The organism is Lysinibacillus sp. FSL M8-0337, from assembly GCF_038593855.1.
Lineage (GTDB): Bacteria > Bacillota > Bacilli > Bacillales_A > Planococcaceae > Lysinibacillus > Lysinibacillus sphaericus_D.
Map to the genome: position 1 here is coordinate 2,479,869 of NZ_CP151996.1, position 115,343 is coordinate 2,595,211.

125 protein-coding genes, 3 pseudogenes and 1 riboswitch (1 of these 129 only partly in view) are annotated in these 115,343 nt (G+C 34.9%); of the genes and pseudogenes, 27 read left to right on the top strand and 101 right to left on the bottom strand.

Features of this window, described 5'->3' with window-relative positions; translation table 11 throughout:
* From MKY08_RS11715 to MKY08_RS11725, 3 genes are all read right to left on the bottom strand, one after another.
* Positions 1-45, bottom strand: partial view of an NAD(P)-dependent oxidoreductase gene (locus MKY08_RS11715; RefSeq protein WP_069512379.1) — the beginning only. 585 nt of this gene lie to the left of the window's left edge; only the first 45 of its 630 coding nucleotides appear in the window; it begins with the start codon at positions 43-45; its stop codon lies off the left edge, out of view.
* A gap of 74 nt (positions 46-119) precedes the next feature.
* Positions 120-530, bottom strand: coding sequence for an Rrf2 family transcriptional regulator (locus MKY08_RS11720; protein WP_069512377.1), 411 nt, complete (start codon positions 528-530; stop codon positions 120-122).
* Between the two features lie 110 nt (positions 531-640).
* Complete coding sequence (locus MKY08_RS11725; protein ID WP_025219612.1) at positions 641-847, bottom strand: hypothetical protein; 207 nt, start codon at positions 845-847, stop codon at positions 641-643.
* A gap of 181 nt (positions 848-1,028) precedes the next feature.
* Between MKY08_RS11725 and MKY08_RS11730 the strand changes: the two genes are divergently transcribed.
* On the top strand, positions 1,029-1,568 hold the full coding sequence (locus MKY08_RS11730; protein ID WP_069512375.1) for a hypothetical protein: 540 nt from the start codon (positions 1,029-1,031) through the stop codon (positions 1,566-1,568).
* A gap of 37 nt (positions 1,569-1,605) precedes the next feature.
* Here the strand turns inward: MKY08_RS11730 and MKY08_RS11735 are convergent, their stop codons facing one another.
* The 3 genes from MKY08_RS11735 to MKY08_RS11745 all read right to left on the bottom strand — a co-directional run bounded on the left by MKY08_RS11735 (position 1,606) and on the right by MKY08_RS11745 (position 4,014).
* Positions 1,606-1,806 carry a hypothetical protein gene (locus MKY08_RS11735; RefSeq protein ID WP_069512373.1) on the bottom strand — a complete coding sequence of 67 codons (201 nt, stop codon included), beginning with the start codon at positions 1,804-1,806 and terminating at the stop codon, positions 1,606-1,608.
* Between the two features lie 171 nt (positions 1,807-1,977).
* Positions 1,978-2,955 carry a thymidylate synthase gene (locus tag MKY08_RS11740; protein WP_069512371.1) on the bottom strand — a complete coding sequence of 326 codons (978 nt, stop codon included), beginning with the start codon at positions 2,953-2,955 and terminating at the stop codon, positions 1,978-1,980.
* 135 nt (positions 2,956-3,090) lie between these two features.
* The gene (locus MKY08_RS11745; protein ID WP_069512369.1) at positions 3,091-4,014 is read right to left on the bottom strand and encodes a hypothetical protein; all 924 of its coding nucleotides are present in this window, start codon (positions 4,012-4,014) and stop codon (positions 3,091-3,093) included.
* Positions 4,015-4,229: 215 nt separating this feature from the next.
* Here MKY08_RS11745 and MKY08_RS11750 point away from each other — a divergent pair, with 215 nt between their 5' ends.
* The 3 genes from MKY08_RS11750 to MKY08_RS11760 all read left to right on the top strand — a co-directional run bounded on the left by MKY08_RS11750 (position 4,230) and on the right by MKY08_RS11760 (position 7,635).
* Positions 4,230-6,425, top strand: coding sequence for an ATP-binding protein (locus MKY08_RS11750; protein ID WP_069512367.1), 2,196 nt, complete (start codon positions 4,230-4,232; stop codon positions 6,423-6,425).
* A complete protein-coding gene (locus tag MKY08_RS11755) occupies positions 6,422-7,048 on the top strand; it encodes a response regulator transcription factor (protein WP_069512365.1) in 627 nt (208 codons plus the stop codon). Before MKY08_RS11750 ends, MKY08_RS11755 begins: the two co-directional genes overlap by 4 nt.
* Positions 7,049-7,434: 386 nt before the next feature.
* On the top strand, positions 7,435-7,635 hold the full coding sequence (locus tag MKY08_RS11760; protein ID WP_010859201.1) for a cold-shock protein: 201 nt from the start codon (positions 7,435-7,437) through the stop codon (positions 7,633-7,635).
* A gap of 74 nt (positions 7,636-7,709) precedes the next feature.
* Here the strand turns inward: MKY08_RS11760 and ccsB are convergent, their stop codons facing one another.
* The 3 genes from ccsB to MKY08_RS11775 all read right to left on the bottom strand — a co-directional run bounded on the left by ccsB (position 7,710) and on the right by MKY08_RS11775 (position 9,992).
* Positions 7,710-8,879: a c-type cytochrome biogenesis protein CcsB gene (ccsB, locus tag MKY08_RS11765; protein ID WP_069512363.1), complete on the bottom strand. Its 1,170-nt coding sequence runs from the start codon at positions 8,877-8,879 to the stop codon at positions 7,710-7,712.
* A gap of 199 nt (positions 8,880-9,078) precedes the next feature.
* A complete protein-coding gene (locus MKY08_RS11770; RefSeq protein ID WP_069512358.1) occupies positions 9,079-9,501 on the bottom strand; it encodes a GNAT family N-acetyltransferase in 423 nt (140 codons plus the stop codon).
* Between the two features lie 11 nt (positions 9,502-9,512).
* Entirely contained in the window at positions 9,513-9,992 is a 480-nt protein-coding gene (locus tag MKY08_RS11775) for a GNAT family protein (protein ID WP_069512356.1), read from the bottom strand.
* A gap of 281 nt (positions 9,993-10,273) precedes the next feature.
* On the opposite strand from MKY08_RS11775, the gene MKY08_RS11780 reads away from it, so the two are divergent.
* The 3 genes from MKY08_RS11780 (at position 10,274) to MKY08_RS11790 (ending at position 12,223) form a co-directional block, all read left to right on the top strand.
* Positions 10,274-10,828: a GNAT family protein gene (locus MKY08_RS11780; protein WP_069512353.1), complete on the top strand. Its 555-nt coding sequence runs from the start codon at positions 10,274-10,276 to the stop codon at positions 10,826-10,828.
* A 526-nt stretch (positions 10,829-11,354) separates the two neighbouring features.
* A complete protein-coding gene (locus tag MKY08_RS11785; protein WP_024364089.1) occupies positions 11,355-11,519 on the top strand; it encodes an aspartyl-phosphate phosphatase Spo0E family protein in 165 nt (54 codons plus the stop codon).
* Positions 11,520-11,740: 221 nt separating this feature from the next.
* Entirely contained in the window at positions 11,741-12,223 is a 483-nt protein-coding gene (locus tag MKY08_RS11790) for a hypothetical protein (RefSeq protein ID WP_069512352.1), read from the top strand.
* A 187-nt stretch (positions 12,224-12,410) separates the two neighbouring features.
* Here the strand turns inward: MKY08_RS11790 and thrS are convergent, their stop codons facing one another.
* The 6 genes from thrS to MKY08_RS11820 form a co-directional block, all read right to left on the bottom strand.
* A complete protein-coding gene (gene thrS / locus MKY08_RS11795; protein ID WP_069512350.1) occupies positions 12,411-14,333 on the bottom strand; it encodes a threonine--tRNA ligase in 1,923 nt (640 codons plus the stop codon).
* Positions 14,334-14,825: 492 nt separating this feature from the next.
* A complete protein-coding gene (locus tag MKY08_RS11800) occupies positions 14,826-15,335 on the bottom strand; it encodes a hypothetical protein (RefSeq protein WP_069512348.1) in 510 nt (169 codons plus the stop codon).
* A gap of 184 nt (positions 15,336-15,519) precedes the next feature.
* Positions 15,520-15,984, bottom strand: coding sequence for a hypothetical protein (locus MKY08_RS11805; RefSeq protein WP_069512346.1), 465 nt, complete (start codon positions 15,982-15,984; stop codon positions 15,520-15,522).
* 103 nt (positions 15,985-16,087) lie between these two features.
* Entirely contained in the window at positions 16,088-16,573 is a 486-nt protein-coding gene (locus MKY08_RS11810) for a GNAT family N-acetyltransferase (protein WP_069512344.1), read from the bottom strand.
* A 15-nt stretch (positions 16,574-16,588) separates the two neighbouring features.
* Positions 16,589-16,936: a DUF3147 family protein gene (locus MKY08_RS11815; RefSeq protein WP_069512768.1), complete on the bottom strand. Its 348-nt coding sequence runs from the start codon at positions 16,934-16,936 to the stop codon at positions 16,589-16,591.
* Entirely contained in the window at positions 16,936-17,334 is a 399-nt protein-coding gene (locus MKY08_RS11820) for a MarR family winged helix-turn-helix transcriptional regulator (RefSeq protein ID WP_069512342.1), read from the bottom strand. Before MKY08_RS11820 ends, MKY08_RS11815 begins: the two co-directional genes overlap by 1 nt.
* 435 nt (positions 17,335-17,769) lie before the next feature.
* Here MKY08_RS11820 and MKY08_RS11825 point away from each other — a divergent pair, with 435 nt between their 5' ends.
* Positions 17,770-18,105, top strand: coding sequence for a hypothetical protein (locus MKY08_RS11825; protein ID WP_069512340.1), 336 nt, complete (start codon positions 17,770-17,772; stop codon positions 18,103-18,105).
* A 346-nt stretch (positions 18,106-18,451) separates the two neighbouring features.
* Complete coding sequence (locus MKY08_RS11830) at positions 18,452-19,099, top strand: FusB/FusC family EF-G-binding protein (RefSeq protein ID WP_069512338.1); 648 nt, start codon at positions 18,452-18,454, stop codon at positions 19,097-19,099.
* A gap of 112 nt (positions 19,100-19,211) precedes the next feature.
* Here the strand turns inward: MKY08_RS11830 and MKY08_RS11835 are convergent, their stop codons facing one another.
* Positions 19,212-20,492: a hypothetical protein gene (locus tag MKY08_RS11835; protein ID WP_069512336.1), complete on the bottom strand. Its 1,281-nt coding sequence runs from the start codon at positions 20,490-20,492 to the stop codon at positions 19,212-19,214.
* 217 nt (positions 20,493-20,709) lie between these two features.
* The gene (locus MKY08_RS11840; RefSeq protein ID WP_081327965.1) at positions 20,710-23,028 is read right to left on the bottom strand and encodes an InlB B-repeat-containing protein; all 2,319 of its coding nucleotides are present in this window, start codon (positions 23,026-23,028) and stop codon (positions 20,710-20,712) included.
* 415 nt (positions 23,029-23,443) lie between these two features.
* On the opposite strand from MKY08_RS11840, the gene MKY08_RS11845 reads away from it, so the two are divergent.
* Complete coding sequence (locus MKY08_RS11845; protein ID WP_069512335.1) at positions 23,444-24,373, top strand: SMEK domain-containing protein; 930 nt, start codon at positions 23,444-23,446, stop codon at positions 24,371-24,373.
* Positions 24,374-24,568: 195 nt separating this feature from the next.
* Here MKY08_RS11845 and MKY08_RS11850 read toward each other — a convergent pair whose 3' ends face one another.
* The 18 genes and pseudogenes from MKY08_RS11850 to MKY08_RS11935 form a co-directional block, all read right to left on the bottom strand.
* Positions 24,569-25,177, bottom strand: coding sequence for a YpjP family protein (locus MKY08_RS11850; RefSeq protein WP_069512333.1), 609 nt, complete (start codon positions 25,175-25,177; stop codon positions 24,569-24,571).
* 595 nt (positions 25,178-25,772) lie between these two features.
* Entirely contained in the window at positions 25,773-26,210 is a 438-nt protein-coding gene (locus tag MKY08_RS11855) for a GNAT family N-acetyltransferase (RefSeq protein ID WP_069512331.1), read from the bottom strand.
* Positions 26,211-26,755: 545 nt separating this feature from the next.
* Entirely contained in the window at positions 26,756-27,607 is an 852-nt protein-coding gene (locus tag MKY08_RS11860) for an AraC family transcriptional regulator (protein ID WP_069512329.1), read from the bottom strand.
* A gap of 138 nt (positions 27,608-27,745) precedes the next feature.
* Positions 27,746-28,630 (bottom strand): nucleotidyl transferase AbiEii/AbiGii toxin family protein, encoded by an 885-nt coding sequence (locus MKY08_RS11865; protein ID WP_069512327.1) that lies wholly within the window; start codon positions 28,628-28,630, stop codon positions 27,746-27,748.
* Positions 28,631-29,216: 586 nt separating this feature from the next.
* Positions 29,217-29,528 (bottom strand): annotated as a pseudogene (locus MKY08_RS11870) (hypothetical protein).
* Positions 29,529-29,596: 68 nt separating this feature from the next.
* A complete protein-coding gene (locus tag MKY08_RS11875) occupies positions 29,597-30,388 on the bottom strand; it encodes a class I SAM-dependent methyltransferase (protein ID WP_069512325.1) in 792 nt (263 codons plus the stop codon).
* Positions 30,376-30,807 (bottom strand): BrxA/BrxB family bacilliredoxin, encoded by a 432-nt coding sequence (locus MKY08_RS11880; protein WP_069512324.1) that lies wholly within the window; start codon positions 30,805-30,807, stop codon positions 30,376-30,378. Before MKY08_RS11880 ends, MKY08_RS11875 begins: the two co-directional genes overlap by 13 nt.
* A gap of 373 nt (positions 30,808-31,180) precedes the next feature.
* Positions 31,181-32,017, bottom strand: coding sequence for a discoidin domain-containing protein (locus MKY08_RS11885; protein WP_029747452.1), 837 nt, complete (start codon positions 32,015-32,017; stop codon positions 31,181-31,183).
* Between the two features lie 184 nt (positions 32,018-32,201).
* Positions 32,202-32,867 (bottom strand): M15 family metallopeptidase, encoded by a 666-nt coding sequence (locus MKY08_RS11890; RefSeq protein ID WP_069512322.1) that lies wholly within the window; start codon positions 32,865-32,867, stop codon positions 32,202-32,204.
* Positions 32,864-33,280, bottom strand: a complete 417-nt coding sequence (locus MKY08_RS11895; protein ID WP_069512320.1) for a phage holin family protein — start codon at positions 33,278-33,280, stop codon at positions 32,864-32,866. Before MKY08_RS11895 ends, MKY08_RS11890 begins: the two co-directional genes overlap by 4 nt.
* Positions 33,281-33,372: 92 nt before the next feature.
* The gene (locus tag MKY08_RS11900; protein ID WP_141705592.1) at positions 33,373-33,597 is read right to left on the bottom strand and encodes a hypothetical protein; all 225 of its coding nucleotides are present in this window, start codon (positions 33,595-33,597) and stop codon (positions 33,373-33,375) included.
* A gap of 145 nt (positions 33,598-33,742) precedes the next feature.
* On the bottom strand, positions 33,743-35,482 hold the full coding sequence (locus MKY08_RS11905; protein ID WP_069512318.1) for a phage tail protein: 1,740 nt from the start codon (positions 35,480-35,482) through the stop codon (positions 33,743-33,745).
* 195 nt (positions 35,483-35,677) lie between these two features.
* Positions 35,678-36,859 carry a multidrug effflux MFS transporter gene (locus MKY08_RS11910; RefSeq protein WP_069512316.1) on the bottom strand — a complete coding sequence of 394 codons (1,182 nt, stop codon included), beginning with the start codon at positions 36,857-36,859 and terminating at the stop codon, positions 35,678-35,680.
* Positions 36,860-36,990: 131 nt separating this feature from the next.
* The gene (locus MKY08_RS11915; protein ID WP_141705591.1) at positions 36,991-37,392 is read right to left on the bottom strand and encodes a hypothetical protein; all 402 of its coding nucleotides are present in this window, start codon (positions 37,390-37,392) and stop codon (positions 36,991-36,993) included.
* 361 nt (positions 37,393-37,753) lie between these two features.
* Positions 37,754-38,272 (bottom strand): hypothetical protein, encoded by a 519-nt coding sequence (locus MKY08_RS11920; RefSeq protein WP_069512312.1) that lies wholly within the window; start codon positions 38,270-38,272, stop codon positions 37,754-37,756.
* 77 nt (positions 38,273-38,349) lie between these two features.
* On the bottom strand, positions 38,350-38,712 hold the full coding sequence (locus tag MKY08_RS11925; RefSeq protein ID WP_069512310.1) for a hypothetical protein: 363 nt from the start codon (positions 38,710-38,712) through the stop codon (positions 38,350-38,352).
* Positions 38,713-39,101: 389 nt separating this feature from the next.
* Positions 39,102-39,296, bottom strand: coding sequence for a hypothetical protein (locus tag MKY08_RS11930; protein ID WP_069512305.1), 195 nt, complete (start codon positions 39,294-39,296; stop codon positions 39,102-39,104).
* A pseudogene (locus tag MKY08_RS11935) lies at positions 39,273-39,356 on the bottom strand (phage regulatory protein); the annotation flags it as partial. The pseudogene MKY08_RS11935 and the gene MKY08_RS11930, both read right to left, overlap by 24 nt.
* Positions 39,357-39,512: 156 nt before the next feature.
* Between MKY08_RS11935 and MKY08_RS11940 the strand changes: the two are divergent.
* Complete coding sequence (locus MKY08_RS11940) at positions 39,513-39,719, top strand: hypothetical protein (RefSeq protein ID WP_069512303.1); 207 nt, start codon at positions 39,513-39,515, stop codon at positions 39,717-39,719.
* Between the two features lie 351 nt (positions 39,720-40,070).
* Here MKY08_RS11940 and MKY08_RS11945 read toward each other — a convergent pair whose 3' ends face one another.
* From MKY08_RS11945 to MKY08_RS11970, 6 genes are all read right to left on the bottom strand, one after another.
* Positions 40,071-40,508: a DnaD domain protein gene (locus tag MKY08_RS11945; RefSeq protein ID WP_069512301.1), complete on the bottom strand. Its 438-nt coding sequence runs from the start codon at positions 40,506-40,508 to the stop codon at positions 40,071-40,073.
* A gap of 682 nt (positions 40,509-41,190) precedes the next feature.
* Entirely contained in the window at positions 41,191-41,901 is a 711-nt protein-coding gene (locus tag MKY08_RS11950; protein WP_069512297.1) for a hypothetical protein, read from the bottom strand.
* A 520-nt stretch (positions 41,902-42,421) separates the two neighbouring features.
* On the bottom strand, positions 42,422-42,937 hold the full coding sequence (locus MKY08_RS11955; RefSeq protein ID WP_069512295.1) for a hypothetical protein: 516 nt from the start codon (positions 42,935-42,937) through the stop codon (positions 42,422-42,424).
* Positions 42,938-43,241: 304 nt separating this feature from the next.
* Complete coding sequence (locus MKY08_RS11960; RefSeq protein WP_342535002.1) at positions 43,242-43,835, bottom strand: phage minor head protein; 594 nt, start codon at positions 43,833-43,835, stop codon at positions 43,242-43,244.
* A gap of 15 nt (positions 43,836-43,850) precedes the next feature.
* Positions 43,851-44,156, bottom strand: coding sequence for a hypothetical protein (locus MKY08_RS11965; protein WP_069512292.1), 306 nt, complete (start codon positions 44,154-44,156; stop codon positions 43,851-43,853).
* 179 nt (positions 44,157-44,335) lie between these two features.
* Complete coding sequence (locus MKY08_RS11970; RefSeq protein WP_176723201.1) at positions 44,336-44,479, bottom strand: hypothetical protein; 144 nt, start codon at positions 44,477-44,479, stop codon at positions 44,336-44,338.
* 126 nt (positions 44,480-44,605) lie between these two features.
* Between MKY08_RS11970 and MKY08_RS11975 the strand changes: the two genes are divergently transcribed.
* The 3 genes and pseudogenes from MKY08_RS11975 (at position 44,606) to MKY08_RS11985 (ending at position 46,801) form a co-directional block, all read left to right on the top strand.
* Complete coding sequence (locus MKY08_RS11975) at positions 44,606-44,842, top strand: hypothetical protein (RefSeq protein WP_069512290.1); 237 nt, start codon at positions 44,606-44,608, stop codon at positions 44,840-44,842.
* A gap of 171 nt (positions 44,843-45,013) precedes the next feature.
* Positions 45,014-45,457, top strand: a pseudogene (locus MKY08_RS11980) (carboxymuconolactone decarboxylase family protein).
* A gap of 1,023 nt (positions 45,458-46,480) precedes the next feature.
* The gene (locus MKY08_RS11985) at positions 46,481-46,801 is read left to right on the top strand and encodes a hypothetical protein (RefSeq protein WP_069512288.1); all 321 of its coding nucleotides are present in this window, start codon (positions 46,481-46,483) and stop codon (positions 46,799-46,801) included.
* A 312-nt stretch (positions 46,802-47,113) separates the two neighbouring features.
* On the opposite strand, the gene MKY08_RS11990 is transcribed toward MKY08_RS11985, so the two are convergent.
* The 8 genes from MKY08_RS11990 to MKY08_RS12025 form a co-directional block, all read right to left on the bottom strand.
* Complete coding sequence (locus MKY08_RS11990) at positions 47,114-47,752, bottom strand: DUF6241 domain-containing protein (RefSeq protein WP_069512286.1); 639 nt, start codon at positions 47,750-47,752, stop codon at positions 47,114-47,116.
* Between the two features lie 225 nt (positions 47,753-47,977).
* On the bottom strand, positions 47,978-48,271 hold the full coding sequence (locus MKY08_RS11995) for a class I SAM-dependent methyltransferase (RefSeq protein WP_342533468.1): 294 nt from the start codon (positions 48,269-48,271) through the stop codon (positions 47,978-47,980).
* 585 nt (positions 48,272-48,856) lie between these two features.
* The gene (locus MKY08_RS12000; RefSeq protein WP_069512284.1) at positions 48,857-49,489 is read right to left on the bottom strand and encodes a type 1 glutamine amidotransferase family protein; all 633 of its coding nucleotides are present in this window, start codon (positions 49,487-49,489) and stop codon (positions 48,857-48,859) included.
* A 74-nt stretch (positions 49,490-49,563) separates the two neighbouring features.
* Positions 49,564-50,526, bottom strand: a complete 963-nt coding sequence (locus MKY08_RS12005) for a YafY family protein (RefSeq protein WP_069512281.1) — start codon at positions 50,524-50,526, stop codon at positions 49,564-49,566.
* An 891-nt stretch (positions 50,527-51,417) separates the two neighbouring features.
* The gene (locus tag MKY08_RS12010) at positions 51,418-51,639 is read right to left on the bottom strand and encodes a hypothetical protein (protein ID WP_069512279.1); all 222 of its coding nucleotides are present in this window, start codon (positions 51,637-51,639) and stop codon (positions 51,418-51,420) included.
* 262 nt (positions 51,640-51,901) lie between these two features.
* Positions 51,902-52,354: an OsmC family protein gene (locus tag MKY08_RS12015; protein WP_069512277.1), complete on the bottom strand. Its 453-nt coding sequence runs from the start codon at positions 52,352-52,354 to the stop codon at positions 51,902-51,904.
* Between the two features lie 301 nt (positions 52,355-52,655).
* A complete protein-coding gene (locus MKY08_RS12020; RefSeq protein ID WP_069512275.1) occupies positions 52,656-53,180 on the bottom strand; it encodes a hypothetical protein in 525 nt (174 codons plus the stop codon).
* 273 nt (positions 53,181-53,453) lie between these two features.
* Positions 53,454-54,812, bottom strand: a complete 1,359-nt coding sequence (locus MKY08_RS12025; protein WP_069512273.1) for an aspartate aminotransferase family protein — start codon at positions 54,810-54,812, stop codon at positions 53,454-53,456.
* A 364-nt stretch (positions 54,813-55,176) separates the two neighbouring features.
* Between MKY08_RS12025 and MKY08_RS12030 the strand changes: the two genes are divergently transcribed.
* Complete coding sequence (locus MKY08_RS12030; RefSeq protein WP_256093183.1) at positions 55,177-55,299, top strand: hypothetical protein; 123 nt, start codon at positions 55,177-55,179, stop codon at positions 55,297-55,299.
* A 167-nt stretch (positions 55,300-55,466) separates the two neighbouring features.
* Positions 55,467-55,724, top strand: a complete 258-nt coding sequence (locus MKY08_RS12035; protein ID WP_069512271.1) for a hypothetical protein — start codon at positions 55,467-55,469, stop codon at positions 55,722-55,724.
* 142 nt (positions 55,725-55,866) lie between these two features.
* Here the strand turns inward: MKY08_RS12035 and MKY08_RS12040 are convergent, their stop codons facing one another.
* The 4 genes from MKY08_RS12040 to MKY08_RS12055 form a co-directional block, all read right to left on the bottom strand.
* Entirely contained in the window at positions 55,867-56,100 is a 234-nt protein-coding gene (locus MKY08_RS12040) for a DUF3953 domain-containing protein (RefSeq protein ID WP_069512270.1), read from the bottom strand.
* Between the two features lie 114 nt (positions 56,101-56,214).
* Positions 56,215-56,451 (bottom strand): hypothetical protein, encoded by a 237-nt coding sequence (locus tag MKY08_RS12045; RefSeq protein ID WP_069512268.1) that lies wholly within the window; start codon positions 56,449-56,451, stop codon positions 56,215-56,217.
* Positions 56,452-57,222: 771 nt separating this feature from the next.
* Positions 57,223-57,852 carry a hypothetical protein gene (locus MKY08_RS12050; protein WP_069512263.1) on the bottom strand — a complete coding sequence of 210 codons (630 nt, stop codon included), beginning with the start codon at positions 57,850-57,852 and terminating at the stop codon, positions 57,223-57,225.
* Between the two features lie 276 nt (positions 57,853-58,128).
* On the bottom strand, positions 58,129-58,452 hold the full coding sequence (locus tag MKY08_RS12055) for a DUF3986 family protein (protein WP_069512261.1): 324 nt from the start codon (positions 58,450-58,452) through the stop codon (positions 58,129-58,131).
* A 210-nt stretch (positions 58,453-58,662) separates the two neighbouring features.
* Here MKY08_RS12055 and MKY08_RS12060 point away from each other — a divergent pair, with 210 nt between their 5' ends.
* Together MKY08_RS12060 and MKY08_RS12065 are read left to right on the top strand one after the other, a co-directional pair.
* Positions 58,663-59,211: a GNAT family protein gene (locus tag MKY08_RS12060; RefSeq protein ID WP_069512259.1), complete on the top strand. Its 549-nt coding sequence runs from the start codon at positions 58,663-58,665 to the stop codon at positions 59,209-59,211.
* A gap of 633 nt (positions 59,212-59,844) precedes the next feature.
* The gene (locus tag MKY08_RS12065; protein WP_069512255.1) at positions 59,845-60,375 is read left to right on the top strand and encodes a GNAT family protein; all 531 of its coding nucleotides are present in this window, start codon (positions 59,845-59,847) and stop codon (positions 60,373-60,375) included.
* A gap of 161 nt (positions 60,376-60,536) precedes the next feature.
* Here the strand turns inward: MKY08_RS12065 and MKY08_RS12070 are convergent, their stop codons facing one another.
* From MKY08_RS12070 to MKY08_RS12080, 3 genes are all read right to left on the bottom strand, one after another.
* A complete protein-coding gene (locus tag MKY08_RS12070) occupies positions 60,537-61,082 on the bottom strand; it encodes a hypothetical protein (RefSeq protein ID WP_069512253.1) in 546 nt (181 codons plus the stop codon).
* A 25-nt stretch (positions 61,083-61,107) separates the two neighbouring features.
* Entirely contained in the window at positions 61,108-62,025 is a 918-nt protein-coding gene (locus MKY08_RS12075; RefSeq protein ID WP_069512251.1) for a DUF4868 domain-containing protein, read from the bottom strand.
* 98 nt (positions 62,026-62,123) lie between these two features.
* Positions 62,124-62,342, bottom strand: a complete 219-nt coding sequence (locus MKY08_RS12080) for a hypothetical protein (RefSeq protein ID WP_069512249.1) — start codon at positions 62,340-62,342, stop codon at positions 62,124-62,126.
* 227 nt (positions 62,343-62,569) lie between these two features.
* Here MKY08_RS12080 and MKY08_RS12085 point away from each other — a divergent pair, with 227 nt between their 5' ends.
* Positions 62,570-63,604 carry a beta-propeller fold lactonase family protein gene (locus MKY08_RS12085; protein ID WP_219818986.1) on the top strand — a complete coding sequence of 345 codons (1,035 nt, stop codon included), beginning with the start codon at positions 62,570-62,572 and terminating at the stop codon, positions 63,602-63,604.
* A gap of 96 nt (positions 63,605-63,700) precedes the next feature.
* On the opposite strand, the gene MKY08_RS12090 is transcribed toward MKY08_RS12085, so the two are convergent.
* From MKY08_RS12090 to MKY08_RS12110, 5 genes are all read right to left on the bottom strand, one after another.
* On the bottom strand, positions 63,701-64,117 hold the full coding sequence (locus tag MKY08_RS12090) for a GNAT family N-acetyltransferase (RefSeq protein ID WP_069512246.1): 417 nt from the start codon (positions 64,115-64,117) through the stop codon (positions 63,701-63,703).
* 144 nt (positions 64,118-64,261) lie between these two features.
* On the bottom strand, positions 64,262-64,630 hold the full coding sequence (locus MKY08_RS12095) for a DUF6713 family protein (RefSeq protein ID WP_069512244.1): 369 nt from the start codon (positions 64,628-64,630) through the stop codon (positions 64,262-64,264).
* Between the two features lie 125 nt (positions 64,631-64,755).
* Positions 64,756-65,346 (bottom strand): hypothetical protein, encoded by a 591-nt coding sequence (locus MKY08_RS12100; RefSeq protein WP_069512242.1) that lies wholly within the window; start codon positions 65,344-65,346, stop codon positions 64,756-64,758.
* A 114-nt stretch (positions 65,347-65,460) separates the two neighbouring features.
* Complete coding sequence (locus tag MKY08_RS12105; protein WP_069512240.1) at positions 65,461-66,336, bottom strand: hypothetical protein; 876 nt, start codon at positions 66,334-66,336, stop codon at positions 65,461-65,463.
* Between the two features lie 108 nt (positions 66,337-66,444).
* Positions 66,445-67,218 carry a class I SAM-dependent methyltransferase gene (locus MKY08_RS12110; RefSeq protein WP_069512238.1) on the bottom strand — a complete coding sequence of 258 codons (774 nt, stop codon included), beginning with the start codon at positions 67,216-67,218 and terminating at the stop codon, positions 66,445-66,447.
* 133 nt (positions 67,219-67,351) lie between these two features.
* Here MKY08_RS12110 and MKY08_RS12115 point away from each other — a divergent pair, with 133 nt between their 5' ends.
* Positions 67,352-68,014, top strand: a complete 663-nt coding sequence (locus MKY08_RS12115) for a pentapeptide repeat-containing protein (RefSeq protein ID WP_069512236.1) — start codon at positions 67,352-67,354, stop codon at positions 68,012-68,014.
* 277 nt (positions 68,015-68,291) lie between these two features.
* Here MKY08_RS12115 and MKY08_RS12120 read toward each other — a convergent pair whose 3' ends face one another.
* Positions 68,292-68,813, bottom strand: coding sequence for a GNAT family protein (locus MKY08_RS12120; protein ID WP_069512234.1), 522 nt, complete (start codon positions 68,811-68,813; stop codon positions 68,292-68,294).
* Positions 68,814-70,447: 1,634 nt separating this feature from the next.
* Complete coding sequence (locus tag MKY08_RS12125; protein WP_167397257.1) at positions 70,448-70,609, bottom strand: hypothetical protein; 162 nt, start codon at positions 70,607-70,609, stop codon at positions 70,448-70,450.
* A gap of 557 nt (positions 70,610-71,166) precedes the next feature.
* Here MKY08_RS12125 and MKY08_RS12130 point away from each other — a divergent pair.
* Positions 71,167-71,703, top strand: coding sequence for an HXXEE domain-containing protein (locus MKY08_RS12130; RefSeq protein WP_069512228.1), 537 nt, complete (start codon positions 71,167-71,169; stop codon positions 71,701-71,703).
* Between the two features lie 77 nt (positions 71,704-71,780).
* Here MKY08_RS12130 and MKY08_RS12135 read toward each other — a convergent pair whose 3' ends face one another.
* Together MKY08_RS12135 and MKY08_RS12140 are read right to left on the bottom strand one after the other, a co-directional pair.
* The gene (locus tag MKY08_RS12135; RefSeq protein WP_069512226.1) at positions 71,781-72,089 is read right to left on the bottom strand and encodes a hypothetical protein; all 309 of its coding nucleotides are present in this window, start codon (positions 72,087-72,089) and stop codon (positions 71,781-71,783) included.
* A 493-nt stretch (positions 72,090-72,582) separates the two neighbouring features.
* Complete coding sequence (locus MKY08_RS12140; RefSeq protein ID WP_024364917.1) at positions 72,583-72,999, bottom strand: phage holin family protein; 417 nt, start codon at positions 72,997-72,999, stop codon at positions 72,583-72,585.
* Positions 73,000-73,615: 616 nt separating this feature from the next.
* Here MKY08_RS12140 and MKY08_RS12145 point away from each other — a divergent pair.
* Positions 73,616-73,774: a YjcZ family sporulation protein gene (locus MKY08_RS12145; protein ID WP_080653413.1), complete on the top strand. Its 159-nt coding sequence runs from the start codon at positions 73,616-73,618 to the stop codon at positions 73,772-73,774.
* Positions 73,775-74,041: 267 nt separating this feature from the next.
* A complete protein-coding gene (locus tag MKY08_RS12150; RefSeq protein WP_024364918.1) occupies positions 74,042-74,218 on the top strand; it encodes a hypothetical protein in 177 nt (58 codons plus the stop codon).
* 154 nt (positions 74,219-74,372) lie between these two features.
* On the opposite strand, the gene MKY08_RS12155 is transcribed toward MKY08_RS12150, so the two are convergent.
* The 4 genes from MKY08_RS12155 to MKY08_RS12170 all read right to left on the bottom strand — a co-directional run bounded on the left by MKY08_RS12155 (position 74,373) and on the right by MKY08_RS12170 (position 77,336).
* Positions 74,373-75,122: a polysaccharide deacetylase family protein gene (locus MKY08_RS12155; protein WP_069512222.1), complete on the bottom strand. Its 750-nt coding sequence runs from the start codon at positions 75,120-75,122 to the stop codon at positions 74,373-74,375.
* Between the two features lie 290 nt (positions 75,123-75,412).
* Positions 75,413-76,033, bottom strand: a complete 621-nt coding sequence (locus MKY08_RS12160) for an SDR family oxidoreductase (RefSeq protein WP_069512765.1) — start codon at positions 76,031-76,033, stop codon at positions 75,413-75,415.
* A 97-nt stretch (positions 76,034-76,130) separates the two neighbouring features.
* On the bottom strand, positions 76,131-76,790 hold the full coding sequence (locus tag MKY08_RS12165) for a hypothetical protein (protein ID WP_069512221.1): 660 nt from the start codon (positions 76,788-76,790) through the stop codon (positions 76,131-76,133).
* Positions 76,791-76,943: 153 nt separating this feature from the next.
* Entirely contained in the window at positions 76,944-77,336 is a 393-nt protein-coding gene (locus MKY08_RS12170; protein WP_069512220.1) for a hypothetical protein, read from the bottom strand.
* 315 nt (positions 77,337-77,651) lie between these two features.
* Here MKY08_RS12170 and MKY08_RS12175 point away from each other — a divergent pair, with 315 nt between their 5' ends.
* Positions 77,652-78,113, top strand: a complete 462-nt coding sequence (locus MKY08_RS12175; protein WP_069512218.1) for a hypothetical protein — start codon at positions 77,652-77,654, stop codon at positions 78,111-78,113.
* A gap of 156 nt (positions 78,114-78,269) precedes the next feature.
* Here MKY08_RS12175 and MKY08_RS12180 read toward each other — a convergent pair whose 3' ends face one another.
* On the bottom strand, positions 78,270-78,572 hold the full coding sequence (locus MKY08_RS12180) for a hypothetical protein (RefSeq protein WP_069512216.1): 303 nt from the start codon (positions 78,570-78,572) through the stop codon (positions 78,270-78,272).
* Positions 78,573-78,763: 191 nt separating this feature from the next.
* Complete coding sequence (locus tag MKY08_RS12185) at positions 78,764-78,916, bottom strand: hypothetical protein (protein ID WP_176723200.1); 153 nt, start codon at positions 78,914-78,916, stop codon at positions 78,764-78,766.
* A gap of 253 nt (positions 78,917-79,169) precedes the next feature.
* Between MKY08_RS12185 and MKY08_RS12190 the strand changes: the two genes are divergently transcribed.
* Entirely contained in the window at positions 79,170-79,460 is a 291-nt protein-coding gene (locus MKY08_RS12190; RefSeq protein WP_069512214.1) for a transposase, read from the top strand.
* Positions 79,461-79,527: 67 nt separating this feature from the next.
* On the opposite strand, the gene MKY08_RS12195 is transcribed toward MKY08_RS12190, so the two are convergent.
* The 4 genes from MKY08_RS12195 to MKY08_RS12210 all read right to left on the bottom strand — a co-directional run bounded on the left by MKY08_RS12195 (position 79,528) and on the right by MKY08_RS12210 (position 83,307).
* Complete coding sequence (locus tag MKY08_RS12195) at positions 79,528-79,728, bottom strand: cold-shock protein (RefSeq protein ID WP_024360941.1); 201 nt, start codon at positions 79,726-79,728, stop codon at positions 79,528-79,530.
* Between the two features lie 283 nt (positions 79,729-80,011).
* Positions 80,012-80,587, bottom strand: coding sequence for a DNA-3-methyladenine glycosylase I (locus MKY08_RS12200; RefSeq protein ID WP_069512211.1), 576 nt, complete (start codon positions 80,585-80,587; stop codon positions 80,012-80,014).
* A gap of 381 nt (positions 80,588-80,968) precedes the next feature.
* Positions 80,969-81,160 (bottom strand): hypothetical protein, encoded by a 192-nt coding sequence (locus MKY08_RS12205; RefSeq protein ID WP_024360943.1) that lies wholly within the window; start codon positions 81,158-81,160, stop codon positions 80,969-80,971.
* 572 nt (positions 81,161-81,732) lie between these two features.
* Entirely contained in the window at positions 81,733-83,307 is a 1,575-nt protein-coding gene (locus tag MKY08_RS12210) for a right-handed parallel beta-helix repeat-containing protein (protein ID WP_069512208.1), read from the bottom strand.
* Between the two features lie 261 nt (positions 83,308-83,568).
* On the opposite strand from MKY08_RS12210, the gene MKY08_RS12215 reads away from it, so the two are divergent.
* Positions 83,569-84,923 (top strand): IS3 family transposase gene (locus tag MKY08_RS12215; RefSeq protein WP_141705601.1). Its coding sequence is split into 2 segments (ribosomal slippage): positions 83,569-84,022 and positions 84,022-84,923, totalling 1,356 coding nucleotides; the frame shifts between segments, so codons are not numbered across the junction.
* A gap of 117 nt (positions 84,924-85,040) precedes the next feature.
* Here MKY08_RS12215 and MKY08_RS12220 read toward each other — a convergent pair.
* The 22 genes from MKY08_RS12220 to MKY08_RS12325 all read right to left on the bottom strand — a co-directional run bounded on the left by MKY08_RS12220 (position 85,041) and on the right by MKY08_RS12325 (position 108,726).
* Positions 85,041-86,723 carry a methyl-accepting chemotaxis protein gene (locus MKY08_RS12220; protein WP_069513276.1) on the bottom strand — a complete coding sequence of 561 codons (1,683 nt, stop codon included), beginning with the start codon at positions 86,721-86,723 and terminating at the stop codon, positions 85,041-85,043.
* A 575-nt stretch (positions 86,724-87,298) separates the two neighbouring features.
* On the bottom strand, positions 87,299-88,852 hold the full coding sequence (locus MKY08_RS12225) for a YndJ family protein (RefSeq protein ID WP_069513274.1): 1,554 nt from the start codon (positions 88,850-88,852) through the stop codon (positions 87,299-87,301).
* On the bottom strand, positions 88,821-89,432 hold the full coding sequence (locus tag MKY08_RS12230; protein WP_069513273.1) for a DUF4166 domain-containing protein: 612 nt from the start codon (positions 89,430-89,432) through the stop codon (positions 88,821-88,823). Before MKY08_RS12230 ends, MKY08_RS12225 begins: the two co-directional genes overlap by 32 nt.
* A complete protein-coding gene (locus tag MKY08_RS12235) occupies positions 89,429-90,370 on the bottom strand; it encodes a DoxX-like family protein (RefSeq protein WP_069513272.1) in 942 nt (313 codons plus the stop codon). The genes MKY08_RS12230 and MKY08_RS12235 overlap by 4 nt, the downstream gene beginning before the upstream one ends.
* A gap of 155 nt (positions 90,371-90,525) precedes the next feature.
* The gene (locus tag MKY08_RS12240; protein WP_024360949.1) at positions 90,526-91,050 is read right to left on the bottom strand and encodes a hypothetical protein; all 525 of its coding nucleotides are present in this window, start codon (positions 91,048-91,050) and stop codon (positions 90,526-90,528) included.
* 112 nt (positions 91,051-91,162) lie between these two features.
* Positions 91,163-91,879, bottom strand: coding sequence for a toast rack family protein (locus MKY08_RS12245; RefSeq protein WP_069513271.1), 717 nt, complete (start codon positions 91,877-91,879; stop codon positions 91,163-91,165).
* Between the two features lie 238 nt (positions 91,880-92,117).
* The gene (locus tag MKY08_RS12250; protein WP_069513270.1) at positions 92,118-93,938 is read right to left on the bottom strand and encodes an ABC transporter ATP-binding protein; all 1,821 of its coding nucleotides are present in this window, start codon (positions 93,936-93,938) and stop codon (positions 92,118-92,120) included.
* Positions 93,935-95,668 carry an ABC transporter ATP-binding protein gene (locus tag MKY08_RS12255; protein WP_069513269.1) on the bottom strand — a complete coding sequence of 578 codons (1,734 nt, stop codon included), beginning with the start codon at positions 95,666-95,668 and terminating at the stop codon, positions 93,935-93,937. The genes MKY08_RS12250 and MKY08_RS12255 overlap by 4 nt, the downstream gene beginning before the upstream one ends.
* Before the next feature lie 269 nt (positions 95,669-95,937).
* Entirely contained in the window at positions 95,938-96,978 is a 1,041-nt protein-coding gene (locus MKY08_RS12260; protein ID WP_024360953.1) for a ribonucleotide-diphosphate reductase subunit beta, read from the bottom strand.
* A gap of 12 nt (positions 96,979-96,990) precedes the next feature.
* A complete protein-coding gene (locus tag MKY08_RS12265; protein ID WP_069513268.1) occupies positions 96,991-99,204 on the bottom strand; it encodes a ribonucleoside-diphosphate reductase subunit alpha in 2,214 nt (737 codons plus the stop codon).
* A gap of 160 nt (positions 99,205-99,364) precedes the next feature.
* Positions 99,365-99,553: riboswitch (cobalamin riboswitch) on the bottom strand.
* Positions 99,554-99,660: 107 nt separating this feature from the next.
* Positions 99,661-100,347 (bottom strand): hypothetical protein, encoded by a 687-nt coding sequence (locus MKY08_RS12270; RefSeq protein ID WP_069513267.1) that lies wholly within the window; start codon positions 100,345-100,347, stop codon positions 99,661-99,663.
* Entirely contained in the window at positions 100,344-100,838 is a 495-nt protein-coding gene (locus tag MKY08_RS12275) for an ECF transporter S component (RefSeq protein WP_069513266.1), read from the bottom strand. Before MKY08_RS12275 ends, MKY08_RS12270 begins: the two co-directional genes overlap by 4 nt.
* A gap of 34 nt (positions 100,839-100,872) precedes the next feature.
* A complete protein-coding gene (locus MKY08_RS12280) occupies positions 100,873-101,265 on the bottom strand; it encodes a bifunctional adenosylcobinamide kinase/adenosylcobinamide-phosphate guanylyltransferase (protein ID WP_069513265.1) in 393 nt (130 codons plus the stop codon).
* Positions 101,217-101,813: a histidine phosphatase family protein gene (locus tag MKY08_RS12285; RefSeq protein ID WP_069513264.1), complete on the bottom strand. Its 597-nt coding sequence runs from the start codon at positions 101,811-101,813 to the stop codon at positions 101,217-101,219. Before MKY08_RS12285 ends, MKY08_RS12280 begins: the two co-directional genes overlap by 49 nt.
* Positions 101,786-102,562 carry an adenosylcobinamide-GDP ribazoletransferase gene (gene cobS / locus MKY08_RS12290; RefSeq protein ID WP_069513263.1) on the bottom strand — a complete coding sequence of 259 codons (777 nt, stop codon included), beginning with the start codon at positions 102,560-102,562 and terminating at the stop codon, positions 101,786-101,788. Before cobS ends, MKY08_RS12285 begins: the two co-directional genes overlap by 28 nt.
* 203 nt (positions 102,563-102,765) lie before the next feature.
* Positions 102,766-103,341 carry a bifunctional adenosylcobinamide kinase/adenosylcobinamide-phosphate guanylyltransferase gene (locus tag MKY08_RS12295; RefSeq protein ID WP_069513262.1) on the bottom strand — a complete coding sequence of 192 codons (576 nt, stop codon included), beginning with the start codon at positions 103,339-103,341 and terminating at the stop codon, positions 102,766-102,768.
* Between the two features lie 13 nt (positions 103,342-103,354).
* On the bottom strand, positions 103,355-103,963 hold the full coding sequence (locus tag MKY08_RS12300; RefSeq protein ID WP_069513261.1) for a histidine phosphatase family protein: 609 nt from the start codon (positions 103,961-103,963) through the stop codon (positions 103,355-103,357).
* Between the two features lie 5 nt (positions 103,964-103,968).
* Positions 103,969-105,054, bottom strand: a complete 1,086-nt coding sequence (locus MKY08_RS12305; RefSeq protein WP_069513260.1) for an aminotransferase class I/II-fold pyridoxal phosphate-dependent enzyme — start codon at positions 105,052-105,054, stop codon at positions 103,969-103,971.
* Positions 105,041-105,997 carry an adenosylcobinamide-phosphate synthase CbiB gene (gene cbiB / locus MKY08_RS12310; RefSeq protein ID WP_069513259.1) on the bottom strand — a complete coding sequence of 319 codons (957 nt, stop codon included), beginning with the start codon at positions 105,995-105,997 and terminating at the stop codon, positions 105,041-105,043. Before cbiB ends, MKY08_RS12305 begins: the two co-directional genes overlap by 14 nt.
* Positions 105,994-106,674: an adenosylcobinamide amidohydrolase gene (locus MKY08_RS12315; protein WP_256093230.1), complete on the bottom strand. Its 681-nt coding sequence runs from the start codon at positions 106,672-106,674 to the stop codon at positions 105,994-105,996. Before MKY08_RS12315 ends, cbiB begins: the two co-directional genes overlap by 4 nt.
* A gap of 280 nt (positions 106,675-106,954) precedes the next feature.
* Positions 106,955-107,137 carry a hypothetical protein gene (locus MKY08_RS12320; RefSeq protein WP_069513257.1) on the bottom strand — a complete coding sequence of 61 codons (183 nt, stop codon included), beginning with the start codon at positions 107,135-107,137 and terminating at the stop codon, positions 106,955-106,957.
* Between the two features lie 230 nt (positions 107,138-107,367).
* Positions 107,368-108,726, bottom strand: coding sequence for an aspartate kinase (locus MKY08_RS12325; RefSeq protein ID WP_069513256.1), 1,359 nt, complete (start codon positions 108,724-108,726; stop codon positions 107,368-107,370).
* 1,103 nt (positions 108,727-109,829) lie between these two features.
* On the opposite strand from MKY08_RS12325, the gene MKY08_RS12330 reads away from it, so the two are divergent.
* A complete protein-coding gene (locus MKY08_RS12330; RefSeq protein ID WP_069513255.1) occupies positions 109,830-111,515 on the top strand; it encodes a methyl-accepting chemotaxis protein in 1,686 nt (561 codons plus the stop codon).
* 132 nt (positions 111,516-111,647) lie between these two features.
* Here the strand turns inward: MKY08_RS12330 and MKY08_RS12335 are convergent, their stop codons facing one another.
* The 4 genes from MKY08_RS12335 to MKY08_RS12350 form a co-directional block, all read right to left on the bottom strand.
* A complete protein-coding gene (locus MKY08_RS12335) occupies positions 111,648-112,493 on the bottom strand; it encodes an ABC transporter permease subunit (RefSeq protein WP_069513254.1) in 846 nt (281 codons plus the stop codon).
* On the bottom strand, positions 112,493-113,284 hold the full coding sequence (phnE, locus tag MKY08_RS12340) for a phosphonate ABC transporter, permease protein PhnE (protein WP_342533500.1): 792 nt from the start codon (positions 113,282-113,284) through the stop codon (positions 112,493-112,495). The genes MKY08_RS12335 and phnE overlap by 1 nt, the downstream gene beginning before the upstream one ends.
* A gap of 15 nt (positions 113,285-113,299) precedes the next feature.
* Complete coding sequence (gene phnC / locus MKY08_RS12345) at positions 113,300-114,136, bottom strand: phosphonate ABC transporter ATP-binding protein (RefSeq protein ID WP_081328035.1); 837 nt, start codon at positions 114,134-114,136, stop codon at positions 113,300-113,302.
* Positions 114,137-114,243: 107 nt separating this feature from the next.
* Positions 114,244-115,287: a PhnD/SsuA/transferrin family substrate-binding protein gene (locus MKY08_RS12350; protein ID WP_069513252.1), complete on the bottom strand. Its 1,044-nt coding sequence runs from the start codon at positions 115,285-115,287 to the stop codon at positions 114,244-114,246.
* Positions 115,288-115,343 lie beyond the last annotated feature (56 nt).

Here is a 115,343-nt window from a genome sequence, read left to right on the forward strand (position 1 = left end):
TTTTTGCCCTGCTTTTCCTGTTGCTCCAATAACGCCTATTTTCATTATAAATTCCTCCTATAATTTGTTGTAACCATTTTAGTTACAGGTTGAATACAGTAAGACCGACCTCGTTACGTTTAACGAAGTTGATCTAGCACATCTTGCAATGTTTGTGCTTGTAACTGTTTTTCCATTGCATGCCATACATCTAGATAAACGGTTTCCAACGTATGCTGTATTTTTCGGCCGACAGCACATGCAGGATTCGGTTCATCATGTATTGTAAATAGTTGCTCTGGACCATCAATCGCACGGTAAATGCTCAACAATGACAAATCCTTTGGTTCAATAACAAGTCCATAACCGGCAAGTCCTGACTGAGAAGTTAACAAGCCTGCTTTTTTCAATTTCCCAATCATCCGTCGTACGACTACGGGATTCGTATTGACACTACCTGCAATATAATCAGATGTAAGCTGACTTTTATCAGATGTTGTAGCAATGAGCGAAAGTATATGGATAGCGACTGAAAATCGACTATTGACCATACGAATCACCACCTGTTGTAACTATTATAGTTACAGGTTGAGATAATCGCAAGTCATATGCTCATATCTTAACCTGTTCATTATTCACAAAAATACACCCGCTATCGAATTTAAATTTTTGTCATATAAATAACGAGCTCTTGTTGGATTTGACCATTTTCTTCATAAAAATCTAGATTATGAAATTCATATTTATAATGACCAACGGGGAACGTTACACTCTCGCCTTGAGCCGCAGCTAGTATGCCAGCCACATCATGTGATACCATCTGTAAAAGCTCTGTCCCTGTCATTGTTTCTATAAAAATTACGTTCATCTAAAAACACCTCCTTCGCCATTATAGCTTAGAAGGTGTTTGGATTTATAGTGATGATTTCTTACTACACAAGTTAGAAATCATCATCAAAATATAATCGATAGACGAGTAAAAGAAAAAAATTGATATAATTGTTTAAAGATTAAATGTGAAAACTTTTATAGACAGGAGGATATTTAGTATGAAAATCAAATTAATATTAATTGTAATATGCTCATTTTCACCATTACTATTATTAGGACTTTTCATTTACGGAAATGCTTATTATAACGACTATCATCTAAAATCATCCGAAACAACAGTGAAAGAATTTTTAGAAGAATTTATCGACAGTAGCATACAAATCATGCATTTTGAACGAATAGAAGAAACAAATATGTGGTTAGCCCAGTTGAAAATTAACGGTGATCAGTATGGTCATGCACGTTTTAATAAAGGGTGGAATGGCAAACTTAAATTTATTTATTTAGCAACAGATCCCTCAGAAACCTATCGACAATATAAAACCAATAAAGGCAACTATGGCACATTGTATGTACACGAATTAGACAGCAATGTTGCCAAAATAAAATTGACAACAAACTGGATGAATTTTGAAAAAGAAGTCGAAGTTGATACTTCTGCACCATTTATGAAAACATTTAAACTACCTCCTAATGCAGAAGATACGTTTCCTGCAATATTTACTTTTTATGATAAAACTGGAAAAGAGTTAAGGTAATTAGCGTTGTATTCATCTTTCGAAGGCGCTTACATTTTTATTTATAACCATTCAGACGGATTTCCTCAATAATTTGCATCATTTTTACTAATTGTTCTTGTGTTAATGTAGTGGTAATAGCTGGACTATCCTGTTGAGGCTGCTGATCTTTTCGGGACGAGGACTCCCCTTGTATATTTTCACGCAATCGAAAAAACTTTGCTTTTGTTGTACTTTGCAGCACTATTCTTTCTCTCAACCCAGCCACCCCTAAAGCTTTTATTAGAAAAAATACCTTATAATACCATAAATACTATAATAGAAGGCACCTATCGAAACATCCACCAACTTGCCTATTTATCAAAATAGATTATTTGGACCTAGTCCAAATAATCAAAAAAGCAGCAACCAAAATGGCTGCTGCTTTTGACTAAACCGCAATCGGTGCTTTAATTGCTGGATGTGGATTATAGCCCTCGATGGATAAATCCTCAAGTTCTATATCAAAAATCGACGTTTTATTCGGATTTATTTTCAAGGTTGGTAGTTCCCGTGGCTCACGTGAAAGCTGTTCTTTCACTTGCTCCACATGATTTGCATAAATGTGTGCATCGCCAATACTATGAATAAATTCGCCGACTTCAAGCCCACATTCATGGGCAATTAAATGTGTTAATAATGCATAAGAGGCAATATTGAAAGGACAGCCGAGCAATGTATCTAGACTACGTTGCATTAATTGGCAGCTTAATTTGCCCTCTGCCACATAAAATTGAAACATAACATGGCAAGGTGGTAAAGCCGCTTTGCTTCCTTTTGCACCTGCATTAATAACATCTTCAGGGTTCCATGCATTGACAATAATACGACGTGAGTCTGGATTATGCTTAATTTGGTGAATAACATCTTGTAATTGATCAAGACTTTCCCCGTTTGACGTTGTCCAATTGCGCCATTGCTTGCCATAGACATTCCCAAGATCGCCGTACTTTCTTGCAAAATCATCATCTATTAAAATACGGTCGCAAAATGATGCGAGCTCAGCTTGGTAAACAACATTAAACGCTTCGTCCGTTAAGCATCGACGACCGAAATCCGTCATATCAGGTCCATTATATTCATCGGATTCAATCCATTTTTTAAACGCCCACTCATCCCATATATGGTTATTATGCTGTAGTAAGTAGCGAATATTTGTATCTCCTTTAATAAACCAAAGAAGCTCGCTAGCCACAAGTTTGAATGGTACGCGTTTAGTCGTTAAAAGTGGAAAGCCTTGACTTAAGTCAAAACGCATTTGATGGCCAAAGATGCTATACGTACCTGTCCCCGTACGGTCCTCTTTTTTAATTCCATTTTCTAAAATATGTTGTAGTAAATTTAAATACGCAGTCTCTGGATGCGTCAATTTGTCACCAGCTCCTTCAAATATGCTGTTGACCATTATACCATCTAATATTGAGGAGTGAACGTCGAATTACAAAAACAAACTACTTTCCAACAGCTACATCGCAATTTTTGTATCAATGACAAACAAACGATACTATTCTAAGTGTGAACCCATTTTATTATGTTGTAATTCTTTTGCTATTTCATTTTCTGTCGGAACAAAAAACATCGGCAACAAAATAATTGTAAAAAGAATTGGCCCAATAATAAACAACAAATCAATGCCAGGACTAAAGTAAAGGCCAAATGCTGTTAGCAGTCCAGACATAACTAAATATATTATTTGCACAATAACAATAAATAAAGGAATGATTTGGTACATATAATTTAGTTTTCTAAATTGATGCATTTCTTCAGGGTGTTGGATGATTCGTTTTTTTAAACGTCTCGATAAAATCAAGCATGCAAAAATTTGAACAATAATAAAGCTAAAATACATGACACTGCGTAACAACATTTGACGCTTAGCGATTGCACCATCAAAATGGGCAACTCGTTGTTGCAACAATTCGTTAACAGCCCCATTGTAGACATATTCACTTTCACTCATAAAAGTCAGTGGCTGAACAAATCCAAGTGTTGCCCACTCTTTTGCGTTTACTTGCCAATTCATTAATTTACTAGCCATAATACGTAATTGAATCGCTTCATCTTCACGAAACATCCCTACTAAAGTGCGATATGGAATAGATATCTTCAAATGACCATCTTGTTTTTCTTGAAATAAATCCTCGATAAAAAATGTATACGCTACATTCGAATGATTCGTTTCAACATGACCACCTTGCACTTTCCAATGGCTAGCTAAGGAAGATTCGATATCATTTTGCATTTCATAATAAGGTGTATCATTATGTAACTGTTTCGGAATCTTATAGACAAAATGATTGTCACTTCCAATGATACAAATATCCACTTCTATTGCATCTTTATTTAAAGTTTGAGCAAATGTCGTTTTGGGATACGCCAATATGGCGACTTGGAAAATTAGGATGAGTGACAGCACACTCCATTTCACAAAGTGCTCCCCCTTTCCGTCACTTAGGCTAGATTCACATTATCACAGCTTATACCGAAAATACTATTTCGTTATTCCGAAAAAATGTTAGTGGTTTTCCGAAACACTTTATTTCGGTATTCCAAAAAAATTAAAAATTATGGATAATATAGTATATACTTCATGATGAAACGGAGCACTATAACTATGATTATGAAAATTAAAGAGCGTCTTTTATGAGCAAATTAACTTTTAGTATTTTTTTAACATATTTACTTCTTGGCATTTATGTATTGGGTGTTGCCATTCGTGGTCCTTATATTAGTATTTTAGTTGATACGTCCAATACACTACCTGTTATTATTCATCCTTATTATTCAGAATGGGCTCAACAAAAAAAGATTGAGCAAGGTGATATTATCCTTTCCATCAATCAAAAGCCCGCTAAAGGTTTTGGCTCTTCTCAAACAGATACTTATATTACAACCGCGAAAGAGCTAACACTTCTAAAACCTGATGGTACTGTTCAAACAATCCAAATTAAACATCGGGATTTACCTGAAGAGTTATATTTACATATTGTTTTTCCGATGTTTTATTTCATCCTTTGTTTAAGCGTTGCCATCTATTTATGGCAGCGAAATAACCATACTGTAATTACGAAATTACTAATGCTATTTTTATTAACCTGCTCTTTAGCTTATACAAGTGTAGGTGCATCAAGTAGAGGAAATATCATTGGCATGATTGTAAACGGAATTTGTTTAGTTTTGTGCTTAGTCCTTATCATTCATTTCCTACAACAATATTATCGTTTTTTACACATAAAATGGAAGTATATAGATGTAAAGTGGCTCTATTTTCTTCCGTTTGTTATTCTATGCTGCTATATCATTGAAATGCTCATTCCACAATTTAGGGTTATTACCCCTATCGTAACGCTCAGTCTATTTGCAGTACTGGTACTTTATGCAATCTATATATTATTAACGAGCTATCTACAAACCCGATTAGCTAAAATACGCTTAATCGCTATTTCTTGTATCGTGCCATTTTTGCCATTTCTATTGTTGTTTGTTGTACCTGAAATTTTAGGGTATAACGCGATAATACGACCTGAAATTAGTGTTTTATTTATTTTGTTTATACCTTTTTCCTTTATTTTTATTCAAGTGAACGAACGCTTATTTGATATTGAATACCAATTATCTCGTTTTCGCTATTATTCATCACTCGCTTTTTTCAGTTCATTCATTTTATCGTCTTTATTAGCAATCTTGTTTTTGGACCAACTTTCAATAGAATTGATGATTGTTGTCTTTCTCATTATTTTTATTGGTTTTATAGCCAGTTTTTATGTAAAAGAACAACTTGACTTTAAACATCGAAAAATTATATTTTCATCATCTGGTGATTATGTCCATAATTTATATGCAGCAGTTAAACGGATTAGTAAAGCTAAAAGCCAACAGGAATTACTTTCAAGTCTCAAATATGAAATTACCGAAAAACTCGGGACAACTGCATTTACGCTTGAAACAATCATGGAAGATGTCCCATTTTCTCGCGGTGAAATTCAAGTAGAGAGCCAACTGACACAACTTCTGATCCATGATACAGTAGATGAAAAGATTCTTATACGAATTAGACACACTTTACAAAAAGAAGAACTTCTATGGTTGGAGTTACTAGCATTATACGTCTCTATGTTTATTGATAATTTAAAACTAATTGAAGATTTAGTAAGAGATATTCAGCATATGAAAGATACGCATAACACTCAACTTCCTTGGCTTGATAAATTATTATGGAATATTATTGAGAAAGAAAAGAGTATTTTAGCACAGGAATTACATGACACTATTTTACAGGAGCAATTACATTTAGCGAGAGAATTAGATGTTATTGCTAGCTCTCCTATTATTGAAGAAAAAAAAGTATTAGATATTCGGGAACAACTGTTAAATGCCTCCAAAGATTTACGGGAGTATTGCGAAAATCTGAGCCCGCCTTTACTTGATACTTTTGGTTTAGAAATGGCATTAAAAAAACTCGTACAAAAAGTGAAAATACGTGCAAACTTTCTATTAAATACACGAATTGATCGAGTTCAGTTCCAAGATCCAACTTTACATTTAGTTGTCTATCGCCTAGTTCAAGAACTGTTAAATAACGCTATTAAACATGCCGATGCATCTAAAGTTTCACTTAAACTACTTGCAATAAACCACGGTTTTGTTCTCCAATACGACGATAATGGTATCGGCTGTAATATTGAAGATTTAATGCAATCCTCCGCTTCTATGGGCATTAATGGCATTCGAGAACGTGTTCGGGCCTTTAACGGAGATATGACCATTACCTCCAAACCAAATGATGGCATGCATATTTATATTCAAATTCAAGAGGAATGTGAGGAACCATACAAATGATTGAAATATTGATTGTAGATGATCATCCTGTCGTTTTAGACGGAACAAAAACATTATTACAAGATCTAGAAAATGTCCATATTGAAACAGAACAAGAAAGCGCCAATGTACTGGCTAGAATGGAATCACACCCCTTTCAGCTCTATTTAATTGATATTAATATGAAACCTTTAAACGGCATTCAACTGGCTGAAATGATTAAGAAACAACAACCTGAAGCGCTAATTATTCTTTATACAGGCTATGAGTTATCCGATTATTACGAGCTTCTTGTAGAAAAAAAAGTAGATGGACTTTTATCGAAGCTCGCTACAAAAGAACAGGTAATTCAAACAATCCAAGCCACTTTGCGGGGGGAAATTTTATTATCAGCAGATTTTTTAGACTTTGTCCAACAGCACTCGAATCGTTCCAATGCTAAGCAGGAAGTATTACTAAGTCATAAAGAACAGGAAATTTTACAACTGGTCGCACAAGGATGTACCAATAAAGCTATTGCCTCTGCAATAGGCGTTACCCAGCGTACAGTGGAAAATTATTTATCCAAACTCTTTGTCAGATTACATGTGGAATCACGTGCAGAAGCAGTGATTGTTGCCAAAGAAAAAGCATGGATCGACTAATTAATCGGTGACCATCACTCGGATTTTTCCAATAACTTCTACATGTCATTTATAAAGTTACACCAGAAGTCGAATAAATGGTAATATTAAACGATTTTCAGTATTTTTTTAATATATTAAGCACTATATACCTTTATTTTTTAGCATTTTTTTTAATCATTATAGTTAAAAACGATATTATGTAATTTTTTCTTACTAAAAAACGGCATTTGCTGGATAAATGTATGAATCTGTTATATAATGAAAGTAATAATTAAATTGCTTCATCGTAAACAATGAAACCACGTATTCAATAGTAACGTGTTCTAGCGAGCTTCTGATTATGGTATTATTTTATACTGATTGAAGGAATATGATTGTTGAATTTATTTTTGGAGGTTTTTTAAATGACTCAAGGTACAGTAAAATGGTTTAACGCAGAAAAAGGTTTTGGCTTCATCGAAGTAGAAGGTGGAAACGATGTATTCGTACACTTCTCTGCTATCCAATCTGAAGGTTTCAAAACACTTGAAGAAGGACAAAAAGTAGAATTCGGCGTTGAAGAAGGTAACCGTGGCCCTCAAGCTACAAACGTTGTAAAACTTTAATTCTCGTTCAAGAATTAACAGTTCAAAGTCCAAGAGACATCCTTTCCGGATGTCTCTTTTCATTTCCTTATTTTTTATGCGTATGAATGTAGACCAGCAATGACTAAATTGACGAAAACTTGATTAAAGACAATGATGCCAAAGCCAACAATAGATAGCCAGGCTGTTTTCTCCCCTTCCCATCCCTTTGACAGACGAAGATGTAGAAAAGCTGCATAAAATAAAAACGTAATGAGCGCCCAGACTTCTTTTGGGTCCCACCCCCAATACCTTCCCCATGCAATTTGTGCCCAAATCATAGCAAATAATAAACCGCCTAAGGCAAACAATGGGAAGCCAATCACTACCGCCCGATATGAAATTTCGTCCATTAAAGCTGATTGTACAAGGCTTGTTAATGGTTTTAATAGCACGATGAGTGGCTTTCTAAAGAACAGTCGGATGGCACCATACAAGATGGTTCCTACAATAAATGCCCATACGATGGAATTTAACTTTTTGGCATCGATTGATGGCGTAATCTTCAACCAGCCGATTGTCTCTCCACTTTCTGTGACCGCTCCTTTATTAACAATCAGTGGTGTCATCGTATAGACTGCCTTTTCCTTCACATCTTGAGCATTTTCAAATTGAATGTGTACTTCTTCCGTCGTTACACTAAATACCGTTGCTGCAGCACTAAATCCAATTACCACAATCAAACAGTACATAACGAACTCTAACGCAACGGTACTCCTCGTCCTTTTATGAACATTCAAAGATTTCAGTAAATAGATAATACCTGTTGCAAATGATATCGATAAAATAGCACTTGAAAATGCTACTGTCATAACATGAATTGTTAACCAGTTACTTTGCAACGAAGGTACAAGGGGTCTCATTTCATTTGTAAAAACACTTCCATAGCCCAAAATAATTAGGACCACTGGAATTACAAATAACCCTACGACAATTTGTTTATATAAGTAATGAATAATTAGAAAGCTAGCTGTTAGCATAATGCCAAAAAACGTCATAAACTCATACATATTACTAACAGGTGCATGATCGACTGCAATCCATCTTAAAATAAAATACACTAATTGCAAGATGAAAGCAGAATATGTAAGTATAAGACCCAGTCTCCTAAACGAACGCCGTGCAGATTTTACTGCTAATCCAAACGGTAAAATCGCAATTAACAGCAAGATAAAAGCAAAAAATAACGAAGTCCCACTCAAGCTTATTAAATTTTCAGTACTCAACACAATGACCTCCAACATCCTTTTTTTGTAGAAGCTGTAAATTGCTTCTCCATAATAGAACGTCACGCCAAACATTTAGTGCCCTTTTTGAAGCGTATCTTTCCTAATTAATAGCTAATGTTACAAAATTATGACAGAGAAAAAGGGAGAAAATTACGCTAGTCCCCCCTCATGTCCATGAATAAGAATACAAAGATTGCTATTTTAATGTAAAGTAAATAATTTCTGGATCATCGTCATCTAAGTTTTCTATATAGCCACTTCTTTTAAATCCTGTAGCCTTCAATACGTTTTGCATCTTTGTATTGGAACGATTCGTTGAAGAGAAAATTTTGGCAGTGGGTGCTCTTTCAATAAAATCTACTAATAGTGCTGTAGCAACGCCTTTTCTACGTTCAGACGGTTTGACTATAACTAATGAAATAAAACTACAATCAAAGAAATCTGTTGTAAAAATTAAAAATCCTGCAATACAACTTTGTATTTTGTATATCATGCATCGTCTTTCTAATATTGCATGCTTAATGCAATCACTTCTTGAATAGTCGCCTATTACTTCTTTATCCAATACACAGAGATGAGTGAAGTGTTCCATACTTGCTTCTATTATGTACATCTGCATTCCTCCTCATTTCAATGATCACTTTGTAAATCATAGCTCATCACTTTCAACTCGCTTTTGATGCCTACTGCACATATGCCTTCATCGATAAAGCCGCATGTTTTATAGAGCGCCTGAGCTGCTGTATTCGGAACATTAACACCTAACACTAATTCATTGATTGTAGGAAAATGTAGTCGTACAAAAGTAGGCAATAATTGTAATGCTTCTTTGGCATACCCTTTTCCTTGTTCATGCATATCTGTTGAAAATCCACGAATTAAAATGGCTTGGTTATTTTCTGAATAAGGTTTTACTCCTTCATTTTCGTGAAGAACAAAAAAAGTGACAAGCTTCTCACCTTTCATCGCTAAAATGGCATGCCGATTGATATCTGTTTCAGAGAGTTTAAGACTTGCCATTGGTGACATTGTATAGAGAAGTTGCACCTGTGATAACATATATTGTTCAACTAATGAATAATCTGATGGTTCATAAAACTTTAAGCGCATTATACCCCTCCCCTTCTGCCAACTGGCATATTATTTATCATTAAATTTTAACATATTTTAGAAATCACTAGCAGAGCCCAACCATCATGTGACAGGGGTTCGATTGCATTTTATTTTTACATGTAATTACTTATTATTCCAAACTATGCTATTATTATACTATTCAAATGAAAGGAGCTGTGAATATGATTGTAATCAATGCAGTAGATACGTTGATTGAAAAAAACTAATTTTCAAAGGGATAGTACACAAACTGCACCCTTAGATAAGGGAGATTTTATATGGAACATTATTTTAAAGATTTTCTAAATGGACAATCAATTATATTAAAACAAATGGCATCCTCTGATTTAGAAGCGTTTATAAACGTGGAGAATGAAAAACCTACTTTATTACTTGCTAATGACGAGATTCCATTCCCACATACAGTTGAAGACCATTCTTCATTCTTTCGAAGTATTAGTGGAAAAAAAGAAGAATTTTTCTTCGGCATTTTTGAAAAGACGACGCAACAGCTTATTGGGTCATGTGGTGTATATTCGATCAATTGGACTAACAGCACTTGCTTAGTAGGCATATCATTAAGTGAAAAATGGCAAGGTAAAGGATTAGGAACGGATGCGATGCAAACACTTATCACCTTCATTTTCGATTACATTGCAATCAACAAAATTAAACTACAAGTGTTTAGCTTTAATGTAGGCGCCATTCGCTCTTATGAAAAATGTGGCTTTACAAAGGAAGGTATACTCCGGAATGAAATTTTCCGCTTTGGCAAATTTCACGATATTATCTTATTTGGCCTATTACGTGAAGAGTGGCCACCACGTAGCTAAAAAAGCGCACACATTCAAAATAATGAATGTGTGCGTTACTCATTTGCTACCTATCCTATTTTGAGCATTTCGATTCCTGAGACTTGTGTTTATAAACTAATCAGTTCAATAGTTAAAAAAGAAAAATCCCTAATAATTAAACAGCAAATAATAGGATTTGATAAATTGCGACAATATATAAACGGATGTAACTATTAGCAATTTCTTTTCTAGGTAGGAAGAAGAATTCAACTAGTAAAAAAGGCATGCATCGTACGCGTTTAGTTCTTAACGAATTCTTAAAGAAAAACTCGTTATACTCGCTAATTATGTAACTTAAAAGCTAAAAAAATGGAGAAATGAAACTAGTCTATCATTTATTATTATGATCCATACATAGACTTATATGTGACTAAATTACGAATTTCATTTCCTATACACAATGTGACAATTTTTTTGTTTTAACTGATATACAATGAAAAAGCTGAATCGAAGCCATGAGAATTTTAAATCAAGAATATGTAGAAAAAATTAGGAGGAGAAAAAGTTGGTAAATTTATTGTTTAAACAATTCTTGAAGTTTGAAATCGAGATTAAAAGGAGAATTATGTATAAAAAGGCAAAAGATTTAGGATTTACACACCCTGCTGTAGTAGATTATAGCCAAGAGCTAGATGTGTTACTAAACAGATATTTTAAACAAGCTTCCTAAAAAAGGAGGAGTAGTTATAAATAAATTTTATAAAAAACGCGTATTTTGGATAAAACCAGTCAAAAAGAAGACTTTCTTGGCTGGTTTTTCATTCAATTTCTTCACTTGTTAAAAAGCTACGTTGCCTTTTCCTTGGTATTCTTTCTATTATTGTCATACAACGTATATATAACAAGAAATTGGTAAATCTACCTATAACGCTAATTATAGGAGGCCAAATTATGCAAGTATTACTTTTAACCTTGGTCGTTTTATCTAATCTATTTTCACACTCACAGCCTATACCAAAAGAGTCGACAGCTACTATTTGTGAACCAATCACAACAACAAACACTACGCTAAAATACCCTAGTAATCACTTTCAAACTTTTCTTGTAGAAGACGATTTTTATAAACAATTAGATAAATCACTCTATGAAGAGTATCATGGTGCAACATTCAGCATGCGTGAAAAAATATTATTTAAAGACGTGCCAAAAACTCGGGAATTTTTTAATACGAAAACAAATACTGTCAGTCAAGAAATGGATCTCTCCAATCACACAATGATTCATCCAAACAGACAAGTATATTTTTTGGCTTCCTATCGTCAACATGCACAAGAAGAATTTTATAAATATGCAGTGATTGATGCAGAAACAAAAAATTTACTTATTGGGGGAAGTACCTACACACCAATAATAAAATCTACCAATACTCAATAATAATAAATGAAATAATCTTCTATCTACACTATATAATATGCATGAAAAAACATATCTAGAAGTAACGATTATACTTTTGTATCTATCTATTCGAAAATTTTCACTTTATTACATGTGCATACTAAATCATTTTATCCAAAATAATAAAAGCCTGATTGAACTATCTTATCAGGCTTCCATTTTACGTTTATTTATTAGGTAACGCTTTTTCGTTAATTTCGAGCTTAATTTCTTCAATAAATTGCTGTAACGGTTGTTCTTTCAACACTTGTTGACCATAGTTCCGCACTGTTACACTTTGATTGTCGCATTCATGATCGCCCAATACGAGAATATACGGTATTTTTTTTAGTTGAGCTTCTCTAATTTTTTTCCCTAGCTTTTCCTGTCGGTTATCTTCACGTACCCGTATTTGTTCTTTTTCAAGTGCTTGCACTACCCGTTGAACATACTCTTGGTGCATCTTAGCCACCCCTATTACGATAACTTGTTGTGGTGCTAACCACGTCGGAAATGCTCCACCAAAATGTTCAATTAAAATACCTAAAAAGCGATCAATTGAACCAAATACAGCGCGATGAATTACGACAGGTCTTACTTTTTCGTTTTGTTCGTTTAAATAGGTTAAATCGAATTTCTCAGGCAGTTGGAAATCCAGTTGAATTGTTGCACATTGATGACTTCGTTTAATAGCATCCTTTATATGAATGTCTATTTTAGGGCCGTAAAATGCTCCGTCTCCTTCCTTTATTTTATAAGAATAACCCGCATTTTTTAGGACATTTTCCAATGCCGATTCCGCTTCATCCCAAAGCTGAATATGCCCCATAAAATCAGCAGGACGCGTCGACAATTCAATTTCGTATTGGAAACCAAATACTTGATATATATGATCAATGATTCGCAACGCTAATATGATTTCATCTTCTATTTGCTGTGGTGTGACAAAAATATGGGCATCATCTTGGCAAAAAGTTCGAACTCGTAGCAGTCCATTTAATGCTCCGCTAAACTCATGTCGATGCACTTGTCCAAATTCCGCCATACGAATCGGTAAATCTCTGTATGAGTGTCTTTCATTTTTAAATATCAGCATATGCCCTGGACAGTTCATAGGTTTCAATGCAAAGCTTTGTGCATCTACTTGTGTAAAGTACATATTTTCTTTATAGTGCTCCCAATGACCTGATTGTTCCCAGAGACGCTGGTTCATCATAAAAGGTGTACGAACCTCTTGATAATCATATTTCGTTTGGAGATACCGTAAAAAGGATTCTAATTCACTTCGGAGTATTTGACCATTTGCTAGGTAAAATGGCATACCTGGTGCTTCTTCTGAAAACATAAATAATTCGAGCTCTTTTCCTAATTTACGATGATTGCGTTTATCTGCTTCTTGTAAAAATATAAAGTAATCTTGTAATGCTTCTTTTGTAGCAAATGCAACACCATAAATTCGCTGAAGCATTTGATTTTGGCTATCGCCGCGCCAGTATGCCCCTGATACATGCATTAATTGAAAGTGTTGTAATTTACCAGTTGAGGATACATGCGGTCCACGACATAAATCATAAAAATCACCTTGCTCATAAAGCGTTATTAGGTCATCTTCTGGAATATCATCTAGTAATGCTAATTTCAGTTTATCATGTTGAAACAAACGTTTTGCCTCTTCACGTGTTAGTTCTTTTCGTTGTATTTGAATGTTTTCTTGCACAATACGATTCATCATTTTTTCTATTTTTTGCAAGTCTGCTGGTACAAGAGAATGTGATAATTCGATATCATAATAATAACCGTTTTCGATTACTGGTCCTACGCCAAATTGTGCTTCTGGATATAAGCGTTTAATCGCTTGTGCTAATAAATGAGCTGTGGAATGACGAATAACCTCCATTCCTTCGTGTGTGCTAGCATCAAATAGGTTGATTTGGGCATCTGCCAAAATCGGGCGCGTCAAATCAGTGATGGTTCCGTTGACACTTCCTACAATTGCTTTTTTGCGCAGCGCTGGACTAATCGCCTGTGCAATGTCGGTTAGTGTAACACCTTTTGTAAATAGTTGTTGCTTTCCATCTGGAAACTGAATGTTGATAACTTGATTTGACATGATCTTTTCTCCTTTACTGAAAAATTAAAAAAGCACATATCCGTCCCAAAAATAGGGACGAGTATGTGTCATTTACCCGTGGTTCCACCCAAATTCCCACTAGATGCACTAGCGGCTCATTGTCTTTGCAGTAACGTTGCAAATAACGGTGCAAGTTTCCTAGCACTGCTCAAAGGTAGTAAGAATTGACGCTGCATTAGGAAGTTTTCAGCCTAGGCTTCCCTCTCTGTAAATCGTTCATCAAAACTCTCGTCCTTATCATAGCTGTTTTCATGGTTTCATGAAATTGGTATTCACCATATCGGACATCTCAAAAGTTGTCAATAATTGAAAAAGATTTTTTCCATTATCGAAATGCCCTAAATATTGGAGTACCTGCATGTAAAACGCATACATTTTTTCCAAAAAAATTTTTTATCGTCTTGTCTTTACGCATTTTCTTAAACAAAAAGCTACTCATAAGTTTTAATCCTTATGAATAGCTTTTCTAATTTAAATATGGTTCACTATTACTTCATTATGCCAACTGATAGAATCTGATAATTGATAGGAAACTAAGTTAGCTGTTACAACTAACATCACGCCTGCTCTTGATAACATGGTCTGTGTCGGTTTTTCTAACACTAAAACGACGTAACCCTCACCGCTCCCTTGTTCATCTATCGCATTTGTCGCATCTATTTCAAAAGTAGTATACTTATCTTCTGTCAAAGTAGGGATCCGTTCTTCTCGATAGCACCCATGTTCTTTCAAATTGTAGCTAACAGGCATCCAGCCTTCTGACCAATCAATGCTACCGATAATTGCTTTTCTTTTGTTAGCTAGTTTGCCAATCGAAAATGTAAAGTAGATTCTCATAATTGCTTGATCTAATTCATTTTTCCCTTCACATATCGCTTCAACTTGTAGCCTTATATCACCTTTGGACTGTTTTCGAACAATTATGAAGATGGACACTAAACTACTAATAACAGCCATGATGCTAACAATTACTAAACCCATTAGACCCCTCCTATCATTCCAATAACTATTACAATCAGATTACCACAATTTAGGAATAATAGGTTTTTTTCACCAAACAATCTTATGAAAAGACAATCGCCAAATAGATATGACAAAATTTGAGAAAAAACAATTGGGTGAACCCAGTTATAGATGACAATTTCGATAAATCATCCGTTCTTTGTTACGAATTTGATTGAAGCTCTGCCGTTAATGTAAATGGTATGTTTAAATATTTGTATTGAATCGTAATCTTTCCAATTGCTGTAGCATGTACTTGTAATGCATAATGTTGCGGTTGTTTCCCAATTGCCTGACGATCTATGTATTGACTAGGAAAAATACTCACTTGTGTTAGTTTATGAAATGTCATATTAGCATTGTTATCAATTTTTGTGCCAACTTCAAACGGTTCTGATTTACTGATGACTATCTTGGCATTGTCTGGCAACTTTTCATCGACAAGTATCGATTGTAGTTGTAGCTCTCTTAGCCCTTTATTCTCAATTTCTATTAATCGAATAGACGGATTCCCATCAGCGTTTGTATAACCATTGACAACAAGTGGTGGATTGCTTTTCAAATAGATGATAAAAGCCGCTCCCACTACTAACACACTAAAAAACAGGGTAAATAATATCTTTTTCATTAGATTCCTCACTTTCAAGCTTCACCATTAGTATAAACGACAAGTAAGGCAACGGAACAGAATTTTTACTAATACATTCGTGAACTATAAAAAAACATCTGCCTTATATGGAGACAGATGTTTTTTGCAAACGTATTTCATCACGAATGGGAATACCGTCATGACCGATAAAGGGAATCTCCGGTTTCAATGCTCTTGCTTTCTCTACCGCATTTGGTAGAACTTCTACGAGGTAATAGCCCCGTTTTTGATAAAATTTTAGTGCATGTAAATTATCATTTGTAGTTATGAGTGAAACAACCGTACAGTGATGTTGACGGGCTTGTTCTTCCACGGCTTTTACAAGGCATGAACCGATTCCTTTCCCTTCTTCCAAACTATCAAGTGATATAATTTCGCATTCGGCTCCTCGAATTTCATAGGTTACTAGCCCTATGATTGCCTGGTTATCATTTAAAAATGCAAAACCTTCTAATGTACTACAATCATAGATACCACTGGAAATAACCATTTCCGTGCTTCCCCAATGTGTTTGAAAAAACGCTAGGACATCCTTTTTCGGAACTTGTGAAATATGAATTACTGACATAATAATCTACCTACTTTAAATTGAAATATGAAATACACCGGCAATGGCTTTTTGAATACCTAAGCATATTGCCCATGACACTACTCCTAGCCCTATAGCAAAGACAATATGAATAGACGATTTCATTGCCATATACATAACGAATAGCATAACCATTGTTGCAGGAAGTCCAACTATAACACCAACCGTAAATCGCTGTATATGCTCATTCGGTTCACTTTGAACGGTTAGCCAAATAATACTTAAAATACTGACAAGTGGCAGTGCGGCTATCATACCGCCATATGTAGGAAATCTTCTAGCAACTTCTGTGACAACTGCAATAATCGCAGCAGAACATATAATTTTTACAACTGTATAAATCATTTCGACACCTCGCTTAATAGCTGAAATGCTTCTAAAACACTTCGTTGTTCTTTTTCTGATAAAAGAAGTAGTGCCTGCTTTAGCTTGTTATCATCTAATTCCGTATTTTTCTTTACAACATGTAATCCATCCGCTGTAAGATAAAGTTTCACTTTACGTTGATCATTGGCTACTCGAATCTTCTCAACCCAGCCATGTCGTTCTAGCTTTTTTACATGCTCTGAAGCTGTATTTTGCGAGATATTTAATAATTGTGCTATATCTCGAACCGTCACTTCATCTTCCTTTTGAATCATCTGTAAAATACGCACACTTTGATGGGAAATATTATCTTCATGTGTTGTATGGAGATGATAGAAAATATTTGTAAAATAATAGTTTATATCTTGTATCATATTTTTTGCTCCTTTAATATATCGTCAATCACGATTATATCGTATACAACGATATATTAAAAGAGATTTCTAGTAAAGAGATGAAATTTTTAATACTTGAAAGATCTAACACACCCCATCCCTCTCAACATCAAACCATTGTCTTTCCCTGTGTATTACTGACCTTGAAACGTTTTAATTACGGCGCTTACAGTACGAACCCCTAGCCACGTTCGTGTTTGGATTGGTTGTTTCTAATCTGCAACAAATCAATAGTATAGTATACACTCATACATTTCCTACCATCCTCTTGCTGAATTTCGCTATTTATTTCAAATCAACATCTATTTTTACTAGCTTTTTGCTACATACATGGGTAGGACCTTGTAAGCAGGAGCTATGTGCAGTATTATTACACTACTAAACTTGAAGAGAGTACGAAACAGAGGGTTACAATTGCTATATTTGATCTATTTTATTGTTGGCGGGACCATTATGGTTTTAGCCTTACTTTTAAGTCAGTCTAAGTATTTATTTTTATCGGGCATTATTACAGCCTTGCCAATCCTCACACTTATTAACATGGGTATGCAAATGAAGCATATGAAAGCTGACACCTTTCACAATGTTTTACAAAATACAGTCTTTGGTGCAGTAGGCATGTTGCTTTTCACTGTGCTCGCTTTCCTATTAACAAACTGGTGTAAGCCTGGCATTGCAGTACTTAGCGCTTTACTTGTCTATGCAATATTTATGTTATGTGGAAAATTTATTATGTCGTTGTTAACATAAGTTTTGATTGATATACTGGGCTGCCTAAAAGCAGCTCTTTTTATATGAGCCCAATTTTTATGCCTTTGTACTGTAAAAACTTGACTGAGCAAGTAATTTTGATTTTTATGTATCCTTAGCGAAGCATGTTATTTCTCTTTCCCCACTCCTCTTTCTTTCGTTCCCTTTTAATGTTAAAATATTTATAGTTTGCTTTCCAAGGAGGAATCGAAATGGTCGCATTCTTTTGTAATGCCTGCTCTAGACCCATCAATTATCAGGTCGAAGAGGTCTAGGTAAACCCCACAAATGGATGATCTCTTTAGGCCTAAAATAAAAAAAGCCTAATTTACAGGAGTGAATTCGCATGGAAGAACAAGCAATTCAGCCGTTTTTAACGGTTGCCAACTATCATTTACTTGAACAACAAATGAATAAAATTTTACAAACACTTGCTACTACACAAGATAAAAACGTCATTCTTACTGTGCGTGGTCTTGCACAAACAGAAATTACTGAAAAAGTTGTTATGACACCTGCACAAGTACAACTCATTGCGCCTATTTTATCTGTAACAGAACGTGGAACAGGTGAGGCATATTTAAATGATTTAAAATCGTATGTTATCCCATTTAAACCAATTACAGCAAGCACCATCAAAAGCCTGTTTAAAAAAGAAAAAAAGCTAAAATTGCCGAATCTTGAACAAATTGATTTTCAACAAATTTGCTACTTAGCTTGGGATGATTATGGTACCAATCGAAAATATGTCATTATAGAGCAAGACGATAAATTAAAGGCAATCAAAGGCACTTTCTCCAATCATACAATTCGGGGTATATGCGCAATCTGTAATCGTCACGCTGATACTGGACTGTTTACTACATCCATTAAAGGAAACATCGTCGGCACTTATACAAATCACAGCAATTACATTTGTGCAGACAGCGATTCGTGTAATCAACATGTGACAGATATGGATAAGACAATTACATTTTTTGAGCGCATTACTTGATTATTAACAAGCCTTCTCCGCTTTGGAGAAGGCCATTTTTGTTTTAAGCGAACCACGCACAAAAAAAACTATCCTGAAAAAGTTAAAACTTTATCGGATAGTTTTGTTTATTTTAATTATTCAACTTTTGCCTATTAGATGGCAAAATAGATGATGCTATAATAACGAACCCAAGCATCAGAACAAAGATTAAATCCAGTAAACCGGTGTGCATGGATACTGTAAACACAGTAATCGTGAATGCGTAAGCAACCGTATGGAAACTACGTATGCCATTTTGTTTTACTTTATTATAAATTAGAGAAATTAATACGCCATACAATAGGAAGCCAATAGCTACTAATAAATAGCCTCCGTCTAAAAACAATTGACCAATAAAAGTTGGCGTTGTTGTTCGCTGTTCACGAGTCACGTTTATACCGCGTTCCGACGTAATCGAGTTGACAACCTCGGTAACTTTCATACGGGGTGAGATTTGCTCGCCAGGTAAAATTGTACTAAAAATGCCTTGATGCATTTCACCTTTTAAGTAACCTTCTTCTTTTGTGTATTCGATAATGGTACTTAACACGATATGACTTGTGACTGCTTCAGCATTTAATGCACGCACCCATTTCGGTGTTAAGTTTACTTTTTGTTCAGCCGTTAATAGTTTTTCTTCTTCCTCAGCCGTTAGTTCAACATTCGGTTGTTCACGTTTATTAAAATCATTTGACGTATCCTCTGTAATCACACGAATAAAGCCAAACAATGAGAAACCTACGCCAATAACGAATATTGCCGTTAAAAACCACGTTAACTTCACCCTTTTTACAACATAGTGGAAAACAATAATCCCTGTAAATAACATAATAATAAGCGGCGTACGGTAACCCATTAATAAAAATAAAAACATAACAACTGCAAATATCGAACCGTATCCAATTGCTTTTTTCCATGTCATCTTCTTTTCCAAAATCATTTTATAAGACAATAACAATAAAACGCCAAACCATAATAATTGGCTAAAGAAGTTCAACTTTGGATCTAAATTTCGGCGATTGGCTTCATCCGTTATCCCCAGGTTCCCACTAAAAATCATCATTAAATAGGAACCTAACCCAAGAACCGTTAAAACAACAATAAAATGAATGATATATTTCCCTAAGAACGACAGTCCGAATGCGGGAATTGTCCATTGTAGTTTATCGATTAAAAACACACCTATGTAATAACAAATAACGGCTATAATAACAGCCGGCCATATAGATACATGAATACCGAATTGTTCAAATTTATGCCAATCAAATAAGCTAATAAAAAAATATAGCAGTAAAATAAATGGCAAAAAGAAATACGGTGAAAACATATCGATTTTATTTAATTTCCCAAAACCCTTTTTCAATTCACTCATACATATCACACCAAATAGATGCTATTTCCCCCTTTTTCTTTTTTTGTAAAACAAAATAAGTATAACACATTTATTGTAAATTATATATATAGCTTCCATTTTATATTTGAACTCTAACCTATTATTACAAGTAAAGCGAAAACTCGTATTTTGATAAAACTTCAATCAAAATACGAGTTTCATTTACTTTGATAAGCAATGGCTACATAATATAGATCTACTGAAGATTCAATGCTCTGTAAAGGATGGCTACAAATTGTGCTCGCGTAACGGGTTCATCTGGCTTAAATTTTCCGTTATCACCAAGTACAATTTCAAGTTCTGCTAATGCTGCGATATACGCATAGCTCCAATGCGTTGGAGGAACATCATGGAATGTGCTAGTACCTCCTAATTCTATCTTTAGCGCAAGCGTCACGACTTTCGCCAGCTGTGCACGCGTCATTAAAGCATTAGGATTAAATTTCCCCTGTGATCCATCGACTATTCCTGCTTGTTGTAATGTCATAATGGCTTCATAGTATGGATGGTTTGCATTTACATCCGAAAATGTAATAGCATGGCGTGTTTGCTCGAACTCAAAAGCACGGTAAAATAACAGTGCCACATGCTGTCGTTGAATAAATTCATTCGGACGAAACGAACCGTCTGGATACCCTGTTATAATCCCTTGACTAGCTATTTCTTCTATCATTTCTTTTGCCCAATGATCGGCAATATCATGAAAAGACACTTTTGGTAAGTCAGGTTCAGGTGTTGTTTGTTCCGGACTTAGTTCTGGGGTAAGCTCTGGCGCTATGTTTGCAATCCATTTCGCATACAACTTGGTCTCTTTCGTCACACGCTCTTTTGTCAAATCCCACTGATTGATTAAAGCAGCCTCTTTATACCAGCCGCCAAACGTATAACCTTCCTTTTTAGGAATCGGTAACGTTGCTATCTTTGTGTCATACGCTACAGACAAGTTATCTAATACGCTCCCTCCATTCGTATCAAAATATACCGTGATATTTTGCGGTGATGAATTACTACTACTATTATGACTACTACTATCTGAAGAACTATTGACAAACCACTTTGCAAAAAGTGTTGTCTTACCCGTGATTGTATCTTTCTTAAAATCCCATCGATTTGTTAGTGTAGCTTCTTTATACCATCCACCAAATGAATAACCTTGTTTCGTCGGGATAGTTGGTTCATTTATCTTCATGTTAATGTCAACCATCTGTGAGGCGATTCCACTGCCTCCATTCGTATTAAACGTCACTTCATATTGTACGACTTTCCATTTGGCAAATAATGTTGTTGCACTAGTTACTACATCATTTGTCAAATCCCATTGGTTGATAAGCGCTGCCTCTTTATACCAACCAGCAAATATATAACCTTGTTTCGTTGGAACAGATGGCCCTAACAGTACTGTGTTGTCATCAACTAGTTGTGATGGCATTGCATTTCCTCCACCTGTATTAAACGTCACTTCATGTTGAACGACTTTCCACTTCGCATACAATGTTATTGGACTGCTTACTACATCATTCATAAAATCCCACTTGTTTGTTAGTGCTGCCTCTTTATACCAACCTTCAAATGTATGCCCTTGTTTTGTTGGAGCAGGTGGTTCCATCACTAATGTTTGATCGTTCACGAATTGAGGTGGAATTATACTCCCTCCATCCGTGTTAAACGTTACATGTTGCTGTGGCAACCACATAGCATAAAGTGTTAAATCTCCTGTCATTGTTTTTACTTCATCTACATGATAATCAGTGCCGCTCCCATCCCGCTCTGTATTCCAACCTGTAAAAATGTAACCATCTTTCTTTAATGATTCCTGTTTTTTCACAGTAAATGATTGTGTTGTCTTGTCTATATAATCTGCTGCAACACTGCCACTTGTATGGCCATTTCCATCGTAGGTAATTGTAAATCCTAAATATTCAAATGGATTTCCATTTTGATCAGCATACTCCTTTGCCTTTGATGGAATTGTTCCCAAAATCTTCGTTTGTTTAGGTATAGCATTTGGTAATACAATTGTATTCCGACTTAAAATCGTTATTGTCTTTAAATCATTATTAACAAATGCACCCTGGCCGATTCTTTTTACAGTATCAGGTATTGTTATACTGGATAGCTTATTATTCGCAAAAGCAAAATCTCCAATCCATTCTAGCTGATTTGGGAATACTACTGAAGTTAGTAAATTATTATCAAATGCATTGTAACCTATTAATTTTATATTATTTGACAGTTTCAAGGAGGTCAGTTGTTTATTATTAAATGTTTCATACCATATATTTGTGACAGGCTTACCACCTAGCGTATCTGGAATGACCAAATCTTTTCGACTGGGATTATTATCTCCGTAAATTGTTACCCCACCTGGATAATACATTTCTGGTACTATACCCGTTAGATTATCATTATAAATAAAACCATCTTCCGTAAAATTTGCAAAAACCTTATTCTCATTGAAAAGTAATGCAAATAAAAATAACGTGACAGGTACTACGATTAAAAACTTCTTGCGCATCTTTATTTAATTCTCCTTTGCATCGTTCAGTAAATAGCCTATATAACGCTTTCATAAATTTTTTATATAAAATCCCCCCTTCATTTTCAATATTAGATCTTTAAATGACAGTTACACATTGAGGAATGTTAATAGTTCGGCCATTAACTTTTAAAAATTATTCAGATGCGTAATGATGCAGGAATTAAAATAAAAAATAACACTCGTATGGTAAACGAGTGTTATTTTTGCTAAGATGATATGTTTTTCACTACTAAAAAATTAGTTAACACATTGGAAAGTAATGTCCTTTAATTTTTTATAAGTTGGCATTTGTTGTTGGATAGATATAGCCCCCAATAGAAATTGATAATAAAACCCATCCTTTGTATGCTATCCTAATATGAACGTAAAATATTGGAGAAGAGGTATTATATTGATAAGAAAAGAAGAGTTATTAAAAAATATTAATAAGCATTTAGGAACGCTGAAGAATTATACAGATTTAAACAATAAAATTGGCTATACAGATATAAATAAATCATCTGAGGATTTCTATGCTGGACTTTTAAGTATAATCTACGAAATTGATCTCATCAACATGAATGAAATAAAAGTTAATCATCCAGCCATTGACTTAGGTGATGTAGAATCAAAAATATGTTATCAAGTTACTTCTACTAGTGAGCGAGCAAAAATACAAGATACATTAGACATGTTTGAAAAACATAAACTACACGAAAAGTACAATGAATTGTTTATATTAATTATTACAGTGAAAGAAACCTATAAAAAAGATTTTAAAAGTCACTCAATTAATTTTGATAAAAATATTAATATTATAGATATTCGAGATTTAGTTAAAGAAATAAGCACTATAAAGAATATAAAAAAAATTGAAAGAATATCAGATTATCTAGACGATGAGTTGTCTCTTAATAACAGTAATACTAAAGAAAAAGAACTTGAAAAAAATATTTTAACCCTTTTAGAAGCGGAAATCCGAGATAATATTTCTAAAATTATGAGTCAAAGTATTACTACAGGTAACATTAAATTTAATTTCAAAGATGTACTAAATAGTATAGATGAATGTGAATTTAGAAATTTTAAATTAGATAATGATGGAAACTATTTATTATTTTACTCTCTTAGTACGTCCCAATATGACAAATTCGAACATCAATTAATAAAACTTAATACTACTTCTGCTAAAACTACAATTGAATTGTATATGCAATTTAAACAGTGGAATAAATACAAGGACAATATGTTCCACATGCGAGTTGACGAATATGGCAAATTCAGAGAAGTGTTATTGCAAAAATTAAACACCTGTACTGTTATTACAAAAGGAATATTATAGGGGCGCATATATTTACTTAAGAATCTAACGAAAGAAAAGCGATGATTTTGGGGTACTTTTTGGGCATGTATTTTCTTTCTTCCCCTACCTAAATTACATTAATAATTTTATTTTTTGTAATTTTCTACAAAGATTGATATAGCAACGTTTTCGCACAAAAAAACACTCGTATCAAATACGAGTGTTTCGGACATGCTATGACAACCACTTCGGTGGTGTGTTTTTTTCCCAGTAAATATCGCCAAGATTGTTGTGAGCCATAAAGTCATCCTCAGCACTGTGATAGTGGAAGTTGTAGTAGTAGCCTTCTTGTGGGCGCTTTTCAGTACGCACATGGAAGCGAATTAAATCATTGCCTGTTTCGTTATTAATAATATTGAAAATTTTTTCACCATAGTTGCCACTTGGTTTTTCAGTAATTGTGAGATTTGCCAATGATCCCTCTTCAACGTTGGCCACTGTCATCGCTATTGCCTCTTCTATTTTAGGGAAGATAATAGAATCAAATTCATTGCTAATTTTTGGGCCGATTTTTGTTCCAAACTTCATATACGATTGCTCTTTCGCTGCGTCAACTAGAAGTGCTTCGTAGTCAATCGCATTTTGCTGTATTTCAGTTGCTTCAGCCGCTTTTGCTTCGGGTTCAGCGGCTAGCGCAGTGCTTGTCCCAGGTGAAGGACCGATAGAGGCGCGATTCGAAGGGTTTTGATCGAATGCATCCCAAATTTCATGTGTTGGCGTAATTAATCCAAATGTTAAAAACGCAACCATAATTACGATACTTTTTTGAACCCACTTTTTCATTAATTAACACCTTCTCTTTTATGTACAAATTGGTAATTCTACTTATAATATAATACGTTCCAACCAATAAAAGGTTTCATATTTCTACATTTCATTGTACAATAATTTATGTATAAATGTGTCGTTTTTTAAAAGGAGGTACAAAGTATGTCAATCGCAATGGGTATTGGTCTTTTATTAATGTTAGGTTACTTAACTTCTTTATGCTTCACTGACTAATTTAGTTACTTATGCATACTGAACACTGTTTGTATGTATAATGCCGTATTATTTAAGTTTTTGCTATTATTTTTGAATTTCTTTTATTGCAACATGATGTAAATTAAGCTTCTATTTGGTGCTGTTAAGGGGCTAGGTAGGGCTAATCAAATACGGCAAACTCATATACAGAAATGTATGAATAAGAAAGATTGAAGCTCTTTGGCTTCAATCTTTTTTGTTATTCCCTTAACATGTAAAACTCCTATTGAGTACACGATTGCTATAAGCTAATAATTTTAATTGGACTTATATACATATCCATTCTAACAAAAACAATAGATTATTAAATCCAACCAACCAGGTACTTAGTTGAATTGTGTATGAATAAGTACTGTTACAATGGTAAGTTCATACTTACGGTTCTGTACCTAAACCCCATTTTTTCATATAGTTTTATCGCATGGTTCCCTACGTAAGCGCTAAGTCTGACTTCTGAATATCCTTCCTGTCTCAATTGCTCAATGGCAACATTCATTAATACTTTCGAAATACCCTTGCCTCTATAGGTCTCTTTTACATATAGCTCATAAATAAAGCCATTTAATTGGTCCGTAAATTGGTCTTTGCTTTCCCCAATTAAAATCCACCCCATTAACTTATGATTCTCTGTTGCTATTAAATAATAGCATCCTTTATTTAGGAGAGGTTCAATAAGGTTCATTACTTTTTCATTGGTTGCCCTTACTCCGCCCAATGTACCATCAGATAAAGCTTGTGGCGAAAGCGCAATGATTTCATCTAGTTCAAAGTTGTTCGGCTTTCTAATTTCCATTCATACTACCTCCCTTCTCATTTTCATATTCGATTTACCAATCTATTCTTATCATACCATTTAACCTATCTTTATATAAACAAGCCTTTGTAATACGGTTTTTATTAGATAGCACAAGTGTCTACCTTTAACAGTTTTTAATAAAAAAACACCTACCGAAGTAAGTGTAAAATATTTTATTCAATTGTTTTAGCTATTCGCTAGTGATTAGCGGTAGTGCGCCTCCCAATCTTGCAAAATGTTCTTTATGGACATCCATAAGGAATTTTATTTCGTTGCTACCGCGTTTAATAATAATTGTTTGTTATGATCAGACATTACACGCCATTCTTTAACCTTTACTTTCATTGTGTCTTCACATCCTTTCAACAATTGCTTTCACCCCACTGTATGCAAATGAATGACGCATTAAAACCATTTCTAAATTGGACTATCATTTATATTTTAGTTTCTGTTAGCGATTTTACTCAATAAAAATAGACCACCCTTCGTGGAGTGGTCTTCTTCAACTTACTTCAATACGCACAGTAAATTCGTTTTAAAAACTATTTTGGTAGGACAGGAACCCAAAGCTCATTACTAGGAATGCGATCAGGTGCTAAATAATTTTCAATGCAAGGCAGGTCTGCCAAATCGTATCCGGACGATGGGAGCCATTCTGTATATAAACGGTTCCAGGCATCCGTGATGTTTGGGAAAACAGCCCATGTTGTATTGTTAGGTATGATGATTTTCTCCATATCATTGGGGAATTTTTGCGAATAGCGGCAGCCCATAAAATAATCAAATTCATCATCTGTAATTGCCGCTTGTTTGCCGCAAACACCTAAAATCCCTTCCATTTTGCATTGTGGGTTTTCCCATGACAGATTTATTAACCTTCGTAACAATCCACTTTTATTCGCCTCTTCCCACAATTTAGGGATTTCATTAAAAGCATCAGCTGTCCTTACTTTTTGTTTCACACCTACAATTTCAACTTCAAAATCTAATCCTTCGATTCGATAGTCCATCTCTCCATCTCCTTTGATTGAAATATGAAAGGAGAGTCTTGGAATGGCTTTTAATTCAATCCCTTTCTTGCGGGCGACTGTTGGAGTAACCCCATGGAGGTTCTTAAAAGCGCGACTGAAAGCATCAGGTGAATCATATCCATACTGGATTGCAAGGTCAATAATTCGAACAAATGTGTTGTTTTGAAGTTCAAATGCTGCTTGCGATAATCGTCTTCGCCTAATATACTCCGCTAAAGATAATCCTGTAATAGCTGAGAACATTCTAGGAAAATGGTATTCAGAACAACATGCTAATTTTGCTACCTCTTTGGCGTCTATTTTACCGGATAGATTTTGTTCAATGTAATCCATTACTCTATTTATTCTTACAATCCAATCCATTAATATCACTCCTTTCGCTATCTATCATAATTAAAAACAACCTACTATATCCGACATTTTAAGTCCAAGAAATGACGGATAACATAGATAAAAAATCCGCGAACATTATTTGAGCTCGCGGATACTTCAATTTCTTTCTTATTGCCAATTACAAAATGTATAATCCCAATTTTCAAAGAATTCATCTTCTACTTCAATTTTTTTATATATTGGCCATAACAATTGGTGAACAAGTTTTTGAACTTTAGCAAAGGATACTTGTTGTGTTAATAATTGTTGCCATGCTTTGTTCTTGCTGTCGTCCAAATCAAAACGTTTTGAGAACACAGGCGGATTTTTTTCAATTGTCGTTTTATGTCGGTGGAATGTATCGAGTATAGCCTCTTGTAATACACGACCTTCAAAATTTTGTGTACTCGCTAGTAAATAAATAGCATAATAATCTTTCAGCGTTTCAGCTAATGTTGGGTATTGATATATGGTATTAAATTTATGTGCAATGATGAGCTCTGTCGGATACGCTAATAGCTCAGTTGACGAACTATTTAACAATGATGCGGTTGCAATCTTTCGAGGAGTCATGGAGACACTATCGAATAAAGTTATTGTTATTTCTATGTATGTTGTTATGTGTCCTATTTGTGCAGGAATCCTAAGATAAACTTCTTCTTCGCCGCTAGAGGAGACTTCTATTTCATCAATGGCAAACACAATCCCATCTTCCGTTACTTTCACTGAACATATTTCTTGGAAAGCATGTTTGATGATACTTTCTTTATTGGCCATTTTTTTGGCGCACAATGTCATTCCAGAAGAAGACTTCTCAATATCATTTGTGATTGTCCCTAATAAAAATTCGCCATATAGCCAATATTGATCTTCATAAGAAGAAGCTGCTAATCGAACTAACAACCTTTCTTGGGAATAGAATGCTACAAGTGCCTCCAAACTTTCTTGTTGCTGCTGAGCTACTTCTGCTAGTTGGTCCAATACACTTTTTGGTACTTCGTTTACTTGTTTCATATGCCACACCCTCGTTTCAATCTTTTTTCAGAATCTTTCAATCAAATAGCATAAATTTGATTTTTTAAAAAACTCCGCACTTTATTATTACTTATTTTCCCACAATAGTAAACGGTAATATAATCCATGATAATTTGTCGATATATGTCGTTATTTAGGAGAAAAAAGATAAAAAAAACACCTAACTTTTTATAAAAAAGCAGGTGATAAATCACAAATACTTATTATTAATTATTAAGAAATTGGACAAGGGGTAGCCTCGCCTTTGCGAAACTACCCCTTTAGTATTTAATAGGTAACATTTCTGTAAATTGTAAAGTCTCAACCCAATCATCTGGGGAATATTATTTCGAAACGTTTTCGTTTCTTCACCGCGGTAAAATTCCACTGTGTGCTCTCTAACTTAAGCAACGCAAACCCAGCCTTCTTTTGCGTCCTTGCAGCCCCAAAGCATGCGCCAGTGTGAATAAGTATCCTAAAAAACAAAAAGCAGAATGCCAGATTACTGAAAGATGCTACCTAAAATAGCACGTATATAATTATAGCATAAAAAATTTATAAAGTAAAATCATGTTTTCACTATAAACTATTGCTTGGCAAAATAAATAGAATAATGAACTGCACATCTTTTATTAAATAACGCATTACACTGTGGACAGCACAATGTCTCCCTATAGGTTTGAATCGTCAATTCATGTTTCCAATATCCACAAAGTATCGCGTTCGTATGAAATTAATCTTGATGCCAACGTTTAATAGCATTTTGTACGTGCTCTTCATAGCATTTATATCAAGGATAATAAAGCTCACAACAGGCAAATTTGCGATAATTTCCTTTTCAGTATGGCTAGTGTATACACCTTGTTTCATTATCAATGACGGCACCGAAAATATTCATTTAAACACCAGCCTATTTAATAGTAATAAAAAAAGGAACAAACATGATTTTATGTCTGTTCCCGTTGTCTATTGTTTCACAATAACACCATAATGAAATTTTGAAGTCAAACGCGTTAATCTCGAGAAATGATATTTTTCAAACCACGTTGATTGATAATGCGCTTTTAACACAACACGCCTTTTTGCCACTCGTCTCGCTTCTTTGACCCATTCATCAGTTAAAGTCATATGTGCTCCCGCTGTACGAAGTGCCTGAAAATTATTCGATTCCTCAATAATTTCTTCAAACATTGGATCCATATAGACAACATCAAATGAATTATCTAGCTGTGATTTTAAATAAGCAACCGCTTCTGCTTGCACCACTTCTATTTGTCGCATACAGGCCGTTAATGGAAGCTCCGAGGTATCATATGCTTTCATACCATGCGCTACAATAAATGCCACATTTGGATTAGCTTCCAGTCCTACCACTCGACCATATTGACCAACAGTATAGGCGGCTAACATCGCATCCGCACCTAAACCGAGCGTACAATCTAATACCGAATCGCCCTTTTCGAGCTGTGCCACCTCTAAAAACGGCTCCGTTTCTCCCCTCGCTACACGCTTTAAGCGAAATGCTGCGGAATTCGGATGAAAGAAAAAGGGCTCTTCCGTGCCAAATGCATAATATTCATAGCGATTTTTCCCTGCTACAATGATATTCGCCTGGAAGTCCTCTGCAAGTTTACGGATTGAACGTTTGTTACGAGCAACAAATGGAGCATCTATCTTGCTACACACAAAATCAGCGAGCACCATCGACAAGTCGTCTGGTCTGCCCGCTGTAGTGACAATTGTTTTTACTTCTCGCATGTCTGCTCTAAAACGCCTGTTAAATGCGCAGTAATTTGCTCCACTGGGAAGCCTTCAATTTGTTCACGCGGAATGAAGTAAGCCAATTCCCCATCTTTTAAAATCGCCATTGATGGTGAACTCGGTGGCACATCCTCAAAAAAACCACGCATCGCAGCAGTTGCTTCAGGATCTTGTCCTGCAAATACCGTTACAAGATTATCTGGTTTAACCGCAGCAACTGCTTCACGAGCCGCTGGACGTGCCAACCCTGCAGCACATCCACATACTGAATTAATCACAACCAAAGAAGTCCCCTTTGCCTCCGCCATAAATTCATTAACAGCATCCGCCGTTGTCAGCTCCCTAAAACCAGCCTCCACCAACTCTTCACGCATCGGCTTCACTACCTGTTTCATATATTCGTCGTAAGCATTCATGCTTTTACCCTCTTTCATATGTAATCACAAAGCCCATTATAGCAAGGTTTTTCACACTTGTATAATGTTTCGATTTCACCGATATTCAACTGCATTCAGATTTTTGGTTGCTTTTTTGTTGCTTTGGTTGCCTTTTTTAGGTGTAAAAAAATGTCTCAAGCATTTTTTATTTATGCTTTTTAATTTATTTTTATTCGTAGGTAGCCTTTACAAGTTGTTGTCTCATGACCGTACACTCCCCATAGAATTTTCAATCAACTCCAAAGTGAAACAATCGTTCATGTTTTAGTACAAATACAATTTTTATAAAAAAAAGACTAGGCACAAAAATTAATAGAATGCCTAGTCAGATACAAGTTTTACTTTACTTTATTTAATATTCACTAACTTCATACATCAAGATTTTATCATGTACAAAATAATCTTTCCTTGTTTTAAAAGGACCTTTATTTTTATTAGTTCTATTAATAGAATATGATTTCTCTCCATTAGCGGAATCATACCAATTTATAAAACTATTAACTTCTTCAAGACTTAAATCATATTCTTTCTCTACACCAGTAACTAAAGTTATTACTAAGATAGCTCTATTTTGATCTGGTATAGGATCTGGCTTAGGTTCAGGGTTTGGTTTTTCCGTAGCATCATAACCCCATAGCTCTAATTCATGGATAGTAAGATTTACTTGCCCTGAAACACTTCCGTTATTTTTAGTAACATTAATTCTAAAGTGTTTATACGGTTCTCTGCTTTCGATTTCAAAAGCATTTTCTCCACTTTTCCAAGATGTAGATGTGTAGTTACTTACTTTATCAAGTTCTATCCAGTTCTCCCCATCATTTGACCCTTCGAATGTCCAAGAATTGGGTACAGTTGTCAATAATCCTGGGCCGCTACTCTGACTTTCTCCATAATATAAAACATATTTATTTATAACCTTTGGTTCATTAAATTCATATGCAAGCCAACCTGTTGTTGCAGAGGTTCCCCATCCATGAAAACCTCCATTTATTGAATAATGGGGTACTCCATCAAAAGCAAAATAGGCTGGGAACCACGCATCACTACTTGTAGCCTTTCCACTTGGAGCATTATCTGATGTCATTTTTGGAATTAAACTTGTTGAATCTGTTGCTGCATGTGCATCTCCAATTGTAGAAAAAGTAAAAAATGGAATACTAATTAAAAACATTAACAAAATTTTTTTCAAAACCAATCACTCCTTATATTTTTTATTTTAGTTAAATTTTACAAGAAAATATATAATAAGATTTCGTGTAAATAATCATTTGTACAATGACATCGCCCTATAGATTTTGTAAATAATTAACCAATAAATTCAAACAAAATTAAAAAGACCTAGCTAAAAAACAAGTATTAATTAATCATCGTTTTTATTTACTACGTCTTTGTTGAATTGTAATATACAAACCAATTAAACGATCCGTTGTCATAAGACCATTCCGCAAATCTTTCAAGTGTGAAGCATTGATAATACCATCCTTAACTGCTTGTGCAATAAAGTTCTCTGTTTCAGTTCTCATCGCTGGTGAACCCGGATTCCAATTTGTATTAGCCACTGTAATCTCCTCCTTCTTGTCTTTCACAATTAATTGGAATTTCAATTTACTATTGCTTGGCACGATTATTTGTCCTTCTAATTTGTAACCTCTAGGCATCTTCCAATTGCGTTTCACTTCAAAATGTGGACGGTCTATTCTGCGTGCCCAATCACCACCCCAGGTAATACCTAACTTACGAGCTATAGCCCCGACTTTTGTTAATGTATCCACATCATATAAGGGTTTAGGGGGAGCCACTGCAATGTCCCATGCTAATCGTGAAGTGTGATTGCTTGTGAGTGTCCACGTCACAATTTTTCCTGGTCTTGTACGCCCTTGTGCATATAGATAATTTTGCCGTGCTTGCGAACGGTAGGTTTCTGTAACGAAGATATTTTGAATACCTGCTTTATAGCACTGTTGAAAGAGTAATCTGCAGGCTGTCTGAGCCACTGGTAATAGTTCAGCTAAATCTCGGCATGTTGTTGTGACACTCATTGTTTATCATCCTTTTTATCATCATTGTCGATTTGTAGCTGTTTAAAAGCGTTCGTTAAAAACTTTGGTACTTTCAAACCTAACTTTCCAATATTCTCAATCATACTGATTCCTTCCATACCAATTAGAAAAAGAATCATGGCATTTCGCATAAAGTTCCCACTCTCTGTTGCTAAATCCAGTTGCACTGCGGCAATGACCATCAAAATCATCGCCAGTTTTTTAAACAATCCGATTAAGGCTTTTCTGCTATCAACGTTTTTCACAACAAACGCAACCATAATGCCTAAAATATAATCAATGGCCATAAAGATAACTAATGCTTTGATTAAATGGTCAATGCCACCAACAAAATAGGCGACCCCCGCCATGGAGCCGCCTACGAGTGATGTATATAAAGTGTCTGTTTTCATTGGATACCTTCCTTTTTCATAATAAAAGCCCTCCTCAAACATGATGTGGAAGGCAAAAAATAACGCTAAGCTTATGCTTGCGTCTTTGTTATTTATTCAGCTTCAGCGACCTGAAAAGCGTGTTTAAAAATTACCATTGCGTCATTTATCATGACATATTCCATTTTATTAATATCAGATTCTAATGCATCTAATATCGTTTCTATATCTTCCACATTCGTACGAAGCTTACTTTGGCCAACTGTGATACCTAAATTATATTCCTCCATATCCGAACACTCATTTTTCGCCACGGCATGAATCATATACTTATTCACGACTTTACTGCCTAATCGTACAGCTACATTTTGTGGTGTATTTTAAATCTTTTGAATCTGTACTAAGTCTATTTTCCCCTCTAATGCGAACGCCGTTCCTTCATTTGAAATTAGAAAATAGTTTTGTTCCATACTACATGTCTCCTTATCTTAATGTAATCGTACCCAAATCCCGGCCATATCGTTTAAAAACTATCGTTCTTGCATTGTTTGAACTTTGCGTTATTTCTAGACCAAGCGTGTTAGTACTTACATAATTTCCTCCACCGCCAAGGCCTACTACTCTTGCTCCACTAAAATCAACTGTTCCATTAAAAGAGTGTCGTGATCCGCTATATACGATGTCATTCCAAGCGCTTAATTGAATCGTCCCATTCGCACCACCCACAGAAGTCATATCACTAAAGTAGAGTCTATTTCCCATGTGAATATCTTCTTTAATACGAATGTTACCCGCATGAATTGTCCCCAAATTGCCACTTATGTCTGAAAGAACCCTGACTGCGCCTACAAGATTAATTTTTGAGGCTTGAATACTAATTGTGGTGGATGTTTGATTAATTAAAGATGCAATGGTATTGCCATTGTAATCGGTTGTACTTACCTTTTGACTGATTTGCCAAGATTGCTGTGTAATACTACTTTCAGCGCTCCCTATACGGTTATTTAAATTGCCAATGGAAACGTTTTGAGCACTTACTGTTGACTGTATTTGATTAGCACGAACATTAATAGCAGCCACTTCATTTGTAATTCGATTACTCACTGATAGACTAATCTGGTCGGCTTTCACATCAATTGATGCGATCGATTTATTGAGCTTTTCTACCTCAAGGGTAATACGGCTATCAGTTTGTGTGATGGCCGACTTATATTCCTTTTTATTTTCCTCGATAACTTCACTTAGCTCTTCTTTTGTCTCTTCGATAAGCTCCTCCGTATCCACCTCGTTATCGGACATTGTGCGAGGTAATGAGTTGCCTAGTGTGACAGCCATAGTCTTTAACTCGTCTGTAACCTCATCTACAATACAAATACGTTTAAGTATTCGAGTCTGTATCTCTAGCCCATCAATCGGCTCGTAAATCAGCCATACCTTTTCACCTAACTGTTTATCTAATAATTCGATTGTATCGAGCTCAAACGATACTTCTGGATAATCAATAAGGGCATCCTTAGCCTTTTTTAACAGGTTATCTGCATTGGTAAATCGCTCGTCACTAATTGGATCAGCGATACGGACACCCCAAATTGTGTGATTTGGTGATGTGTGGGTTACAGTCAAACCATCTTTACCTGTTGCTGTAATTTTTGTTCGTAGATGAGTGGTATCAATCTTTCGGCTAAGTGCTTTGATGTTATGACCATAGCGGTACTGTGCGCCGTTGTCCGGCCCAAGTGATTTACTGAAATGCACTCGGTTATTAGGCAATATCTCAAATTCACAATTGAAGGCATCACAGATTTGATTGACACACTGGATGATGTTTTTTGAACCAAACTTATAGATGGTTGCAGTTTCCGTGAAGTCTATAGTCGCGCTCCAACCTGTACCAGCAAACAAGTAGTTCACAAACTCTTGACTACTATGAGTGCCACCAAAAGTTTTATCTTTAAATTGATATGCTAAGTCAAAAAATGTCGAGATGGCAAGGATCGTTTTGCGTTCTGGCTTATTATCAATTAATTGTTTTACTCGAAAATCATAATTAGCTGCTGTGACAATTGACTCTTCTTGAAGAAGGTTAAATCCATCTTCGTTATTTGATTTATTGATTGTGAATTCAAGCGTTAAATTACCTAGAGTATCTTGTTCGAATACTGGTGCAGATGTTGTGAAAAAAGGCTCTGTCTGATTTCCAGCAAAGTTTTTAATGACTAGCATTCTTTATCACCAACTGAAAATGTATTTCATATGCTTACTTTCAAGCAAAAGAAAAAGCACCCTCAAAAGAGGATACTTTTATTAACAACATTATGAAACGATTATTGTAGCTTTCACATTCGAAATGACGTCTATTTTCAATTCAACTTTTAAATACGATAGTAGCTCTATTACGTAGAGCAAGAATTTAACACTTCACATCTTTTTATAAAGTAATGGTAAGCTTATTAAGAGCATAACAATCCCTAGTGCTAAAAAATATAGGGGCATTGCAAGGACTGTTCCATTATGGAAAATGCTCATACCATAGATTGTAGCGCTAACGAGTAAATAATACCCTAAGCTAAATATCGCACTGGCAGAACCAATGACGTCTTGAAAGTCAATGAGCGCTATGCTTAAACAGATTGGTAAAGCGGTACCTGTACCAAATAAAATAATGAACACACTAACAATCATGGTTGGCATTTGTAATGCATTTGGTAAAAATTGCACCGATGTAGCGAGCAATGTACCGATGAGCATAATGACTAACCCTTGTACGATAATCTTCTCAGGTTTTGTATGGCTAACAAGTCGTTTAGATAGCATCGCACCCGCAATAGAAGCGAGAGCAACGATAATACCTAAAAAACCATACACAGCACTTGTTAGTTTAAAGTATTGCGTAAAAATAAATGGTGCTTCGGTATAATAGCTAAATAATACACCGTTAATACCGCCAATTAATACGCCGTAGCGCCATAGACGCGCATTTGTAAACATGCGCTTTACTATTGGTAGTATAGGCTTCATTTGGATTGTTGTTAGCACTGTTTCAGGTAAGCGTATATACGCGTAGCAAAATACAATAATACTCATAGCAACTAACACAAAAAATACGACCTTAAAGCCAAAATAATAATCAGTAAAACCACCGATTAATGGACCAAGGGCAGGTGTGAAGGCAAGGGCAGCTGTAATTTGAGCAAACAATTTATGACGCTCAACACCAGAAAAACTTTCTCGTAAAATCGTTTGTGTCACGACAGAGCCAACACTTGCACCAAAAGCTTGAATAAACCGTGCGACTAATAAAACCGCCATTTCATTTGCTACTAAACAAAGTACGTTACCAAAAAAATATAAGAATAGCCCATATAGCATTGCCTTGCGACGACCGATTTTATCGGATAAACGCCCAAAGAAAAATACTCCGAAGGCAAAAGCGATAAAATACACACTCATCGTAAGCTGTGCATCACTCATAGAAATTTCAAATACTTCTGCGATAGATGGTAATGATGGGCTAAAAATAGTTTCACTAATTTGTGGGAAGCCTACTAGTACAATCAGTAATAATAAGCTAGGTGTTTTGTTTCCGATGTTTTTCTTCAAAATAGTACTCTCCTAGATAATTATAGGTTCGAAAGAAAAACATCGTAGCTTGGGAAATGGTGGCTTCACAAGTTTGATTTTTTCTAAATCACTCATGAATTCACTTCCTTCTAAAATAAATATACGTAAAATTATACCACAACTTTTCTTGCTGTTCGCTCATCAACATAATTGGTTAAAACATGACCATCAAGTTCAAGTGACAGGTCTTTATCAGCGATAACTCGAAGGAGCTGAATAACTTTTTCTAACATCGGTAAATCAAGTACAGATTCGCTTGTAATACTTGTGTTTTGAGCACTGCTGATGGCACTTTTCACCGATAGTCCATCCGTTAAGATACGCAAATCTGCTCTAGCAGCTTCGGCTAATTGTGATGCCGCAAGCTTCATTTCAGCTTTGGTAGTAGAAAGACTTGAACTAATATCGGGAACTGCATTTGCAGCCAAAACTGCTGCAGCTTTCGTTACGACTTTGGCACTGCCTCTGATCCCTTGGATTCCCTGAAGGATTTCCTTCCCCACCATCTGCAAACAATTGAATAGCTAAAGGTAGATAGGTTTTTAAATAAAATGGATTGTTTTTCATCATGTCATCCTTGCCCAATTTAGTTATTCTGTTGAATCCCTAAACTGTTTGATAGTAATTTTTCCTGTTCTTTATAGTGTCTGCGAGAAGAAAGACAAAACAAAAAGCCACTCTGATAGAATGGCTTGTTTAGTTTTATAATAATGATTGATTTGATTAGATTACCGATATTAACCTAGATATGAGAACTAATCTAAAGAGCATGTTTAAAGATTGTCAAAAACATTCTTTTATAAGTGTAGAAGTACGAAACCCTTGTTTCACTTAAGCCTTCGTTACTTCATTAAGAAAAAACATCTGTGATTATTAAATTGGTCCACCTTCAAAACCAATAGGCCATCCATTGTCTTTAAATTTCACTTTATATTGATACTCAAAGGTATCGTCGTCAAATAAAAAAGATAAACTAAACCCAGAAAATATATAATCGTCAAAATTAACCATCTTTCCAAAACATATTGTAGAAAGATAGTAGTTCTTCATTTCTTGATTAGGAAAGAATTTCTGTAAATACTTTAATGCACAGCTTATATGAAGATAAAGTTCATCGAATATTTTTTCCGCCATTTCGATAATCTCCGCATCAGGCTTTTCTTTACTCCCTTGAATAGTAATCTCCACATCTTCCCATTCTCCAATATTAATACTGTATAACCATTGTTCTTGAATGAGATACTTCTCCTTTTCATATACAGGGGGGTTAACTAGGTTAATTTTTTTTAATTGATCTTTAGTTAACGGTTTAGCAAGAATAAGCTTACTATGTAAAATGTCTTTAATATTAGAGACAATATATTTAGATTTGTTTAATTCTAAAGAGTCCATTTCCCACCTCTATTCTGCTCTGTTGTTTAAGTGCATTTCTTTATCAAATGGAGTTTTTTCTACCAATACGGGCCCTCTCAACCTTCTAAATATGAAATAGGATATGGCGAGTAAACTAATGTATCGCCATCTTCATCTGACTTTAAAATTATGATAAAATCTGCCTCATTACTATCATCCCCTTTAGGTATTGGCGTAATCATGGGAGGGCATCTTAATTCATTACCGTATTTGTCTAATGTCTCATTAAACTTATTTAGAGCAAACGTGACACGTTTATCGATAAGAGCAAATAATTTATCCACTCCACCTGTTTGCATATCAAAATAATCAGGATTGCTCTCTCTTTTCTCAATTAATTTCTCTTTATATTCTGAAACTGTTAAAAAACAAAACTCCCAATCAAGAGGATAACCTCCACCTAACCAATAAATATTCATCAACTATACCTCCTCTTCAATAAGTTAAGCACACTTCACAATCTTCAAAATCAACTTTAACATAAATATCCAAATAAGAACCAATTATCGCGTAGGTAGTAAAAGGTGATACATAGTTTTTTTGACTATGTATCATCCTTAAATTTTTTACTTTTACATTTCAGATTTTGATTTGTGATATGGTGTTAACTTAAGTTACGCAAAATTCTATTTCCAATTAACGTTTTTAAAGTTCCTGAAACATTATAGAAACTAACTTTTGACAACCAAGACCTTTATTTAATGCAGCAATCACAGCCAAATAAAGTAGGTGTATTTCTCTATCACCCATTTCAGTCACCACACTTTTGCACCAATCGTTAAAATCATTTGATAGTGGCGGTGTAAGATTATAAAACTCCGAATAATGGATCATGGTTTGTTGGGACACCATGTTGTTTGTGAACTTCCTCTAACATTCGAATTTTAGACGGCCCGTCCACCCATAATATTTCAGTAGCATATTTTAAACCAATTAAATGCTTATCAAATTCAATTGTATCGTTCGTTGAAGAAGAAGTTTTCTTTTGGATAAACTCTTTCATCCTCTTAAACTCTTGGATGAATTTAATGTTTGTTTGAGCAGCTTCTTTTGTGTTGTAGCCTTTGTAATTTCCTTAAAATAAAACCAAACGATCTTTTTGTTCAAGAACAACTTGAATACGGTTTTGAAGTAATTGAAATTAATACAAATGATACTCCAAATATATGGAATTACTACCTAACAATTTTAGCCGATATACAAGAATGAGTTGTTAGATATGACTTTTGTATGCACTGCTAAGTTATGGGAAGAATTTAATGAAGTAAGAGAAATTAATATTAGTCCTACTTATCTCGATAAAATTCAATCTTTACTGGATTCCATTCCTGTTAGTATAGAACAAGAATTACTAGACGCAATTAAAGCCGCAATGGTAGTTGAACTTGATTTAGATGAACACACACTAGAAATTTCTTTCATCTAGGTGATTTGATTTTCTTTAAATGGAATTTCCTTATAAAATTATCAAACATTTTGTCATTTAGAAAATTTTTTTACTCCTTACAATCTTAGTTGTAATTAAACAATATTGTTAACTGCTTCCTATATGGAGGCAGTTTTAACAACAAAAAGCACGCTGTAATCTGTTGGCTATTATTAAAAAGAGCCAAACAAAGGACAGAGTGCTTCATATATATTAAACATTTAATTTTATGTTAGAAAAGTGTTTGTTGAATAAAGAAAAAGAGCTGCAAATGCAATTCCAAGATTTAAGATTAACGTATCACGTTTGCTCAATTAGGTTTTTGATATTAAAGTATTTATTTTGAGGATTTTATTTATTCCACTCTTCCCTGACAAATGCCATAGCGCTTTCAATAGTTGTGACGTTCTTATTGAGCCAACTTTCCCCTATATCTCTCACCAACGAGTGAACAAACCCAATTTTACTAACAATTTTTACATAATCCAGTAATACATTTATAACACCATCATTTAACCCCAACTCTTGTAAATCTTTAACCAGTTCTATATCATCCTGAGAAACAGAGCCATTGAGATTTTTAAGATAATCAATTGGTGTCGAAGAAATAACCTTTTTTATATACCATTCTTCGTAACTCATTCCTGTTTCATCTTTAAATCTTTCTTCTCCTTTTGATTTCCATTCCTCAATTGTTATCCCGTGCACTTCTTTAAATCGTTCTTCAGCAGTCGAGCCGTATATTACTTTGTCACTTATTTTCTTAAATCGTTTTATATTATTACTCACTCCATTTCATCCCTTTTCAACTTAATTTTCACTTAAACTATATTTCAGTTAGCAGATAGATATTTATTGAAAGTTATTAAAAATTAAATTGAAGAAACCCAAACATATTCGGTAATATAAAGATTAAAAATAGCCCTGTAAACGAGAAGGTTATAAATCTTTTTCTATCTATACCAAGTCTTAATTCCCAGAGTCCCAGACACACTAAATATAAACCTAACAACATACTAATCATTGGTAATATCACTAAATAAATACTCATTTCATTTTCTCCTTTTAATGATTCCGTTTTATATGTATCTCTTTGAACTGACACAGTCTCTTTACTTTAATACGTCTAGCATGAATAGAAGTTCCAATTTTAAGTAATTTATCCATTAATATTTAACAGTTAACAAATTCCTTGATATTAGGGGAATTTTAAAAAATGAAAATTAATAATGAGTTGCTTCTTTATCAAAGTACCAGCTGCACTTTGCATAAAAAACTGAATTAATAATGCGTATAAGAAAAGACACAAACGTTGATTTAACAACATTCGTGACTTTTTGGTGTACGTCCAAGCTTTCATTTTGGGACGTTTTTAGGTTTATTTATGTTTACGTTATAAATCCTTGTTGCACCAAAGCCCCTGTTCGTTGAAGAAAAAAATGAAACTTTTCATTTCAATGGTCCATATAAATCAATTCAATTTAGGTGATTTCTTTCGTTGTAAAAATGCAATAATAAAAAATAATACACTGAATAAACCGGTTCCCCACGGAAACATAAGGGGGAAGAATATAGTTGGATATGTAAATAGTATATCTGAATAATACCCCATCCCCATTAACGATGTACTAGAAATGTTTATTAATCGAACCGCAAGTGGATTTTCGCTTCGGTCGTAATATGAAATTTGATCTTCTGTAAGCTTACCTTTTTCATCAATCCATATGATTTTCCATCTACGATCTTCCATTGCACCATTATCATCTGTAAGACGCTGTACGATAGCTATATCATCGTTTACCGTTAAAATGTCAAGCCAAGAGTAATAACGACCCCCTCTATCACGATTCGAGAGCCATATTTCATCTGTTGTCGTAACTTCTTTATTATCAATTGAAAGATGAAGTTTTACTATATCTCCAGGTTTTACACCTTCATTTTCATCCCAATAAGTTAATGTTCCTTTTTCCCCTGTTTTTTCTTCAACTATTTCAATGAGGTGACCATTGACTACAATTTCTGACACATCGTTATGTGTGAGGAAGCCTTGAGCATATGCCTGTTCAATTGTATATCGATTATCCAGTTTCCACGTTGTTACTCTTTCTCTTACCATTTGAAATAACGGTAGTGCTGAAATAACAAACAATATAAGACTAATCATAAATAAATTTTTTCTCATTCTTTCCACTCCTTTAAAACAGTCCATTTGTTAAAAATGACACTACGGAAGAAATAGATAATTCTTTTAACCAAACTACTGATTGTTACTTCTGGTTTGGACTATCTTATTCAACTAAAACACCCCGTTAGTTGAATTTTAACCCTCCCATGTGTCATTTGGGGACATTTCTTAAAAGAATGTTATTCAATAATATGACCCATTAACGAAAACGAGCGCCGGTTCTTATTACAGAATCGCGCCAGATTACTGAATAACGAATATAAAACCTTATTAACACATAGCCTTGATATTTAACTTTGATACGGTTCGCCATGCTAATTGCAATTGCGAACCTTTTTATATGTAAATCTCCTTATCAGATGTGCTGATAATATCCCTATTCCAGCGATAGACTTATCCTATTACTCTTTTTATTTCTGTATAATGTAAATTTATAAGATGAGTCAAAACATTTATTATATAGTTTCTGTGATAAGCTTGTATTTATAAACTTCGTATTATGCTCATAATCACCAAATTAAATTGTAATATTTTCATCTGTCACATAAATCACTTTTTCATTCGCTAAAGCAACACTTAAGATGTGATAATCATCATTTACCCATTTTGCTTCAAACAATAGCACTACGTATCTTTCTTCTTCCGTGCCATTTAGTTCTTCTTTCATTACTTTATGATAGAGGTTTGAATCCGTAACTACTCCATGAAGTTCGGTTTGAAGAACAATTTCAAAAAGTTCGGTATTACCTAAGACATCATTAGTATTTTCAAAATATTTAAAACTCGCTGTATAGTCAGTGTAATCATGACATTCATTCTGATATTCAATCATAGACTGTATTATTTCCGGAGTTATTCTATCTAAATTTTCTATAAAATATTGATATGCTTGACAATGTTTCTCGTTGATTTCATCGTCAAAAGTTATTTTCACTTCTTTTTCTAATCCTGAAAACTTTATAAGTCTAATTGCTTCGTATTCTTCAAATTCATTTAACTCTAACTCTCCGAATATAGGGTGCAATAAATCCATAATTAAATTTCCTCCTTATTATATAAATAATATTATCTATTCCCCTATAAACATGCTATATTTCGCTGTGTGGTACGGTCTACAGTTCTTTAATACAACCTTTTATCAGCCCCATCACTACTAAGCACTTTTATAAGGACTAATCACCTATATTCAGCAATATTGCCCGATTGTGGAACAAAATATAAATAACATTGAAAATCAATTCAATTTTAACATAAATACCCAAAAATAAAATCACCTCTAAGAAAAACCAACGAGGTGATTTTTATCAAGCTTTATTTAGAAACATATTTAGCTTCACTCACCGTTCACCACTAAACTGCTTTCTCCAATCCTCGAAGCTCATGAATGGTACTGTTACACTAGGTGGCTTAACTTCTTTGTAAGCTTTGTTAAACTCCTGTTTATAAGTTAGTCCTAAGTCATCCATGTAAGCATCTATATGAGCTGCTAATTTCTTTTGGTACGTATTATCCATATAATCTTTACCACGTCTGTATTCAGGTAATTTACCGTTTACCAAGTAAATTGAATGACATCGACACTGAATATCCATTGAAGTAATTCCCCAAAGTCTAGGTGCTTTTGATTTCCACTTACCATAGTGATAATAGCCGTCTTTATCAGCCTTTTGTCCATCTAGCTTTCTATGAGATTTCCGTACTCTCGTATCAAGTGACGACATCCAAACCTTTGTTAGCCGAACGGTTTTACTAGCCTGTTCTTCTACAGCTAAATCTGCTTGAGATCTTACGCGGCCACCGTCTGTACGAGCAACAAGGATAGCCTTCTTCTTGGTCCATCCCATAGCGGTCTCAATTCTGTATGCCATTTCAGTGTAGCTTTCTCCTGCTTGTAGGCTTTGCGCTATCTCGATGTTTAGATGTCTAATAATGTTGTTCCTGTGGGATTAAAATATCTTTGGTAACGTCAGAAATTCCACTGGATTGTCGATTGCAGCTTGAATCACTACTATCGATGGTATTTGAAAGCCCATTTCCTCGCCTGTAGATTGTTGTAAAAGGTAGGCCATCATCAAATACCTCTCAATGTAAAGTTGTTCCTCTGACTCTCTTATTAGCTTAATAATCGCTTTGTAATCCGAATTGAGCTCTTGAGCAATTAGATTCATTTCCTGATTGAAACGATTGTATTTATTAACGTCAGTCCAAGTGGCTTCACCACTCTTACCAAACTTACGATGCATCTGTAGCATTTGGTCGAGGATGGCTCTATCGCTGAAAAAGAAACTCTTATAGATTTACTTTCAAAAACTACATTTTCTAAGTATAAAGATAAAATAGTTGTCATTAAAAATTTAGCACTACGAAATATGTTTTTAAGCGAATACTTAAATGATTGAATCAGTTGAACTTACACTGAAAACATTAAATATTAAGTTTCCTTTACTGTAGATGCAGTTGCCTTTAATGATTCAAGCTCGTCCTTCATTCTCATATATCTACGCATATTGGCGTGATAATTTTTAATTGCCTTGTCTAGCTGGTAGCGATTTAGTTGTGATCGTTCTTTTAACATAGTTCCACCCTCCTATGTGTTATAATGCTGATACGAATATGGAATAAGAGAGCGAGCTGTAGCGAATGACGACGCTGCAGCTTTTTTATGGTACAATTTACACAAAATACATAAAGAGGTAATTGAATGGACATATTTTCAGGAATATCTCTTGGTGGAAGTCTGTTATTTTTGATACCACCATTGATTTTACTGCCGGTTGTAATGGTAATTTGCGTAGCAATCTACAAAACTTTATTCGGAAAAATCTTGCCGACAAAGATATATAATTTCTTTATTGGCCCAATTGCCCTACTTGGTTTCTTTATATGGGCAATCCCTATGAATATGGGATTTTATGAGTTTTTTAGAGCGATATTATAATCGCTCTATTTTCGTTAAATGTTCATATTGTTCAGTAAATAAATCAATAGATTCTTTACATTTTCTTTCTTAAATCCCATTTAATAGAAATATTATAGTGCTAAAAAATAGTTCTAATATTCGTATATAGTTATAATTATCTTATCTTATAAACAAAAGGAGTCTTGCCCTATGAGTCAAAGAATTGCCTACTATGATGTTGCACCCGATGGTATGAAAATCATGATGGATATGGAAAAATACACTAAAAAATCTACAATTAATCGAGCAACTAGGGAACTTATCAAAATTAGAGTCTCTCAAATTAATGGGTGCGCGTTCTGCATAGACATGCATACATCCGATGCTCGGAAGATGGGTGAAACAGAATAGCGTATTTATTGTTTAAATGCTTGGAATGAATGTACTTTTTATACACTTGAAGAGAAAGTTGCTTTAGAATTATCTGAGCATATAACTTTAATTCCTACTAAAAGAGTTCCAGATGATCTATATAAGCGAGTATGTGAATACTATGACGAGAAACAGTATGTTGACCTTGTTCTAATCATCAATCAAATCAACAGTTGGAATAGAATTTCAATTGCAATGGGGAATACAGCAACTGAAAAATAATAGCTCTTTAACGAACATCTCACGATGTTTGTTTTTTCCTTCCTTTGTTTCACAATTTCTTTCAATTATTCACTTACTTCACCTTCACAAACGAAAACATCTGCTCAAGCTCTTTCCCAATGCTCTTTAGTTCTCTATAAACCTTGCATCCTCTGCATTTCTTACTAGGATCATAAGCTTTACGTTTCGAACACCCTTTGATTTGAGAAAGGCTATATGGTCCTGCTGATTGATTAGCCGGGCTCTAAGTTGTTTAACTTCCTTGCGTACTGTGTTCACTTCCAGCACCCCATTCAACGTCACAACAGCCCTCGGATTATCCGAATACCACTTTCGAGCAACTAATTTATTTTCGTGTTAAAAAGATTATGAAGACAAAGCAAGCACAAAAGAGATTTATTGATTATTTAAATAAACAATTGAAATAAATGTGGTCATTCCCCTTTTCACTTACTGAACGAAATTTATCAAATACGTGGCACTCTCCATAGTAACCTTCCTTCAAATTTCAATACCATTTCACAGTCTCATAAAGCCTTCACTCTTTCAGTAACTGCAATAGCATAATCTAAAGCCTCGTCCTGTTGTACTCAACCCTTTAAGCACGCGTAAAACTTCAAGGTTCTGATAAAACCCTATCTCGTTTTCTTTGTACTGATATTTTTTATAGAGGCCAATGTGTAACACCAATTGATTGATTAAGTATTGTTCATCCATTCCTCGTCCCTAGCTTTAATTTGATTCTCGCTATATGACAAAATACGCTTAGGCTTCCCGTACTGCATCGGATGAATAAATCTATTGCTCTTTTCTATTAATTAGGAGTTATTTTAATTATGAAAATCCAAAAATATGTTGGTGCTAGTTCATATCAGAATAGACTTTCGTGACTTTTTTGTGTAGCGAGTTGGCATGGGTTGTGGGTTGTTATACACCTAAAAATTATATTAAATTTATATATACAATCAGTGGTTGATTACCTAAAATGGTAAATAGTTGTTTCTTAAAAAGGAGGTAATTTTATTGTTTAATTGCACTAACTGCTTGGCAAAAAATTCTTATAAAAAGATTGTAAGAGAAGGCCTAACTCTCTATACATGTGAATATTGCAATACAGTTAAAGAAGATCCTGATAATATTACTCTTTCTTCAGCTAAAGATTTAGTAGCTCAAGTAGAAGAAGTTCCTGAATATAATAAAAAAAATGTTACTACCTTTAATGTATTAATAGCGATTTCAATTATTATTAGTTTATTAATATTTATAATAATAGCAATAGACACAAGTGTAATTATCGAAGATATACTTGAAATTTTCGGACTTGTTACCGATGAGCAAAACTGAATTACAGAAAGTTATATAACATTTTTCTATATAATGAGACCAAGACTACATTTTATGCTACTTGGTCTTCAAAATATTTTTAATAAACTAATATCCATACAATGAATTTTACCATTCAATTTTTCAGTCATAACTTATCCTCCATTAGCAAAATATTATAGGTTAATTGAAGATGACTTATAATGTAAATTTCGCTCTCAAAAGAAAGTACCGGTAGTTCAGCAGCAATGACTTTTCAATTGTTACATTTAAGAGCAAAATAAAAACACCCCGAAGGATGTTAGCAATTATTATTTAACTTCTAAAAATAGATTAATTCTGCTTTTCTGTCGAGCCAAAGACTTCATCTACCTCTTTAGCAAAAACTTGGAAAATATAGTTTATCTCTTGTTCTTCCGAAGCAATACCTGTTGCTAAACCTTCAGGTGGTTTCCCTCCTTGAATAAACATTAAAATATTATGGTCATCGTCAACTGTTGAAAAATCACCTTTTTTCCAACGTTTTAATATATCTAGGTATATTTCATAAGGTGCATACTTATCAGACATTTTATGACGTTCATAGTTATCTTTGTTTTCTTCTACCATCTGTATTAATGTGTCGATTCTTTTTGGTGTAATCATAATAGAACCTTCTTTCGATTCAGCGATAATCTTTTGGTGTGCCATCTCTTGAATCACTTCTTCTACTAGATTGCCAACGAAGGGTTCATCTCCACTTTTCCAATCATCAATTTTCTTGGAGAAAATAGGGGTTTCCCAACCTATCCCGCTCACATCCACCGTCGATACAAATTTTTCTTTTGTATCTTCTTTTGAAGTGTTCTCTAATTCTTTCACATCTTGTTCCATCTCTTCTTTTTCATAGATCTTTTCTGAGATTAAAAGTGTACCACCTATACTCAATAAAACAGTTAAAATAACGATACCTAAAACATATGTCCACTTCATTAATTCCACCACCATTATTAACATTTTAATCCAAATTATCATATATAATCCTTTTTGTAAACAAAGATTTCAGGTTCTCGTCTCTTGGTAATACACTTAATAAATCATCATTAAATCACACAATTACTCTCTATTTCCATCTATGTGATTTTTTAATGTGCTATACCTTACGTAACAATTAAAAAACACTGTGATTTCATACGTGAAAGAATGTGTGTTTTAACTCTATATTAACTTTTTTGTATCTCTGAAGTAACTTCCACGATTCAACTCAAGAGGTTTTTTTCGTCTATAATTCTTTTTTATAATTATTTGATGTATCAACGCTCTTTCAAGAAGTAAATTGTAATCGTTGCTTTCTAAGCTTGTATGAAGTGTATCACCTTGTTTAAATGATATGTTTTGATATTCTCTACAGTTATCTCTTGCACCATTAAGTATTTCTTTGGAAAAATCAACACCGGTAACAAAGGCTACTCTCATTTTCAGATATCGCCTTTGAATAAATACTCCCACCACACCCTATATCCAACGCCTTAGAGATATTCTCGAACTGTTTATAACCTTACCCCACGAATCATCAGCTTTTCGAGTTGAATAAGTATTACGGTTTTGCTCATTATGAAAATCAATACCCATTTAAAATCCCTCATTTCAACTTTAGATTATTTCAACATGAATGTTAAGTTGTATTTTACTTCAACTAACTATATCACCTTATATATCCAATTAAAGTTTGTTTAATAGAACTATTCTTTAATAAAAATTAACCTTATGGTCCAATATAATCCTCAAAACTTAATTAAGAGTGAGTGTAAGACTATTGCTCAACAAAATGGCCCTTCAATAAAAAACGAGCGCTGATTCTTGTTACAGAATCGCCCCCGATTGTGGAAGATCATTCCAACATAATTACCAAAGAAAAAAGCACACCTTTGTTCAATAAGATTAAAAAGAGGTTTAGTTACCGATCCTATTTATTACAACTTCAGGAGTGCTTTGTAAGTTCTTTACTTCCATAAACATATTTAAGTTATATACAAAAACTATCACTTTTACATTTTCTAAAGCATGATTTATAAAACTGCCTCGTTGATTTTTAGCTCAGCTATTTATTGAATTCATTAACTGGAAGAAGTATTCAGGTTGATGAGTCTTATTTAGGTTATACCATGAATGTAATGTGTCAGGTGCAAATACATCTAGTTTTTTCAGTACTTCCATCGTAAATTCTAGAGGTGCTACTCCTGATGCAGTAATCAAATTCTCACCAGATACCGCAGGTCTCATCTCATAAAATTTTTCTCCTTTATAATTAGAACAGACCATTTTAATATACTCTAAGTCATTGCTTGTGTGTTTTCTAGAATCTAAGTATCCCATATTCGCAAGAGCCTCAGTTGCACCACAAATTGCAGCAACAATAGTGCCAAACTTTAAAGCTTGGCCAATTCTCTCCAAGACAGGTTGATGAATTTCTTCACTCCAAGTAGTCCCTCCTGGTAAAATTAAAAGATCTTTACTCTCAAGAATACATTCATCAAGTGAAATATCTGGTTTTATGCTCAGTCCTCCCATAGTAGTAATCATTTCTTTATTAGCTCCTACTGTAATTACTTTTAAAGGGGCTAAATTTTTTTTGAAATATCTTCCTGAGTTTAGTTCAGCAATTAAATATCCATATTCCCAGTCCGACATTGTATTAAATACATATAGAAAAACTTTTTTTGTTTGCATCCAATAGCACTCCAATCACAATTGATATAGCTATTATAAAATAACTTCCCTGACAGTTAACGTCAGGGAAGTCATCATGCTTGATGATATTTTATTAATTCCGTCAGAACTTCAATAATTCTTTTCTTAAGACTTATTGGCTCGATAACTTTAATAGATTTATTGTACGGTAAAAGTAAATAAGGTACATATGTATGTATTATATCTTTTTCAAGAAGAAAAACTGCTTGATTTGAAGTCCGTGTTTGTAAATAATGTCCTAAAAACCAATGTTGGCAAATATCAGCCAATACACTTTTATCTCCATTAATAATCAAAGAAATAATTCTATCTTTATCTTCTATAGTTGGAAGAAGGTTTTTTATAAAAATGTCACGTGCTGAAAAATTTTCTGGCCGGTCAAATTTATTTTCGGTTAGCATTAGACTTTCAATTCGATCTACTCTAAAACTACGGATATCATTTCTAAGATGACAAAATCCAATCACATACCACTTATTATTCCAATAGATAATTCTGTACGGATCGACCAATCTGTAATTTATTTCCTTTTCACCACTTTTATGGTGAAGAATTTTTACTGAGTACCCGTCAGCTACGGCCTGCTCCAACTCCTTCAAAAAAGGTTCCATAGAGAGTGAACTTAATCGACTTATTACTTCAAGACTAGTTAAATGTTGGTTTATCTTTATTTTCTGCTCTTGATTTGAGTATTTACTTAGTTTTGAAATGGCCCTATTTAGTGCCTCACCTCCATAATATCCGGCTTCTTCTGCAAAAACAGCAGCGTGAAATAGTGAAGTTTGCTCCTCAAAATCAAAAAAAAGAGGAGCCTCAATAAAATTGTTCATTAAAGTGTATCCACCGTTATGTCCTGGTTCTGAAATTATAGGTACGCCACTTGTTGAAATCGTATCAATATAACGATACACAGTCCTTATATTCATCTCTAACTTTTCTGAAATTTGTTTTGCTGTAATTTTTTCACCTGAACGAAGCATCCATAGAATTGCTAACATATTGTCAATTTTAGGCATATAATTCCACCTCTATATAGAATTTATTATCTATCATATAAGTTTATTTTTGTTAATTAGTAATAATAAATAAACTTTAGATTATCATTTAAATTTAACTTATTTCCTTGAATTAGATTATTCTGTCTTTTATAATACTTAACAATCTATTTCTGATTTTTAGTATAACCCATCAACTGCGTTATTCCATAATCTAGCCCGATTGTTGAACATATGTTATTAAAAGAAGTAGCTCATTGGCTACTTCATCATCTGACTCAAATATTATTTCTTACTCTAAAAATTGTCGTACTAGATATTCTCATATGCTTTCTAATTGAACGCATGCTATGCCCATTTAGTAATCTATGAACGACTTCAACCACTCTATCCCCTTCTACAAATGAAATGCGGTTCTGCACTTGTATGTATCAGCGCTCAATTATTTGAGGATTGAGCCAGTTGTCATTTAATGCTGTACAATTCATCACGACATAGTTATTATTTTTAACTACTTGGATAATCCCAATTTGCCCTAGCCCTCCTTTTTTGTGTTACAAAATGCCATTAGAAATGTGGTATTTAAATTAGGAAATAAAAAATAATTTCCCGGGTAAGTGCAAGAAATGACAAAATACAACCTATTGATTCTATTGCTAATAAACAGTCTTGTATTTAAAATTACATAATGTTTTTTTATCAACTTTATAAATATAAAAAAAATCAAAAGCACATGAAATAACATGTGCTTTTGGTTTATCAAGGGTAAAACAAGTATTTTGCTATTACTACTTTATCAAGATACACTGCCCCATTTTCTGTACATCTTTGGTTTCACTCCATGAAAAGACAAAAATAAAAAAAGCTAGAATGCATGATTAGGATCAGTTCCATAGCAAAAACCGCGTTTCATCACCACTTCTCATTATATTTATGCTCTTTAAAATGAATGTACTCAGTATTTTTGATTCTTGTCCAACTACTAATAGCATTCAAGATTATCATAAAGATTACAAATAAAACAGAACCTACCACAAAATGCCCTAAGAAAAAAGTAACAAACGCCGCAACCAATAGGGCTATTATTAAAATTATCGCTATTATTTGTAATTTACTCTTCTTCTGATTATTCATCGACCCAACCTCCCATTAAACATATTTCTGTACCTTTTAACAGGTTAATATCGTCTATTTTACAATGTTCTAAAGTATTACACAAAAATATACCCATCACTAAAAATAGAGCCGTTTATGTATGTCTTGCCCCAGTTTGTAAGTAATAAGGGAGGAAACACTTAGTGCCCCCTCCCTCACAGTATATAAAGTTACTTGAAAATCGTTTGGAACATTCTGAATATCTAGCTTACAATTATATTACGCATTACATAAAAATAGATTAAACTACAGAATTCTCAATAACAATTCCTGAAGACACAAGATTTACTGTATTAGCAATCGTATCACCTACAGGGCAACGTGCTTCAATATAATTTTTAAATTCTTCTACCTTTTCCTCTGATGCATTCGTTTTGATATGAAAAGTATATCGGATTGATAAAAATCCTGGTCTTACATCGGACTTGCCTAAAAAGCCATCTGTATCAAGGTCTCCTTCTAATTCCACCCAGAAATCTTGAAGGTCTATATCAAATTTCTTCGCATAAGTTCTTGCTACTATTGATTGACATGCCCCCAAAGATGAAAGCAAGAGTTCTACAGGATTTGGAGCTTGATCATCTCCACCTAATTCTTTTGGTTCATCGACAATAATTTTATGTCCTCTAACATGAGCTTCTACCAAAACCTTTTCTTTTAAAAATGTGTTTGCCTTAAATGTTGTTATCGCCATTTAAAATCACTCCTTTTTATAATTTGATTCTTTTTTATAAACATCGAATAAGTTTTTATACCTTATTAAGTTTATAAGAATACAACAGTATTTCTTTTATGCTACTTGTAACTTTTTCTTTAGTCAACTACTAATTAAAAATTTTATTAAATCAAGGAAAGCTAATAGCATTAAACCTATTCCAAAATACACAAATGATGAAGCAACCCGAAAATCACTTCATCGAAATCAATTACTCGTTTATACTTGTATGGCTCATATTATGTTTTGTAGCAATCGGACAAATAACTTTTAATATCGATTAATTTTTAAAGTTATCAATTATAGTTAAGAAATACTTTGCTTTCGATAGGTAACGTTTTGTATTGACCGCTTTTTTAATTAAAAATAATATTACCAAAATATAAACAGCTTGCATAAAATAATAATACGTTACTGGGAGCTGTTTAAATAAAATTTCTTTTGACATTTCTTTATAGATAAGTAAAAAAGCAAATAGTCCTACACCACTAAGGTTTATTATCGAAACTCTATCATATGTACATTCAATTTCTACTAATCTAGCCTTCAAAAATAATCGATCTTCTGAAGAAAGAGTTTTAATATTTTTTATATAATCTTTAATATTTGAATTTCTTTTCTCATATTTTAGGAGTCTTTTAAAAATAGTAAACAAACTTTCTCCATTCCAATCATCTCTTTTTAGGTGTTTACTTAAAAACTTTATTAAATCTTTATCTTTACAATTGTAAATACTTTTTATCAACTCCCTCTGATCTCTTGAATTTGTTTCTGTTTCTAACAATTCACTATTCCCTCTAACCATTTTTTTACACCTCTTTTTCACTATACCATATTTACATCCTTACACATATGCTGTTAAGGTGCTGAAAGTGTTACAACACTAGATTTCCCAAACTTCACAAACCTAATTTTGTAAATATCTTTATTATAAAATGGTCAAGCAAAATAAAAATAGCGCTACTTTAAAATTATATTGGTTTTTGTAATTCTACCTTTTAACCTTTACTTTTATTGTTTCTTTATATAATAAAAAACACCTCATAGCGATGTTTAATCAATTTTTCATAAATCTATATTACTTCGCTAAAACCTCTTGGATAGATTGTTCTAAAATATCCATTGCCAGCTCTAATTCTTGTTCCTTAATAATCAGTGGTGGCGTGAGCGTAAGCACATTTCCTTGTGATACTTTAAAACTTAATCCCTTTTCCATACATTTATACATTACTTGTTCTGCTTCGACTATAGCTTTTTCTTTCGAATGGCGGTCCAATACTAGTTCTACGCCATATAAAAGACCGATTCCTCGTACATCACCAATAATTTCATACTGCTCTTGCATCTTTTTAAGCCGTATTCTCATATACTCTCCTAATTGATTAGCCTTTTCTATTAATTTAAAATCCTCAATATAATGAAGAGTAGCCAAGGCTGCTGCACAGCCTAGCGAACTTTTTTCATGCGTGTAATGACCAAGTGCAATATCTTGGGCAACATCCAGTTCTCCTTTTACGAGCATCGCCGCCATTGGAAACACACCTCCACCCAATCCTTTTCCAATTAAAACAATATCTGGAATAACTCCAAAGTTTTCAAAAGTGAACATTTTTCCTGTTCGTCCTAAAGCAGTTGGAATTTCATCAAAAATCATTAATATATTATTCCGATCACAAATATTGCGTAAACGTTGATAGTACTCTTTTGGTGGGATATGTACGTCTGTACAACGAACAGGCTCTAAAATAATTGCACCGATTTCATTTTCTCTTTCTAGGATATACTCTAGATAGTCAAGTGATTTAAACCTACCATTGTCATCCTCAAACAAACCGCGATATGAATTGTAAGGCGCTATATGTAGAGTTCCTGGCATTAAAGGGCCCATACCGTTACGGAAAAGCGCTTCTCCTCCAACTGAAATCGCGTCTAAAGAGGCACCGTGAAACGAATCCCACATTGATATCGTTTTAAATTTACCTGTTGCCTTTCGAACAAGCTTTAAAGCCATACCAACAGCTGAAGTTCCTCCAGGTGCCAAAAGTACTTTATTTAAAGGTTCTGGTGCAATAGCAACTAATTTTTTCGCTAACTGGATTGCAACTTTATTTGTATAACGTCTTGGTGAGAATGGAAGTGTATCCAACTGTTCTTTTACGGCGCGAATAACATACTCATTCCCATATCCTATTTGATGAACATTATTTCCGTGAAAATCCATATACTTTCTTCCATCTATATCCTCTATGTAAATGCCATAGCTTTTTTCAATTATATTTAAACAAGGAGTAGAAAGAGACTGATGTAAATAATACTTAGCGTCATCGTTTATAAACTCAAACGATTCTTTACTCAAATGATTTTCTTGCCAGATCGACCGTGTTTTTGTTAAATTAATATCCCCCTCTGTTCTTAAAACTTCAGTGTTTTTTTCCATGATTTTTTCTCCTCTCATACTAGAAATTTCTTCTTTCCCCTAATCAAACTACCATGCGTTTTTTAATTAGATATTAATATTATGTAAATCTTTTCAATTAATCATTTGATATGCAGCAAAGGAGCGCTTCACTATATTCAACTTCTTTTCATTGAAAATCTCTCTAATTTGCTTTTACATGTGACGACGCAGCAGTTTTTTTATATTATTCACATGAATTTTCTTAATAGAAGCTCCACCAATTTTTACTGTGTGTATTTGGTGAAGTAACTTCAATAATCTCAATAATATTAAAACTGCAACGCCTAACCCAGTAGGTTATATTGTGCTACAATTAGATTAACAAAAATTAGGAGGCAAACTAATGCTTGGTATTACATTTGTAGTTTTTACCTTCGCTATAGCAGCGACAGTTATTGCCCTTCTTAATGACATGAAGGTCAAGAAATTAGAAAAACGTATCGAAGTACTTGAAAGAAATAAGTAATGCTATATTGGGAATTTTAGAGGGATGTTTTACTCTCTCTATTTTCATTTATCCATCATTTTGTTTAATAATTACACATTGCCTTATTAATTTGTTTACTGATTGTAACCTTTCTATTTACAACACGTCCTAATTTTATAAAGCCAAACTGGAAAAGAGGTTTCTCGATGATTGATAGAAAAGACTATAGTGATCATCTTATTAAAGTAAAGTTTAATTTAGGTGGATTAGAGATAGAAAGTATTCAAAATCAAGTAATTCATATAACACAAAAAACACATCAACTGGTAGATTATGAGTTCAAAAATGATAATAATCAAGTTGTACTATTGTTAACGATTCCTGTTCAAGCGATACCTGAAATTGTACGTTCATTAGCTCAAAATAATATAGGCATTTATGAAGTAAGTAAATTCAATGCGTAGTATTAGCTCTGCACAATTGTAAGTATTTGATTTTTTATACATTTTCACTACACAAAAAAAGACGTACCAATAAGGCATGTCTTTTATTGCTTATTTTCAATTGTGTGTCCGATTACAGTCAATTTATAAATAACGCCTATATTTACCTAAATATAAAACTTTGAATTGATACATATACTAAAAATAAAAATATACCTATTAAGAACCAGCCGTAAGCTTTTCTCTCGCTTTGATATGCATTAATGCCTAAAGTTAACATGGATAAACTTAAGAAGAATATCGTTAAGAAATTAAACTGATAATCACGTGTGACAAGTCCATAAGTTGAAAGCGCGATTACGATGATTCCAAAAACAATTGGTAGAATTTTCAGCATATCCTTTCACTCCTCTTTAAATTACTTCTTTTTGCAAAAAGATACTATGGAGATAACTATAAATGTCCAACCTTCTAAATTTAACATTATATAATTCTAAGATAAGTAATGCTTTTAACCAATCGCTATAAAGTGCTCGTCAGGAGCATTCTCTTTACTTATTGTCCTCCAGAGATGTGGGTAGAACCATTCTACTTCTCTTTGAGTATCTCCATAGGCATAATTAATGCAATGAAATGTTTTGGTATTTCGATCAAAAGCAATTTCACCATCCAACTTGTCGCTCTCACGACTATATCGGTATACAATTTGCTTTTCATCCTCAGTTATTTTGTTAAGTTTCCACCACATGTTAGCCCCTCCTACTAAAAATGACTACCTTAACTAAAGACTCCCGCTTCTATCTGTATCATATTTACATAATAAGGGAATCTATATTGTACTAAAGCACCACCTTTTATAAGCGCAATGTATAGATTTTCCACGAAATTCTTTAACATAAATTTCACCATTGTTATGCTTCTTTAATGATAATGCTTGATTATCTATTCCGCTTTGTGTTGAAGCAAACGTCTACGTTTTTTGTGCTACAATTTATATAAAATACATAATGAGGTTAAAAATATGGCATTTATCAGGAAATATATCTATCTCCTCTACTTTTTATCACTGTTTTTAATTTTATTGATTCGTGATTATTTTAAATACGGTAATTGGAACTTGCTTAGTAACTTTTTCTTTTCTCTATGGACCGTCCTTATTTTTGCTTTCTTAAATTGGGCATGGACTAGTAAAAAATATAAAAAGCAATAGCATTCATCTCTATCAGTATCATATGACGACACAACAGCTTTTTTAAAGAAATTGTCATCATTTGTAACAGCAATAGATTTGTAAACACCATTTTAGCAAACCTTTTTAACTTGTTTAGCTTCCGATGGAATGATGGAATTATTACAGTATTAACAATTATTTTCTTTTGGATTAACTATTACAACAGCGATGGACTCCTAAGTCTGATTAAATCATAGTTGCGTATAGACCTATGATATGCCTCAAATTCCTTTTAGTGCAAAATAAAAAGCACTTTTTTAAGTGCTTTTACTCCTTGAAATTTTAAAATTAATTTTGCTCATTTAAATCATCTGGATATACGATTGTATCAATTACTTCACCATTTGATTCATTTTTATAAGTAACGGTTACTTTATTTTTCGCTGGATCTACTCCATTAAACAATTGATAGAAAATACCCATCAGAACAAGATCAACATCAGCGTCGATGTCTAGGGTGCTTTCTAATTCTTCTGGGTTAACTAAAATTGTAAACTCAGAATATGTACTATTGTAACTTATATCCTTAATAGAAGCTAACTGTTCATCTGTTTCAATCTCTTCTACGAAGTCGATAATCTCTTCTTCCATATCCTTCAAGATTTCTTTTTGCTGTGATTCAGACATTCTAAACGTTAAAGAACCATCATCGTTCTTAATTACTTCTTGAATACCTTCGTCTTTGGCATCAGCAATCACTGTATCTATATCTTCACCTTCAAAAAAATCAGCCGGTATCGTTACCTCAACATTTAATAGCTCTTTATCGACCTTAAGTGGTTTGCTCACAGAAGTCTTTTCAGTTGTATCTGCAGCAACCTCCTTTTTGTCTCCACTCTCCTTTTCTGAATCCGCACTACATCCCGCAAAAATAATTCCAAATAACAATAATAATGGTAATACTAATATCTTTTTCACAATTAATTCCTCCTCTTAATAAATATACATAATTTGGAGTTAATTTACTAGTTTTTTTTAGATAAACACTATCAAAACTAGATTAGGGCTTTGCCTCCTTCTCTCCCCTGATATGAAAATAGACAGTAGGTTTCAGTCTATCTATCATGTAACTCGACTACTAAAGGCATTATTTACCGTATATCTTATTAAGAAGATAAAGCTACGCACAGTTTGTCGACAAAATATCTCGATTGTTCTACTCTCGAGGTATTTTTAACAGTGGTTAGCTGAAACCTAATGATCTTGGACTTTTACTTCATTCAGATGAAAGGTATTGTCCCCCTCCCTTATAACGATTAATTCCTCTTCTAATAAAAATTCTTTGAATAATTCATTCGCTTGCTCAAAAGTTAAATTACAAATATTGTATTCTCTCACCATATACCCAAAATCTTGATCAAATAAAGCATACGTTTTTTTTAGAGATACATTATAAAATTCATTATGGAAAAATAAGCACCATGTCTCGCCACTTTTTTGTTTTAAAAAAATACCTTCAAATTCACCATTAGCATCATAAAATCCAACATGTAGATGGATATCTTCTTCAAAATTCATAGCTAATGCTCCTTCCTATATGTCTTTCCTTTGTAAGGCAACATGTCCTCCCTGCCATAAAAGTTGGAATGAAAAATGCTGACTATTATTTATCCATTTGTACGCTATATGCTTGTCCTACAATCTACTCTTTCGACAAACTATACAATAAGAATATATTTGGTTATATTATTATATTATAGTATTTTTGTTATAATAAGGAGAGATACAATGATACATATACAAGGAAATAAAGTTACATTACGAACAGCTACTCCTTCCGATATTGAAAATATCTATTATTGGAAGTATATTGATGAAAAACAAGAAGCTAAAAAATGGAACGGTCCATATATCCCCGAAAAACATATGTCTAAAGCTGCGTTTTTAAAGGAATGGGCTAATGATGAAGAAATCTTTGAAGGTGTCCCAAGTACATTAATCATAGCAGTAGACGAACAATTTATTGGTGTTGTCGGTGCTTATTGGGTGGATAAAAACACTAACTGGCTTGAAACAGGGATTGTCACATATAATACAGCTTATTGGAATGGTGGTTATGGTTCAGAAGCTTATCGCTTATGGATTGACTATCTTTTTGAAAAAACCCCACTACATCGATTAGGGATGTCTACTTGGTCTGGTAATGAAAGAATGATACGAGTAGCAGAGAAATTAGGAATGCAATTAGAAGCAAGAATTAGAGATGCACGGATTGTTGACGAAAAATTCTATGATGCTATTAAAATGGGGATTTTACGCAGCGAGTGGGAAATATAAAAAACTAATCAATATTTATGATGCGCTGTAGAGATTAGACGCTATCATCAATTTTATAGTATAGTTAACATATATTACATAAAGAGGCGCATTTATGGAGTTTGTACAGCTTGTGGTGGTGATTCCTTTGTAAGCGGTCAAGTTAGTAGTGAAACAAGTCAAGGTAATGTTGCCTATTGGTTCCGTTTTTTCTGTTGGTTCGCCATACATTTTTAACTTTTGTAAAGATTGTGGTGAAGTAGCTGCCATCAAGGTTAGAAAGCCACAAAAGTTTACATTGCCTCTCTTTTACGGTTGTAGAGCCTGCAAACGTGTTGGCTTTTTAAAGTTGCACTGATGCATAACGGGGTGTTTCAATTGACAAGATTCGGAAAGTATTTATATATTACTTTCATTATGACCGTTTTTTTACTTTCATCCATTTGGGATTATTTCAAAAATGATCATTGGGCTTTGCTTGAAAATTTTCTCTTTTCCGTTTGGATCGCTGTTTTTTTATTAATGGCATCCTTGCTACTTAGAAAAACAAAAGTAAAAGCGAAATAAATAGAATAAAAACCTTGAAGGGACTGAACTATGCGCAGATGGCAATATTTTTTATCTAACTGATTAAAAATATTGGAGGTATAAGCATTGATAAAAGAACTACACACTCAAAGATTACATTTAAGAAGAATGGCTGTATCAGACTCACCTCGCTTGTTTAAACTTTGGTCTGATCCAGATGTAACGAAATACATGAATATCACTACCTTTACGCATGAAACGCAAGCAACAGAGATGATTGAACTTCTAGAAGAATTAGCTCATGCTGGTGAAGCCATACGGTTTAGCATGATTGAAAGGAACTCCAACGAAATAATAGGAACATGTGGATTCAATTCAATAGACTTAGATAATGCAAAAGTAGAAATTGGTTATGATATCGCGAAAGCCTATTGGGGCATGGGGTATGCTCCTGAAAGTATAAAGGCACTTATTGAATATGCTTTCGAAACTTTAAAAATCAATAGAATTGAAGCAAAGGTAGAACCTGCAAATGTAAATTCTATAAAAGTGTTACAAAAGCTTCATTTTACATTCGAAGGAAAGTTAAGACAATACGAAAATTCAAAAGGGAATTTTATAGATATTAATATTTATTCTCTCCTAAAAACAGATTAATTTTTGAATTTGGCCTATATCTTTTTTTGGTATAGGCTTTTTTGTTTGTAATATAAGGAGTATCCTTGCCCACTAAGTAATCTAGCTGTCTATGGACAGTCTTTTAAGTCCTGCCCATTGTCAAATGGCGACTTTCTTTTCACAATGGTTTGCTACTTTCTCTAAGACCTATGCAAATAAATATTACTAGCCAGTTTTCTAACACGGATAGGGTTGTTAGCAATGTTCATTCTAATAAAATAATCTGGATTGTTTTTTGAAATAATTACGCGACCAAGCTCATCCTCGTAAATATTCCATCCAAATAATAAGAACGTTATATTCACATGGATTAAATTGGACTTAATATATAAATAGCCAATTATTATAAACAAAATCCCGTTTGTAATTAAAGTACTTATTTCTTTAACATTGATGGCCAATAAAGGTACGATATATGTCACTAAGTAACTTAAAATCTCTTCATTTTTTCTTGCTACGCGCTCACTAATAATCGTGCTGTTTAATTCACATTTTTTCATATACCAAATCGGTAAAAAGGAAAGGAAAAATAATACGACCAAAATAATAGTAACGGTAAGCGTTACTTGATCTTCAACAAATGACTGCACATCAATATTTTCATAAGGGAATATGGACAGAGCAACTATGAGATACAATGGAGAGTATGACGATATAAACAGAAACAATTTAAAAAGATTTGTCATTTGTCCTCCACCCTTTCTTGATAAATTACCTTAAATCATCTCTGCCTCTTTCACCCGTAAGAACAGTTTTATAATAGGCATCATTTAGTAACTTGACGATATCATTCAATTGTTTTTTATCTGTATATTTTATTTTTGTCTTTTCCTCGTTTAATTCAATATTTAAGTCAAATTCCTTAATAATTTCTTCTATTTTATCAAAGTTCTCAACGAACCTCGTCATTCTCTCAGGCTTTGTCATTAATCGCGAAACTCGCTTAACTATATTACCATCTTCAATGCTATCATTTTTAAATTGTTCAAAGCCTTCTAATTTATTCGTTTCTTCAAAAGCACATAAGACCGAATTCGTATTGTGCACATACTTTGTTTTCAAATCGAAAATTCGTTGCACTGAAACATTATTTACTACTAGTATTTCGTTGTCATAAATAAGTAGGTCAAACCCTGGTTCAATGCCAATAAATGAATCTGAGACTTTTCTAAAAGTAGAATCCGCAATGATTCCCCAAAGACCTTTTGAAAACTTCTTGAATTGTGGAATGCGATTTAAGAAATAAGCATACTTTCCTGCTTCTATTTCAATTTTTATACAGTATAAATCTTTTTGCACATCTTCATTCAATGATTCACCCGGTTCCTGTAAACTTTTTAATAAATGATCATAAGTTATTCCTATATAGGATGACTTACAATACTCAACTACGCCATTAGGTCGTCCATTTTCATTAAATTCTAGCTGCTCTTTTCCAACAAGCTTATCAATAGTTGGCTGGATAATATTGATTATCTCTTTTTGTAAAGAATGGCTTATTGATGGTTTAAATGAAAAATAGTCTAACATAGACTGTGTCTTAATCTTTTCAATTAAAAACAAACTTACTTCAAATGTACCACTCAATAAGTGTTCTGAAATTTTGCTGTTTATGAACTCGATATTCAATAATAATCCCCCTTCACTATTTAATAATATAATTAAAATTATACAACATTTGGTTTTTAGTACATCATCATACATCTATGATGGCTGCCGTAACTTCATTATTTTGTAATGAGCAAGTTGCATAAAAATTGATAACAATGCTCTTTTTCTTTAAAACACTCATGCAAATTTATATTTTCAATTTCATAAAATTTTGGTGTTTTACGAATGGTATATTTGCCAATAACGATTTCTTCATCAACCATAAGTTTTGTTACTGCCTCATAAATAGGATCAATCGAAAAGCCAATGATTTCATAAATATTCACATTTCCCATATTTATCCCCCTTTATTTCACTATGCTAACGTCTGAAAAAATATGATTCATTTAAGACTTAAATTTTATTTGCGTAAAGCGACATCAAAAATGTTCACGAAAGTTAAAACATTATTTGAATAAAAGTACTTAATATGAAAGCGTGTCTTTTTAGATGGAGGAAAACATACAAGGAAGATGGTTACGTGTACATATAGTAGCAATATATGAAAGAAAGGAGGACTATCGTGGAAAAAAAACTTAAAAACCTTAGAAAGTTCAAGCTCAAATCAAATCCGAATTGTCGTTGCCATTGTTGCTGTTTTTGTTGTAAGTGTGATTGTAAACCACCATTTTTACCTTTCCCACCAATTTGCAACTTTCTAGTATATGTTACAGATGCCGGTCAATTAGCAACGCCAGACAATAGAGTATCAGTAATAAATACAGCAACGAATACTATCGTCGCTTCCATTCCAGTAGGAACTGCTCCTTTAGAAGTAGCGATTACACCAAATGGTGAATTCGGTTATGTCCCTGCATACTTCTCGAATAACGTAACAGTTTTTAGTACGGCAACGAATATGGTAGTGGCCACCATTCCAGTAGGAGTGAATCCCCTAGGTGTAGCCATTTCACCGAATGGAACATTGGCTTATGTTTCTAACCAAGGGTCTAATACGGTGTCTGTCATAAATACAACTACGAATACGGTAACTGCAACTATTCCGGTAGGTCTTGCACCACAAGGGATAGCTTTTACACCCAATGGTGCGTTCGCCTATGTTGCCGATGAAAATTCAAATGCAGTATCGGTTATTAATACGGCAACCAATACAGTTGTAGCTACAATACCTGTTGGAGTTCGCCCAAGATCCATTGTTATTACACCGAATGGACAATTTGCTTATGTCACAAATGAAGCTAGTAATACGGTGTCCGTTATTAACACAAATACCAATACAGTCATTGCTACCATTCCTGTTGGAAATGGTCCTGTTGGAACAGCCATTACACCTGATGGAACATTCGTTTACATTGTAAATAAAGGTAGTAATACAGTATCTGTCATTGATACGTCTACAAATCTAGTTATTGCAACAATCCCTGTAGGTCTATCCCCTGACCAAATAACCATCCTTCCAAATGGAACGTTTGCATATGTCACAAATCAACTAGATAATACAGTGTCTGTTATTAATATCGCAACAAATACCGTAGTTGATACAATCCCTGGATTTAATGGACCGACGGGTATAAAAACAGGAACAATTTGTATATAAAATTAATTGGATTATTTAAAAAAAACCAGAATTAATCTACATATTGTAGCATCTATTCTGGTTTTTTAATGATTATTGATCCATCCATTACTAAATTTACTCTAAATATTCTTGGGCTAGTTGCTGATTTTTATAAATCCCCATACCTGTCTTCAATTTTTTAAATCCCATTTTTTCGTAAAAAGGAACATTACCAGTTGTTGCAATTAACTGAATACATGAAACATTTTCTAACTGCTTCATCATATCTTCCAAAAGCATCCGTGCAATTCCTTGGCCTTGAAACTTTTTATGGACAACTACATCATAAATAGCTGCATTAAATACTCCATCTGAAAGCGCTCTAACAAAACCTACAATTTTGCAATCGACCAATGCAATCACAACATGAGTACTTGCATTAAAAACCTTCTCGATTATCCGTTCATTATGTTTATGCCACCCAACGGATTGATAAACTTCTTTCAGCATAATAAGATCTTTCTCTTCTATTTCGTATTTAAGCAATACCATCCTATTCCCCATCCTCCCTTTAATATTTGAATAATTCAAATATCTATTGATCTCTAATTTTACTAAATTATACGTGTATTGTTCCAAATTATGGGCTATTTTCTTCAATAAAAAACGCCATATCACAAAAGATATGGCTTTGCTTTAAATCTTAATTAAAAATAATAAATGTCCTACTGAAAGAATGCCTAATAAATGTATAATTGCTCTTGAAAATGCATTTTTAAAGTTATTTCGAGGATGTCGCTCAAAAAATAAATGCAGAATGGAATGAACAATAAAAAATAAATCTAAAGTCCAAAAAAGGATCGTTTGATATTGACTAAATAATAATAAAAATATAATTATGTAAAGAACAATATGAATCAATGTGAATACTTTGTAAGCTTTCTCATCTTCCATATCCTTTAGTATGACAAACATCCGCCACTCCGAGCACCTAATCGCATCCATTTCATGTAAAAGAAATAAAGAAAGGTTCAATAAAAAAAGGGCAAGTACTAAATCAGGCATTTCCAATCTCCTCATCTTTTTTCCTTCATATTACTATAAAAAGATGTTCTAAAACGAAGAAACTCTGACAAAATATGTCGAAATTAAGTCTTAATAACTAGAGAAGTGCCCCCGTTTTTTTAGACCTACTGGCTATCAGGCTTCCATTGAATAAGCAAATTTGTATCATGGTTTTTCGTCCATTCTAAAAATTCATTCACATGTCGAATCCCACATTCTATTACAGCCTGATATATAAATATTGATGAATAACTTAAATTAATTTCTAGTAAAGCTTCTTTAATATCAAGAATAGCTTTTCTCGAAGTTGCTGTTAACGCTTTTTTCATAAAAGGCACCAAATCTTTGGAGAGAGCTCCTTGACGTCCATTTGAAAAAAGCCACATATCGATATTCCACTCTTCTTGATTAGCTAAATAAATGATTTTAAAATAATGGCCTTGATAATCTGAATCCATATAATTTTTATATTTTAGTTCCACTACATTTTGATTGTCTACTAATGGTGCCAACGCCATCATTACTTTTTCTGGATTTAATTCATCACTAAATGTCTCCATATCAATATCAGGCGATACGATTAAATCATAAGCGGTTGCACCCACTACAAAACAATTTCCTATCGTACGCCATCTTTGCATTAATTGTAACTCATCTAAAATTTTTAATGCCCTTACTTTTTTTCTATTTGCCCTGTCTAAACTGTTTACGTCCATCACCTTATTTCCAAAATTAAGTATTATGATAGAATAAATGATTGCAAATTAAAATGCAAATTATTTATTCAGACTAAAGGGAATAAAGAACAATCATCTGCAACACGCATCATTTTATTCCTTTGAAAAAAATTTCGAATCAATCGTATCTATAACTGAAGAGATAGCAAAAAAATACCCCATGTCCATTTTCTCTTCATATGTTAAATTATTTGAATCCTTTTTAAGAAAAGCAATCCATTCATTTTCTAATTCACTCATATTTTTTCCATATACATCCGCTACTTTTTTTGACAAATCCTTTTCATTGTAAATCTGTTCAAACTTTTCTAACCCGTAAGTGTCTACTAAATATGTTACAAAAGATGAAGCATGTGTATAGCTCATCAATCGAAGAGTAAAATCTTTTTCAGTTATAAGGACAGGGCGAAAATAGGATTCATCCAGATTAGAATCTATCAATTTACTAATAGGAATTAATTTGTTTGCATCCATAAAATATTTTACAAGTTTATGGGGATATGTTTTATTTTCCCCGTACTTTTCTTCCAAATAACTAGCAAAGCCCTCTTGTGTAAAATACCCACTGCTTGTATCAAAATCTTTCCCATAGCCCAGTAAGGAATGTGTTAATTCATGTATTAGTGGGTATCTGTCTTCCTTCACGCCATATAGCTCGATTCTGGATGCCAAGCCCAAAGAAGTAAGATCTCCTTCATTGAGATAAACGTTGATTTTGTCAGAAGGAACATAGGAAGTTTGAATCGAATTTTGTATTACATCATAGGCAGTTAGAAGTTCCTCTTTAATTTTTTCCACTTTTTCTTGTGGGACCTTCATGTTATTAATAATCTCAAAGGTTACTCTCCCATCAGGTGTCACTACAATCTGTTCATCCTCAATTTCTTGTTCTTTTGGGACAACCTCATCTTGTGTACAAGCTGTTAATAAGAAGATGGACACAAGAAATAACGCACTAAATTTATACATTTTTTCCTCCTGAAAACCAGTATTTTAAAAATATACGTTTCAAAATTCAAAAAGTTTCATATTTAGTATAAAAGTTTATGTTAGTGTGCTTGCAAATGGAACTGCATTTTACACTTTACGAGCAGTCAAAATCGGTTGATAATAACCTGTATTTTCAGGGAAATGCCATTCAATATTGACGAAGCCAATCATACGTAGTACTTTGTTAATTTCTTCCCTTAACAATGCCCTGTATCGAGTACTATTATGTTTTGTTTTCCATTCACCGTTAATTTCTCTCATAATAAATTGATTTACTGTATACGTTTTTCCATCTTCTGCCCAATCATAGACTTGAAAAGTCATTCTCTTTCCTTCGTCCAATATATTTGGTTTTGTCGTGATTATTTTCTCTATAACCATCGCATCGTAATCTCTTATCGTAACTAAAAGGAAACCATTATGATGAAGCTTTTCATACATATTTTGACAAGCTTTATGCAAATCTTTATCTGTTATTAAATGCGGTATTGCATTATCCGCCGACAGCACAATATCAAATAACCCTGATACATTCGTATTGAGCTCGCGAAAATCTGCTACTCCAAAGTTTATTTTCACCCCATAATGAGCTGCTTCTTTTTGAGCTCTCTTTACAGATACAGCACTAATGTCAGTAGCGGTTACATGAAATCCATAATTCGCCAAACCAATTGCTTGTGTACCAATGCCACACGAACAATCTAATAAGGAAACCTGCTGCATCGAAGATAAGTTTAACTTCGATTGGATAATTTTATATAGAATTTCACTTTGCCGAACAATTGCTAAATGCCAATCAACAAATATTAGATGATAATCTTCTGCAAGTTCATCATAGAATTTTAATACTGAATCTTCCAATGTTAATCCCCCCAAAATCGGTCCTTTATAACACAAACTGCTATGTCCATACTATGAAGGAAAAATAAAGACTTATAAAAACATGAATTTTTTATTATTCTATATACATCATTACATTGAGAGGTGTGATAAAGTGGCAAAAGTATTTAAAATTGAATCACCTAAATTGCCTTTAGCATTAGAAAAAGTAAATTTTCAAGATATTTTTTATGAAGAAGATCCGTACTTATCCAATTGTGTCATCGAAAATACGGTCATTGACAATATGGCTATTGATAGACTTATTTTATCAAAAGTCCTCTTTAAAAATGTGAGATTCATAAATGTTTCTTTTAGAAAAATTGATTTGACTGATGTAATTTTTGAAAACTGTGATTTATCGAATGCTAGCTTTAGGGAAGGCTTAATTCACAGAGTTACATTCGACAATTGTAAAGTCTTAGGATTAAATTTAGCAGAAGCTCATGTAGGAAATGTTTTGTTTGACAATTGTATTGCAAATTTATGTGATTTTACAGAGACTCGTTTAAAACAGGTCATTTTTGATCATTCATCGCTACAAAGCGCCAACTATTTTGAATGCAAATTTAATAAAGTCATTTTTAATGAGTGTGATATTAATGATGTGGATTTTTCTCAAACCTCTTTAAAAGGTATTGATATTAGCACATGTCGATATGAAAGGTTGAATGTTACTTTGGAAAGTATAAAAGGTTGCGAAGTATCCTCTGAACAAGCTGTTGGGTTTGCATCATTGCTAGGTTTAAAAGTTAAATCGCAGCTCATTACAGGATAAAACTGTCAGGAAACAACAACTCCCGTACTTACTCTATTGTATGGAGGGGCTTACAATAAGTAGGTGAGCAACACTATAAGTATTTTATTTTCAATAAATCTACAGTTCGCACAAAAACAGCACTGTACAGTTTAGACGATGACATTTGTTCAAAACATCTTTCGGGGTTTATGCTTGTTACTATTCCATGTTTCAAATTATTTAGTAAATAAAATTTCCACTTCACTATTCATTTCGCTTAATCATTACATAATATTCAATATTGTTCTTTACTTCTTTACTTAATGAAAGAATAAATATTAGTGTCATAAGGCATATTATTTTGATGCATAAAGTTTCTTAAAACCCCTTCTTTTTCAAAACCCAATGCTTCCAATAGCTTATTGGAAGCTTCATTTTCCGTAAAAACAATGGCTCCTATGCGCACCAAATTCATCTCCTGAAAACCATAGGAAATAACTTTCCTTACAGCTTCCTTTGCATAGCCTTGCCCCCAACTATTAGGGAAAAGCGCATAACTGATATCCGCTTTTTTATGCTCCACAGACCAATCTTGAAAACCAATTGTACCAATAATTTCTTCTTGGCCTTGTACGGATATTCCCCATTTAATGCCATGTTTTTCTTTGAAATTATTAGAAAAATTTTGGATAATCTGTTTCACTTGCTCTAAGCTTGTTAACGGCTTCTGCCCATAATGATGTAAAACGTCTGGATTTGAAAAACAACTTAATATTGCTTGCGCATCATTTTCTGTCAGTTCTCTTACTAAACGCTCGGTATGTAATAGTGGAAACATGCTTTTCCCTCTACTTTCAAAATCGTATTTTTACCATTCTATAACAATAGCACATTATTTACATTACTTATTCTGCGTAGTACTCCAATTTATTTAAAAAGCAGCCATTTAGTATCAATACACTTAATGGCTGCACATCTATTATGTTTAGATATTTTTATTTGATAATTATTAAACTGTTCTAGACTATATTGAAAAGCACCTCACTTTAAAGTGGTGAGATGCCTCCTAATTTATTGCGGTACTTCTTCCGCTAATTTCAAAAATCTAGCAAGTTTTTTTGTTTTCTAATTCTTCCATAGAAACTAAATGGTTATATATCATTAAACTTCAAAAACTTCTTTTGACTATGCTTTATTTGCTATCATACTCCTTTTTAATTTTTATTAGGATTTTGTTATATATAGATATGCTAATATTTTTAACGACCAACAATAAGAATAACGATACAATGCAAACACCCATTGCTACATACATTATCGTTTGCATTATATAATAAGGATAAATGGTAGTGTGTAATAAAATATACAACCGCTTGATATCATAACCATTAGCCAGCCAGGAAGTCTTTGTGCAAGAAAGTCCGTACTTTTTCGCTTCATATACTTTACCAAAACCTTGAAAACAAAGGACATAATTTGTATATAAACGAAAAGTATGAAAGCACCCAATAAAATCTCTAGAAATGTATTCAAAACATATCACCTAATAATTAATATTATTAATCATTACAAACCTGTTTTGACTGTACTTATTTACTTTCATAGTCCTTTTTAATTTTTAAAACTATTCTGTTGTATTTATTAATGCTGATTGGTTTCACGACCAATAATAAAAATAGTGCAATCAGACATATAATCATGGCTGTATACATTATTGTTTGCATTATATAATAATATGTCAAATATGGGGGCGAATACCAATATATCCAACCACTTGATAACATTATCAAAAGCCACCCAGGCAATATTTGCACAAGGAAGTCCCTGCTTTTTTGTTTCATATAATTTCTCACTACCTTAAATACATAGGACATAAATTGGATATAGCAGAAACCTATAAAAGCGCTCAACAAAATGTTAAGAATGCTATTCAATATAAATCACCCGTTAAACGTAACTTAGAATTGTCAATTATGTGGAGATGCAACAGTAGAAAATTCCAAAGTTACTGCTAAGTAACAAATATTTTTTTCATACTAATCCTTTAAATTTTAATCTGTTTGCCAGTTTTCAGAGTATTGAAATTATTTATAACCGAACATTATCATAGTATTTTTATTAATGTGTTACCGCATTCTTCCTTGTCCTAATAGTTACCCATTTCATTGAGATTGGGACACTTATTCTCCTATGTCTCACTAGATCTAGTTAAAATTTATTTTAACAATTACGGATAGCATTTCAATATTCAAGCTAAAAATCAGGGTTATTTAACTATTATTTTGAAGATAATTCAAAATAAATATATTTACTGAATTATTAATTCTTATACAAACTTTGTAGCAATTTGCTAAAATTTTATTTTATTTGATATGTAATGGCGAATAAGAAATTTTTCGATTAGATGTCACGAGGTATACAAGTCTTCACGATTTGTTTCAACTAAAAAGCACCCCTGTGAGGTGCTTTTTCTTATTGCGGTACTTCTTCTAATAATTTTTCAAAATCTAATAGATACCCGCCAATTTTTGCTTTTTCTAACTCTTCTATATATTCTTCTTTTCGTTCGGTTAGTCTGTCTTCAAGTGTGTTTTGATAGGCCGGAAATAGATTGTAATCTACTGGTTTCCCCATAAGTTCACCTCTTATATTATATTTTTTATTATTATAAGATATATTGATAATTTCTGACAATTGAAAATAACAAATTTGAATAAAAAGATCGACAATGTCACATGTATATAGACTTATCCTTGTGCATACTCACTGTACTATTTCCCTATGAATTATAATGTACTTAGAACTTCCTACATAAATTAGAAATATTAATCTTTATCAACGTTTAGTATTTGTCGAAAGAGCAGTAATTTACTAAAAGTTAACCATCACTCACTATTATTCAAAAAACAATTAACTAAATAATCCAAAATTGCTATAATACTTATAACTATTGAAACACACGTAACTTTAGAAATAATAAAGTATTTATTTTTTATCTAGTTTGCAGGCTAATAGCTAGTTATCATAACTATTTCATCATAGTAATAGTAGTGTAAAGCAAATTTAGCTTTGCACCTCCTGATTTGTTGGTTAGGGTCACTCTGGTCCAGTGACCCTTTAATCATTTTTCCATTCCAATCTACAATTCTTTATACGTGACCAAATATAAACGAAAGCAAGTGAGGTCCATAATGGCATTCTGGTTAAATGTTCAAACATTAATCTGGTTATTTCCTATTCTTTTCATTATCCACGATTTTGAAGAGATTATTTTAGTAGAAAAATGGTTGCATACGAATCGCAATAAGATTTATAAACGGCTGCCTTCCAAAATAGCTGACCGAATTGTGAAGCAGTTTTCTATGACGACAGCTCAATTTGCAGCAGCAGTTATCGTTATTTTTTTATTTGTCAGTGCAGCTACTGTTTCAGCTATTCACTATCTCTATAATGGCACTAGTTGGAGTTTATACTTTTTTATAGCTGTTTCATTAGTATTTTTTATTCATGCGTTTACGCATATTGGGCAGACGATTATATTTCGCTCTATTGCTCCTGGAACTATTACATCGATCATTCTTATTATTCCATACAGCATTCTTTTATTTAGATCATTATTGATGGAGGAAATTGTTACGTGGAAAATGATTTTGATATCCTTACCTTTTGGTGTGCTCTTTTTTCCTGTTGTGTTAACAGCTCATTGGATTGGCAAAAAGTTTATATAATTTATGAACTGTTAAGCTCTTTTTTGCAAAATATAAATAAATCCTTTTTATTTTTCAGTTCACTTAAACAGGGTTGTTTATTTTACATATTTCAAATGCTTTTTTACAAATGCTACAATGTATTGTACTTCCTCTTCTGTCATATTCAATAAACTACTAACTCTTCGTAATTTTGCTGGGGACTTTAATTGTTCTCTTACTTTATCAATAAACATGTATTTACACTTCCGTGGATTTACCGTATCCCTAATTTGTTTATAACGTAAGTAAGCATATCGAGCGAAGGCGTTCAACATTTCTCGCTCGTATCCTTCTCGTTCTAAGTTCATGACAGCAGCTTCTATCTCTTCGGTTTCAAAAATCCAGGAGCCATCGGTTAATTGCATACTACCACCTCTTTCCAAATAAACTTGGTAAAGCTTGTTGAAGGCAAAGTCCTCTTGATCACATCCATTTATGCTTCAATATTCCTTTAACGCTATTCTTTCGAGATGTGTTATCCCTCAACACGCTCTTCCCCTCATTATTAAATGCAAAATAAAAAGCCCCACCTAGTTAGATGTGACTCTTTTATTATTTTTGATGAAAAACAGCTACCATTTTGTGCTGTGTTAAACGAACAATTAAACGTTTCAATTTTATGACCTGCTATCTCTTTGCGATTATTTTTTACGTATAGCAATCCCCACACCGTATGCCAATCAAAAGATATTGGGTCTTTTAGCAGTCTTATTCAAGGCAGTGTGTGGTAGAAAAACTATATTTAAAGCCAAATGGCCTTGTTTCTATATTCTTGCCATTACTGTGTGGGAATTGTTTAAAGTAATGTCCTTATCCGTCATGAAAAAGCCACTAAATCACAAGACTTTTAACTACAATCTACTGCTCATCATCCTTTTTATCGTCATTATCCTTTTTCAACTGTGCAAAAGCATTTGCTAAAAACTTTGGAACACGAATGCCCAACTTACCTAAGTTTTCGATTATACTTATTCCTTCCATCCCAATTAAAAACAAAATCATGGCGTTACGCATAAAGTTGCCGCTTTCTGTTGCATTGTCCAACTGAACTGCTGCAATAACCATTAAAATCATGGCTGTCTTTTTCAGTAGACCTTTAAAAGTTTTACGAGAATCTATATCTTTGATGATCCAACCAACCATTACACCTAATGTCAAATCAATTGCCATTAGAATTGTTAAAGATGTCACCAATTCATCTACACCGCCAATTAGATATACGATTAATGCGGTCATACCTCCTATAAGTGAAGACCAAAATGTATTTGTTTCCATATCATCACCTACCTTCTTCTATATTAGAACCCCCCACACAGGTGATAGCTGGAGGCATAAAAAAACTACTTTATTTTTCATAAAGTACTTTTTGATTTCTTCAATCAATGCCTTCATTTCTAGCATATTCAATTCCTAGACCTATGAAGGTTAACAAAAATACAGAAAGAACTAACTTTTCGTAAATAAACCTCACTCAAGCTTCTAGCCATTAGCTATCACATTCGTTCTACTTTTTGGCACAACTATGCCTGCTACAATTAGTGGACTTAATGGATTAGCAATACTTTATATTGCGAAGTATCGTTGAAAAAAGCATGCAGGTAAAATTGTAGGGATAGAATCACCATCATAAATAATCGCAACATTAATGTAGTGAATTAGAAATGCTATACCGCAGTTTAAAAAGTATGCTATAATGCTCTTACTGACAAACCAAACAGGTAACCAATTCAAAGCTGTAGCGTTTTTATACGCTGCAGCTTTTTGTAATGAAAAACTTTACACATTAAAAAAAACATTTCTAAAACAGATGGGCTTGAATTGGGATAAATACCCCTCCGCATTTCAACAGGGAACATATTATAAATTGAAGGAAGGAAAGGAGGTATGTTTCATGGGCTACTACGGAAATGTAGGAAGCTGGAACAATAATTATTGTGGTGGATATAACTACGGCGGTGACTATTACTATGGTGGCGGCAATGGCTCTACGTTTACGCTTATTGTTGTACTCTTTATTCTCTTAATTATTGTCGGTACTGCTTTCTTATAAAAAATGTTATACAAAGCAATGGCATGCATGATGCTAGCTTTACACTCCTATTAACCCCTTTGGGTCACTTCCCCCAAGTGACCCATTTTTTATGGTTAAAAAAAGTGAAAATATCTTGGATTTCCTCCTGCATTTCGTCATTCTATACAGCATGAATAAAAAATGGACTTCATTTAAAGGAAAATTGGACGAGTATAGGTTCGCGCTTATTCGCAAATAGTATAAGTGGTGTAATGTCACCAAATTAACTTCGATGGAGGGATTTTGATGAATTCAATTCGAGAAGGTTTAATCCCAACTATTTTAGGTTCTGCTGTTACAGCTGCTGGATATGCATTAAAGCAAAAAAGCGGTTCTAACAAAATGATTGCCCATACAGTCTTTGGATTTGGTTTAGCACATATTGTGTTAGGAGCAATAGACCTTGTAGAACATCGTCGTTAGAAATGGAAGGGCACACTATTGTGCTCTTCTTTTTTATTTGTTTCGTATATATTCGCTTAGCTTAAATCATAACTGGTGTAATAATGCTAAAAAACTTCGATGAGTGCTTGTTTAACTTGCACTTATCGAAGTTATTTTAATAGTAGCATTCCTGCTATTTCTTATTGTTTTCCATTTTATTCGTTGCTTTTTGCACTTCAAGTAATTCCGAAACCGTAACAAATTTATACCCCTGATTTTCCAGTTCAGGTAAAATTTTTTCTAGTGCTTTAACCGTTTGACCACGATCTCCGCCACCATCATGAAAAAGGACGATATTTCCTTCCTTGGCCCCTTTTAACACAGTGTTAACTATTTTATTAATACCAGGGCTTTTCCAGTCCATTGTATCTTGGTGCCAAGACCACATCACTACTTTGTATCCTTCTTTTGCAACTGCATCAATCATACCGTCTGTATATTGTCCTTCCACTGGACGGAATAAAGTTGGAGAATATCCACTAATACCGTAAATTGTTTCGTGTGTTTTTTTAATTTCTTTCAATAGATTAGGGATACTCGTTCTTAAAGGATGTGTATATGTGTGAATGGCTAATTCATGCCCTTCTTCATACATTCTTTGAATAACTGCTGGGTTTTTTTCCGCATTTTCACCGACTATAAAAAATGTAGATGTTGCATTGTACTTGTTTAAAACATCTAATATTTCTGGTGTATATTTTTTATGAGGGCCATCGTCAAAGGTCAAAGCAATAATTTTTTCATTCGTTTTTATTTCCCATAATATTTGCCCTGCCTCTTCATAATATTTTCTTCCTTTATCAGCTGAGAAACGTTCACTTACAAAAAAAATGGAGACAGCTAAAATACAAAAAGGCACAATATACAGCATTAATTTCTTCAACAACTTCACTTCCCAAAAAAATTATTTAGTACTTTATTATTTGTGGAAATGATAAAAAAATGCTTTTAACTTTGAATTATTAACTGCCATATGAAGTATAAAAAAACAAGTTATGTGCCACAATAAAATTAAAGCCATGAATCTCCCTAATTATTCATTTGCTGTAGCAAACTGTTGCTACAGCTTTTTTTATTAAAATGACGCAAAGCTGCTGTAGTTCCTCCGATTACGGAAAAACACACTCATTTTAACTAATACCACCGTTAAAATAAGTGTGTGCAAATAAACTATTAATAGGCGATGCCTACTCGACAGTTCACGTATTCAGAACATTGAATTTGTTGGTAAGTAAATTCTGCAGTGTCTGCCACAGATATTTCACTCCCACCTTCTGGAAGGAAATCTCGCTCTACGCGATATTTACCTGTATAACGTCCATCTGGTAAATATGTAGGACAAACGATTGTCCAATCCATAGTTGATTGCGCTAATAATGTAAAGGCATTGTGATGTTCTTGTGCTGCAAACGTTGACTTTCGTTTTGATTCACTGGATTGATATCGAAGTAAATTAGGCGTTAGACGACTTTGTAAAACTCCAGCTGTCCCGACTGTTATAATTCGCTTCACATTTCTACTTGCCATGGCATCGAGAATAAGTGGTAAACTTGCTGTTAACGTATTTGTCCCATCCGTATTTAATGCGCTAATCACGACATCTACATCAGCCATAACTGATATGAGGTCGTTTTTATTTAAGACATTACCTTGTTTAACTTGTAAATTTTCATTCGCCATTATCATTTTACTTGGTGTACGTACTAATGTGATCACTTGATGACCATCGTTTAGTGCAAGGGAAACGATATGACTGCCTACACGGCCCGTTGCACCCAAAACTAAAATATTCAGTAAAATCACCTCTTTCCTTGCGATTATATCATAGATTTAGATTAGTTTTTATGCATGATAAAAGGACACAGCTCGTTCGACTGTGCCCCTTTATATTTTATTCTATATGAGACGTTGCAATAGCTTGAGCTAATGTAGTACCACCATCTATATTTTCATAACTATATTGACCTAAAGGTAAACCCCAAATTTCTACAAAATCCCCTTCAAGGAATTCTGTTGAATGATAGCCAATAGCATAAATCGCATTAAAGTCCATATCTTCAATTAAAATAAGTGACACTGGTGTACCATCCTCTAATGTATCTTCCTCTATTTGGATGATATCGCCTGCAAAAGTAACCATTTTCTCTAGATACGGTTTAATATTTTTATTTAAATGCTTGGAAGTGATTTTATCATCCGCAAGCTTTTTTGTTTTTTGAATGGCTTCTTTTGATAAAGCAGGGAATAAATCTGCATTCGTTGAAATAAAATTATATGATTGCTTTTCTAATGTTAGTTGATCTTCTGTGAAAAATGGTACATCTTCTAAATAGTTTCTTGCATAATTGACTACTGGAGCAGCTGCTTCTTTCTCAGTCTGATCGTTTTTAACTTCTTCTTTTTCTTCTGATTCCTTATCTGCTGAAGCTTCTTCCTTCTTTGCTTCGTTACTTGGGATAGGAGTGCTACCTCCTTTGCTAACTTCACTACCACATGCGGCTGCCATAATTGCTACTAACGACAGTACAGCCATGATTAAAAACTTCTTCATCACTAAATCCTCCCAATTCTTCTTTTAACATACTAAATATACCAATAAAGAGGAGTACATACTATAATAATTTTCCAATAATTTTCAACTTTTTGTAGTTATTACTAACTACTTATTTTCTTGTAATAGACTAGAATTCATATACAAAAATCGTCAATTTCGATCAGTAAGCTGGACATCCACAATAAACAAATTAAAGTTATTCTTTTTCGCTATGTTATTTACTATTTTTTGGATTTTGCTCTCCGTTCTGTTATCGACTTTCTCTAAATTATGTAAACTTATTGTGATAATTTGATTGTCCGATGAGTCGATTAAATATTCAATCGTGCTATCTGGATGATACCCTTCAGCTCTTAGCGCTATAATTATTTTTTTTGTTAACTGTGTACTTTGTAACTTTTGTGCTACTTCTTCAGATGCATATTGAGAAGAATTATGTTGAGATAATTGCACAGATGCAGACGGCTGGTATTTTAAATAAATCGTTACAAATACAAGTAATGCCACTACTATACAAAAACCTTTTATAAGATTTTCATGCATTTTCCTGCTCTCCTTTTTCACTAAAATACGTAATTGGGACACTAGATGCATCGCTGGAAAGCGCTCTTTGTCGAAAGAGAAAAGGAAGACAACAATGTTATGCTCTTTTATCTTCTTCTTTGCTCAAATCTTATTCCTTTCTACCATTTGTTTCCAATAGGTATACATACAGGTTTGTTTTTTAAAAAAAAGATTTTATTTTTTAACTCTATTAAGGGACATATTACCAAGTCAATACCATTTCAATTCATAGATTATAAATGTAAGGCTAGCGCGCGCATTACACAAACAAACTAACAAAAGGGAGATTTTAAAATGAAAGATAATAGATATTGCAAACATATGAATTGGAATCATTACAAAAAAGATACATGTGATAAACAAGAAGATAAATATTATTGCGAAGTCGAAAAGAAATGCTACCATGTTGTTGAAAAACATGATCATAAAGAAAAATCTTGTTGCCGAAAACATGAAGATTGGAAACACAATCATTGTACTTGTGAAGAAAAATCTTGTTGGAAAGATGACAGAGATGAGCACAAAGACGATCATCACCACTGTGAAGGCTGTATTTGTCATTTATTACGAAGATTTGAATTAGGAACTACAGTAGATGTTTATTTATCAAGTGGAGGTAGCTTCCTTGGTGTGATTTTCTTAAAATTAGATACGTGTAATTGTTGTGCTTATTTTGTGGAAGCTGGAGCTGCACATGCCCCTATTATTGTCGATTGCAAAAAAATTGACGCACTCAGACGAATTGCAACTGTGTAAACGAACCTAAGCTTTGCATAAGAATCTGCTTGCTATTTACGGATGACTTTCAGTGTACTCAGATATCTGCTGCGTCTTCCCAAATTCTCCGAAATAGTCAAGCAGATTTTACTACGAAGGATGGAGGACTGTTACAAGCTTTTCCTATACAAAAAATTATCCATTGACAATTACTTTTACTATTGGTTCTATTTTCCCTTTCGATACATCTCCTACATAGTCCACATCAATAATGACTGCTCGTGGTTCAAAACGTTGAATACTATCAATGATACGTGCGGTATTACGTCTCTTTGCAAAATGAAAAGGGACTTCAAGCTCTTTTTTTCTGTCCCGCTCTCTCTTATCAGGGTAGGACATAACAAATGTAGATAAAATATATGCTACATTTTGCAATATTTCATCGACGCCTGTTGCACCAAAATCAATATTGCTCTTAGCGGTAACTTGATGTGTCATTCTATCAACCTTTCTTCCAAGAACGTTCATTCACATAAGACTTTAAATGAACAGTATCTTTCTTAATCCATTGCTAGATAACCCATTGTAAAAGGAACACTTAGTTATGTATGCAAAAACTGCGAAGGATATGTTAAAGTTAATCATTCGCAGCCTTATGTAACATCTTATAAATTATGATTTCACCCTCTTTATCTTGTTACCGCATAATAAATTACATATAACCAACTAAAGCATCCATGAATAATTGCCCAAAGTATAGAATGATGAACACTCCAAGATATTGTAATAGCTAAAGCTGAACCAAATCCTATTCCATTTTTCACTACAGTTTTCTTTTCCATTTTCCGTCCTTCTCCCTTCGTTTTTTTGGTGTATACTACACGATGATCTTTTATGATAATTCCTCCTAAATCTTCTACTTTTTTCCTTAACAGGATATGTACTTAAATCATAACATTATATGTTTAAAAAAAGCTGAACATCATACAAAGCTTTTATCATACAATTTATTTTTATTAGCGAAGTCACGCTACACTTTCCGCCACTGATTATGATTGAAAGGTCATGGTCATAATTAGGAAAAGGAAGTGATTTATGTTGAAACTGTTAATCATCTTATCAAGCATTGTTGTCCCTATTATCATGCTTTTACTACAATACAAAAGCAATAGCGTTCATAGTCTATGGAATGTTTTGGCAGTGTTTGCACTGATTATTTTTGGTAGTATTGCATCCACCTCAATTTATCAAATTATCGTAGATGGTGCAGTATTTATGACAACAATCCACGCCATTTTTTTAAATCCATTATTTTTAGTTGTTGGGGCTTATCTTGGTGTATTCATGATATACAGATTGCTGCTTTTAACATGGAAAGAAAAATAACGATTGAATATAAAGAAAAAAAGAAGCATTCTTAAAGAATGCCTCTTTTTATAAAACGATCGTTCAATTATAGTTTAACGATGTTTTTAGCTTGTGGTCCGCGGTTACCGTCTTCTACTTCAAATTCAACTTTTTGACCTTCGTCAAGTGATTTGAAACCTTCACCTTGGATTGCAGAGAAGTGAGCGAATACGTCTGCTTCACCTTCAACTTCGATAAATCCAAAACCTTTTTCTGCGTTAAACCATTTTACTGTACCTTGTTTCATAAATAAAACCTCCAAAAAATAAATTAATAAACAATTTCTTCAGAAAAAAAAACCACCTATTATAAAAAGTACCGAAAAACACGATTACTTTTGTAATAGGTGAATTCAATATTTTAAATCAAGAAATCTTATTATTAATTCCATTATATATGAAAACATCCTAATTGTCTAGTGAAATCGTATATTTAAAATATTGCAATAGTATTACTGGGAAATGTTATTTTAGTTACTTATTTTTCACGTCATCATTTCATCTTTATTAACCTTGTTATAGCTGTAAATTTTAAGATTGTGCTAACGATTGCTCTTGGCGACAACTACAATCTACAATATGATCATTGACCATGCCTACTGCCTGCATAAATGAATAACAAATCGTGCTACCAACAAATTTAAAGCCATCTTTTTTAAGCTGTTTGCTCATACGATCACTTAACTCAGTAGTTACTGGGACATCTGTAATCGTTGCCCAGTTATTCACAATAGGCTGATTGTCGACAAATGACCATATGTAATGTGAAAAGGAACCATGCTGTTGTTGGATACGTAAAAAGGCTTGTGCGTTCGTTACAACGCTTGCGATTTTAAGCTTGTTGCGCACGATACGTGTATCCTCTTTTAGTTCAGCCAACTTTTCTTCGGTATAGGAAATGATTTTGGCAGCATTAAATTGGTCAAAGGCCTCTCGGTAACCGTCTCTCTTTTGTAAAATTGTCCACCAGCTAAGACCTGCTTGTGCCCCTTCTAGACAAATCATTTCAAATAAGCGCTGATCGTCATAAATCGGCACGCCCCATTCCTTATCATGATATTCTACATATAATGGCTCATCTAACTTTACCCATTCACATCTTTTCATCTTCACTACCTCCGACTATTTTTTATCTTTTAAAATTGGCCTTGTCACATTCATCAGGTACAACATACCGAGTCAAGATATCCCCTTAGGTGTTTTGGCTGGTGAATAAATCTTCGCATACCTCCTTTCTTTTCTATTTCTACCTTTATACGTTTATAATAGGTCTAAGTTTCATTTTTTGCCAAATCACAGTTTTTTTAGCTTTCGTTTTATATACGAAAAAATCACAGTTATTTTGTACACAACAAAAAAACTGTGATATCTTCTTTTTACATATATTGTGATGTAAGCCTTACCATTTTGGCTCACATGATTTTAATAATTTGTTCTATGCATAATATCACGACACATCGTTTATTGCTTTGACAAAATCGCTTGATATTAATTTAAATATGTATTGTTTGACGTATTTCGTTCGCGCTCATCTATTACTAGATGGATAATAAATGCTAGCTGTTGTTCAATTAACAGATTATTTTGATGAAATATATCAGCTATTGCAATTTTTTGGCTATCTGCTAATTCAACTTTCTTTAGCATCATCATAATTTCTTCTTTCGAAAGCCCAAACATCTTTTCTCACCCCATTTCCAAATTCAAAAATATTTCATTATTCCAAAAACATTATCCAAAGGTCTAGTGCTACAGACAGACAATATTATTAATGAACCATTTTTACTAATTATAGGATATAACCTACAAATTAAGCAATCTAAAAACTAAATTTTCTAACAATATTTTCTTCCAAAAAAACAAACATTGTTATTTTGGATATAATATTACAAATATTTTAAATTTACTTCCGAATAAATTCCAAGTTTTCTCAACATAATGTATCGCGCACAAAAAAGTGGGCAATTTTCTTACAAATAAATACTTCTTTTGTCGAATTTTATGAATCTTTGTCCATATTTTGCATGAAATATTCGTCCTCTTCAAGTATTTTATCTCGCAAAGGTCTTTAACCTTTCACACATAAGACACTTTTATAGCATAGTAAAAAATAGAATATATATGGTATTGGACGTCCAACCCTACTGTTTATACCCCTTTTCTTATAATTGAAACCTCCATGTTTACCATTTGACTTGTAACAGACATAAAAAAAGTAATTTCAAAAGTTTGAAACTACTCTTTTGCTTTTTTCAATCTTCCACATTGCTTCCGTTACATGTACTTAATTTATCGACACTTCGTTGTGTTTTTTTACTCATTGCTTGCTGTAAGTCTATATGGATAATTCTTGAGGAGTCATCTTTTTGACATCTCCCCGCTTGAATTGGTCCGCGAATATATAATTGGCTTCGTTCCTGTACAACAGCCGCTGTTTTAACATTTGTTAAGGTGCTATTGACGAGTTCAAGAAGCGATTGATTGGTCATTGCCAAAAAAGTTCGCTCGGTGTCGTTGATTGCACAATTTTGGATGCGCCCTATTGACTTATCAGACCAAAATATGGAATAAGGGCTTTGTTGACATTGCGTGAATTGACTATCTACTACTTCAACAATCGCATCAATACACGTAATTCCATTACCAACTATATGATGAAAGGCACAATCGTTGACAAAAAGACGCGCATTATTAATATAAATATGATGACTTTCTAATTCCTGTATGCGTGAATTTTTTAAAGTAATTTTGGCATGATCATTTCCATAAATTCCACCTGTTTGCCCAAATTGAATGATGCATTGATCGAGCACAAGACCACTCGCATCAACAATTACATGAAATTGTATATGATGATGGATTGTACATTCAGTCATTATGACATTGGCTTCGTTGAAAATGGTGATACCCGTTGTGCTGCCATTGGTCACCTGGCATTTTCGAATCTCGGCTTTACTATTCTCTATAAACAACTGTGGCTTTTTATGGCCATATAACTGGCAATCATAGATAATAGCCTTTGATTTTTCGCCAATATACAGTCCATTCCCATTACTTTTCGCAATGCGACTATCAGACGCTACAAGTTCGCTTTCATGGACAACGACATTAGTTTCAGCATGTTGCTTGATTTCACATTGATCGATTGTTAATTTTGAACCACTAAATACTTGGATTCCTACGTCTTTTCCTTCGTGAATAAGCGAGTTGACTAAAGAAATTGTACTGGACGCTGCAACGATTTGAGTTTTTTCATGCCCATGAATTTCACAATCCTCTATGACCATGTGAACGTTTCGTATGGCAAAAATTCCATTCATCGTGCCCTCTAGCAACATGCACTTCGACAATGAAATTTCACTATTTTGCGCAATAATTTGTGCTTTCGTATGCTGGTGTAATGTTGATTCAATCAGCATTACACTTGATCCATTATCTATCCGCATGCCAAATTGATTAGTTGTCCCTGCCAGTATATCAACATTTTTCATCACTAAAGTACCAAAGTTAACAGTGACTTGGGTACTCACTTGTTGCTTTTCGATGATGCAGTTTTCAAGCTGTAGATCCCCTTTCACATAAATGCCGTGGCCTTGACTAAATCGGATATTACGGATGTCTACATGCGTATGGTAACGAATAAACACGCCACCTTTAATCGTAACATCCCCTTTACCATAAAGCGTTAACCTTTTTGAAATCTCTATACTTTCTTCATAGATACCATCTCGAATTTCTATAGCATCTCCAACTTCAGCGTCTTGCAGCGCCTGATTGATATTTTGATAACGATGCATTATCCCTTTTTTTACTACAAGTGTTGCCATCCACATGCCTCCCGTCGTTTACATGTTGTACTTTAATAAGTACGCCACAAATCAACCTATTCATCCTATTTATATCCCCATTGAGCTTACGATTATTCAATTTTATCCAAATAAATGAGCATTTCATCGTTTATCCATTTAAAAGTCTATTTTTAAAAGGTAATCACCAACAATACGTAAGAAAAAAAACCAGCAAGTGAGCGATACTGAACTGCACCCCAATTGTTAGACACATCTAACAATTGGAGGTGCAGTTTTTATATGGCTAAATTTAGTGGAGAAGAAAAGTTAAATGCTGTTTTAAGATATTTAAATGGAAATGAAAGTGCGAGATCAATTGCCAAAGAAATAGGCGTTTTACACCCTAATCTTTTAACTTGGGTGAAACATTATAAACAACGTGGTGTTGATGCTTTTGTAAAACAATATACAAATTACTCTGCACAGTTTAAACTAGACGTACTAAATTTTATGATTGAACACGGTACATCCTTAACTGAAACAGCTGCTATTTTTCATATAGTGGCTCCTTCAACCCTATGTGTTTGGAGAAAACAATTTGAAACAAAAGGATTCGATGCCCTTCAGTCAAGGAAAAAGGGGCGTCCATCCATGAAAAAAGAAACGAACAAACAACCAAAACAAGTACTAGTAGAGGGCTCACCGGAAGCACTTCGAGCAGAAATCGACCGACTACGTATGGAAAACGATTATTTAAAAAAGTTGAATGCCTTAGTTCAAGCCAAGGAAAAATCACCAAAGAAGACAAAGTAAAGGTCATCTATGAACTAAGGTACAAATACCCGGTGAAGGCTCTCGTGGCATTCGCAAAGATTCCACGTAGCACGTACTACGATTTAGTGAAGAAGATGAATCGACCAGATTCAGATGCCGAGTTAAAGGCCGAAATTCAAGCAATTTATAACGAACATGAGGGTCGTTACGGCTACCGTCGCATTCGTGATGAGCTCGCGAATCGTGGGCAAAAGGTGAATCATAAGAAAGTACAACGCATGATGAAAGAGCTTGGTTTAAAGTGCATAGTAAGAATGAAAAAGTATAAATCTTATAAAGGGACAGTTGGCAAAATTGCGGATAATATTTTAAATCGTAACTTTAAAGCCGATGCCCCAAACGAGAAATGGGTAACGGATATTACTGAGTTTAAATTATTTGGCGAAAAGCTTTATTTATCGCCTGTTTTAGACTTGTTTAACGGAGAAATTATCACCTATACAATTGGCTCTAGACCTACCTATTCATTGGTCTCAGAGATGTTGGAGAAGGCTTTAGCACGCTTGCCAGAAGAACATAAACTACTCATGCATTCCGATCAAGGCTGGCATTATCAAATGAAGCAATATCGCCACGCTCTAAAAGCAAAAGGTGTTGTGCAAAGTATGTCACGTAAAGGGAATTGTCATGATAACTCCGTAATGGAGAATTTCTTTGGCATAATGAAGTCCGAATTCCTTTATTTAAAGGAATTCGAAAGTGTGGAGCAGTTTAAAATAGAATTAGAACAATATATGAACTATTACAACACAAAACGTATCAAGGCAAAATTAAAACTGAGTCCGGTGCAATACCGAACTCAGTTTATCCAAGCTGCCTAAATGAAATAACCGTGTCTAACTTTTAGGGGTCACTTCATACATTCGCCTCTTACTGGTTTTGTTTATAGTTTTATTTGTTGTTTTTTTGATTTGGTATCCAATCGTGTTTAACCTTATTTATAATTTAAATTTCCCAATAAGATCATTTAAGTTTTCAGCCATTTCAGCTAGATGACTAGAACTATTTTTTATTTCATCCATTGAGCTAGCAGCTTGTTCTATCGTTGCTGAAGTTTCCTGAATACCTGCTGCCGATTGCTCAGACACAGCGGCAATTTCATCCACTGATTTATTAATAGTCATCGTATTTTGTACAACTTCTTCTAGCTTCGTTGACATATTGACGATGCTCGATGACATCGAATAAACAGCATTTGCAATTTCACTAAATGTCTCATTCGTCGAAACAATTTGTGTTGTACCTTTTGCAACTTCTCCATAGCCTTTTTCGAGAGAGGATGTCACAATGGTTGAATCATCTTGGATTATTTGAATTATACTTGTAATTTCACTAATAGATGAAGATACTTGCTCTGCCAGTTTTCGAACTTCATCTGCTACTACTGCAAATCCTTTGCCATGCTCTCCTGCACGTGCCGCTTCAATCGCTGCATTTAACGCCAGTAGATTTGTTTGCGCTGCAATATCATGAATTACCGCAACAATTTTAGATATTTCCTGTGTTTGTTTATTTAATTCATCCACCTTTTCAACTGAATCTTTTACAATATAGTCAATTGTCATCATTTGTTGTGTAGAAGCTTCCATAAGCCCTTTCCCTTCTTCTGTTAGCTTCATTACAGATTCAGAAAACTGATAGACATCCCTACTACTTTGATTGACATCCGTTACTTTCGTTGAAAAGTCCGTCATACTTGTTGCTACATCAGATGCATTACTCGCTTGCACTTCTGTTCCGCTTGCAATTTCTGCAACTGTTTCTACCACTTGCTCTGTCCCCTCTTTTACTTCTGTAGCAGATTGCATTAGTTCCTCACTATGGGCGGCTACCTCATTTGACACCGTTTGAATATGTTTTAATAAATTATTTAAAATTTGGGACATCGTGTTTGTTGCTTCGGTTAATTGCCCTATTTCATCCTTTGATGTTACATTTAGTGCAGGTTCGCTTAAATCCCCATCTGTAATTTTCTTCATGCGATTTGTAATTAAGATAATAGGCTTCGAAATAATACGAGCGCTAATTAACGCGATCATAATGGCGATAAAGACAATGCTTATTCCTACAATAATACTTATAGTTTGCTTACGCTCCCCATCGGTAATAAGTGTATCTCCTACAGCATTTATTGATTGTTTCCGTTGTGCTGCTAATGCCTCATATCCCTCACGAATTTCTGTCGCTTTTTCATCCATTGTAGCTAAATTATGTATGGCTAATTCCTTATTTCCTTGATCGTATACATCAAAAACCTCGCTTTGAACATAGCTACTCCATTCTTTTGCCATTTCAGCATACTTGTTAAATTCCGCTGATTCAGCAATAGCTAAACGTATTTTTTCATTGGCAAGCGCTCGTTCTACATTTTCATCATAAATTGTTTTATATTTTTCATTGCCAGATAATACATAGCCCCTTGCTGTGGCAATTCTTAAGCCAATAGTAGATGCTAACTCATAATCAGCAATTAATAATTGCAACTCCTCATCCACAATTTGTTCTGTCGCTTGGTTACTTTGTGTGATTTCGTAAAAATTAAAAGCAATGTATAAAACAATAACGGCAACAACAATACTAAATGAAAATACTATTCTTTTACTAATCGATTTAAAATTCATTTGTTAATTTCTCCTTCTTATTATCGTTTTTTTTGGCAATCCCCTTCGACTATTCTATTTCTTCTCTAAAAAATAACAGGCAATCGGTAAAAAATTTAACTGTATTGCTTAATATTAGTAATCTACCATTTTTAATTAGCTTTAGGATGAAATAATATTTTTTCTTATAATTAGTTGAATAAAACAGAGGTTTCTTTGTGTTTTTTAGCATCCTTTTGATTTTCAACATTACTTTTCCTTCTATTGAATTATAATTTTTACAAAAAAGAAAAATTATCAAACAAGACTTTTCGCCCATATCTATTGCTGTTATAGTTAAAAAATACAATTTTATCAGGACATGAAACTAATATTTACAAAAAGGGACTAATTGGATAGTGATTTTTCTCTATGCTATTAAGATGAAATTAAATGCTCTATCTTTGTGAAGATAAAATAGATAACAAGACTAATTATGCAACTCCTCCCAGTAGCAGATAATAACGTTCACAGCAAAAAAGTGTTAAATCGACGTTCGTCAATCTAACACTTCTTCTCTTTCTTTCGGTTATTTTTTATTATTGTAGAATAGTCATTTATCTTCGTTCTATTTGATAATCTATGCGTAAAAAAGACAATCCAAAAATGCGCATCGTATGTATCGCCGTTAAAGTTGTATCATTTTTAGCAGTAATCGTAAAATGCTCATTTAAGGGCAGTCTCAATATATTTTGTTTGAATGCTAAATAGATACCTGCTTCCCCTGTTTTGGAGCTTGTTATATGTAATTTTCCGTCTTGCTCATATACATATAAAATACCTATCATTGTTGAAAAAGGTAATGGTAAAGCAATATTCATATACGTTGTTTGATTGGTCGTATGTTGTGAGTAAATGGCTACGAATATCGTTTGCTCGTTTATTTTACGAATCCAAGCACGCGGAGCAAGGCGACCATCCTGTCGTTCATCTACTTTCACAATAACGCCATTCATCTCCACTGGTCGACTGGATAGCGGCAAATTAAGCTGTTGCATCCAACGGCTAATTCCTTGATAGATGAATGCAAATGGTTTAAACCATAATCGCCATTGTACCGAAGCAGTTAAACGATAATTAGTCGTTTGCTCATAAAAATGTGGAATAATTTGCGGAAGTTTCCGTGTATCTACAAAATCTTGCAGTGTATCAACTAAACCGGTATGCGGCTCTTCCAGAGGCTGTAGTTTCCCCCGTATACGACTCACCGGAAACGTAAAAGGCTGATGGGAAGATTTTGGGACGTCTATTCCCCACGCGATTACCCCCATCAATCCAAACAATAGACAATTCACTAAACCATGATAGGTTAACATGTCGGGAATACTTATAATCGACGTGCCAGTAAAATTTCCAATAGCATAAAGAAAAGATCCTAAAATGGTCAAACATAACGAGCCGTAAGAAATCCGCAATAGTACGCCCTGTCTCTTTGGCATAGTTGTTTTCAACGACAGTGTAAATAAGCAGTAGATGGCAAATATATAAAGGGCAACTGATACGATTTCAATGATTGTCGAAAACGTAATACCAAGTGCAACTAGCAATGGTCCTGTTAATAAAATCATGGCGACAGCATTGTACCATTTGCTTGTATGTAAACGTCCAAATAATCCAATTGATATAGCGAATAAACAAGCCGAATAGTGAAAATGAATTGCAGTTAACCATGTAATTAACGAGGAAAATCCTGTATCTATTTCTGCTATAAAGGCAAAGAACCATAGACCTCCGATAAATAAATAGAGGAGTCCAATATCTATAGCGATTTCAGCAATGTTCGTAAAACCTCGCTGTAAAAAGCGAGTCATACCTTGCAATGCCATATAAGCTGTATATACAACATATAAACCCGCTAAGAAAATCGCGAACTCACGACTAATAGGAAAATGTAAAATTGTTACAACAAGCATCATGGCGATGACAAAGGTATGGCATATTTTGTTGAAAGGGACAACCATTTTTAGCATTGCTGGGATTAATACAAGTTGCGCAAATGTAAGTAACAGTAAATAATGTGGTTGCATGCTAAACAAATAGCAACACAACATTAGTACCCAACCTATTAATAACACGGGACTAAAGAGATTTTTGCGTAAATTCCCCAGCATACATCATCAACCTCCCCATAAGCGGATTATAAATCGATACGTGAATGGTAAAAACTTCTCTGCACTCATCATAGCCTTCCTCGACAATAACACGCCCTTCTAGCTGTTGCGGTATCGCGCATTCTAGCCTAGATATAACAAATCGTTGTGGCCCTGAGCGAATAATTAATTTCCCTTCTCTTGTCACTGAAAACAGTAAATCTGAATAAAAAAGAGCTGGTGAGCCTAAGTAATCTTTGACAATTTTTTTGATTGGATCAACCGTCATCCTCGCATCAAAATACCTTGTCTTGTGATTAAAATAAAAAGATCGTTTCCATATGACCTCCAATTCTCCATTGGGCAGTTGTCGACATGTATTACTTATTGTAAAGGGGATATCCTTTCCTGACTCAGGAAATAAAAATCTAAACTTTGCAGCTATTAGATAAAAGGGACGCATCCATTTTGCTCCTGATTGTATACGATGCATCACGCCTTGCGCATTAAACGTTTGACCTACTGGCAATGCATAGCGCTGTTGTAGTTTTGGATGGAGTCTTTTAAAGTCCTCCCCTAATAACGTTTGATAGATGGTCATTCTTTTTTCCCTCGCTTTCGTTTACAACTTGCCGCGCTAGGTAAATCTTTACTAAGAACAAATCCTACAATTGATAAGACCCATAATGCGCCATTTAATGTGACTGGGTTGAATGGTGCCATTGCAATATCAGTATCTACTAGCACAGCACCAAGCGTTAATAGTGGGAATAACATGATTTGCAGCCCAAAGAGCAGCCGCTTCCCTCTAGGACTAGGTACTAACCAGCAAAGCGCAAATAGCATCTCTGCCACACCAATCCAATAAACGAGTGAAGTTGCATTTGCTACATTGCGGTCATTAGCAGCATTCAACTGTGTCAACGAATGTTCTACCATCATCACTTCCAGAGGATGTTGGAACAGTACTTTAGGTATTAGTCCATGATACAACCAAACGAAGCAAAATAGTGCGCTAATAAGCAGTGTTAGAAAAAAGCGTCGATATTGCGCAGATGGATTTTCACCCTTCTCTAGCCACCTTTTCAATACATCAAAACTAAGTGCTGTTGCCCATCCCATTAATGGACGAAATACCAAGTCAAATAGCAAACCTAATTTGCCATAGCGCACTTCATAATCATATTGCGTTAAAAAAGTTAATCCTTGTTTCTTCGGAATATACTTCCAATAACCTTTGCCCTCTGTAATTGGTGATATTTTTTGTGGCGTCCCAAAATGCAAAGAGGATATTTTAACGTCATCTTTCGTCAAATGTTCCCCTTTACTTTCTCCCCAGCCACTCACTGTTACACCAGGCATCACTTTTGTTTCATAAGTAAAGCGTTGCAGTTCTGAAAGCTCTTCTTTTTCTTTATATGTAATGGATGTAAAGCGTAAATCCCACTGCTCATGCAAATTTGGGTTTTGAGTATAATGCCAAGCATCCTCAATCGGTGCTTGTATTTCAATTTCAACGTAAATCGGCTTTTTCTTCATCCCACTCTCTCCTCGAAATATAAATTTCAAACAATGATTGTAAGTTTGGAAACTTCTTAGTTAATTTTACTATATTTAACATTATAATAGTGCAATAACGATGAAGTTGATTACATCAAAAAAACACCTTTCATTCATGAAAGGTGCTTTTCACACTATGCTCCGACAAATAAGACAGCCTGTCCTATGGCAATAAAAAATGCTTCATGTTGAATCGGGCTCGTTGCTTCAATTTCCAGCGTAATATCAAAATGTGTTTCTTGATAAACCGCTTGCCAGCGTGCAATTGGCTGTTCATCCAACGTAAACACAGACCAGCCTTCCATCTCCTTATTCAGCATTATTTTTTGTTGACCATCTGTTATGATTAAATCTGGAATCATGATTTGCCAGCCGTCATAGGCAATCATATAGTCTTTTCCTGTTACAAAGTCCTTGCCTTTGAAATGCACACGCCCACGTCGCGATACTTTTTTACAGGAGAAAAGACGTTGTCCGTCCACTGTGCTGACATCAAATTGTACAAAATATCGATAATCCATCGTACGGTCAAAAGCTTTTTTCAATCCATTGGAGTAAATCCGCTGTACAGTTGATGAGACGTTTCCTTCCTCATTCACTATTTGAACTACTTTCGTCGATTCAATCGTTACAGGTTGTTTATATGTAAAAATTCTCAATCCGTTCGCTCCTTCAATTACGCTTGCTTTCTTTAAGCTAACATAAAATAAGCGTCAAATACAATTCACCTGTTGTATTTGACGCTTAAATTAATCGTATTGTCGTAGGTAATTACTTATCTAGTTTGAATGTAACGTCGCCTACGCCTAACTCCGAGTTCACCTCAAGCACTATATCTGCCTTTTCATACGCCTCATTCACATAAATCCCTTGACCTTTTGCAATAAAGCCTTCTAGATTCATCGAACCAATGCCTTTTTCGGTCGTTATTTTTACACCGACTTCTGATGGTAAAATGACCGTAGTTTGCCCAACACCCGTTTCAATATTTGTTTTGAAGCTTTTTTTCCAATCGCCACCTAAGTCAACATTTAGGTCGCCTACCCCTGTTTCAATATCTAATTTTTCAAGTTTCAGTCCTCGTAAATCGAGCATTGCTTTTGATGCACCCGTCTCTATCGAAAGATCCATTGGAATGTCTTCATTTAATTGGACATCCCATAAATTTTTTATATTCCCCATTTTTACTTTACTAGAGCCTTTATGATCAATATCAATTTCACCTGTATTGCCACGTAGCTTATACTTCACTTCTGGTGCTAATTTATTAATATTATACTGGGCACTTCCCTCTAACCATTCTTTCGCACCTTTTGAAACCGTCATTTCCCCAACACCTAGATTTATTTCAACATCTAATTTTTGTGCATCATCCTTTTTTACCTGAAAGGTATCTTCTTTTTCCTTCTCTGGAATCACAGAAAAACAACCGCTTAAAACGAACAACGAGCCACACATCATGAAAGCTAAAACCAATATTTTTTTCACATTATTTCCTCCTACTTTTTCATATCCTATTCATTTCATTTTATCTGATTCTCGCTATATGGAAACGACCCTTGGCTTTAACTTCATCTAAGACCTAAGACGTAGCCGTATCCATTTTCTTTACCATCTATATGCGACTACTTGTCAAAAATTGAACCCTCCATCTTATTTAGTGCACTTAAGATGAAGGGTTCTGTAAATGATTGCTATTCATTTTTTATAGGAAATTTAAAAGGGTTTAGACACTTGGCTGTTCTTGTTCTAACAGTAGTTTTTGCTGGAGATTGTTGTAAATTCCTTGTTGTTGCATCAGTTGTTGATGGTTACCTTGTTCAACAATTTCCCCTTGTTGAATAACTAAAATTTGATTGGCATTTTCAATCGTTTTCAAACGGTGTGCGATGACAAAACTTGTGCGTCCTTGCATTAAATGTTGTAATCCTTTTTGAATATCCACCTCTGTTTGCGTATCAACGCTAGATGTGGCTTCATCCAAAATTAAAATATCAGCATTTTCTAAAATAGCGCGAGCAATCGCTAGGAGTTGTCTTTGCCCTTGGCTTAAATTTCCTCCTCCAGCCTGTATAGCCGTATCGTATTGCGCTGGTAAGTATTTAATAAAATTATGCGCATTGGCAATTTTAGCCGCTTCTTCGACCTCTTCATCGGTCGCATCGAGCTTACCAAAGCGAATATTTTCACGAATAGTGCCCGTGAATAAATAGGTATCTTGTAATACTACGCCAACACGCTCTCGAATCGTGGCCATTTTATACTCCTCAATATTGTGGCCATCAATAAGAATCTCACCTGCATCCACATCATAAAAACGAGTCAGCAAATTAATAATCGTCGTTTTACCAGAGCCTGTAGGACCCACTAGTGCAATTGTTTCTCCTGCCTTGGCATGGAAAGTAATATTTTTTAGTATCGGCTGATTTGGCAAATAGCTGAAAGATACTTGTTGAAACGCAACCTCTCCCTTTAATCTGTGACAATCAATTGCCTGTGGTTTATCTGCCACTTCTGAAGGTTCATCTAAAATTTCAAAAACTCGTTCTGCCCCTGCAATCGCTGATTGAAACGTATTTAATAAGTTCGACAGTTGATTAAGTGGACGGAAAAATTGACGCGTGTATGTGACAAATGCCGCAATAATTCCGACAGTTACTAGACCTTTCACAGTCAAAAATGCCCCTGTACCTATGACGACCGCTAGCCCTAAGTTATTCATAAAGTTGTTGATTGGCCCTAGTAAGCCGGACGTTATTTCGGCGCGTTGTGCTGAATTTCGAAGGTTGTTATTTTGTAATCGAAAAGTTTCGATTGCTTGCTGCTCTTTACCGAAAAGTGTAACGACCTCTGCACCTGTTATCATTTCCTCAATCGTTCCATTTAGCTTTCCTAAATCGCGTTGACGAGCTGCATAGTTTTTACTACTGCGCTTGACAATTTGTTTAGTTGTGAAAACAATCAAAGGGATAATAATGAGCGTAACAATAGCCAATTGCCAGCTCAAGACAAACATCGCGATGCTCACTCCGATGACTGTTAAAATCGACGATACGATTTGTGTTACACTCTGGGCTAACGCTGTATTCAAATTATCAATATCATTGGTCACACGGCTCATTAAATCACCGAGTGCGCGTTGATCAAAAAACTTCACTGTTAATGTTTGCAGTTTTTTAAATAGTTCAAGACGTAATGTGCGAATCGTTTTCATCGCGACATGAATCATGACATACGTTTGTAACCAAGTAAAAATAGATGCGACAGTAAATATACAGGCAAGAACAATACTAAGTCGAATTGTCCCTCCTATTTGCTTTTTCATAATGTAGTCATCCACAATATGTCCGATTAGATATGGTCCAGCTAAGCTTAAACATGTCGAAGCAATCACGAAAAATACCGAACAGTACAATCCTACTTTTTGTTGTTTGATATAGTGCCATACACGTAAGAGCGTTGTTTTTTGATTTTGAGCTTTTTCTGCTGGTCCGCCTATTCGTGGTCCACGTCCAAAATTCATTTGCTTTGATTGACTTTGACTCATTGTCGTTCACCAGCCTTTTGCTGAGAAGCATAGATTGCTTTGTACGGTTCATTATTTTGTACTAATTGCTGATGCGTTCCTTGCCCAACAATTTCGCCATCCTCTAACACTATAATTACATCTGCCTGTTGAATGGAAGTAATTTTAGATGCAACAATAAATGTTGTTGTTTCTTGAAATTGCTCGTTAATCGCCTGCTGTACTTGCTTTTCAGATGCGCTATCTAGAGCGGACGTTGTATCATCTAAGACAAGGATAACTGGCTGTCTTACAAATGCGCGGGTTAGTGCTATGCGCTGTTTTTGACCGCCAGATAAGTTCGTTGCCCCTTGTGACAATTCATGTGCTAGCCCTTGTTCAAGTTTCGCAACAAATTCAGTTGCACAAGCTGCATCAAGTGCCAGCTGTAATTCCTGTTGTGTCGCTTCTTCCTTCCCAAAACGTATATTTTTTTCAATTGTCCCTGAAAATAGTAAAGCCTTTTGCGAGGTAAACCCAATATGTTTTCGTAACGTTTCCAATGCATATTGATGTAATGGCTTTCCATCTAGCAAAATAACTCCACTTGTCGGGTCAACTAGTCGTGGTAATAGTTTTACTAGTGTTGATTTACCACTCCCCGTTTTACCAATTATCCCAATTGTTTGCCCCACCTTTACAGAAAATGTAATGTTTTTCAGGACATCCTCCGAATTTTCATAATAGCGGTAGCTTACATTTTGGAAGTCTATCATTCCTTGGATGGACGTCGTAATCGGCTGGGCTACTTCTGTCACTGCCACTTCCCTATTTAGGACGTCCACAATACGCTCCCCTGAAGGAAGAGCACGAGCAATTTGCATTAGCACCATACTGGAAGACATGAGTCCATTTAAAATAATCGTTAAATAGTTTATAAACGCAAGTATGACACCAACTTGCAAAGTATCTGTTTCCACTTTAATGGCACCTAGCCAAAGTGCCGCAACAATGCCGATATTGACGACAAACATCGTAAACGGTACAAGTATTCCTACTATTTGTTCTGCCGTAATAAAACGTTTCGTTAGCGTGTCATTGTGCATAGCGAACTGCTCTACCTGATGCTTTTCACGTCGAAACGCTTTCACCACACGGATACCCGCTAAATTCTCCTGTAATTTTGTATTAACCCCGTCAATAGCCTCTTGTACTTTTCGATATAAAACACCTGAATATTTTGTAAAAAAATACATGGCCATTATTAAAATCGGCACAATTACTAGTAAAATAGAAAATAACTCGCGAGCTGTTACAAAAACAATAATAACAGCACCAATAAATAACAGCGGGCCACGAACAAAAATACGTAACGTCATCATAAACGCACGTTGAACACTTTCCACATCACTTGTTAAAATGGTAATGAGCTTACCTGTAGTGAAAGTATCACGTCCCTTTGCCGAATACGTCATCATTTTTTCATACAACGATTGACGAATATCAGAGGCAAAGTGAATAGCCGCCTTGGAACTATAAAAAGAGCACCCAATCCCCCCTACTAGTCCAAGAACCGCACTCATCAGCATTAACACGAACATTTTAAAGACATATGGATTGTCACCATTTGCTATTCCTGTATCAATCATATGTTGCATAATGGTTGGTTGGATTAAATCCATCGTTACCTCAAGCACCATTAAAATAGGGGCAATCAGTGTAAAAAATTTATAGGGCCCTAAATACCTCCCTAACTGTTTAACTACTTGCATTCTTTCGTCTCCGTTCCTTGTAAATCACATACGCTATTCATTATAACTGAAAATCATTCCCAATTGGCAACTGAATTCAGTTGCATTCAGTGACAGGCACTTAAACAATTTTCTGGCTAGAAAGTAAAAATCCACTTGAACTTCTGCGGGAACTCACATACAGAAAGTCACAACATACGGCACAAAAGCGGGAGTTGTGACTTACATAATGCTACGCAAAAGCCAAGTGGATAGAGTGACAGGCACTCAAACAATTATATTATATTAAATTACAAGTCATCGAAGCCGTTATCTTCTACATTTACTTTTACATATTGACGGGATCGTTGCTCAAAGAAATCTGTCTTTCCTAAGTCTACATCCTCATATGCTTTAATCCATTTTAATGGATTTTTTCTATACCCCTCAAACGGACGCTCTACCCCTAGTTGGTGGCAACGTACATTCGCATAAAAATGGACATAATCATGGACATCTTCCACATCGAGTCCTTCGATTTTTTCACCTATGACTTCATTTGCCCAATCGATTTCAAGTTGAACCGCTTCGCGGAAAATCTCCTGCACACGCGCCGCTCGTTCTGGTGTATCATATTCAGGAAATTCCGCTAGCAATTCCTGATAGATTTTCACAAATAAATCCACATGTAGCTGTTCATCACGGTTGATATAATTGATCATTGTTGACGAAGCCACCATTTTTTGATTGCGCGCTAAATGATAGAAGAAGGCAAAGCCTGAATAGAAAAATAAGCCTTCTAAAATAACATCATAGACAATGGCCTCTAACATATTTTCAACGTTTGGTTCCTCTGCAAATGCTTGATAGCCTTTCATAACGAAATCATTGCGACGTTCTAACACTGGCTCCGTGCGCCAAAAGTCAAATGTCCGGTCTTGTTCATCTTTATTTACAATACTGGATAAAACATAAGAATAGGAATGATTATGAATCACCTCTTGTTGCGCTAAAATAATCATTAAGGCATTAAGGCTCGAATCCGTTAAATAGTCCGCCACCTTGCCCGCAAAATCCGTTTGTACACTGTCTAAGAGCGCTAGTAAACCAATAATTTTCAAAAATGATTCCTGTTCATCCGCTGATAAAGTTGGAAATTGTTTGACATCATTGCTCATATTAATCTCAAAAGGTGTCCAAAAGTTCCCAAGCATTTTTTTATATTTTGGGTACGCCCAACTAAAACGCACATCATCCCAGTTTAAAATATTAGAAGAGCGCCCGTTCACAATGGCTGTCGAACGGTTTGGCGCCTCCTTATCCATCATTTTTCGTTTCGTAATTGTTGTCATTTTCTATTCCTCCTAGCTCGCACAAGACTCACATTCTAGCAATTCAACGGATGTTGAACGCACATAATAAGTCGTTTTCACGCCACTTGCCCAAGCATTAAGATGTAAAGCAAGTAAGTCTTTTGCCTGAATCGTATTTTGCACATATAAATTAAGCGATATGCCTTGGTCAATATGACGGGCACGTGCTGCATTTTGTTTAATCGTCCAGTTTTGATCAATAAAGTAAGCAGACTTATAATACCAAGTCGTTACGGGTGATAAGTCCGGTACTGTAACAGGAATTTTGTAATCCTTTTTCTCCTCGGAGTAACTCTTTTGGAAAATCGGATCAATCGTTGCCGTACTGCCTGCCAAAATAGATGTCGATGAATTTGGTGCTACTGCCATTACATACCCATTGCGCATTCCATAATTCGCGACATCCGCACGCAATGCTTGCCACTTGTCACTGTTGTAGCTACGCTTGTCAAAATAAGCACCTGTTTGCCAGTCAGAGCCCTCAAATAATGGGTAAGCTCCTTTTTCTCGCGCAAGTGCACTCGATGCACGAATCGTTAAGTATGCAATATGCTCGTATAATTTATCAGCATAGTCAACTGCCTCATCCGACTCCCATTGAATTTCCTTCAAGGCAAGTAAATGATGCCAACCAAATGTCCCTAGCCCAATTCCACGATAACGAGCATTAGTACGCTCCGCTTGTTTCACAGGAATAGTATTTAAGGCAATGACATTATCTAACATGCGCACTTGAATCGGTATTAAACGCTCTAACACACCAGCCGGAACAGCCTTCCCTAAATTGACAGAAGATAAATTACATACAACAAAATCTCCAGGCTTACGACGTGTCACAATCACATCATCTTCTAACGTAATGGATTCGAATTGCGTTGGCGACATGTTTTGGAAAATTTCAGTACATAAATTTGAACTATAAATCATCCCTTCGTGCTTATTTGGATTCATGCGATTTACTTCATCGCGGTAAAACATAAATGGTACACCTGTTTCCAACTGTGAACGCATAATACGCTTCATAATATCGATTGCGGGCACCACTTCTCGACTTAATAGTGGATTGGCAATGCACGACGCATATTTATCTCGGAAAGAGCCTTGTCCTTTTTGCTCATCATAACAATCTTCGAGTGAGAAGCCCATTACCTCACGTACTTCATGTGGGTCAAATAAATGCCACTCTCCACGCGCTTCGACTGCTTCCATAAAAATATCTGGTAAACATAAACCAGTGAAAATATCATGTGCGCGTAATCGTTCGTCTCCATTATTTAAACGTAAATCTAAAAACGTAAAGACATCTTTATGCCAAACATCTAAATAAACAGCGATTGCGCCTTGGCGTTGACCAAGCTGATCCACTGACACCGCTGTATTATTGAGCTGTTTGATCCAAGGCAGTACTCCACTAGATGCGCCTTTAAACCCTTTAATAGAGGAGCCGCGACTACGGATTTTTCCCATGTAAACGCCTATACCGCCCCCGTATTTCGATAATGTTGCAACATCTGTGTTCGTATCATAAATACTTTGTAAACTATCATCTACCGTATCAATAAAGCAGCTTGAAAGCTGGCCATGTGTTTTTCCGGCATTTGACAATGTCGGTGTTGCAACCGTCATATATAAATTACTCATCGCCCAATACGATTCTCGTACTTTTTCTAAGCGGTTTTCCGTTTCATCTTGCATCAATGTCATTGCAATGACCATCCAACGCTCTTGCGGTAATTCTACAGGTGTTTTTGTATAATCACGCACAACATAGCGGTCCATTAACGTTTTTAAACCGATATACGTAAACAGTTCATCACGACTCTGTTCAAGATAAGACGCAAGCTCGACTAGCTCTAGTTCACTATACTTCGTCGTTAAACAGTCATGATAAAGCCCTGCCTCGGTATAGCGAGCAAGTTGCTCTGGAAATACCTTATAGACATCTTCCACCCCAACGCCACGACGGGTAGCAAATTGATCATACAATTTTTCTAAGTAAATTTGGGCAGCAACAAATGTCCAATATGGCTCTTCCTCATCAATAAGACTAAGTGTTTGTAAAATCATCGCATCCGCCCAAGCTTCAAATGTAGCATTGTCATTTTTTCGTAGCCATCTATCCGATAATCTTACAAAGCTTTCAAGCTCCTCCTCTGTGTAACTTTTCTTTAACTTAGCCATCTGTTGTTCGATTTGAATTGTCATATTCCCATTCTCTCCCTTTCTATCAGCGCACACAAAAAAGCGATTACACACCATGTTTCGGTTGCGTAATCGCTGTAAAATCGGAAATGGAAATGAAGGACATGTACACATCGAAGTGGACAAATCTCTCGCCTCCACTTCTCAATCCCCGAAGATGTGTTGCTGTCTTGAACAACTCGGCAGGTCTCCTGGCTCATGCTTCCTTCAAATAATTGCCTTCCCGTTCTTTCACAGTGGCATCCTAATTATTTGTCAGCACTTACAGTTGCGGGGACAGCTTCGGCTTTAGATATCTCTATTTCCGAATTCCCTTTTAAACCATACTGGTACCGCTTGTCCAATATACTATATATAGTGTTTTAACTCCTAAACAAATCTAACATATTGTGTTTAACGTTTCAATAGGCGTTTTGCCCCTTGTATTCTCGTAAACGCTACTTTTGCTCGAAGCAAGCCCTATTCCAATGCAGTTTTACGCAGTTTCTCAAAATTTCTAGTAAAAATTTTTTGTGCCAGTTGCTCTTTTTCTGGATTGATTCCTAGTAAAATTACCGCACATGGCCCTGCTGTTTTTCCTACATCCAACGAACTTTTAATTTGTTGCTGCCCAAAAAGTCTTGAAAATTCTGCTTGTAAGCCTTGAGAACCTACCGGCCAAACTTGTTGCACAATTTCCTCGCGCCAAGCTTGGTAAATGGGTTGTAGTTGGGCCACATCTTCAGGCTGCGCAAGCACTTCATTGCCAACGAGTGGCAGTCCATACGTATACCAAATCAGGTTGTCACGAACAAATGGCGACCTTGTTTGTATTTCACCTAACATGGTTACAGATAATCCCGATTGCACTGTCGGCATATTGGATTCTGAACTGCCATTTACAGGTGGACATGGTAGACCTGCTTCTTCAAAAACTTGCGCAAGTCCTACGACATAACGAGACCACGCCTCATCACCTGAAAAGTTGGCAAGAATAATATGACTGGGTAGAGCATCGCCTGCAAGCTGTTCTAGAAAAGTGACGCGCCCAGTTAAATAGGCCGTTAATGTATCCGGAGCCGATACGACATCTTGAGGTTTTTCTCCGATGGCAGCAGCATTATCTGTTGTAACAATCAGATTCCCTATTTTTACTGCATTTCTCAATTTGCTCGCCCTGCCTTACGAACAAACACTTTCGAGAGTATTGGCATCACGACAGCGACAATCAATAAATTGATGACAGTTGCCATGAAAATACTCGCTAATGAGCCCCAGAAAAACGCTGGACTAATGATGAAATAAAATGGGAGTGGTGCGATCACACCGTTCAATATAAGCGCAACCGGCCATTTCCAAAAATGCATACCTTTTTTGTGCATCACACCGAATAGCCATACAACAATAAACATTTCGGCCGCAATAATAAGATGCAATGGTCCAAGCTGAAAACCAGATGTCAGTGCTGTAATCAAATGACCGATTAACCCTGCTACTCCTGCCAATACAGGCGATAAAAATGCAACGCTTAAAAATGCTGGCGCTGAGTCGAGTGCCGCCGATGATACAAAAGACGGAATTTTAATAACTGCCCCAACTGCACAAATCGCCGCAACCATGGCTGTTAATGTCAAACTCATTAATTTTTGTCGATTCATTCCATTTCCTCTTTTCTACAAGTATTCTCCTCGTTTATTTAATACGTTCTGCAATGCCATACCAAATACGATTTACTTGTTTTGCTTCTGCAAATAACGCCTGATACAAGCGACCACACGTGTCACGCAATAGTCTTGCTTGCTTTTCCATCGGTACAACACCACGTCCCATATCGGTTACAATCATATACACTACACAGTTTTTTTCAAGGCTTTTAAGTGTTGTCAAAATGTGATGGATAATGGCTTCATCTTCCTCCAAATTGCGTTTTACGAGCCATTGTTCTAAATTTTTAATAATTAGTGCATCACAATCAGGTGCAACATCTGGTAGTTCGCCATCAATTATCGTATAGTGATAATCTTTTAGTAATCGCTCTACATAAGCGGTTTTTCCGTTATAGGCTCCTCCGATAAAGACATGCATCTAGCTCCCTCCTTCCAAGCTGCTCGGGAAAACGTTAGCGTAAATAGGCGATTATGGGGTACTTGATATGACCAAAAAGCCTCTTGTTGTGGAGCAAATGCAACAAGTAACGCTCGCACCACCCCACCATGAACAACGAGATAATAGTCATCCTCATCTTTTGGTAACGCTAAAAAACCTGCGACTACTCGCTCACAAAACTGATCAAATCTTTCACCTTTTGGTGGCGCATTTTTCATTGGGTCATCTAACCATCTACGGTACCGAGAATCTGTCTTTAATTGGTCATATGTTTTGCCTTCAAAATCACCAAAATTCGTCTCTCGAAATCTCGCATCGGCTATATAGCTAGCTTGTGGAAAATAACATTTCGCTGTTTCTTGACAACGACGTAAATCACTGCCATATACTTTTCTGACAGAATCATTGACTATTGGAAGCACCGACGCATGTGCTAAGGAAGAATCTGTCCAGCCAATATAACGCTTTTCCACATTTTCTTTTGTTGGTGCATGTCTCATTAAACGAACAGTAACAATGTCACCCATAGCACAACCTCCATTCCTTCGATTGAAGCACCTAGCAAGTCCCCAGAAACTCCGCCAAAATTACGCACTGTAAACTGCCGAAACAATACAAATGCTATGACTAAAACGACCATTAATAGCAATGGCACCATTGAAAAGCTTAAAACTACGAACACACCACAATAAGCAAGTATAAGCGTAAGGAACATCAAGCTTATCAGTAAACGATGATGTATATGTGTTTTAAAAAAATAAGCAAGTCCTTTTTCCTTCGAACATTGTAACGATAGAAAATAGAAACTCATTCCTACACGTGTCAATAAAGGGATAAAGACAAGCATCCATAATGAAAGTTTGTTCTGTACAAAAAGTTCATGTAGCACAACGAATTTTCCTAACACTAGAAATAACACAGATAGTACACCAAATGCCCCAACTCGCGGATCATCTAAAATTTCAAGTCGCTTGTCGCGATCGCGATAAGAAAAATAAGCATCTCCCATATCGATAAAACCGTCTAGATGCAAGCCTCCTGTAAATAATGCAAATAAACCGATAATCATAAATGTTAAGAGGACTTCACTGCTGGCTGTCCATTGTGTTAAACAGTAGATTATCGCTGCAACAACAGCTCCCATCAGCGCACCTATCCAAGGTAAAAATGCAAACATTCCAGTAATTGTCCGTTTAGATAACGGAATTTCTTTATGTACAGGCAAAACTGTAAAAAATTGAAATCCCAGCAATACACTGTGCCATATAGTTTTCATCGCCTTGCCTTCTTTCTTTCGTGTTATCTCAACCAATTTTTATTCATGCGAAAATTAAAAAATCTAGAAGACTCATTGCCAATAGGACACGAAAAGCAAACGTTTACAGGAGCAACGTAAAGTCATCTCCCATGCTACGTGCCTTCTAGAAATTCCCGTTCGCTTCTTTTTGCGTGTCAATCACACCATACAAAGCTTTAAGGTTATTTCCATTTCTTGACGATACCATAATTGATTTCATAGGCTTCCTGTGAAATCGAAACAAGCCATTGATGGAGATTGCCGAGCAATTGGCGGTACAATTCGACCTCCTCATTTCCATATGGCGGTTCATCAAAAAGTTCATTGGAAACGACAAAAAGCGTCACCTTTTTGTCAAGTAACGTCAACACTGCACTTTTCATAAACCATATTTTATCCTCTAGACAACCTGGCTTTTCTACACATGGCGTTCCACTATCAAATCCTTCATAAAAGGCATTGGTCAGCCATGTCGTCACACAGTCCCAAAGTACAATATCCCCTTCAACTAACATATGAAAGGCATCCTGTATTTGATAAGGTGCTTCAATTGTATGCCACGCAATCGCTTGTTTTAAACGATCTGCTTGGTGTCGCACTATTCGTTTTTCCATTTCAACATCCATGGCAACACCAGAAGCAATATATATCAATCGTTTGTCCATTAAATCTTTATTTTGATAGCGCAAAACAGCTTCTTGTTCGGCAAAGTGAGATTTACCGCTGCGAACCCCACCTGAAATAAAAATTAGCGGCACTGTTTTCACCTCTCTATTGTAAATGTTGTGTGCTACCAATAACCTTAACGTACCAGCTTTCTTCAGTACGTTCTACGATGGTCATGCTTGTCCCCTCTATATGTGGCGCTGTCCAAAGCTGGTCAATGCCCCGCTCTAATATGGCATTAATTATGCATTTAATCGTTACTCCATGTGACACAATTAAAATATGTTCATGTGGATAACGTTGGGCTATATTTTTTAACGTATACATCGCTCGTTCTGTTACTTCGCCAAAGCTTTCGGTGTGAGTGGCAACAAATTGCGCTGGATAATTGGTATACAGTTCATAGTCAAAACGGTTAATCGCCATAATATTCTCCACTGTTTTCCCTTGCCAATGTCCTAAAAAAATTTCACGTAGATCATCCTCATAGTGAATTGCTAGCTTACGACCTGCCGTTAAATAGTGTAATGTTTCTTTTGCACGACCGCTTGTGCTACTATACGCTGCAGTAAAGGGAATGTTTTTCAATTGTTCGCCAAGTTTTTTAGCATGTAAAATGCCGTTTTCAGACAATGGAGAATCTAACCACCCTTGCAATCGATGTTCTTTATTCCAAACTGTTTCCCCGTGTCGAACTAGATAAAAAGTTGTCACTTTTCTCACCCCTTATTTGCTTTAAACCACGTTTGTAAACAGTTATGTAAATAGGTCATCGCTGTTACATCCTTAATGCCGATGCGGAACCATTCACCATTTAATCCCATAAAGTTTTTTGTATGGCGCAGGACAATTCCTTGCCCTAAACAAAAGCTAAAAAATGTATCTGGATGTTGGTTGCTTGGCAATGAAAAGCATACATAGTTTGTCACACTATTGGTCACACGGCATCCGTTATCTTGCAAAAAACGTCGGAGCCATTCTCTTTGAGTTGTGGCATAGTCGATTGCCTGTTGACAATAATCATGCTCATCCAAACAGCCCGCACCGATAACAAGCGCAAATGCGTTGAGATTCCAATGTGACAACATTGCTTTTAGCTCTGAAACAATGATTTTGCTTGCAACTAAATAGCCGAGTCTTAACCCAGGAATGGCATACATTTTTGTCATTGATCGCACAACAATAACATGTGGATTATGCGCAACTTCGCCAATTAACGAATGATCTTCACTGACCCAATCAATAAATGCCTCATCCAATACGAGTTCACAGGCTACTTCCGCTCCATAAGCTATTAAGCGGAGGAGTTCTTCTTTTTTTGGTAAAACACCTGTTGGATTATTTGGTGTACAGATATATACTGCATCTGCATGTACCATTTCTTGATAAAGACGTGCCATTGGTAATGTATAGTTTATAACGTCATCCACAACAATTGACACAACATTCGCCCCGGCAGCCTTTAGCGTCCGTTCGTACTCCGAAAATGTCGGATGAATCACAATAACACGTTTATTTACATAGCGTCTGGCTAACACAGTAAATAACTCTGATGCCCCATTCCCTAAGACGATTGACTGTTTTTCAATGCGATGAAAATGGGCCACCTTTGTTAAAAAAGGTTCACCATCTGGATCTGGGTAACGCTGGATTAATGGATAAAATGTGCGCCAGCGTGCCTCAACAAAAGGAGGAGGACCTGCTGCATTGACATTCTCACTAAAATCAAATACTTCTGTCGGCATTTTCAGCCCGAGCTGCTGATAGACATTTTGCGGATTTGCTCCATGATTAGGTAATTGCAAAAATTAACACCTCCATTGCTAACATAACAAGCGTAAAGAGCAGTGTAGCAATTCGCATATGAGTCACAGATGTTGCAATATGCTCTTTCGTTAACGGTACAAGTTTTTCACCCATCGTCGCTCTATACGATGCAACACCTTGATATGTATTTTTCCCGCCGAGTTGTACGCCTAACTGTACAGCAGTTGCTGCTTCCAAATAACCGCTATTTGGACTAGGATGTTTTTTAGCATCCTGTACCCAGCGTTTTAAGCGTTTGCCAAGCGAAACCGTTGTTTCATTTTTTGTACCAAGTACCATCAACAATCCTGTTAAACGACTAGGAATAAAATTTAGGACATCATCAAGTCTTGCGGCAAACATACCAAAATCTTTGTATTTTTCATTTTTATAGCCAATCATTGAATCTAACGTGTTTACTGCCTTGTATCCCCATAAACCAATTGCCCCAAATAAAAATGCATAAAAGAGTGGCGCGGTTACACCATCACTTGTATTTTCAGATACTGTTTCTACTACACCCCGAACAATTTCATCCTCATCAAGCTGATCGGTATCTCGCCCAACAATCCACGATAATTTCACACGTGCCTCTGCAAAATCTCCTTGGACAAGAGGCTCATAGACAGCTATTGCTGCTTCTTTTAAACTACGCTGTGCTAGTCCAACGCCAATTAATAACCCCTCTATTAGAATTCCAAACACGATGTTCACTTGATAACTAAGCACTACAATCACGGTTACAACAAACATGGTCGTTCCAACGACAGCAAGCGCCATAATCATCCCACGAAATTTTCGCATATTGCCCTTATTCCACAAGGCGGTTTGCGCTTGAATAAGTTTGCCTATCCACCGTACTGGATGTGGCATTTTGGGAGGATCACCGACAACTAAATCAAATAATAAGCCAATGATACAGGCAATCACTAATAACATCATAGTGGATTCGCCTCTTTCTCTTTTTTGTATTTTTGGATGGCCTCACGCATCGTTTCATAAACACCATGTCCAATCACTTTGCCCAACATTGTGATAGGGCCTGCATATTGATGGAAATCGCCTTCTTCTGTCGATGCAATAAGCAAACTATCCGTTGACGTGCCTGTTGCTAATGTACCCGTAGTAGGGTCCGTAATATTTTCATCTATTAGTGCTTTAACCTTTGCCTCTGTCGTAGAGATCATTGCCTGGAACAGCGCCTCATCCGATAGTTTCCCATTGATTAGCACCCACGTATTAATCGTTCCAGCGTGATATTGCTCTTGTCGATGAAATGCACGTGTAATATCGACGGCATTGCCCAAGCCTGCCGTTATCATAACAACTAGATGCAACCCTTCATATGTAAATTCACGTATTGTTGCGAAACGAGCGTCTACCGCTGTCATCATCGCAACGGTTTTGTCGATGGGAAAACCCGCTGATTGCAAAAAACACCGTAATTCATGATGTGGTTTTCGTTCATCGTACGTTTTGGGTACAGAGCGATTCAGCAGATGTGTATAGTAGCCAAAGCCTGGATTATGCATCGCTGACGAGACAACTTTCATCGGAGTTGTTGTTTGAATCGTAACATAATTATCTATTATTTTTATATCTTCCATACGTACAATCATGATCTACTTACCTCCATTATTGATTATATAATTTATTGGTTATTCACTACTCCCTTTCAAACGGGAGAACCCATATTTTGTAGCGGAGGTAAATAAAAAAACAAATTCTTACAAGAAGAATTTGTACTGTTCATTCTTTAATTATGAATACACTGCAAATTTGAACCTTCTGAATTTTTTGTATAGTACAAAATAACAACTTCATCGTATTGAAATTATTTATTTCTTTGAAATTGTATCATAACTTTGATGTTTGCAACATTCATTTTAGCTAATTTTCTTATTGCTTTTGCTTTAAATTTTTAAATCGAATAATTGAACCGGCTATAATAAAAACCCAACCAATCCCAACAAATACAATTTTCATAGATTTCGTCGATGCTGGTAAAATGTCCATAATGGTTAAACAGACAACTAAAATACCGATAACTGACAAAATCATACCCATTGAAAAACTTTTCAATCTATTACGACCTCCTATCTATGTACGAACTCGATTTTACAGCATTACTGTATAAAAGAAAACTCTATTCCTTCTAGTAGTGTTTGATTTTTCGGAGGCATTCATACATCCATGTAACTACCAAAATGAAAAAGCTGCCTTATAAGCAATGAATGCATTACTTATAAGGTAGCTCCGTTTTATTTTTAGATAATTTTATCGTTATCATAAAACTATCGTATTGAGTTCACTTATGCTTGCACTTGTGCAAAGAATTCTCCATATAGTGCTTGTAAAATTCGATTTTCATACTCTTGTAGAACACCGAATACAAGACTTACTTCAGACGAGCCTTGATTAATCATTTCAATATTAGCTCCAGTTTTAGATATGGCTGTTGCTGCACGTGCCGCAAGACCTGTGTTATTACGCATCCCTTCCCCAACAATCACAATCATTGAGAATCCATGACGCATTTGGACATCATCTGCCTGCAATTCATTTTTCACACGCGTTAAAATACGCGCTTCATTTTCTGGTGTTAGTTGGTTGGATCGCATAATTACCGAAATATCATCTAAACCAGATGGAGTATGTTCATATGAAATATTTTCATCTTCTAAAATTTGTAGAAGCTTACGACCGAACCCTACTTCACGGTTCATTAAATATTTTGACACATATAACGTTGAAAAGCCGCTGTCTGCCGAGATACCTGTAACCGGACGACCTGTAGCAGGACGACTCGGTACAATTCGAGTACCTGGGGCTGAAGGATTATTTGTATTTTTTATGTTAACTGGCACCCCAATCTTATAGACAGGCATTAATGCTTCATCATGGAAGACAGAAAAGCCCGCATAGGATAATTCGCGCATTTCGCGATACGTTATTTCTTTAATTTCTACTGGATCATTCACGACTTTCGGATTTGCGGAAAATACACAATCCACATCCGTAAAGTTTTCATAAAGCTCCGCTTCAACAGCAGCTGCTAAAATAGAGCCTGTAATATCCGAGCCTCCGCGATCAAACGTACGCAATATGCCCGCTTTAGTGTAACCGAAGAAACCTGGGAAAACAATAATTTCTTTTGTATCTTTTAATGGCGCTAAATTTGTATAGGCTTCAGGTAAGGCAAACGTACGCTCAGGTAAATCATTGACGACCAAACCTTCTTTTGGACTTACATAGCGTGCTGACATACCGATAGAGTTAAAATACGCTGCAATAAGCTTGGCATTGTTATCTTCTCCAGCCGCTTTTAAGCTATCAATAAATAATTCTTCATTGGAAGGATCACCTTGCACACGTTCGCGCAAGTCTTCTGTAATAACGTCACAAATCGTATGATCTAGTTGTAAACCGTCAGCAATAGACTTGTAACGATTGACTACTGTTTGTAGTTTTTCTTCTATATTTTCATTTTGTAATGCCGCATTCGCTAAGTCAATTAGTAAATCTGTTACTTTTATATCATCACCAGAACGTTTTCCTGGTGCTGAAACGGCTACGATTTTGCGTGCCGGATTAGATTTTACAATGTTTGCTACTTTTTGAATTTGTTCTGCACTTGCTACAGATGTTCCACCAAATTTACATACGATCATATCTATCAAATCCTAACTTTTTAAAATAATGTATTCCTCCAAAAAACAATTGAATGTACACAGTGTACAAATTATCGTTCTCTACGTCAATACAATTTAAAAAATTCACGCAATTCGTCGATAGAAAAATGGACAATTTTCGCACTGTTTGATTTATTATACGGATTTCATATGAAATAGTTAAGGTTTTTATAAATTTTTTTCGCATATGTCACATAATCGTGTAAATTTTCGTTTGAACTAGCTTAAATGCGCTATATGAGCATGGCGATTACAATTGTTCATGAAAAGACGCGCTTCAAATTAGCTCGTCTCCTTTATTAAATGGTGTCCAACCGCTTCCTATCATACGTCGCTACCTGAAAACTGTTTTTTATGACTAATGAAGAGAGCGCTTACTGTCATTATGATATGCTACAATCATCATTATGTCTGTGCTATTTGATAATGAATTTGCTTGCAACAATTTAAAAATGCCATCTTATACTAAGATGGCATTTTTTGTGCGCTTACCTTTTTGTCTATTGTGTTATAACCTTTCCCATTTCCTTTTGTACCTGCTGGAAATACAGAAGCTTTCGTCTTTCTTCTATATAATGAAGCAAACGCTTACTTCCTTTTTGTTTTTAGTAAAATAGCTGTCTTTTTACATTTTGTTGCCATTATTTCTGTGATACAAAAGATTAGTAACTCAAATTTACGGGCTACTCACTTTATGTTTATATGAAAAAGCAAAAATCTACCACATAGTTCTCGCCAATCACCACATGTGATGTTAAAATAAACTAATATTTAGCAATAATAGATTCATTATCTTTAAATAATATAAGACAAAGCAAGTGACTTTATTTATAAAGCCAATGAGCACATTGTGGGCTTTTCTCTTATTTTATTTAAGTACTGAAAAAGAATATCAAACTGTTAAGCCATATAGTTTGATAAAGGACACTACAAGTAGATGAATACTTATTGCAAAAGATAATAGTTATAAAAGCAAGATGTTAATACCCCATTTGGTGTTAGTCGACCATATCACTATTTATCTCTATCACTTTTGCTTCCTTAAAGCAAAGTTAATTTATCGAAATAGATGGAGGATTTGTATGCGTATTAAGACAAGACTTATTCTTGTTACTTCAATTTTTGTGTTATCAATCATGGCCGTCGGTAGTTTCGGGACATGGTCTTTATCGAAAATTGTCTCACAAAATAATGATGTAAATAATTTAATGGAAATTAAAGTGATTACGAAGCAAATACAATATCGGCTTGCCGGTCTCTCAAATGATGAGCGAGCATTACTATTAACTAATGATCCAACATTTGTATCACAAATGGAGGAAAAATCAAACGATATCATACAGCAATTTAATCAATTATATTCCTTTTCCATCATATCTTCAGAGCAACAGACCATTGATGACATTAAGGAAAATTACGAAGAATATTGGAATCAAGTTCAATTAGTTATTCACAATCATACGATTGACCCTAAGAAAGCTGCTGACATTCATTTTGGAGAAGAACGAAGAATACGGAAAGAAGTACTTGACCCTTCGTTTGAACGTTTTATTGCACAAATAGATCAACAAACAGAAGTAGCAAGCGCCAGCTTAAAATCGCAGTCTAAAATGAGCCAAGCACTTCTACTCGGGGTTGCCATAGTTGCCACAGTATCTGGAATCATATTAGGCGTTTTACTTTACCAATCCATTTTAAAACCATTGCGCCAACTAAACATTCAGATGAACGATATCGCGCAAGGAAACGGCGATTTAACTAAAACTATCCAAGTAAAAAACAAAGATGAATTAGGGGAAGTAGCTGCTTCATTTAACCACTTCATTTCTTCATTAAAACAGATGATGACACAAATTAGCTCTTCATCCGAGCGAGTAGCAGCGTCTTCCGAAGAGTTTTCTGCGAGTGCGGAACAATCAAAACGATCTTCGCATCAAATTACGGAAAATATACAAGATGTCTCGACTAGTATGGATAGCCAAGCGAACATTTTACACGAAAGCACTATTGCCATCGTGCAAGCATTGCAAAGTTTAGAAAGTATGACACATTATACAGCTGATGTTTCAGAAGATACGAATGAAGTTAGTATACAGGCGGATCAAGGAGAAAAATCCGTTAAAGAAATTGTTTCGTCCATGGAGGCCATTGCACAATCGGTAGACGAAACAGATAAAAATATCAATTCACTTGCTGAAGATGCTGTCAAAATTGGTGAAATCACAACATTGATAAATGACATTGCCAATCAAACAAATCTTCTTGCCTTAAATGCGGCCATTGAAGCTGCACGTGCAGGAGAGCATGGAAAAGGATTTGCCGTAGTTGCAGAAGAAGTACGGAAATTAGCTGAACAATCCAGTGGCTCGACAAATCAAATCAAAGCACTCATTACACGTATTCAAGAGACAACCAATGAAACCGTTCAAACGATACAAAAAGTGAAAACAAATGTCGGAAGTGGGGTTCAATTAACCTCTACTACTTCCGTACAATTTCAAGATATTAGGCAATCCATTGCCCATGTCACTGGTAAAGTACAAGAAATAGCTGCCACAACAGAACAACTAACAGCCGATTTTACAACAGTTACCCAACAATATGAAATCGTTTCTTCACTCTTTAAGGAAAATTCCGAAAGTACACACGAAGTGGTCGCTGCAACAGAAGAACAGTTAGCTTCTATGGAAGAAATTCAAAGCGTTGCGCACACATTAACGAGCATTTCGGATGCGCTTAATCAGATGGTACGTAGCTTTAAAATCTAAATGACAAATAACACCCTAATTGATGTATGAAATAACCATCATTAGGGTGTTGTTTTTATTATCGTTCGTTTCTTTTAGGATTAGAACTTGCCTACAGTGTGTTCGAAGTCAAATCTTCTTCTGCACCTCATTTTATGATTTCGCCATTAATTTTCTTTTAATACGAAGGGACACAAGCTCTAAGATGATGGCGACAATAAGAGCGCAATACGTAATCATCCCAACTTCGTGTAAATCATAGTAAAAACTAGAAGCCATAAATAACTCAAAGCCAATACCACCTGCCGCCGCCGCTGCACCCATCGCCACTGCCACACCATAGTTCGTTTCAAAGCGTAAGAAAATCCACGACACCATATAGGACGAAGACTGCGGAACGACAGCATGCCATACAATATGCCACCAATTCGCTCCTGACGCCCGCAATGCTTCTATAGTACCTTCTTCTAACTCCTCAAATGATTCAGCAAATGCCTTTGTTAAGTAAGCAATGGTATGTAGCATCATCCCAAGTACACAAGCAATTGCACCGAGACCTGCAACAATCGCAAAGATTAACACCCACAGAACTGTAGGTACAGCTCTAATAAATGAGTTAAAAGCGATTATTCCATTTGACACCATTGAAGGTGCTAAGTTTTTCGCGCTAAAGATAGCAAGGAAAAAGGAGATGACTGCTCCTAAAATCGTTGCTAAAAAAGCTAAAGCAAGTGTCATACTAATTTGCTTTAACGCTGTAGCAAATGTAATTTGATGAAAGGCTGGTTCTAAAAACATCATCTTTAAATTACCTAGCGTTAAGGAAATGGCTGTTGACCATGTAATGGTCCCATAATCAAGGAAAAATGGTCCAATTAGTGTAAACAACAATAGTGCCCATAATACAAGACGCATGACGATATTCGCCTTTGTCGTTTTAGTGATTTGAATTCGACCATTTCTTACTTTGACATTTGTCTCTAAAGGTGACACGTGCATTAAGAGATCACCTTCCTTACTTTGTTTGATGTAAATTCAATAATAAAAACAACCGCGATAATCATAATGGTAATAAGCCCCAGCATATTATAATCCAGTTTTTTATAGTAAAGATCAAATAAATAACCAATACCTGTACCTGTTAATAATCCAACTAATGTCGCACTTCGAATATTGGTTTCAATCATATAAAATATCCAACTAAGCATCTGAGGCATCGTATCTGGTAATACGCCTTTCCATACCATTTGAAAATAGGTAGCCCCTGTAGCCATTAACGCCTCTACTCCGTCTGAACTTGCCTCATCAATTGTTTCAATAAACATCCGAACTAAAAAGCCAAACGTCGAGAAAAATAGTGCGAAATAGCCCGTTATAACATTATGTCCAAATGAAATAACAAGAACAAGCGCCCATGCGATTACTGGAACATTACGAAAAATGGATGCAATGAACCTTGCTACAAAGCCGAAGAAACGATTGAATTGTGTCGTTTGCGCCCCCAATATGGCAAAAAGCAAAGCAAATACGGCTGCTGTAGTAGAGGCTATGACGGATAAAATAATCGTCTCCCAAAGACGTTTTAATACTTTTGGGATATTTTCTATTGTTTCAGCTGAAGGCACTAAATTGTTAATCATCCATGCAAGTGTACTAGGAATCGCGTATAACCCTTCTATTATATTAAACTTTGTAATGGCTGCTGAGCCGTACGTTAATACAATCAGTGCGACCATTACCCCTGTCATTCGCCACTTTTTTCTACGTAAAATATTCGCCTCTGTCATCATACCCTCCGCATCCTCTTATTCCGTAATTAATTCATGTACGCTTGTTCCATAAATGTTACGTATAGCAAGCTGGTTTAACTGCTTCGGTAGATCATCAAATACTTTCTCCCCTTTACGTAATCCGATAATCCGATCAGAATAACGCATGGCAACGTCGACTTGATGTAAATTCACTAACACAGTAATGCCCATAGACTGTGAAATTTCCTTTAAATGATCCATAATAACTTTCGATGAATTGGGATCAAGGGATGCGATAGGCTCATCACATAACAATAACTTTGGCTCTTGCACTAATGCCCTTGCTATCCCTACTCGTTGCTTTTGACCACCACTTAACTGGTCACAACGTTTATAAATTTGATCCTTCATATCCAGCTTCTCTAATATAGATAATGCAAGTCGTTTCTCTTCTTCTGTATAAATACTTAGGACACCTTGCATCGTGGATTTATAACCAAATCGACCATGCAACACATTTTCAAATACCGTCAGGCGGGAAACTAAGTTATAATGCTGAAAAATCATGCCCATTTTCGCACGTTGCTGCCGCATTGCTCTTTTATTGATCGACGTAATATCTTGCTGATCAAAAATGATTTCTCCTTTGGACGGTTCAATCATTCGATTAATGCAGCGTAGTAATGTCGATTTCCCTGCACCCGATTGACCTATAATGGATACAAACTCGCCTTCTTGCAAGGAAAGATTAATATCATTTAACACCATGGACTTATGGTCATAGCTTTTAGCAATGTTATTTAGCTGTAAAATCGTGTTTGCTTGCTCTCTTTCTGGAGCAACAGTAAATGCCGACTGTAGGGGCTGTCTTTCCAATACAATAGTAGTCATTATTCTCTCTCCTTGTATCGTTATTTTATAAAGCTAATAGCATGGAAAATCGCTGAAACTTTTTTGAAAAAGGCTTCTATCTTTAAAGATAAAAGCCCTGTACAGTATTATTTTGATAGTTCGCGAATTGGATTAAACCAAGCATCTTCCACTTCTAAGAAACGCTCGTCCGCCGCCCGATAGAACAATCCCGAATCGCCGGAATCTTTTGGTACAAAAATACTTTTGTTATTGGTTGTTTCATCTGAGATTAAGAGATCTTTTAATGTCTTAATATCTTCTTCGCTTAATACCGACGTATTAACTACGAATGGAGCGTTAAGTACTGGTGTTACCTGTATCAGCACAAACTCTTTTCCTGTTAACGTGTTAAACGGTGCTGCAGCATTATCTTTTACCTTATAAACCGCACCTGGTGTACTTGCTTTTCCTTCCACTAGCTCAACATAAGCTTCCACACATGTATCACAAAATGCTGCGATATCAGAGCGCTCCATCAACATATTGACAGCTGAACCTTGGTGGGAATCCCCAAATAACACTTCTGGATACACTTCATTGCCTTCCATTAAAGCTTCTTCTGTTAAATTTTTATTGCTAAAGTGAGAAATAATTGAACTGGTTGGTACTTTGAAACCTGATGTTGAAGAAGCAGATACGAAAGAAATCGTTTTGCCTTCCGTTGTATCTAACGTATATTGGTCATTCTTTTGATATTGCTCTGCCTTATCCTTTGGAACAGCTAGCCAGCTATAATAGACCGCATCGTCTAACGTACCAGACTCTCCTGATGGTACAACTAAGGGTTCGACATCTTTACTTTTGTCCTTTGCTTCGATATACCCTTGTGCTCCCATAAAAGCAATATGTGCATTGCCATTGGCAATTGATTCAATCGCAATCGCATAATCTGTCGTTAATTTATGTTCTACTTTACGCCCTGTTGCCTTTTCAAAAATGGCACCAAAAGCATCACGAGAAGGAGCCATTTCAGAACCTGATTCATTTGGATACCAAACCATTACAAGTGGTTCATCTGATTTTGCATTGGCTTTCTTTGTTTCACTTGTTCCATTGTCCGAAGAACTACAAGCAGCTAAAAAAAGTACAGTTAACATGCCCATCAAAATGGATAACCATCGTTTGTTCATTATTCTTCTCCTTTTTCACTTCAGTTTTTGTAGTTTTGCTCTACATGCCCCATTTA

Coding starts and splice junctions, on each gene's coding strand:
- thrS (WP_069512350.1), bottom strand. CDS start 14,333: ATGTCAAATCAAGTTATCAACATTCAGTTTCCAGATGGAAAGCAACAA.
- MKY08_RS12045 (WP_069512268.1), bottom strand. CDS start 56,451: ATGTGGTGGAAACTTAACAAAATAACTGAGGATGAAAAGCAAATTGTA.
- MKY08_RS11875 (WP_069512325.1), bottom strand. CDS start 30,388: ATGCGAGAAGTAAAAACAATTGTCACTACAGCGGGCAGACCAGACGAC.
- MKY08_RS12230 (WP_069513273.1), bottom strand. CDS start 89,432: ATGACCATCTATCAAACGTTATTAGGGGAGGACTTTAAAAGACTCCAT.
- MKY08_RS12180 (WP_069512216.1), bottom strand. CDS start 78,572: ATGACACATCAAGTTACCGCTAAGAGCAATATTGATTTTGGTGCAACA.
- MKY08_RS12080 (WP_069512249.1), bottom strand. CDS start 62,342: ATGGGAAATGTGAATATTTATGAAATCATTGGCTTTTCGATTGATCCT.
- MKY08_RS12195 (WP_024360941.1), bottom strand. CDS start 79,728: ATGAAACAAGGTACAGTAAAATGGTTTAACGCAGAAAAAGGTTTTGGA.
- MKY08_RS11860 (WP_069512329.1), bottom strand. CDS start 27,607: ATGGATTGGATTGTAAGAATAAATAGAGTAATGGATTACATTGAACAA.
- MKY08_RS11820 (WP_069512342.1), bottom strand. CDS start 17,334: ATGATACAAGATATAAACTATTATTTTACAAATATTTTCTATCATCTC.
- MKY08_RS11955 (WP_069512295.1), bottom strand. CDS start 42,937: ATGGATTTATTGCACCCTATATTCGGAGAGTTAGAGTTAAATGAATTT.
- MKY08_RS11725 (WP_025219612.1), bottom strand. CDS start 847: ATGAACGTAATTTTTATAGAAACAATGACAGGGACAGAGCTTTTACAG.
- MKY08_RS12105 (WP_069512240.1), bottom strand. CDS start 66,336: ATGTATAAATTTAGTGCGTTATTTCTTGTGTCCATCTTCTTATTAACA.
- MKY08_RS11800 (WP_069512348.1), bottom strand. CDS start 15,335: ATGGGTTTAGTAATTGTTAGCATCATGGCTGTTATTAGTAGTTTAGTG.
- MKY08_RS12330 (WP_069513255.1), top strand. CDS start 109,830: ATGCGTATTAAGACAAGACTTATTCTTGTTACTTCAATTTTTGTGTTA.
- MKY08_RS12010 (WP_069512279.1), bottom strand. CDS start 51,639: ATGAATAATCAGAAGAAGAGTAAATTACAAATAATAGCGATAATTTTA.
- MKY08_RS11830 (WP_069512338.1), top strand. CDS start 18,452: ATGGAAGAACAAGCAATTCAGCCGTTTTTAACGGTTGCCAACTATCAT.
- MKY08_RS12315 (WP_256093230.1), bottom strand. CDS start 106,674: ATGATTGTACGTATGGAAGATATAAAAATAATAGATAATTATGTTACG.
- MKY08_RS11975 (WP_069512290.1), top strand. CDS start 44,606: ATGGACATATTTTCAGGAATATCTCTTGGTGGAAGTCTGTTATTTTTG.
- MKY08_RS12000 (WP_069512284.1), bottom strand. CDS start 49,489: ATGCAAACAAAAAAAGTTTTTCTATATGTATTTAATACAATGTCGGAC.
- MKY08_RS11775 (WP_069512356.1), bottom strand. CDS start 9,992: ATGCGCTTAAAGTTTTATGAACCATCAGATTATTCATTAGTTGAACAA.
- MKY08_RS12275 (WP_069513266.1), bottom strand. CDS start 100,838: ATGAATCGACAAAAATTAATGAGTTTGACATTAACAGCCATGGTTGCG.
- MKY08_RS12140 (WP_024364917.1), bottom strand. CDS start 72,999: ATGGAAACAAATACATTTTGGTCTTCACTTATAGGAGGTATGACCGCA.
- MKY08_RS12220 (WP_069513276.1), bottom strand. CDS start 86,723: ATGAATTTTAAATCGATTAGTAAAAGAATAGTATTTTCATTTAGTATT.
- MKY08_RS11730 (WP_069512375.1), top strand. CDS start 1,029: ATGAAAATCAAATTAATATTAATTGTAATATGCTCATTTTCACCATTA.
- MKY08_RS11905 (WP_069512318.1), bottom strand. CDS start 35,482: ATGCTAGTCATTAAAAACTTTGCTGGAAATCAGACAGAGCCTTTTTTC.
- MKY08_RS12210 (WP_069512208.1), bottom strand. CDS start 83,307: ATGGCAACACTTGTAGTAAAAAAAGGGATAATGCATCGTTATCAAAAT.
- MKY08_RS11750 (WP_069512367.1), top strand. CDS start 4,230: ATGAGCAAATTAACTTTTAGTATTTTTTTAACATATTTACTTCTTGGC.
- MKY08_RS11950 (WP_069512297.1), bottom strand. CDS start 41,901: ATGAGAAAAAATTTATTTATGATTAGTCTTATATTGTTTGTTATTTCA.
- MKY08_RS12005 (WP_069512281.1), bottom strand. CDS start 50,526: ATGCCTAAAATTGACAATATGTTAGCAATTCTATGGATGCTTCGTTCA.
- MKY08_RS12095 (WP_069512244.1), bottom strand. CDS start 64,630: ATGCCTGATTTAGTACTTGCCCTTTTTTTATTGAACCTTTCTTTATTT.
- MKY08_RS11925 (WP_069512310.1), bottom strand. CDS start 38,712: ATGAATATTTATTGGTTAGGTGGAGGTTATCCTCTTGATTGGGAGTTT.
- MKY08_RS12250 (WP_069513270.1), bottom strand. CDS start 93,938: ATGAGTCAAAGTCAATCAAAGCAAATGAATTTTGGACGTGGACCACGA.
- MKY08_RS12225 (WP_069513274.1), bottom strand. CDS start 88,852: ATGCTGGGGAATTTACGCAAAAATCTCTTTAGTCCCGTGTTATTAATA.
- phnE (WP_342533500.1), bottom strand. CDS start 113,284: ATGATGACAGAGGCGAATATTTTACGTAGAAAAAAGTGGCGAATGACA.
- MKY08_RS12185 (WP_176723200.1), bottom strand. CDS start 78,916: ATGGAAAAGAAAACTGTAGTGAAAAATGGAATAGGATTTGGTTCAGCT.
- MKY08_RS12100 (WP_069512242.1), bottom strand. CDS start 65,346: ATGGACGTAAACAGTTTAGACAGGGCAAATAGAAAAAAAGTAAGGGCA.
- MKY08_RS11835 (WP_069512336.1), bottom strand. CDS start 20,492: ATGAGTGAATTGAAAAAGGGTTTTGGGAAATTAAATAAAATCGATATG.
- cobS (WP_069513263.1), bottom strand. CDS start 102,562: ATGAAAACTATATGGCACAGTGTATTGCTGGGATTTCAATTTTTTACA.
- MKY08_RS11780 (WP_069512353.1), top strand. CDS start 10,274: ATGGAACATTATTTTAAAGATTTTCTAAATGGACAATCAATTATATTA.
- MKY08_RS12200 (WP_069512211.1), bottom strand. CDS start 80,587: ATGAAAAGATGTGAATGGGTAAAGTTAGATGAGCCATTATATGTAGAA.
- MKY08_RS12335 (WP_069513254.1), bottom strand. CDS start 112,493: ATGCACGTGTCACCTTTAGAGACAAATGTCAAAGTAAGAAATGGTCGA.
- MKY08_RS12135 (WP_069512226.1), bottom strand. CDS start 72,089: ATGCAATTAACCGATGGCTCCTGGATTTTTGAAACCGAAGAGATAGAA.
- MKY08_RS12255 (WP_069513269.1), bottom strand. CDS start 95,668: ATGCAAGTAGTTAAACAGTTAGGGAGGTATTTAGGGCCCTATAAATTT.
- MKY08_RS11810 (WP_069512344.1), bottom strand. CDS start 16,573: ATGTCAGTAATTCATATTTCACAAGTTCCGAAAAAGGATGTCCTAGCG.
- MKY08_RS12060 (WP_069512259.1), top strand. CDS start 58,663: ATGATACATATACAAGGAAATAAAGTTACATTACGAACAGCTACTCCT.
- MKY08_RS12280 (WP_069513265.1), bottom strand. CDS start 101,265: ATGCATGTCTTTATCGGAGGAGCCTATAACGGAAAAACCGCTTATGTA.
- MKY08_RS11840 (WP_081327965.1), bottom strand. CDS start 23,028: ATGCGCAAGAAGTTTTTAATCGTAGTACCTGTCACGTTATTTTTATTT.
- MKY08_RS11920 (WP_069512312.1), bottom strand. CDS start 38,272: ATGGACTCTTTAGAATTAAACAAATCTAAATATATTGTCTCTAATATT.
- MKY08_RS12120 (WP_069512234.1), bottom strand. CDS start 68,813: ATGTTTCCACTATTACATACCGAGCGTTTAGTAAGAGAACTGACAGAA.
- MKY08_RS11855 (WP_069512331.1), bottom strand. CDS start 26,210: ATGGAAATTAGAAAGCCGAACAACTTTGAACTAGATGAAATCATTGCG.
- MKY08_RS12265 (WP_069513268.1), bottom strand. CDS start 99,204: ATGACAATTCAAATCGAACAACAGATGGCTAAGTTAAAGAAAAGTTAC.
- MKY08_RS12020 (WP_069512275.1), bottom strand. CDS start 53,180: ATGGTTAGAGGGAATAGTGAATTGTTAGAAACAGAAACAAATTCAAGA.
- MKY08_RS12205 (WP_024360943.1), bottom strand. CDS start 81,160: ATGTTTGGGCTTTCGAAAGAAGAAATTATGATGATGCTAAAGAAAGTT.
- MKY08_RS12145 (WP_080653413.1), top strand. CDS start 73,616: ATGGGCTACTACGGAAATGTAGGAAGCTGGAACAATAATTATTGTGGT.
- MKY08_RS11790 (WP_069512352.1), top strand. CDS start 11,741: ATGCAAGTATTACTTTTAACCTTGGTCGTTTTATCTAATCTATTTTCA.
- MKY08_RS11850 (WP_069512333.1), bottom strand. CDS start 25,177: ATGAAAAAGTGGGTTCAAAAAAGTATCGTAATTATGGTTGCGTTTTTA.
- MKY08_RS12190 (WP_069512214.1), top strand. CDS start 79,170: ATGTTGAAACTGTTAATCATCTTATCAAGCATTGTTGTCCCTATTATC.
- MKY08_RS12350 (WP_069513252.1), bottom strand. CDS start 115,287: ATGAACAAACGATGGTTATCCATTTTGATGGGCATGTTAACTGTACTT.
- MKY08_RS12040 (WP_069512270.1), bottom strand. CDS start 56,100: ATGCTGAAAATTCTACCAATTGTTTTTGGAATCATCGTAATCGCGCTT.
- MKY08_RS12235 (WP_069513272.1), bottom strand. CDS start 90,370: ATGAAGAAAAAGCCGATTTACGTTGAAATTGAAATACAAGCACCGATT.
- MKY08_RS12175 (WP_069512218.1), top strand. CDS start 77,652: ATGAAAGATAATAGATATTGCAAACATATGAATTGGAATCATTACAAA.
- cbiB (WP_069513259.1), bottom strand. CDS start 105,997: ATGATGTTATTAGTGATTGCCTGTATCATTGGCTTATTATTTGATTTA.
- MKY08_RS11890 (WP_069512322.1), bottom strand. CDS start 32,867: ATGAGTGTCACAACAACATGCCGAGATTTAGCTGAACTATTACCAGTG.
- MKY08_RS11970 (WP_176723201.1), bottom strand. CDS start 44,479: ATGTTAAAAGAACGATCACAACTAAATCGCTACCAGCTAGACAAGGCA.
- MKY08_RS11880 (WP_069512324.1), bottom strand. CDS start 30,807: ATGAATGCTTACGACGAATATATGAAACAGGTAGTGAAGCCGATGCGT.
- MKY08_RS12030 (WP_256093183.1), top strand. CDS start 55,177: ATGCTTGGTATTACATTTGTAGTTTTTACCTTCGCTATAGCAGCGACA.
- MKY08_RS11990 (WP_069512286.1), bottom strand. CDS start 47,752: ATGAAGTGGACATATGTTTTAGGTATCGTTATTTTAACTGTTTTATTG.
- MKY08_RS12260 (WP_024360953.1), bottom strand. CDS start 96,978: ATGACAACAATTACGAAACGAAAAATGATGGATAAGGAGGCGCCAAAC.
- MKY08_RS12035 (WP_069512271.1), top strand. CDS start 55,467: ATGATTGATAGAAAAGACTATAGTGATCATCTTATTAAAGTAAAGTTT.
- MKY08_RS11965 (WP_069512292.1), bottom strand. CDS start 44,156: ATGCTACAGATGCATCGTAAGTTTGGTAAGAGTGGTGAAGCCACTTGG.
- MKY08_RS11760 (WP_010859201.1), top strand. CDS start 7,435: ATGACTCAAGGTACAGTAAAATGGTTTAACGCAGAAAAAGGTTTTGGC.
- MKY08_RS12025 (WP_069512273.1), bottom strand. CDS start 54,812: ATGGAAAAAAACACTGAAGTTTTAAGAACAGAGGGGGATATTAATTTA.
- MKY08_RS12150 (WP_024364918.1), top strand. CDS start 74,042: ATGAATTCAATTCGAGAAGGTTTAATCCCAACTATTTTAGGTTCTGCT.
- MKY08_RS12325 (WP_069513256.1), bottom strand. CDS start 108,726: ATGATCGTATGTAAATTTGGTGGAACATCTGTAGCAAGTGCAGAACAA.
- MKY08_RS12130 (WP_069512228.1), top strand. CDS start 71,167: ATGGCATTCTGGTTAAATGTTCAAACATTAATCTGGTTATTTCCTATT.
- MKY08_RS12070 (WP_069512253.1), bottom strand. CDS start 61,082: ATGACAAATCTTTTTAAATTGTTTCTGTTTATATCGTCATACTCTCCA.
- MKY08_RS11770 (WP_069512358.1), bottom strand. CDS start 9,501: ATGCAGATGTACATAATAGAAGCAAGTATGGAACACTTCACTCATCTC.
- MKY08_RS11930 (WP_069512305.1), bottom strand. CDS start 39,296: ATGAAAGAGTTTATCCAAAAGAAAACTTCTTCTTCAACGAACGATACA.
- MKY08_RS12090 (WP_069512246.1), bottom strand. CDS start 64,117: ATGGTATTGCTTAAATACGAAATAGAAGAGAAAGATCTTATTATGCTG.
- MKY08_RS12170 (WP_069512220.1), bottom strand. CDS start 77,336: ATGCATGAAAATCTTATAAAAGGTTTTTGTATAGTAGTGGCATTACTT.
- MKY08_RS12285 (WP_069513264.1), bottom strand. CDS start 101,813: ATGGGTGACATTGTTACTGTTCGTTTAATGAGACATGCACCAACAAAA.
- MKY08_RS11720 (WP_069512377.1), bottom strand. CDS start 530: ATGGTCAATAGTCGATTTTCAGTCGCTATCCATATACTTTCGCTCATT.
- MKY08_RS11805 (WP_069512346.1), bottom strand. CDS start 15,984: ATGAAAAAGATATTATTTACCCTGTTTTTTAGTGTGTTAGTAGTGGGA.
- MKY08_RS11755 (WP_069512365.1), top strand. CDS start 6,422: ATGATTGAAATATTGATTGTAGATGATCATCCTGTCGTTTTAGACGGA.
- MKY08_RS12055 (WP_069512261.1), bottom strand. CDS start 58,452: ATGAATTTTGAAGAAGATATCCATCTACATGTTGGATTTTATGATGCT.
- phnC (WP_081328035.1), bottom strand. CDS start 114,136: ATGACTACTATTGTATTGGAAAGACAGCCCCTACAGTCGGCATTTACT.
- MKY08_RS12125 (WP_167397257.1), bottom strand. CDS start 70,609: ATGGGGAAACCAGTAGATTACAATCTATTTCCGGCCTATCAAAACACA.
- MKY08_RS11865 (WP_069512327.1), bottom strand. CDS start 28,630: ATGAAACAAGTAAACGAAGTACCAAAAAGTGTATTGGACCAACTAGCA.
- MKY08_RS11895 (WP_069512320.1), bottom strand. CDS start 33,280: ATGAAAACAGACACTTTATATACATCACTCGTAGGCGGCTCCATGGCG.
- MKY08_RS12015 (WP_069512277.1), bottom strand. CDS start 52,354: ATGGCGATAACAACATTTAAGGCAAACACATTTTTAAAAGAAAAGGTT.
- MKY08_RS12165 (WP_069512221.1), bottom strand. CDS start 76,790: ATGAAGAAGTTTTTAATCATGGCTGTACTGTCGTTAGTAGCAATTATG.
- MKY08_RS11940 (WP_069512303.1), top strand. CDS start 39,513: ATGACTTTTGTATGCACTGCTAAGTTATGGGAAGAATTTAATGAAGTA.